The following is a 115,343-nucleotide window of genomic DNA, read 5'->3' as shown; positions in this document are numbered from 1 at the left end:
CTTCTTTAATTAACCTAAATATTGAATAACTGAGCAAAAATATTGCTGGCTGTGTATTTTCAGTTAAGTCTAATTCTTCTTTAGGACCATTTAAGATAAGGTTTGATAGCGAGAAACCAAGGGTATCATCTGCTTCCTTGAATAGATCTTGAACTAGGCTATATTTAGCATGTAGGTCTTTACCCATTCCTACTAATTGTGAGCCTTGACCTGGAAAAATAACAGAAAACATTTAAATATCTAAATTTTATTATGGTTTTAAGTGTTGTAATTCAATAATTATAATAGTATATCCTCACTTTTTATTAAAGAACAATTATGAATTTATACGAACACACAATAGTTGCTAGACAAGATACTAGCCCAGCTCAAGTTAAGCAATTAACTGAAAAATATTCTAAAATAGTTGAAAAAAATGAAGGAGAAATAGTACAAACTGAAGATTGGGGTTTGTTAAATTTAGCTTACATTATTAAAAAGAATAAAAAGGGCATCTATATGCACTTTAAGATTAAAGGTCCTGGAAAAATTATTGATGAATTAGAAAAAAATGAAGCAATTGATAAAAATCTTCTAAGATATATGACGGTTAAGGTTAAAAAATTTAATTTAGAGGCTAAGTATTTTTCAAAGAAAGATGAATATGAAAAAAAAGAATATAAAAAAGAATATAATAGAGACTAATTATGCCATCAAAAAAAAGAGCAGGAAATAAAAAAAAAGGTAGTCAAAGTAACTTTGCAAAATTAAGTATTTTTCAACCTAATAAATACAAATTTAAAAAAACTTGCCCTTTATCTGCAAAAGGTGCTCCAGAAGTTGATTATAAAAACATTAGATTGTTAAAAAAATATATGTCTGAAAATGGTAAAATTTTACCATCAAGAATTACGAATGTTTCACAAAAAAAACAAAGAGAGCTTTCTCTATCTATTAAGAGAGCTAGAAATTTAGCGTTAATTTAAATGAAAGTTATACTCTTAGAAAATTTAAGAAGAATTGGATCTATTGGAGAAATCATAGATGTTAAAAGAGGGTTTGCTAGAAACTTCTTAATATCAAATAAAAAGGCTCTTTATGCTTCAAAAGAAAATATTGCAGAAGTTGAAAAAATTAAATCTGAGCTAAGCAAAAAAGATACTGAAAAGAAAAAAGAAGCTCAAAAAATTTCTGAACAAATTAACAATAAAGAATACGAAATTAAAAAATTAAGTACTGAAAATAAAGAATTGTATGGATCAGTTAAACCAACTGAAATTTCAAAACTGATATTAGAAAATGACAAACTAGATATTAAACCTTCGATGATACAACCAATAACTGAAATTAAATCAATTGGTAAATTTAAGGTTAAAATTATTCTACACTCTGAAGTAGATTCTGAAATTACTATTAATGTAGTTACAGCTGATACTATTCAATAATTATACAATTTTTTCCCCAGCATATATTTGTTATTTTTTTAAATCTGAATTGAGATAAGATTTCTTCATGGAAAATAACCTCAGCTTAGTTAAAGATACTTTTAAAGAACTTCCAAACAATATTGAAGCAGAACAGGCTGTAATTGGATCTATATTAGTTCAAAATGAAACGTTTGATGAAATAAATACTATTGTTTCAAGTGTTAACTTTTATGACCCGATGCATCAAAGTATTTTTTCGGCAATTGAAAGCCTAATTTACAAAGGGATGCTTGCAAACCCTATAACTTTAAAAAATTATTTTGAAAATGAAAAGGACGAATTAAATGTTCCTGAGTATTTAGTAAAAGTTACAAAATTTTCTACTCCTCCAAGGCAAGCAATAGAATATTCAAGAATTATTTATGATATGTTTGTAAGACGTGAACTAATTAAGATATCTGAAAATACTATTGATGCTGCAAAACTAAATGCACTTGATGTTAATGGCCAAAATATAATTGAAAATTCAGAAAGATTATTATTTGATCTTGCTGAAAAAGGTTCTTTCAATTCATCACTTATTAAATTTGATGAAGCAATGAAACAAACTATTGAGATGGCTTCAGCTGCTTATCAAAATGATGAAGGGATCGTTGGTGTTCCTACTGGTCTAAGAGACTTAGATGATAGACTGGGTGGGCTTCATAATTCAGATTTAATTATTATTGCAGGTAGACCTTCAATGGGTAAAACTGCTTTAGCTACAAACATAGCTTTTAATGCTGCTCAAAAACTACAAGAAAGTGGAAAAAAATCTGCAGTAGCTTTCTTCTCACTAGAGATGTCTTCTGAGCAATTATCAACTAGAATTTTAGCAGAACAATCTAGAATTAAATCAAACGATATAAGACGGGGAAGAATTTCTGATGAGCAATTTGATAAATTTATTGAGACTTCAAAGAATATTTCTGAACTTCCTTTATATATAGATGAAACACCAGCTATAAGTATCGCTGCTATGAGCAACAGAGCAAGACGTATTAAAAGATTATTTGGTTTAGATTTGATTGTTGTAGATTACATTCAATTGATGAGAGGATCAGGGAATAATAGAGATGGTAGAGTTCAAGAAATTTCTGAAATCACTCAAGGCCTTAAGGCAATGGCAAAAGAACTTAAACTTCCAGTGATAGCTCTATCACAGCTATCAAGAGCGGTAGAACAAAGAGATGATCATAAACCTCAGTTATCAGATTTAAGAGAATCTGGATCAATTGAACAAGATGCTGACGTTGTAATGTTTGTATATAGAGAGGCCTATTACTTAGAGAGAAAAGAGCCTAGACCTGCAACTGTTGAGCATGCTGAATGGCAAGCAAAAATGAATGAGGTGTCAAATCTAGCAGAGCTTATTATTGGAAAACAAAGACACGGCCCAACGGGTAATGTTATGGTAGAATTTGAAGCAATGTTTACCAAATTTAAAGATACTCAAATTAACTAATATCCAATATATTAGCTGTGAATGCTGTCTCTATTTTATCAAAATATTGTTTTAAAAAATCCTAAATCAATTTTTATATTACTGTTAATTACCCTCTTAAGTTTTGGGTATTTTTCTAAAGATTTTAGACTAGATGCCTCATCTGATACTTTGTTAATTGAAGGGGATCCTGATCTTGAATACTTGAAAGAAGTCACTGAAAGATATGGTTCTAAAGAGTTTTTAATCTTAACTTATTCTCCCGATGAGGGAATGGTTACCGAATCTTCTATTAATAATCTTTTAAGTTTAAAATATAAAATCCAAAGTCTAGATTGGGTTCATAGTGTTATTACACTACTTGATATCCCTTTATTAAATAATTCAGAAGCACCTCTTCAAGAAAGACTAGAAAGTTTTAAAACTTTAAAAGATGAAGGTGTTGATACTGAAAGAGGATTTAATGAAATATTAAATAGTCCAGTTTTTAGAAATTTTGTAATAAGTGAGGATGGTAAAACAAGTGGCATTATTGTTTATATAAAAAAAGATGAACTAAAAGATATTGAAAATAAATCAGCTCAAGAAATTGAAGAATATAAAGATACTTTAAAAAAGAAAAATCATGAAAATATCACCCAAATAAGAGAGGTTATTAAGTCCTATGGAGATGTTGGAAAAATATACTTAGGAGGTATTCCAATGATCACTGATGACATGATGTCATTTATTAAAAGTGATATTATTGTTTTTGGTCTAGGAGTTCTTTTATTTATTATTGCTACTCTGTGGTTTATATTTAGAAAACTAATATGGATTATTGTTCCAATTAGTAGTTGCTTTTTTTCAGTTTTAATTATGACAGGTCTACTTGGCCTTCTAGGCTGGAAGGTTACCGTTATATCCTCAAACTTTATTGCTTTAATGTTAATTCTAACTATGGCAATGAATATTCATATGAGTACCCGGTTTCTACAATTAAGAGAAGATTTTCCAAATTTAGATAATTTAAAAATTATTATAATGACAACTAGCAAGATGTTTTGGCCTATTATTTATACAGTTCTTACAACTATATGCGCTTTTCTATCTTTAGTTTTTAGTGGCATAAAACCTATTATTGATTTTGGGTGGATGATGACTTTAGGATTAATAACTTCTTTTATAATCACATTTACTTTACTCCCTACTCTATTGAGCTTTATGTCTAGCAATAAAGTAAAAATTAAAGAAGATGCAGATTCTAAAATTACTTCTTTTTTTGGTAAAATTTCTATTAATAATAAAAGTATAATTTTTTTAGTAACAGGTTTGGTTGTCGTCTTAAGTGTTGTTGGAATAAGTAAGCTTGAAGTTGAAAATAGTTTTATAAATTACTTTAATAAAAATACTGAGATTTATAAAGGCATGAAACTTATTGATGAAAAACTAGGTGGCACGACACCTTTAGAAGTTATATTAAAATTTCCTGAAAATATCATAGTAGAGACTACCGAAGATGACGAATTTGAAAGCTGGGATGATGAAGACAGTAAAGATGATGAAAAATACTGGTTTACAAAAGACAAAATTGAAAAAATTCAAAATGTTCATAATTATTTAGATAATCTTCCTGCAGTTGGAAAGGTTTTATCATTTAGTTCAATAATTGAAGTTGCTACACAGTTAAATAATAACAAGCCCCTTGGAACCTTAGAAATGGGTGTGCTTTATTCAAAAATTCCAGAAACTATAAAAAAAGATATTATCGATCCTTATATATCCATAAAAGATAATGAGGCTAGGATAAGTCTTAGAATTATTGACTCACAGGATGGTTTAAGAAGAAATGATTTAATAAACCAAATAAATTATGACCTTGAAAATGAATTAAAACTTAGCAAAGAAGAGTTTAAACTAGCTGGTGTTTTAATTTTGTTTAATAATTTACTCCAAAGCCTTTTTAAATCTCAAATACTCACATTAGGTTTAGTAATGATTGGAATTTTTGCAATGTTTATGATTTTATTTAGAAATTTTAAACTATCTCTTATTGGTGTTGTTCCTAATTTTATTGCAGCTTTCTTTATTTTAGGAATTATTGGCCTGCTTGGAATACCCCTTGATATGATGACTATTACTATTGCTGCAATTACAATAGGGATCGCAGTAGATAATAGTATTCACTACATTTATAGGTTTAAAGAAGAGTTTTTAAAAATTAAAGACTATAATAAAACACTAAAAGTTTGTCACTCAACAGTGGGTGTTGCAATTCTTAATACTTCAATAACCATTGTCTTTGGTTTTTCAATTTTAGTTTTCTCTAAATTTATACCAACAATCTATTTTGGTGTGTTTACTGGTTTAGCAATGTTACTTGCAATGATTTCAGTATTAACTTTACTGCCCTCTCTTATTTTAATAAGTAAACCCTTCGGAAAATAACATTATTATGCTTGATGCTTTAAAAGATTTTTATCAAGCGGTGTCTTTAATAGATCTAATATTTCTAATCATTACAATTTTTTCAGTTATCAAGTGTTATAGTAAAGGTTTTGTTTTAAGTTTATTGTCAGCTTCAAAATGGGTATTGGCTTATGTTGTAACTTTACTTCTTTTTCCAAAAGCTAAGCCTTATTTTAAAAATATAATTGATAGTGAATATGTTTTAGATATTGCGCTCGGCATAACTATCTTTATTTTAGTGATCTTTGTTATTCTTATTACAAATAAGGCTATTAGTAAGACGGTAAAATTTGTTGGTCTTGGAAGACTCGATTCCTTATTTGGGTTATTTTTTGGATTTATCCGAAGTTATGTAATCTGCATTTGTTTATTTTCAGCTGTAGATATTGTGTATAATTATAGTAAATGGCCAATTAATACTGATAAATCATACGCCTTCCCATATATTGAAAAAGGTAGTAATTATTTGTTGAAAGAGTTTCCAAATGAAAAAAACTATCAAGATTCCAAAGAAAAAATTCAAGATTTATAATCCCAAATTAAAAGAAGAATGTGGTGTCTTTGGCGTAAGTAACAATAAAGATTCAGCCGCACTAACCGCTTTAGGATTACATGCTCTGCAACATAGAGGTCAAGAAGGCTGTGGAATAGTAACATTTGATGGAAAAAAATATTACTCTGAAAAAAGATTTGGCTTAGTTGGAGATAATTTTAATAAAGAGAAAGTGTTAAATAGTTTACCTGGTGATTATGCTATTGGTCATAACAGATATAGTACAACTGGTGAAAACACTTTAAGAAATATACAGCCTTTTTTTGCAGATACAAATGCTGGAGGTATCGGTGTAGCTCATAATGGAAATTTAACTAATTCAATAACTCTTCGAAATAGATTGGTTCAAGATGGTGCAATATTTCATACTACATCTGACACAGAAACAATTGTTCAATTAATTGCTAAATCAAAAAGAAACAAAACAATTGATAAAGTTATAGATGCCATATTCCAAATACAAGGTGGTTACGCGCTTGTCATGCTAACACAAAATACTTTAATTGGTGTAAGAGATCCTCATGGTATCAGACCATTAGTAATTGGGAAAATCAAAGATAGCTATGTCTTTGCTTCTGAAACATGTGCACTAGATATAATTGGTGCAAAATATATTCGAGATGTAGAAAACGGTGAGGTTGTTTATATCGAAAATAATGAACTAAAAAGCATCAAACCCTTCCCTGCTAGAAAAGTTCGTCCGTGCGTTTTTGAGTATATTTATTTTGCAAGACCAGACAGTTTACTAAATGGTAAATCTGCTTATGAACATAGAAAGCAATTTGGGATTGAACTTGCAAAAGAAAACAAAATCAAAGCAGATATTGTAGTTCCTGTACCAGACTCTGGTAATGCAGCAGCCCTTGGTTTTGCTCAACACTTAGGAATTAACTTTGAATTAGGTTTGATTAGAAATCATTATGTTGGTCGAACCTTTATTGAACCTAGTCAAAAAATTAGAAGTCTTGGTGTGAAATTAAAATTAAATGCAAATCAATCAACTATTAAAAATAAAATAATTATTTTAATAGATGACTCGCTTGTAAGAGGGACAACTTCTCATAAAATTGTGAAAATGTTATATGATGCAGGAGCCAAAGAAGTTCATGTAAAAATTGCCTGTCCAGAAATTAGATTTCCTGATTTTTATGGTGTAGATACTCCTACTAAAAAAGAGTTACTTGCTGCAAATAAAACTAATGATGAAATTTGTGAATATATTGGTGCTAAATCATTAGATTTTTTATCTTTAGAAGGTGTTTATAGAGCAATGGGTTTTAACAAAAGAGATAATAATTATCCTCAATTAACAGATCATTATTTTACAGGTGAATATCCTGTTAAACCTATAGATGAATTAGGGGATGATAAAATTACTCAATTATCATTACTAAGCACCGCTTCAAACAACTAAAGCAACCAATACAAAATTTTCAAACAGAAGAGTTAAACATAAAGACTTTAAAATGAACTTTAAATCCTTATATATAAATCAATGATCACTCATAAAGAACATATAATCAAATATTTTGAGTCTGGAATTAAAGATGTTAAAAATTTTAAAATTGGCATTGAACATGAAAAATTTTTATTTGATGAAAAAACAAACAAAAGAGTAGATTACCCTACTATCCTTAAAATGTTTTCACTACTAAGCGAATTTGGCTGGAAGCCAATAATGGAAAAAGAAAATATTATAGGATTACAGAAACAAGGAAAAAGTATTACTCTTGAACCTGGAAATCAAATTGAGTTATCAGGTGATAAACTAAATAATATCCATGAAGCATGTGCTGAATCTCATGATTATTTATTTGAGTTACAGCAAGTAACAAAAAAATTAAATTTAAAAATTGTTAGTGCTGGTTTTGATCCAATTTCAACCCTTAGTGAAGTTCCTAATAATCCAAAACAAAGATATCAAGTAATGACTAAGGATATGCCCAATGGTGGTTCTTTAAGCTTAGATATGATGTATAGAACTTGTGGTACACAACTTAACTTGGATTACGATTCTGAAAAAGATTTTATTAAGAAGTTTAAAATAGTTAACTCTATAGTGCCAATATCTATTGCACTATTTGCAAATTCTTCAATAGTTGAAAAAAAAAATAGTGGTTACAGCTCTTATCGATCTAAAGTTTGGCAAGAAACATCAAGAGGGGGTTTACCTGAAGTTTTTTTTGATAATATGGATTTTGAAAAATATGCAGATTTTTCAATAAACTTTCCTTTATTATTTATTCAAAACAAAAAAGAATATTTATCAGGAAGCAATTATTCATTTTCAGATTTCATGAATGGAAAAATTAATGAAATTAACAACCGACTTCCAACTGAAGACGATTTAACCACTCACCTAAGTACAATTTTTACAGAAAATAGACTTAAGAAATATATAGAGTTAAGATCAATGGACACTTGTGGTTGGGACTGTTTGTGTTCTGGACCTGCTTTTAATACTGGAATATTATATGGAAATTTAGATGAGGCTTACGAATTGGTTTCTAAGTGGGATAAGAATAAAATAATTAATGCCTACCTAGAGGCACCAAAAAAAGGGTTTAGCACTGAGTTGATGGGAAAAGACCTATTACATTGGGCGTCATTGCTGCTTGGGATTTCTAGAAAAGGATTATTAAACAGAGACATTTTGAGTAAATCTAATGATAATGAGGCTAAGTTTTTAAATCACTTAGATAAACTGATTGATAATAAGACAACAAACGCAGATCATATGATAGATAAATTTTCTAAGAATGAAAATTTAAACGATTTATATGACAAATAAGATAGTTGCAATTCAAGGTGATCATCCTTCAAAACTAAGGCCTCTAACGGATACTAGTATATTTCTAGCCATTGAAGCACAAAGGTTAAAATACAAAATTTTTTATTATGAACCTAAAGATCTTTCAATAATTAACAATAAGGTCGTAGCGAATGGATTTTACGTAGAGTTTAATTATTCAAATAAGCGTTTTTTTAAAATATTAAACCAACAAAAACTAGAACTTACACAATGTAAGTATATTTTGATACGGCAAGATCCTCCTTTCAATTTAGAATATATTTCAACAACTTACATTTTAGATAAAATAAAAAATAAAGTTAAAATTATTAATAATCCAACCTCTATTAGAAATATCTCTGAAAAATTATACTCAACATCTTTTCAAAAATATATGCCAGATACAATTTTCACAAAAGATATAAATGAAATTAATAAGTTTTTTTCTAAAAACAAAAAAATGATTATAAAACCTATTCATAGTTTTAGTGGAAATGATATTCACTTATTTCAAAATAAAATAAATACAAAATTGATTACAAATTTCATAAAAAAACATGGACATATTATGTGTCAAAAGTTTTTACCTAAAATTAAGTTTGGAGATAAAAGAGTTTTTATAATTAATGGTAAAGTTTGCGGTGCGATCTCTAGAGTTCCAAAAAAAGGATCTTTCTTAAGCAACATGAGTAAAGGAGCGATACCTATCTCGGTTAAATTAACAAAATTAGAAAATAAAATTTCAAATATAATTGGTAAAGATCTTAAAAAAAATGACATCTATTTTTCTGGTATTGATTTTATCGACCAAAAATTAAATGGAGATATTAATGTAACCTCTCCTACAGGATTAAAATCTTTTTATGATCTTACAAGCATTAATCTTGCAAAAACATTTTGGAAAGGATTAAAAGCTTGAACAAATTATCCGACCAGCAAAAAGGATCTTTACTCGCATTTGTTGCAGTAATGTTTATTACTCCCGATAGTTTATTTATAAGACTTTCTAATGTTGATACTTGGGGGCTTGTTTTTTATCGAGGCCTTATTCCTTTCATCACTGTATTTTTAGGAATGTTATTAATTTATAAATTAAATTTCTTTAAAATGCTTTTTTCAAGTGGCTATCATGGCTTACTTTATATTGGCACTTTCTCTGTAACCAATATTACCTTTGTTGTTTCAATACAAAATACCAATGTTGCAAACACATTAGTTATGATTGCAATGGCTCCTATGTTATCTGCAGTGCTTGGTGCAATATTTTTAAAAGAATTACCTGATAGAAAAACATGGATTACAATATTTGTAACTTTTACTGCTGCTATTTATATATTCTACGATTCAATACAATTAGGTAACTTTTTTGGAGATATATTAGGCCTAATAACTGCTTTAGGTTTGGCAGTTGGAGCAGTTACTATTAGATCCGCAAAGGATAAAAACTTAATCCCAGCAGCTGTTGTTGGAAAATTAATTGTAGCAATGTTTGCACTTCTGTTCATTGAAAGCTTTGCACTAGTTGATAGTGATCTAATTATTGTTCCTTTAATGTGTGTTATGTGTGTTGCTATACCTTTTGTGCTAGTGACTATAGCTCCAAGGTTCATACCCGCAGCTGAAGTGAACCTATTCTTCTTACTAGAGACTATAATTGGTCCTATTTGGGTATGGTTGATTATTAAGGAACAACCCAGCCTTGAGACTATCCAGGGTGGTGCCGTTATCATCACAGCGATTGCCATTCACTCTTTTATTAAACTAAGAAATTCATAATTTTATCATAATAAAGACTTGATTTACATCTAGATCGCAAATAAGTACGGTCAGTTTTATGAATAAAGTTTTAAAGAACTCTTGGGCATTGTTTTTAGGTATTGGGTTCTTAATGATGGCCTATGGATTTCAAGGGTCCCTATTAGGTGTAAGGGCTGTTCAAGAACAATTTAGTCTAACGGCAACTGGGTTTATGATGTCAGGTTATTTTGTTGGGTACTTTATAGGTGCAATGACAATTTCTAATCTTATTTCCAAAGTAGGTCATATTAGAGTTTTTGCAGCTTTTGCGTCTTTAGCATCTTTGGTTATCTTGGTTCACTCAATATTTATTAATCCTTATGTATGGTTTATTCTAAGAGTTTTAACAGGAATAAGTATGGTTTGTATTTATACTGTTGCTGAAAGTTGGTTGAATGACAGATCAAGCAATAAAAATAGAGGAAGTATTTTATCGATTTATATGGTTATTTTATATGGATCAATGGGTATAGGAATGTTTTTATTGAACTTTAGTAGACCTGAAAATTATCAACCCTTTATATTGGTTTCAATTATTACGTCTCTTGCCCTTATACCTATTCTCTTAACTAAAAAAAAACCACCTACATTTAAAAAAATTCAAGGTATGCCTTTAAAAGAACTTTATGAAACTTCACCATTTGGAATGGTAAGTGCTCTTTTTTATGGAACAATCCAGTCTGCACTATTTACATTGTTAGCAGTATATGCGGCCTCAATGAATTTTACTATTTTTCAAATATCACTTGTGACTTTTCTTTTAGCAATTTCTGGTGCTATCTCTCAATATCCTATTGGAAAACTTTCTGATAAATATGATAGGAGAAAAGTAATAATAATTTCAACATTTGGTGCATCTTTATTTGCTTTACTTGCTATTCTATCATCAGGTCAGATGTACTTACCTGGTGAACTTGCCACAAGTAAAGTATGGTTTTTTATTTTTTTAATTTTATTTTCAATTTGTAGCTTACCAATGTTCTCTTTGATTTGTGCGCACACTAATGACTATATACCAAAAGAAAAATTTGTAGCAGCTGGAGCTGGTATACAATTTACATTTGGCTTGGGTGCTATGAGTGGTCCATTCCTTTGTTCAATATTTATGAATATTGTTGGCTCTAATGGTTTTTTTGTATTTTTACTTTTCTTTCATGCTTTAATAGGTGTGTTTGGTATCTACAGAATGAGGGTTAGAGAAACAGTTGAAAATCCTGATTCTCAGTTCGTTGCTATGCCATCTACTATCACGCCAGCCGGAATCGAATTAAATCCTACTACCGAACATATTGATGAACCTTATTCTGATAAAGTAAAAGAAATACTGGATAGAAAAGGTGTTGAATATAAAAAAAACTGAGATAATTCCACCAATAACTAGTCTTTAAGCATATTGACCTGCCACATATCCAGAAGACCAAGCCCATTGAAAATTATAACCACCTAAATGACCAGTAACATCTACAACTTCTCCGATAAAAAATAATCCAGGGTGTTTATTGGACATCATTGTTTTAGAAGAAATTTCTTCAGTATCAATACCACCCAAAGTTACTTCAGCAGTTCTATAACCTTCGGTTCCTATTGGATTTATCACCCACGCGTTTATAGAATTACTCAAACTAGTTAATACTTTGTTGGATAATTCACATATATTTCCATTAACATTATTTTCATTACAAATTATATGAGCTAACCGTTTAGGGAGAATTTCAGAAACTATAATGCCTATATCTTGTTTAGGACTAGAGATCTTTCTATCATTTAGAAATTTATCTACATCAAGTTTTGGTGATAAATTAACTTTGATATTATCTCCTAATTTCCAATAAGAAGAGATCTGCAATATAGAAGGTCCGCTCAAACCTCTGTGAGTAAATAACATCCCTTCCTCAAAAAAAGTTTTTTTAAATGAAACAACTGCTTCAACAGATAAGCCGGTAAGCTCCTTACAAATTGCAAGTATTTTTTCACTAAAAGTTAAAGGAACTAGTGCAGGTAATGTTTCAATAACTTTTAAATTAAATTTTTGAGCAATATCATAACCAAATTTACTTGCTCCAATTTTTGGAATAGACAGACCACCTGTTGCAACAATTAATGACTGGCAGAAATATTTATCACTTCCTACAACTATAAAATATTTATCATCTTGTTTGTCTATATCATTAATAGTTGTATCTTTTTTTAAAACTACTTTTGCCATCTCACACTCTAAAAGTAGCATATCTATAATTTGTTGAGCACTTTCATCACAAAAGAGTTGTCCTAATTTTTTTTCATGAAATTTAATATTATGTTTCTTTATTAAATCTATGAAGTTATTTTGCGTGTATTGTTTTAAAGCTGATATTACAAATTTTGGATTGTTTGAAATAAACTTACTAGGGTGTGTGTGTATGTTTGTAAAATTACATCTTCCACCACCCGATATTCTAATTTTTTCTCCTATCTTTTTTGCATGATCAACTAAAAGTACTTTGCGTCCACGTTTACCAGCTTCTATTGCACTCATCATGCCTGCGGCACCCGCACCTACTACAATAACATCAAATTGTTCTGTCATGGATTAATAATAAAGTTTAATAATGTGGGGGTTTTTTATCAATCATAACCATACCCGCTTCATCATTGCTCTCTAATTCGTTAATTCTTTTTTCAAGATTTGAAACTTGTTTTTTTAAAACTGATACTTCTTTTTGTTGAGAATACAGTTCATCACTCATTTGCGATATTTCATTTTGAAGAAAGCTGATCTGTTCTTCTAATTTTTTGACTAAATCTTCCATATAACTGCAACTTAAAAGAGTTTCAAAATAAATCAAATAGTCAATTATGAAAATTTTTGTTAAGGTTAATTCATTAGATAATAAAAAATTATGCCTTCATTTGATGTAATCAGTAAAGTTAGTTACCCAGAATTTGATAACGCTCTTGCAAATTGCCTAAGAGAAATTGGTAATCGATTTGACTTTAAAGGACTTGATATTTCAATTGAAAGAAAAGATAAGATTATCACCACATTAGCACCCGATGCATTAAAGTTAAAACAAGTAAATGAATTATTACAAGTCCATCTTATACGACGAAAAGTAGATCCAAGAGTATTAGCAATTAAAAACTCAGAAAATGCTGCTGGTTCATCAATCAGACAAGTTAGTGAACTAGAAGAAGGTATTAGCCAAGAAAATGCAAAAAAAATTATTGCTGAAATAAAAAAACTAAAACTTAAAATTCAGATTAAAATTCAAGGAGAAGAGTTACGCGCTGAAGGAAAAAAAAGAGATGACCTTCAAGAAGCAATGTCGGCAATAACTGCTATTGATATTGGTCTTCCCGTAGAATTTGTAAACTTTAGAGATTAATCTCACTTTGATGAACAAAGAAAACACAAGTAAACTCTGGAAAATGATACAGGAAGCTGGCGATTATTTACTAGGTCAGTTACCCAGCCATCCAAATCATCCTAAAGGAAGAAACCCCTACGCTCATGTTGCTTTATGTGTCAAAGAGAAGTTTGAGAACTCTTATAAAGATATACCTGACGAACAATTTGATGAAGTTGTTAAATATATTGAATTTTTAAAACAAAATCCTAGTTAGATTTTTTTAAGGTCTCTAATAATTGATCCACATCGCTCTCTTGAGTATTCCAGGCAGCAATTAATCTAACTGCTTGTCCATCAAGCTCATCTTCATTCATTTTGTAGCCTTCAGAATTTAAATGCTCAATCATATTTCTTGGAAATTTTACAAAAACTTCGTTCGCTTCTGTTGGATATGCTAGTTTAATACTATTATGTTTTGCTAATCCTTCACTTAATTTTTTTCCCATCTTATTTGCATGTCTTGCATTCCTTAACCAGACATCATTTGAAATATATGCATCAAGCTGAGCAGATACAAAACGCATCTTAGATAATAAATGCCCTGCTCTTTTCATTAAAAAAGCAATATTACCAACTAGATCTTTATTAAAAAAAATTATTGCTTCAGCTGCAAGACAACCATTCTTTGTTGCTCCAAATGATAAAACATCAATGCCTGATTTCCAGGTCATCTCAGCAGGAGTACAATTTAATGCAGTTAAAGCGTTAGCAAATCGTGCTCCATCCATATGCATATTTAAGTTATGCTTATGTGTAATTTCAGAAATCTTTTTAATCTCATCTAATTGGTATACTTCTCCTGTTTCACAAACTTGAGTAATGCTTACTGAAGCAGGTTGAGTATGATGCACAATGCCTTTACCGGTAATAGCTTTGTCTAATTCTTCAGGTGTTATTTTTCCATTAATCCCATTTAAAGTAACTAATTTTCCACCCCCTGTATAAAACTCAGGTGCCCCACATTCATCTGTATTAATATGAGAAAGTTTATGACAATAAATATTACCATATGACGGTGTCATTGTTGCTAAAGCTAAAGCATTAGCAGCTGTTCCTGATGCAGTTGGAAAAACAATTACATCTTTTTCAAATAGTTCTGAAAACTTCTTTTGTAATTCAGCTGATATTTGGTCATTACCGTATGGAGTACTATCACCATCATTAGCTTTCAATACCGCATCTAACACCTCAGGACAAGCACCCGCTACATTATCAGAAGCAAATTTTATTCGCTCTCTTTTTGTTTTAACTGTTGCCATATTTATTGTTTTGGAAAATAATCTTTTAATTCACCTTCACGGTACACATCTGCTGTACAACAATGAAGACCTCCACCAAATGCATAAGCATCTCTTAATTCAACAGGGATTACTTCCATTCCTAATTTATCTAATTGTTCTGCCTGATATACCTCACTTTTTTCAACACAAACAGTTTTTGGATCCAATACTAGGACGTTCATTGATAACCAAGTTGAAGAATAACATAATGGTGGTGGCTCATTATGTGCGGGTTGTGCGCTATCAATAATTTCCCATCCATTATTTTCAAATAATTTTCTTTGTTCTTTTGGCAATCTTCTTTGAGGATTATTAATGATTAATCCTTCTTTAATAGGAGTAAAGGTTGCATCGATATGAATTGGATAAGGATCACCTGGAAAGTTAACAGCATGAACTCTATGATCTTTAAAATGTCTTTTAAGCCAATCAATTCCTTTAAGATTAGTAGTAAATCCATGCTGAACTACTAAATCTTTTCCAAACCTTAAAACATCTGCTGCATCAAATAATGGCTCTTCTTCAGTTGTTACAAAAAACTTGTCTTCTGTCCACTCTAATCTTTTTTGAATACCAATTTTATCTGATAAATAATCTTTCCTATAATCTGCATCAGTTAACCTTGGTTTTGGAGCAGACTCGTGTCTCATATTAGGGTCATCATTATAATATTTCTGTAATAATGGTCGGTAACAAAGGTACTCGAACCATCTACATCTATAACTCATTGTCGCCTCTAAAATTTCACTACCCACAGTTAACAACACATCTCGTGGTGGCATGCAGCCAAACATTGTTTCTGCTTCCCAGTCTGGTGTAGATGTTTTTTGACTAAAATCTATTGGGTCTGGTCTATCTACCTTGATACCTCTTTTTTCAAGCAGGTTTGAAAAATTGTCTAAAAGTTCATTTGCCTTATCAACTGTATCTTTTGTTCTTGGTCCAAACTGACCTCGCATATCACTGTCTTCTGGAACCTTAGCGTCTAAAGCTGGCTCTGGTGCTGGAATACAAGTGCCATCAGCTTTGCCAACAATTACATGTTTTAAAGGATCCCATTCATTCCAACTATTTACTACAGTTTTTTCACTCATAATTTATGATTTAATAATATTATGTTCTGGACCAAAAGGAAACTTAGTAATGTTTTCAGCATTATCTTTTCCTATAACCAAGATATCATGCTCTCTATATCCACCAGCTCCTGGTTTACCCTCTGGTATCATGATCATTGGTTCCATAGAAACCACCATGTTTTCCTCTAATACGGTATCTATATCTTCACGAAGTTCTAATCCTGCTTCTCTTCCATAGAAATGAGATAGGACACCAAATGAATGACCATAACCAAATGTTCGATAATGAAGATAACCAAGTTCAGCAAATAGTTCATTCAACTCATGACAAATATCAGAACATTTTACACCTGGTTTAATTAGCTCTAATCCTCTTTTATGAACTTTAACATTTGCTTCCCAAGCTTTTAAGGATGCATCATCAATTTTATCTAAAAAAAGAGTTCTCTCTAAAGCTGTGTAGTACCCTGAGATCATAGGGAAAGTATTTAAAGAAAGAATATCTCCTGATTTTAATTTTCTGTTGGTTTTTGGGTTATGAGCACCATCCGTATTAAGTCCTGATTGAAACCAAACCCAGGTATCCATATATTCAGCATCTGGATACGTTTTTGCAATTTCACGCTCCATTCTATCTCTACCGGCTATTGCAATTTCAAGCTCGCTTTCTCCAACCTTAATATTTTTGACAATCTCTTCGCCCCCAAGATCAGCAATTCTTGCACCATTTTTAATAATTTCTATTTCTTCGGCAGATTTAATCATTCTAAGTTGCATTAAATCTTTTGAAACATCACTGAAAACTGAAAAAGTAAAAATAGACGTAAGCTTTTCTTTAACATCTAAGGTTACATGATCATTTTCAATACCAATATTCTTAGGAGGTTCGTCTCTTCCAATAATTGAAACAATTGCTTTTAAAAAATTATCTCTTTTCCAATCAGTATAAATAACATTATTACTATGAGATCTACGCCAAGGTTGACTAGCATCAATGTTTGCTGAAATTGTTGAAATTTTATTAGCAGTTACTACACAGCCATAAGGTCTACCAAAAGAACAATAAATAAATCCTGTATAGTAAGCAATGTTGTGCATTGAAGTTAAAATAATCATATCAAGATTATTTTTACTCATTGTGGTTCTTAATTTAGTTAATCGACTTTGATATTCTTGATCTGTAAAAGGTAGTTTAGCCTTTTCACCATTCTTTAGAGTAAAAAAATTTGGTCTTTCCATTTTTGATTAGTTTAGAGCAATAAACCGTCTATTAGTTTTAATTGTAAGACTATAATAAATGATAGACATAAAAAGAAAGAAGCCACCTATTATCGTATTAGTCGATGGGATCTCATTAATTCCTAAAATTGGAACCCATACCCAAAATATTCCCCCTATAACCTCAGTAAGTGACAATAAAGTAAGTTCTGCAGCGGGGATTGCTTTTGATCCAATAGAATATAAAATTAAACCCATACAAACTAACGTTCCATGTATAGAAAATAATGCTCCGTTATAACTTGAAGACAAGAAAACCATATCATTAGATAAAATAACTATTGCAGCAACTACAAAGCAAAATAAACCTGCAAAAGCTACTGTTGTAAATTTTGGTGTTTCTTTTTTCCATCTCAAAGTCACTGAAAAAACAGAAAACCCAATTGAAGAAGTCATCCCAAAAATAAGCCCTAATAAAGAATTTTTTTCAGTATTACCAATGGCTATAATTATTATTCCAACGGTTGCAATAAATATAGCTATCCAAACATTAAGTGAAATTTTTTCTTTTAAAAATAAGAAACCTAATAAAGCTGTAAAAAATGGCATTGCAGCTAAACAGAGTAAAGTAACAGCCGCACTAGTATTTGTTATTGAATAAATAAAGGTAATCATTGCAATACCTAGTCCAGTTCCACCAATAACACCCGACATTCCGATTTTTAAATAATTCTTATAAAAATCTTTTCCTTCTTCAAAAAAAAGATAAAGATTTAAAATCAAAAAAATTGTTAAGCCTCTTGCAAAAATATATTGCCATGGAACTAAATTGGGTTGATCCATGTATCTTACAACCAAAGGTCCAAAGGACCAAATAAGACCTGCTAATAAAACTACTGGAATTGCAATTTTTTCATTTTTTAGCTCAATCATAATTCGATACTTAATGCTTATTAATTGGCACTACAATAAAAATGAGATCTATTTAAAAATATTAATATTTGAACCAATTGGTGAATAGCAATCAATAAGTTCGCTCTTTTTAAAATTTGACTGACCATGTTTAAATAGGCCCCAAATATTAGACTCTACAAAAGATTTTATTCTAAAAGATTCCTGACCTTTGAGTACCTTAATTTCTAAATTTCCATTATGAGTTGTAGTAAGCCTTGCTTTTATAAATCTAGTAAAATTTTTTTTCTTAAAGAAAGAATTTTTTAACTTAGCTTTAAAAGGTTTTTCCTCCTTAACTCCAAGGATATTTAAAATATAGGGATATACAAAAAATCTAAAGCAGGCGGAAGAAGAAATAGGATTACCTGGAAGCCCAAAGAAAGCCTTTTCACTTCCTTTAAATTTAGCAAATAAAATTGGTTTACCCGGTCTAATAGCCACCCCTTTGAAAAAATTTGATAAATTAAATTTTTTTACTACAGAGGGGATAAAATCATGTTTACCTGCTGAAACAGCACCTGAGGTAATTATGATATCTATTTTTGATCTAAGATTTTTATCAATTTGTTTTTTAAAAAAATGTTCATCTTTATCTCTCAAAATTCCACCTTCTATATAATTAAACAAAAAATTATTAGATAAAGATTTTATATAATGACTGTTTGAATTTCTAACCTTCCAATCAGCAATATCTACGTTATTTGAAATTTCATTTCCTGTTGAAAAAAATAAAATATTAAGCTTCTTTTTAACCTTAATGCTTTTAATACCTAATGTTTTAAAGGCTAAGATATGCGATGGCTGAATAATAGTTCCTTTATTAATAACTAATTCCTTTTTTTTATAATCAGATCCCACATGTCTTATATGTTGATTAGTTTTAATCTTTTCATTTATTACGATAGACTTTTTATTGTTAGTAAACACAATTTTTTCTATGGGAATAATGGTGTCAAAATATTTAGGAATTAGAGCACCCGTCATAACTTCAACAGCTTGAAATTTTTTTACTTTATTTAATTTAGGATTATCACCTGCTGATATTGATTTTAAAATTTTAAATTCTTTAGGATTTTTTTTATTAATCGTAGATGTATCTTTAGAATTAATGGCAAAACCGTCAAATGCAGCATTAGTTCCTGCAGGATAATTCACAGGACAATAAATATCTTGAACATTAATTCTATTTAATGATTTTGATGTGGTTATGACTTCATCTTTAATGTTTATTTTTGATTTTATTAAAATATTTTTTGCTTTTTTGTAATCAATCATTTTTATCAAGATTTAAAATAGTTTGAGCAACATCAAGGTCTTCTTTGGTATTTATATTAAAAAAAGGATCGTAATTTTTTATTTTAATATCAATTGTACTCACACCAACTTTATTAGCCCATTCCTCAACTTTTCGATAATTATTTATTATTAAATCTTCTTCTAATTTTTCCATTAAATCAATTGACCATAAACCAAAAATATTATGTCTTTTTTCGTTAGATTTAACAAAATATAAACTGCTTTTACTTTGTTCAATTCTTGCTTTGTATTCTTCAATAATAATTGGATCAAAAAATGGAGTATCAGATGGAAAAGTTGCAATCCATTTGTATGATTTTTTATTTTCTTTTACCCACTTCATGGAACTTAGCACTCCTGCTAAAGGTCCTAGATCATTAAAACAATCTGGAATTACTGTGGTATTTTTTGCTTCTTCTATCTTCAATGGATTACTTGAGACAATCAATATTTCTTCAAATTTATTGCTAATTTTGAACAAAACATGCTCTAGCAATGTTTTGGATCCAAGTTTTACGCAATTTTTATCTTGCCCAAATCTTTTTGATTTTCCACCTGCTAGTACAACAGCTAAAATATTGTTATCATTCATAAATCAAAATATAAAACATTAATCTCTTAATTAAAGAATTATAATGGACCTAAGAATTCTCGAAATTGCATCTAACACAGCAAATCACAAAATAGTTAAAAATCATACCCATCACTCAAAAAATAAAAACCCCTTGTGTGGTGACGAAATGGAAATCAGATTAATTGTGAAAAATGATAAAATTAAGGATATGGGTTACCAGTGCCGTTCATGTGTATATTGTCAGGCATCAGTTAGTATGCTGTCTCAAAAGATTATTGATCAAAATATAAGTGATATTAAGTCTCTTATTATTTCAATTGAAGGTTTGTTTAATGAAACAGATATTAAAATTGAAAAAAAATGGAATGATTTCAAAGAAATTATGAATAAAGATAATATCTCAAGAAAAGAATGTCTTTTATTACCGTTTAAAACAATATCGAAGGCATTGAAGTTTTAATCATGATTAACATTACTAAAGAAAAACTTTTAAAAGCATCTATCGCAGGAGTTTTATCAACTATTACTATTGGGTTTCTTACGCTGCTCACATATAAAACTACAATGGGGTTATTTTTGGCGGCCTCTTTTGGTTCTTCAATGGTATTACTATATGGATTTCCTGAAAGCCCATTCGCTCAACCTAAAAATATATTCTTTGGTCATTTCTTAACTGCACTAATAGGAATTTTGTTTATAAACTATGTTGATCTGCCAATATTTATAAATATTGCCTTGGCAGTTGGGTTCGGTATTTTTTTTATGATTGTGTTAGATGTTGTTCATCCACCAGCAGGTGGAAACCCTATTATGGTCATCATTGGAGGTGTTTCATTTGAATATTTAATAAATCCTATAATTTTTGGTTGTCTAATAATTTTAATTTTTGGAATAATCTTAAATAAATTTATTTTAAAAAAGAACTACCCCTTAAGTTAATCCAATGAACTCAAAATATAAAATACAAAAATATAAGTCTAATAATTTAAATAATGTAGAAGACTTAATCTCTATTGAAGAACCTTTAGAAATTTCAATCAAATTTAAAACTAAAGAAACTTGGATACAAAATATAATCTCTATAACAATGAGAACGCCAGGTAATGATGAAGACCTAGTTAGAGGTTTTCTTTTCAACGAAAAAATTATTGAAAAAAATGAATATATTGAGAAAATTGAGAGTGTCGGAGATTATGTAGGTGAATATAAACTTCAAAATAAAATTGTTGTCACATTAAACAATTCTGAAAACATAGATATTGATAAGATTAAAAGAAATTTTTTAACAAATTCATCTTGTGGTGTTTGTGGTAAAACCTCTTTAGATTCATTAGAGATTATCAAAAAAGATAAGGTCTTAAAATCTTTACCTAAAATCTCTAAAGAAATAATTATCAAATCTCCTTCTGTGCTAAGGGATAATCAATCAGAGTTTTCTAAGACAGGTGGTATTCATGCTAGCGGTCTATTTACAAGCGATGGTGGAATAGTGTGTATAAAAGAGGATGTTGGTCGACATAATGCTCTTGATAAATTAATTGGTTATTCATTAAATAAGGGATTATTAACCCCCTCTTCCCAATTTATAACGTGCTCTGGAAGACTAAATTTTGAGCTAGTTCAAAAGGTTTTAATGACCAATATTGGTATTCTAATTGGAGTTGGTGCGCCAACAAGTCTAGCGATCGATTTAGCTAATAAGTTTGACATTACATTGATAGGTTTTGTAAAAGAAGATAGTTTTAATATTTATAGTAACGAAGACAGAGTGATAATTAAAGGTTAATAAGTGTCAAAAAATATAAGTAATTTATCCGGCAGAATAGGTTTAAAGAATAATCTGTTCGAAAAAATATCTGAACGATCATTAAAATCAAATAATGCTGATGGTATTAAGGAAATTGCAAAAGAATATAACATGGGTGTCTCAACTATTCATGGTGCAGAAAGTTTTTATGAATTTTTAAGACCCTCTCATAGAGAAAAAAAAGCTTTTGTTTGCAATGGAAGCGCTTGCATGTGTGCTGGTACTCAAGAGCCGCTTAAAAAAAAATTACAAGAAAAATTAGGTGACGATAAAGTTGGTGAAATGTTTTGCCTTGGTCACTGCTATGAAAATAATGCTTTTCATTATGATGGTGAGAATTATGCCGGAAACGATATTAATAAGATTGATCAAATAATTAAAGGTGAAGACATAGTTCAAGAAAAATTCTTTTCTAAAAGTTATGCCTCAACTAGTTTTTTAATGGATGACAAACTTTCTAATTTAGATCAATTTAAGGAACTGTTAAAAAAATTTATTGCTACTGACAAACAAGAGATAACTAAATCCCTTCTAGACTCTAATTTAACTGGCAGAGGTGGTGCTGGTTTTCCTACTGGTATGAAATGGGATTTTTGTAGAAAAGCTCCTTCTGAAAAAAAATATGTTATATGCAATGCCGATGAAGGTGACTCAGGTGCTTTCTCTGATAGATATTTATTAGAAGATCAACCATTAAAAGTTTTATTTGGAATGGTTATTTGTGGTTATGTTATTGGTAGTGATGAAGGTGTTTTATATATAAGAGGAGAGTACCCAAAATCTATAGAAGCAATAAATGGAGCAATTAATTCTTTAAAAAAAGCAGGCTTACTTGGTGAAAATATTTTAGGAACTAAATTTTCTTTTGATTTAAATATTTGTATTGGTCAAGGTGCTTATATTTGTGGAGAAGAAACAGCATTGATTGCATCAATTGAAGGAAGAAGAGCTGAAGTAGATGTAAGACCTCCCTTCCCTGTCACTGAAGGTCTTTACAAGAAACCAACAGTTGTAAATAATGTTGAAACATTAGCTGCAGCTACGGGTATACTTATCAATGGAGCTGATAAGTTTTCTGCAATTGGAAATAAAAAATCTGCTGGAACCAAATTAGTTTGCTTTGATAGTTTTTTCAATAATCCAGGTGTTTATGAAGTTGAAATGGGAACACCAATGAAAAAAGTTTTAAATGATATTGGTGGTGGTTTTAAAGAGCCCATTAAAGCATTACAAATTGGAGGTCCATTAGGAGGTGTAATTCCTATTACCGAGATTGAAAAATTAAATTTAGATTTTCAAGAATTTACTGCTGCAGGTTTTATGTTAGGACACGCAAGTATAGTAAGTATTCCAAAAGACTTTCCTATGATTGAATATATCCATCATTTATTTGAGTTTTCTGCCGAAGAATCATGTGGAAAATGCTTTCCTGGAAGACTTGGTTCTTACAGAGGTAAGGAAATGTTTGATCAAGCAAAAAATAAAACTGCTAAGATTCCATTAAAATTACTAAATGAGCTGCTTGTAACTATGCAAAAAGGCTGTTTATGTGCTTTGTGTGGAGCAATTCCTACTCCCATCATGAATATATTAAAATATTTTGGTGATGAAATGAAGGATGATATGGTGAAGGATAATTAATGAGCTCAGAAAAAAGAAAAATCGCCTACATAGATGGAAAGCCATATGAAATTGGTCCAAACCATACTTCTGTTTTAAATTTTGTAAAAAGTTACTTGGGTGAAAAAAAAGTTCCAACTCTTTGTGATGATCCAAACTTAGCCCCTTATGGTGCTTGTAGAGTTTGTTCTGTAGAGGTGGCTCTTGTAAAAGATGGTCCAACTAAAGTTGTAGCATCATGCCATACACCAGTTGGTGAAAACCAATACATCTTTACAGATAATGAAAATTTAACGGCTTTAAGAAAAAATATTGTCGAACTAGTTTTAACTGACCACCCAATGGAATGTGGAACTTGTGAAGTAAATAATAATTGTGAACTACAAGATGTTGCAAATGATTTAGGCATATCAGATCATAGATATAACAGTCCAAAGCAACACAAGGGCATTGCTAAAGATACATCTCACGATTATATGAGAATGAATTTAGATAACTGTATTAACTGTGGAAGATGTGTTCGTGCTTGTGACGAAATTCAAGGATCTTTTGTTTTAACAATGAGTGGTCGAGGATTTGAATCTAAAATCACAACTGACAACGATGCATTGTTTGGAGATTCGTCTTGTGTATCTTGTGGTGCTTGTGCACACACATGTCCAACAGATGCTATCTCTGATGTTTACCAATCAAAATCTGTTGCAGTAGATAAAAAAGTTAGAACAACTTGCTCTTACTGTGGTGTTGGATGTAATTTAGAAGCATCAATTAAAGATAATAAAGTTGTTGCAATATCTACGCCTAAAGAATCTGAAGTTAATGCAGGTCACACTTGTATTAAAGGAAGATATGCATTTGGATTTTACGATCATCCAGATAGGTTAAAAACTCCTCTGATTAAAAGAAATGGAAAATTTGAAGAAGCATCATGGGATGAAGCATATGACTTTATTAAAAAAGAATTAAATAGAATTACAAAAGAAAGTGGTCCTGATGCTGTAGCTGGAATTTCTTCTGCAAGATGTACTAATGAAGAAAATTATGTATTTCAAAAAATGATTAGAGCTGCAATTGGAACTAATAATATTGATTGTTGTGCAAGAATTTGTCACTCACCAACAGCTTGGGGAATGCAACAAACTTTTGGAACTGGTGCTGCAACTAATTCTACAGAAGATATTTATCACGCAGATTTATTTATGGTTATAGGAGCAAATCCTACAAATGCTCACCCAGTTACCGGAGCAAAAATTAAACAACAAGTAATGAAAGGAAAAAAACTAATAGTTTTAGATCCAATTACTACTGAGCTTGCTAAACTTGCTGATTATCATATTAAACTTAGACCAGGAACAAATGTGGCTGTTTTAAATATGATGTTACATTTTATATTAAAAGCAAACCTTTATGATAAAGATTTTGTTAGAGATAGAACTGAAGGTTTTGCGAATTTCATTAAAGAAATTGAGAGACAAGATATGGATCATCTAGCGAAAGTCGCTGGTGTTGATAAACAGTTAGTTAAAGAAGCAGCAATTGCTTATGCGACAGCTAAAAACTCTATGGAATTCCACGGTTTAGGAGTTACTGAACAAGAACAAGGATCTAAGACGGTGATGTTAATTGCTGATCTTGCAATGATTACTGGAAATATTGGTAGAAAAGGTGTTGGAGTTAACCCATTAAGAGGACAAAATAATGTCCAAGGTGCAGCTGATATGGGTTGTCAACCTCATCAAGGTGCAGGTTATTTTGAAGTAGCTGATGAAAAAGTTCAAAATTTCTACACTGAAAAATATGGAGTGGTTCACCCAACCAAAGCAGGATTAAAAATTCCAGAAATGTTTGATGGTGCTATTAATAAAGAAGTTAAAGCAGTCTGGATTATTGGAGAAGATATTGTTCAAACAGATCCAAATAGTGCACATGTGGTTCAGGCAATGAACTCGTTAGAATTATTAGTTGTTCAAGAAATTTTTATGAGTGAAACAGCAAAACTTGCAACAGTAGTATTACCTGGAACAACTTTCTTAGAAAAAAATGGAACCTTTACTAATACCGAAAGAAGAATTCAAAGAGTTAATCGAGCTGTTCCTCCATTACCTGGTACTAAAACTGATGGAACAATTGTAACAGACATGATGCAAAAATTAGGCTTTGACCAACCTGAATATGACGCTGATCAAGTTCTAGCAGAAATAGCAGATGTTGTTCCATTCTTTAAAGGTGTAACAAGAGAAAGACTTGGTAAAATGGGATTACAGTGGCCAGTTCAAGAAGATGGAACAGACACTCAAATTTTACACCAAGAAACTTTCAAACTTGGAAAAGGACGTCTTAAAAACTTTGATTGGAAAGAGTCTACAGAAATTGAAACTAATAAAAAAGAATATCCATTAATTTTAACAACTAGTAGAGTTCTACAACATTACAATGCTGCAACAATGACAAGACGTACAAGTAACATCAATATAGTTTCTGAAGACTTATTATTAGTTCACCCAAATGATGCTAACAAAAGAGAGTTAAATACAGGTGACATAGCAAGACTTTATTCTGGACGAGGAGAAGTTGCTCTAAAAGTAGAGGTTACAGATAAAGTTAAAGAAGGCATAGTATTTACAACATTCCATTTTCCAGAACATATGGTCAATATGGTAACCGGTCATGGTAAAGATGAAGAAACAATGTGTGCAGAATATAAAGTGTCAGCAGTTGAAGTTCAAAAAATCTCAAACCAATTTAAAACTGAAATCAAGCCAAAAGAAAATCAAGCAGAAGTTAACTAATCGATAAAATGACAATTGGTTGGCATTTCGACAATAGTTATTCAAGATTACCAAAAACATTCAAAGAAAATATCAATCCTGTTACAGTAAATGCACCAGAAATATTAATATTAAATAAAGATCTGGCAAATAAATTAGATCTAGATTTTTCAAATATTAATGATGACGACTTATCAAAAATTTTTTCAGGAAATCTATTACCTGAAGGGTCTAACTCTATAGCGCAAGCTTATGCTGGTCACCAATTTGGTCATTTTACAATGCTTGGTGATGGAAGAGCTGTTTTAATCGGCGAACACCTGACCAAAAATAATGAACGATTTGATGTACAATTCAAAGGTTCTGGTAGAACTCCATTCTCACGAAGTGGTGACGGTAGGGCTGTTTTAGGCCCAATGTTGAGAGAATATATAATAAGTGAAGCAATGCATTTTTTAAAAATACCTACTACTAGAAGTTTAGCGGTAGTTAAAACTGGTGAAGATGTGGTTAGGGAACAAATTTCACAAGGTGCAATTCTTACAAGGGTGGCCTTAGGCCATCTAAGAGTTGGAACATTTCAATACATTGCTGCAAAACAAAATATTAGTGATTTAGAAATCTTAATTAATTACACAATTGAAAAGTACTACCCCAATATAAAATCATCAAAGAAAAAAGCATTAGACTTACTAAATGTTTTAATCGAAAAACAAACCCAACTTGTAATTGATTGGATGCGTGTTGGTTTTATTCATGGAGTTATGAATACTGACAATATGTCTATCTCTGGTGAAACAATAGATTATGGTCCTTGCGCCTTTATGGATGTTTATGATCCTAAAACAGTTTTTAGTTCAATAGATCAACTAGGAAGGTATGCCTATGAAAATCAACCAAAAATTACCAAATGGAATTTAACAAGGTTTGCTGAATGTCTAATTCCTCTTATTAGTGCCAATGAAGATGAAGCGATTAAATTAGCCACAGAAGCTTTAGATAAATTTGAACAAAATTATGAAACAAAATGGTTAAATATGATGAGAGATAAACTTGGGTTATATGGTGAAGATAAAGAAGATAAAAATTTAATTATGGAATTATTAAATTGGATGAAAGAAAAAAAAGCAGATTATACAAATACTTTTATTTTTTTGATGAATAAGACAATTAAAAATTCTGAAGTTTATGATAATGCGGACTTTGATTTATGGAAAACTAAATGGATGAAAAGATTAGTAATGTTTGGTAATACTCATGATAAATCTATGGACTTAATGAGTTCTTGTAACCCGATGGTAATACCTCGTAATCACAAAATTGAAGAGGCTTTAATGTTAGCTAATAATGGTGATTTAACCTTGTTTAATAAATTGACTGAAATTTTGAAAAATCCATATCAGGTTAATGAAAATGATTTAGAATTAATGTCCCCTGCTCCTCATAGTCATGTGAAGTATCAAACTTTTTGTGGAACTTAAATTATTTATAAAACGTAAGGTTCTGGTCTAGCATTATTATCAAGAACTCTTTCAACAGAAAAATCACTAATATCAATCGTTTGATAAGATCCTGTAGAAATTAATTCAGTTAATGCTCTTCCTATTCCAGGGGCTTGCATTAATCCTCTACCGGTAAAACCTGAAGCCATATATACATTTTCGTATTTAGGGTGTTTACCAACTACAGCATTGTTGTCTAATTTATTGCAATCATAATAACCAGCCCATCCACCAGTTAATTTTAATTCTTCAAAAGCAGGAATTCTTTGTGCTAATGCAGGCCATACTAATTCTTCAAAATCATTCCAAGCTGGTTCTAGATCAGTAGCATCAAATACTGAATTAGGTGAACCTGCTAAATACTCTCCACCCTCAGGTCTCCAGTAAACGCCCGTTGTTAAATCTCCTGTTAATGGCATTTCTTTAATATATTTAGGACATTTAACTCTAAAAACTGTGTGTTTTTGTGGAACTACCGGAATATCTTTTAATAATTCTTTAGTCCAACATCCTGCTGCCGATATAATTGTTTTAGCTTTGATATCAGAAATATTTTTTACTTCGCCTTTAATAAATTCAGCACCTAATTCAATTGCCTTACTTTTTAAGGCGCTATGAAACATGAAAGGATCAATCCATCCCTCACTTTGGTTGTCAGTATAAGTTGCTGTTTCAATACCTTCACTATTTATATAAGGAAATATTTTTGATAGTTCAGAACCTTTGATATTTTTAGTTCCAGCTTCACAAGCTTCATGATTTTTTAAGGCTTCATATTGTTCCTCAGCATGCTCTGGACCAAACATTAACAAGTATCCATTTGTAACCATGCTTGCTGTAGGATTTGGATTTTTTTCAGTTTTAAGTAATTCTGGTATTTGAAAAATAAATTCTCTAGCAAACTTTCCAAGTAATATGTTTTCTTTTTGAAAAAACTGTCTTCTAAATCCACCAAGGGACAATGGAAATGAAGCTGTTTTATAAGTTGGGTCTCTTTCTATAACTTTTACTTTTCTACCTTCTTTAGATAAAAAATAAGCTGTAGCAGTTCCAATTATTCCACCACCTACTATTACAACATCATCCATAATTTATTTTAATTTAATATGATTAAACTTATATTAAGAAGTAAAGCAAAGAGACACCAAAGTAAATAAGGAATCATTAAATAATAACTATACAAGTTGACACGCTTAAATCTAATTATGAGAATAATTATTAATAAGATTAAAATTACTAATACAATCATAGCTAAAACTATTTTATGAAAAACAAAAAAAACTATACTCCAAGTTGTATTAAAAATTAAATGAATGAAATAAAGGTAAATAGTGTTCATGTCTCTATTTTTACTGTGCCAAAATTTCCAGATAGCAATTGTCATAAAAAAATAGAGTGTTGTCCAAACTGGTGCAAAAATCCAATCTGGTGGATTAAATGAAGGTTTGATGATTAAAGAATACCAAGGCTCTTTAAAACCTACAGTAGCTAAACCTCCTATTGCAGATGCAGAAAAAGTTACAAGAGCAAACAATAAAAAAGATAAGAATTTGTTTTTTAACATATTTCTATTATACAATAGAATATGGAAGATAAAAAAGTTATTTGGATAACGGGTGCAAGTAGTGGAATTGGTAAGGCTCTTGCAATCAAATTTGCAGAAAATGGGTGGATGGTTGCTGCATCTGCAAGACGTGAAAATTTATTAAATGAACTTAAAAAAATTAATCAAAATATATTTCCTTTTCCTTTGGATGTTACTGAAGTAGATGCATGTAAATTAGTCGCAAAAGACATAATCAAACAATTTAACAATATTGATATCTGTGTGTTCGGTACTGGCATGCATGATCCAAAATCAGAGAAAAAATTTAATTTAGACAAGATAAGAGAAATAATGGAAGTTAATTATTTTGGAACCATGAATTCAATTAATTCAATCTATGATTATTTTTCTGAGAAAAAAAATGGCCAAATATCTATAATTTCTTCAGTTGCGGGCTATAGAGGATTACCTGCAGCTGGTGCATATTGTGCTTCAAAATCAGCACTTACTAGCTTTGCTGAAAGCTTAAACTTTGATATGAGAATGAAGAATGTGCGTGTTTCGTTAATCAGCCCCGGTTTCATAAAAACGCCTATGACTGATCAAAATGATTTTCCAATGCCCATGATCAAAACTCCAGAATTTGCTGCAGATGAAATTTATAAAGGATTAGTAATCAAAAAAAGTTTTGAAATACATTTCCCAAAAGCCTTTACCTATTTTTTAAAATTCCTTCAAATGCTACCTAGTAGTTTATATTTTAAACTAGTCGCTAGAGGTATGAAAAAAATTGATTATTAATTTTTTTTAAAGAAAACTGTCAATTCACCGACTTTAAATCCAAACTTTGTAAGTGTGGCTCGATTAATTGCAACATCTTCATCCTGTTTAAAAATCCAATCATCAAAAGAAACTTTAATATTCTTTCCTTTAAATGGGACCATTAAATCGTACTCAAATTTAAAAGCTGATCCATATTGATAACCTTTAGCTGTACCCACGACATCGGGTGCCGTTCCCTCGTAATAATTTTGATCAATCTTTTTGATTTTCCATATACGATTTTGTTTTTCCCCGTCTGTCCAATAAAAATCTTCTTTAAGAGTTAAAATATCTCCCTCAAAACTACCTGTCATATCAGCTTTAAACTGTCTAGTAACTTTACCACTACGGTCTTGTAATAGACCCCATGCTTTAACCGGACCATTAAAATATTGCTCTATAGTCATAGTTGGTTCAGTGTTTTTAAAATCTGTCGGTTTCATAGAGTTATTGTTTATACAACTTGCTGTAAAGAATAAAGCAAATATTAATACTGTTAATCTAATTATCTTTAAGTTTATCATGTAGCTCCTATAGTTATTTATTTTGTAGTGAAAATTGAATTAAGTCTATGTTTTTTGATTTAAAACCAGCTTCACAATATGAAAGGTAAAATTCCCACATTTTTTTAAATTTTAAATCAAAGCCTTGTTTTTTAATTAAGTCCCATTTTTTATTAAATATTTCTCTCCAAATAATCAAAGTCTCGGAGTAATGATTGGCATATGAATTATACTCACCAAATTTTAATCCATTTTTATCAACATAATTTTGTAATTCACTTTTTGAGGGTAAAAAACCACCTGGGAAAATATATTGTTGTATAAAATCTTTTTTATTTTTATATCTATTAAATAAACTATCATCGATAGTTATGGCTTGAATGCCCACGGTACCCGAGGGTGTTAGATTATTTTTAATCGTATTAAAATAACTGTCTAAATAGTTTTGACCTACAGCCTCAATCATTTCTATTGATGCAATATGATCATATTTATCCTTTAAATCTCTATAATCTTTAATTTGAATATTTACTTTTTCATTAAGTCCACATCGATGAATTCTCTCTTTAGCAAATTCATATTGTTTTTTGGAAATAGTAATACAATCTAATTTAACATCATAATTAGTACCTAAATACTCAGCAAAACCACCCCAACCACAACCAATTTCTAAAATTTTATTACCACTTGAGGGTCTTATAAGATCAATTAGTTTTTGATATTTATTGTTCTGAGCTTCAAAAAGTTCTTGTTTGGGGCTTTCAAATATAGCACTGGAATAGGTTAAAGTTTTATCAAGCCATAATGAAAAAAAATCATTTCCTAAATCATAATGTTTAGCAATATTTTCTTTACTTCTATTTTTAGTATTTTTTATAATTTTATTTTTAATAAAATTGATAAAAGGCAAATCGAAGATTCCAGAAAATTTATAAATAGTTTTTATATTCTTTGCTGTTAACTCAATCAAATCAGAAAGATTATTTGTTATAAAAAGATCTTTCATATAAGACTCTCCCAAACCAATACTTCCACTTTTAATCAAATTATAATTTAGGCTTTCATCTTTAATTTCTAAAAAAACTTTTAAATTTTCATCAGGGTTGCCAAACTTTAAAACTTCACCATTTACTTTTTTAATTTCAAGAAAACCATGCTTAATATTTTTTAATGCACTAAACACAATCAAATCTGAAATTTTGTAAATTAACATTAGTTTTCGATAGTAATATTATTCTTAATATTTAATTTTTTTTTTATAAATTTAATTCCTTTTGTCCATAATTTAAATGCCTCATAATGTATCGCTATAATGATTTTGAATGTCATTAATGGATGTTTTAAATAAGATTTAAGTAGGTTTCTATTGGTCAATTCACTTTTAATACCATCTTGTGAAGCATATAATACTTTGCCAACTGGATCATTCAGATCAATTATTACAGATATTTTATTACCAGGTTTCAATAGTCTAAAAAAATAAATACAATTCATTTCTATAAATGGAGATACATGAAATTTCTTCTTACACATATGTTGAATCAGATTTTGGTCTTTTTCAGTTTTAAAAACATAAACATGTTGCTCGCCAAATGTGTTTTTTACTTCATATAATATAGATATTAGATCAAAATTTTTGTCGTAGACATAAAAAACACTTAATGGATTAAATACATATCCAAATATTCTTGGGTAACATAAAAGTTTAATATGAACATCGTTAGTATCAATATTATTTTTTCTAAGATTATCTAAAACCCATTCCTTAAGAGAGCTCCCATCTCTTGCTCCATGGTCTTTATCAAAGAAACTAATAATATTTAGTTTATTGTATGAAAATATCTTTAAAGTTTTGTGTAGTAAATCTATTTCTGATAAATCTATAAGAAGTGAAAATACATTGTAATTAAAACTATGAATTTTGGGCTTAAATCTTTTATGAATTACATTTCCTGTATAAATATAAGAATTTTTAATCATTAAGTGTTTTTAGCATATCAATAGAGGACTTTATTCCATCCTCGTGAAAACCATAACCAAAATAACTACCACAAAATAAAATATGTTTTTTATTTTGAATTTTATGCAGGTTACTTTGATTGGTTAATGCTTCTGTATCGTAATAAGGGTGAGTAAATGCTACTTTTTTAAATATCTTATCATTTGGAATTTCTTTAAATGGATTAATTGTTAAAAAAATATTTCTATCTATCTTTAAATTTTGTAACTGATTTATCCAATATGTTACAGCTGTCTTTTCATTATTATTTGAGTCCATTGAAGAATTCCAAGCACACCATGCTTTTTTATTTTTAGGCATAACACTTTCATCAAAATGTATTACTGCAGTGTTTGCTCTATATTTAAATTTTCTTAATATTGTCTTCTCGTCTAGTGTTGGATTATCAATTATCTTTAATGCTTCGTCTGCATGAGTTGCTATTACAACTTTATCATATTCAAAGAACTCATTTTCCTCCCCATAAAAAATTTTAGCACCTAAATCATTTCTGGTGATTTTATTTATATTGTAATTCTTAAAATGTTCACCACTAACTTGGCCTATTATCTTATCGACATAAGTTTTGCTCCGATTTGTAACTGTAAACCATTGAGGTCTATCTTTAATTTTAAACAGCCCATGATTCTTGAAAAAACTTAAAAAAAAAGATAATGGCATTTGTTTTGCTTCATATGGAGGCATCGACCATATAGCAGATACCATTGGTATAATATGATAATTAATAAAATATTCTGAAATTTTTATTTCTGTTAAATACTCCCCTAATGTTATTGAACTAATTTTTTTAATTTCTATTTTTTCACAGTTTTTATAAAAGCTTAAAATTTCAAAAAACATTTTTAAGAATTTTGGATTAAATAAATTTTTTTTATTAGAAAAAATTCCCCCTAATCCTTTTCCACAATATTCTAATCCACTATTTTCTACAGTAACAGAAAATGACATATCACTTTTTTCAATCTCTATTTTATTTTCTAAAAAAAAATTAATTAAATTTGGATATGTTTGTTTATTAAAAACCATAAATCCAATATCTATTGGAATTTCTTTGTTAGGGTTGTAAGCAACCTTTATTGTATTTGCGTGACCCCCAAATTGATTTTCTTTTTCAAATAAATCAACTTTATGTTTTTTAGATAGGTAATAAGCAGCACTTAATCCTGATATACCAGCACCTACTACAGCAATTTTCATCTTAGTAAATATCTAAGCTGCTGTGTCTTCGTACTCTTCCATAGATGGACATGTGCAAAACAAGTTTTTATCTCCATAAACATTATCTACTCTACCAACTGGAGGCCAATATTTATTTGTTCTTAAAAACTCTGAAGGATAAGCAGCCTCTTCTCTTTCATACTTATGATCCCACTTATTGGATGTTAATTCAACGTGAGTATGTGGCGCATTCTTCAATGGGTTGTCAGTCTTATCATATTCACCAGACTGAATTTTATCTATTTCTTCTTTTATCTTTATAAGAGTAGAACAAAATTTATCAATTTCACTCAAACTTTCACTTTCTGTAGGTTCAATCATCATTGTACCAGCAACAGGCCAAGACATTGTTGGAGCATGGTAGCCAAAATCAATCAATCGCTTTGCAATATCTTCTTCCGTGATCCCTGTTTCACTTTTTATCGTTCTAATATCAATGATACATTCATGAGCTACATTGCCATTTTTACCCTTATATAAAATTGGAAAAGAGTCTTTTAATTTATGGGCAATATAATTTGCATTTAGTATTGCAACTTGTGATGCTTTTCTTAAGCCTTCAGACCCCATCATCTTTATATACATCCATGAAATCGATAAGATACTTGAGCTACCCCAAGGAGCTGCAGATACCGCTCCCATTCCAGTCACTGGACCACAATCTTTTATCACAGAATGTTTTGGCAAAAATATTTCTAAATGTTTTTTACACGCTATTGGTCCCATACCAGGTCCACCACCACCATGAGGTATACAAAATGTTTTATGCAAATTTATATGACAAACATCTGGTCCAAAATTTCCTGGTTTAGCAATACCTACTAATGCATTTAAGTTAGCTCCATCCATGTAAACTTGTCCACCATGATTATGAATTAACTCACATATGTCAGTTATTTTTTCTTCAAATACACCATGTGTTGATGGATAAGTGACCATAAGGGCAGCTAAATTTTTGGAATATTCTTCAGCTTTATTTTTTAAATCTTCATAGTCTACGTTTCCATGTTGATCACATTTAATAACAACTACTTTCATACCAACCATTTGAGCACTAGCCGGGTTTGTGCCATGCGCTGAGCTTGGAATTAAACAAACATTACGATTTGTTTCGCCATTTTTTTCATGAAATTTACGTATTACCATTAGACCAGCAAACTCTCCTTGAGCGCCAGCATTTGGTTGCAATGAAACTCCAGAAAATCCAGTAATTGATCTCAACCAGTTTTTCAAATCTGTAAATAATTCTCTATAACCATCCATTTGCTCTACAGGAGAAAAAGGATGTGGCTGTGAAAATTCTTTCCAGGTAACTGGTATCATTTCTGCAACTGCATTAAGTTTCATAGTGCAAGAGCCTAAGGCAATCATAGATTTATTTAAAGCAATATCAGAATCTTCTAATTTTTTTAAATATCTAAGCATTTCTGTTTCCGAATGATAACTATTAAAAACTGGATGATCTAAATAAGTTGAAGTTCTTAATAGGTTTTTTGGAATATTAGATAAACTTTCATTCATAGACTCTTTAATTGTTTCTGAACAATTAAAGATTTTTAATAACTGATTTGCTCTATAAAGATTTTTTCTCTCATCAAAAGATACTGCTAACATTTCAGAATTCACTTTTCTGATGTTTACTCCTTGATCTAAAGCATTTTTGTATATCTTCTCTGTTTTATCTAGAGTTTTTATTGTTACCGTATCAAAAAATTCATTTGAATAAAGTTCATAACCAGATTGCTTTAATTTATCTGCAAAATTTTTAGTTAATTGAGAGACACTTTCTGCAATTTTTTTAATTCCTTGTGGACCATGATAGACAGCATAAGCTGCAGAAACTATTGCCAATAATGCCTGTGCAGTACAAATATTACTTGTAGCTTTGTCTCTTCTTATATGTTGTTCTCTTGTTTGAAGGGCAAGTCTATATGCTTTTTTCCCATGTCTATCTACTGATACACCTACTATTCTGCCTGGCATTGATCTTTTATATTCATCTTTTGTAGCAAAAAATGCTGCATGGGGACCACCATAACCCATTGGAATTCCGAAACGTTGTGAGCTACCGACAGCAATATCGGCACCTAACTCAGCAGGTGTTTTTAGTTTAGCGAGTGCTAACAAATCACATGCTAAAACTGCTTTTCCATTAAATTTATGTATTTTACTAATAGCCTCACTTGGGTCTTTAATATCTCCAAGGGTTCCTGGATATTGAATGATACCGCATATAATATCTTCTTTAATATCTTTATCTTCGTCACCAACTATTATTTCTAGGCCTAAAGGTTCAGCTCTTGTTTTAATAACATCAATTGTTTGAGGATGACAATTTTTTGAAACAAAAACTTTTTTAGATTCAGACTTGGATATTCTATAACTCAATCCCATAGCTTCCGCTGCAGCTGTTCCTTCATCTAAAAGAGAGGCATTAGCAATATCCATTCCGGTAAAGTCAATTATCATTTGTTGAAAATTTAATAACATTTCCAATCTTCCTTGTGCTACTTCTGGCTGATAAGGGGTATAAGAAGTATACCATCCTGGATTTTCTAAAATATTTCTAAGTATTACATAGGGAGTATAAGTTCCATAATAACCCATTCCTATAAAACTAGAATAAATCTTATTTTTTTTAGAAATATCTTTTAATTTTCTAAGTGCTTTATATTCAGAATTTGGATCACCAATATCTAAATCATCTTTAAGAAGAATTTTTTCTGGTACAGTATCTTTTATTAAATCATCAAGATTTTGGTATCCCAACTCTTTAAGCATAACATTTTGTTCATCAATAGATGGACCTATATGTCTTTGTATAAAATCTTTTTGAGCATTCTTTAACATTTAACTACCACTTTCTTTTGAAAATTTTTCGTATTCTTCTTTATTCATTAATGAATCCATTTCAGACTTATCAGTAATTTTTAATTTAAAAAACCATGCTTCATTTTCTGGATCAGAATTAACTTTTGCAGGATCGTCAACAATGGCTTGGTTATTTTCGATAATTTCTCCAGATACAGGAGTATAAATATCACTTGCAGCCTTTGTAGATTCTACAACTCCAGCATTGCCATCTTTAACTACAGAAGATCCTATTTCTGGTAACTCTACGAAAACAATATCTCCTAGCATTTCGGTTGCATGTTGTGTAATTCCTACAACAGCAGTGTCTCCATCTAACTTTATCCACTCGTGTTCTTTAGAATATTTTACTTCACTCATTTACTAGCTCCTTTCACATAACTTTTTTTATAAAATGGCAAATTACTTATAATTGCCGGATATTTTTTTCCTCTCACTTCTAAAAAAACCTTAGTATCAATTTTAGAAAATGAATTTTCTACATAACCCATTGCAACTGGGGCCTGAACGCTGGGTCCAAAAGTTCCACTTGTAATTTCCCCAATATTTTTATCATCCTCACTAAATATTGAAGTTTTTTCACGGGCTATAATTCTTCCTTCTGGCTTAATACCTACGCGGATTTTGCTTACTCCTTTCTCGATTTGAGATTTAATTTTTTCACATCCAATAAACCCACCCTCAAGAATTCTATTTTTTGATATCGCCCATTTTAAATTTGCTTCTACTGGGCTTTTATTAATATCCATGTCATGACCATACAAACAAAGTCCCGCCTCTAGTCTCAAGGTATCTCTGGCACCTAATCCAATTAAATTAGCCCCTTCATCTATGAGTTTTTGCACAAACGCTTCTGCGTTCTCATTTTTGATCGATATCTCAAATCCATCTTCACCGGTATACCCTGATCTTGTGATATAAATATCCTCTTTAAGATAATTAAACGTATCACCATTCATAAATTTTAGATCTGATACTCCATTGATTATCTTTTTTAGTATTTGGACTGCTTTAGGGCCTTGAATTGCTATAAGCGATAGCTCTTCACTTAAAATCATTTCATACTTATCTTCTAACAATTTAGTTAAAAGTTTAAAATCTGTATTCTTACAAGCAGCATTTAATACAATGTTAAAACCACCTTCAACTTTTGTGATAATTAAATCATCATAAATTCCTGCTTCATCATTCATTAAAAAACTATATTTGGATTGATTTAATTTAGCCTTACTCAATTCAGCTGGAAAAATTTTTTCAAGATCTTTTGCCAACTTATCATCTCCTTTGATGAATAACTGACCCATATGGGACACATCAAAAATACCTGCATTTTCTCTTGTACTTTTGTGTTCCTCAATAATTCCTTTAGAATATTGAATTGGCATTTGATACCCAGCAAATGGAACAAACTTAGCTCCATGCTTTTGATGTAAATTGTAAAGTGCGGTTTTTAAAATTTCCATATTAACTCACTGTACCCATCTGTATGTTTGCCTGAGAGTTTTATTCCGTCGGCGAGAACTTAATCTCTTTCCAGAGTTAATATGTTACGGTCCTTTTGCCTGAGAGATTCCTGGGTGGTTGCTCCTTCGGCGCTACGATTGTTTGTAGTCTCTCCCGTATATAAGAATAATCTACCAGATATGTAACAGAGTCAATTAATAATTTTTTCTTTTTTATTTGAAAAAAGTAGTGAGTAAAATTGCAATAATACTGCAAAAAGAATTACTCCTCCTCCGATTAAAGTAAATAAAGAAGGTCGTTCAGCTGCAAATAAAAAGGCCCACATTGGCCCCAACACAGATTCGGATAACATGATTATACCAACCATTGCAGATGGTGTACTACGTGCACCCATAGTTATAAATATAAAACCAAATCCTACTTGAAAAAAACCTGCTGTAAAACCTAAAAATATATCATGTGAAGAAATCATAAGCTTCTCAGATAATAAAAATCCAATAAAGCATGAACTCACACCAGCTATAAATTGAGCTGGCACCATGTCAACTGTAGGAAATTTTCTAACAATTATAATTAAGACTGCAAATGTAATTGGCATGCTAAAAGCCGCTAAGTTTCCAGACATCTCTCCTGGTGATAAAGAATTACCTACCATTAATAGGACACCCGTAATTGCTAAAATAATTGAAGCTAAAGTAATAGATGAAATTGTTTCTTTTAAAAATAAATAACCAAATATTGCTAAAAAGAGTATTTGCGTCGAAATAATAAAATTAGTATTGGCAACAGTTGTATTATACATCGCAAAGACGTACCCACAAAAACCAAATGATAAAATAACTCCACCAAAAAGTCCCGGTAAACCTGAATCGTAAAACGCTTTAAATAATTTTTTTTTATAAGTAATTATTAAAAAAAGTAAGACTGTAAGCGAAAAGAATAAAGATCTCCAAAATAATATTTGCCATAATGTTGATCCTTCAAATGATTTAACAATTAAGCCTCCAAAGCTTAAGCAGCAAGCTCCCATAAAAACTAATATAGGACCTGGAATTTTATTAATTACATTCATTTAAATATTTATTTGTATCTTCTATGTATGCTTTAAATATATTCTGAGCTTCTTCAAGACTTACTTCCTTAAAGTTTATAATAGTGCCTGGTGTTAATTGACCTACTCGATCTAAGTCTGCTGAAATAACAACACCTATTTTTGGATATCCACCTATAGTTCCGTGATCAGACAACATAACAATAGGGTTTCCATCAGCAGGTACTTGTATTACTCCTTTTACAAGACCTTCAGATTTTATATTAGAGCTAACGATATTTTCTAACTTAGGACCACTTAGTCTAATACCCATTCTATCTGCTAATTTTGTAACTGAAAATTCTTTGTTAAAAAAATTATTTTGAGCCTCTGTTGAAAAATAATCAAAATTGGTACCTTTAATAACTCTAATTATATTATCTGGAACTTCTTTATAATTAATTTCTATTTCTTCAATTTTTTTAAAATCTGAATTTTTTATAAAAATTTTATCTTTTATAGAATATTTTTTTCCATTATTTGGACCAACATTTGCCTTGGTATTTATAGAATAACTATTCCAAGTTTTGTTCAATTCTAAACCCCCACTAATTGATAAATATCCATAAGCAGTATTTTTTGTTGATATTAAATCAATTTGATCTTCGTCTTCTAAAATATAGTTTTTATAACAAACACCATTTTCAATGTTTGAATTTTTTCTAATTATCTTGAAAAGCACATCCCCAGTAACACTAAGATTAATTTTCCCATTTTTTAATTTTAGAAGTGGACCCTGATAAGCAAATTCAATAACAGCTTCATCTAAATTATTACCAACTAACTTATTGCTTAGTTTATAATTTCTTTGATCAATTGCCCCACTTACAGTAATACCCACATAATACATGTGATTTCTTCCTCTATCCTGAATGGTTGTGTTAACTCCTGATCTTATAATTTCAAAATATGAATTACTCATTCCAGTCTAGATACTCCTCCTTAGAAATTTGATAAAAGATCACTTTGTTACCTGGTTTAATTAAGGTTGGATCTAATAAATTTGATTTATCAAAAACCTTTTTTGGCGTGTTGCCAATAATATTCCAGCCACCAGGGCTTTCAAAAGTGTAAATATTTGTAAATTGTTCGGTTATGGCCACAGAACCTTTTGGAACTTTTACTCTTGGTGTTTCCAATCTATCGCATCTGATACCTTTATTAATATCTCCTAGAAAAGGCATACCAGCAATAAATCCTGTCATGTAGCAAAAATATTCTTTACCAAAATATAGTTCTAATATTTTATCTTTATCTATATTCAATTTTTTAGTTAGCCTCAAAAAATCTAGTCCATACTCATCATCACAACAAACAGGTATTCTAATTTTTTGATTATTATCTTTAATATCTCTACTAATAGTTAAACCTTCTATAAAATTTTTGATTTTTTTATAGTTGGTTATAGATAAATCAAAATTAATGATTAATTTATTATAAGAGGGTGTTAAATTAATTATTCCTTCAATTTTTTTATCTTTTATTAATTTTGATGTATGGTGAAAATAATCTATGACATTTGCATTTATTTTTTCATTAACCTCTGAGCCAAAATCACAATATACTGCCGCATCACCAAGATTTGATATATTTTTAACCATGCCATGTTATACTAGAGAGTAAAGAGTATGGAAATTAATATCAATTGTGATTTAGGAGAAAAATCTAAGTTTCATTCTATCGAGAATGATCCAGAATTACTCAATATTGTAAATTCTGCCAACATTGCATGTGGTTACCATGCAGGTGATGAACAAACAATGGAGATGGTTATTCAAATTTCAAAAAGAAATGGTGTTAGCTTGGGTGCCCATCCATCATTTAAAGATCCTGAAAACTTTGGAAGAAAAAGAATGAATTTAAGTTCCTTAGAAATAAAAAAACTAATTTTCGATCAATATGAAATATTACAAAAAATTGCTCAGAAATATAATGAAAATGTTACTCATATTAAACCCCATGGAGCTCTTAATAATATGGCTTGTGAAGACCTGGAATTAGCCACAACTCTAGCTGTGGCCATTAAAGAGATTAATAAAGATATTATTTATCTGGTACCAACGGGTTCACAAATGGAAGTTGCTGCTAAGAAAAATGGTTTGAAAATAGCTTGTGAAATTTTTGCAGATAGAAATTATGAAGATAATGGAAATTTAATTTCTAGAAGTAAACCAAACGCTTTAATCACTGACCCTCAATTAGCAAAAAACCATGTGTTGAACATGGTTAAAAATCAGGCAATAAATTGTCTCAGTGGTAAACAGATACCTTGTGAGATTGACTCGGTTTGTATACATGGTGATAATGAAAGCTCATTGGCAACTGCAAAATCTATCAGAGATAATTTAGTTGATAATGGCTTAGAACTAAAACCTTTAAATAAAATGGATAAATTTAATTAAAATATGAAAAAACTTATTTATACTTTACTAATAATTATAGCACTCACTAATAATTCTTTTTCAGCTGGTACAGATTCCACTGATGGTTCTTCAAATTATACCAAAGCAAAAAATTTAATTAAAGCTGCTAAAAAAGATGAAAAAAAAGGTAAAATTGAAAAAGCACAAAAAAAATATGCCAAAGCGCAAACGCTTCTTATAAAATCTAATGAAAAAAAACCACTTCAAGCTGATACTTTAAATTATTTAGGTTTCACAACTAGAAAACTTGGAGATTATGAAAAAGGTGAAAAATTTTACCTTCTAGGTCTGCAAATTGATCCCAATCATAATGGAATAAATGAGTACCTTGGTGAACTTTACGTGGCTACAAATAGACTGGATATGGCTAAAGAAAGATTAGAAGTTTTAAAAACTTGTAATTGTGAAGAATATGAGGAGCTAAAAGAAATTATCGACGGTTCAAAGAAGTCTAAATATTAAAACATTGAATTAAAATAATTATTTAATATTATAAAAAAATCTTGATCGAAGAATTCATAATTTTAACTCAAATCATCTTTATTGATATCATCTTAGCAGCTGATAATGCTATTATCATTGGATTAATTGCTGCTAACTTTGTACCAAAAAATAGAAAGCAAATAATTCTCTGGGGTGTAGCTGGAGCTTTAGTTTTTAAAATTATTTTTGCTCTTTTTGCTACTTACTTATTTGAATTTTATTATATTAAAATTTTAGGTGGACTACTTCTAATTTGGATTGTTAATGATTTAAGGAAAGATTTAGTTGAAATGAAGAATAAGATTAAATCACCAGTAAAAAAATCAACAGAACCTTCATTTGTAAAAAGTATTTATAAAGTTTTATTTGCAGATATTACAATAAGTTTTGATAACGTTATTGGGGTAGTTGGTGCTGCAAAAGGTCATTTTGGTTTCATGATATTTGGTCTTGTTTTATCTGTAGTATTAACTGGAGCATTAGCTACTTATTTAGCTAATTATATTCAAAAAAACTTATGGATAGCCTATGTAGGGTTAGGTTTTATTTTAATTGTAGCTCTTCAACTAATAATTGGTGGTTTAAATGATTATGGCGTCTTATCAATTAACGAAACATTCAAACAATATTTTTAATTTAGTATGAATGTTTTTTAGTAGGAAACTTACTTCTAATTACATCTTTCTTAAACTTTAGTGCAGCATCATTTATTTGTTTTTCAATATTTGAATACCTTTTCACAAATCTAGCTTTAATTTTATTCAGACCTATCAAGTCGTCAGTAACTAAAACTTGACCATCACAATGTACTGATGCCCCAATTCCAATTGTAGGAACTTTAACAGTTTTAGTAATTTCTTTTGCTAATGAGCTTTCAACACACTCTAAAACTATTGAAAATACACCAGCATCTTCTAAAAGTTTAGAATCTCTTAAAATAATTTTTCTTTCTGCTATTTCTTTTCCTTTAAATTTAAAATTTGTTGCAGATTGTGGCAGAACACCAAGATGTCCCATCACTGGAATTTTATTCTTAATTAAAGTTTTAATTATTTGAATTACTTTTTTACCCCCCTCAAGCTTGATTGCATCACACCTCGTTGTAGAGATTATTTTTTTTGCATTACTTAAGGCTTCCTTTGAGTTACGGTAAGTATTATGAGGCATGTCTACTACCATTAAACTTTTTTTAACACCCATTCTTACACTTTTAGAATGTTCAATCATCATATCCAATGTCACTTTTTTTGTAGAAGAAAAACTATAAAGTACAGAGCCAAGGGAGTCGCCTACCAATACAAGGTCACAGTGTCTATCTATTATTGATGCTATATTTTTAGAGTAAGCAGTAAGACTTATAATTTTAGTTTTATTTTTTTTTTTAATAAAGTTTAAGATTTTTTTATTCATTTTTTACCAAACACCTTCATTTTTCATTGAGGCCCAAGGTTCTTTAATTTCTAAATTACCCTCTTGTAAGATTTCTATAGAAATATTGTCTGGAGATCTGACAAATGCCATATGACCATCTCTAGGTGGTCTATTAATTGTATATCCCATATCTTGAAGTCTCTCACAAGTTTGATAAATATTTTCAACACGGTATGCTAAGTGACCAAAATTACGAGATCCATCACCTAACTCATCACCATCCCAATTGTAGGTTAGCTCTAGTTCGGCTTTTTCATCGCCAGGTGCTGCTAGAAAAATTAAGGTAAATCTACCTTGCTCATTTTCTATTCTTCTAGTTTCAATTAAACCTAATCCCTTACAGTAGAAATCTAATGATTTTTCCACGTCTGAGATTCTGATCATGGTGTGTAAATATTTCATAATATTATGTACTCTATAGTAAAGTATTACTCTAATTCAATGGTACTAGGTGGTTTTGAAGTAACATCATAAACAACTCTGTTTATACCTCTAATATTATTAATAATTTGATTAGAGATTGATTGCATAAAACCCTTAGGGAAATCAAAAAAATCAGCAGTCATTCCATCTTCAGAGGTAATTGCTCTTAACAAACAAATATGTTCGTAAGTTCGATTATCACCCATAACACCCACAGTTTTTACTGGTAGGAGTGCAGCATATGCTTGCCAAATTTTATCATATAACCCATGCTCTCTTAAAGCTTTTATAAAATAGAAATCAGCCTCTTTTAAAATTTTAATTTTTTCATTGGTTATAATACCAGGCATTCTAATAGCTAGACCAGGACCGGGAAATGGATGTCTAGAGATTATGTCATTAGATAAATTAAGTTCTAATCCTAATTTTCTAACTTCATCTTTAAATAAAAATTTAAGAGGTTCTACTAATTTTAATTTCATTCTTTTAGGAAGGCCCCCTACATTGTGATGTGATTTTATTTTTGAAGTTTGACTACCGGTCACAGATTTACTTTCAATTAAGTCTGGATAAAGAGTGCCCTGAGCAAGAAATTTAACATTCTTAATTCTATTTGCATATCTTTCAAATATTTTAATAAATAGATTACCAATGATTTTTCGTTTTTTTTCAGGATCAGATACATTTGTTAATTTTCTAATAAATTCCTTTTCAGCATTAACATAAATCAAATTAATTTTTAATTTTTTCTTAAAAGTATTAACTACTTGTATTTCTTCATTTTTTCTTAAGAGACCGTTATTAACAAAAATACAAGTTAAATTTTTTCCAATTGCTTTGCTTAATAATTGTGCAACCACACTACTATCCACACCACCCGACAATCCACAAATTACTTTGTTGTCACCTACTTGGTCTTTAATTTCATTAATTAATTTTAATTTTTGATCTTTTGATGACCAGTTTTTTTTAATTTTACAAATAAGAAAAACAAAATTTCTTAATAAAATTTTACCTTTATTAGTGTGTGTTACTTCAGGGTGAAATTGTACACCATAAAAATTTTCTTTAATATTTTCAATAATTGTTAATTTAGAGTTTTTTGTAGAAGCTATAATTTTAAAATTTTTTGGCATTTTTGATACTTGATCAGCATGGCTCATCCAAACATCACTTCTATTATTTTTATTAAAAAAATTCTTAGTTAAAGTACTATTGGATACTTTGTTTATAGTGGCTAAACCAAATTCTCTATGTTTTGATTTTTTAACTTTGCCACCTAATAGTTTTGACAATATCTGATGTCCAAAACATATACCCAGGATTGGAATTCCAAGTTTTAATATCTTCTTATCAAATTTAAATTTATCATTTTCATAAACATTAAGAGGCCCACCAGACAGTATTATTCCAGCAATATTATCTTTTGTAATTTGAGCTATTTTTATTTTTTTATGACTTACAATTTCTGAAAAAACCCCTAATTCCCTTACTCTTCTTGCAATTAATTGTGTAAATTGAGAACCAAAATCGATTATTAAGATTTTACTTAAATTATTACTAAGACTCATTTTTAGGTTCCAAATTCTTTAAGGATTCTAAAATAGAATTTTTCTTATCACACAATTTATTGCAAATTTTTGAAAAATTATCTGCTAGTTCTTTTACTTTGGAATAATTAGATCTTTTTAACTCTATTTCCATAAGCATGTAGTTTGCTTCTTCATTTTTTGGATCAAGTAATAACACTGTATCTATATTTTTTTGTTCTTCTCTTTTGTTCTCTTCAAAATTATAAATTTTTGCTAAATACAAATATGAATCTTTGTCCTTAGGGTTAAAAACAATACTTCTTTGAAATAAAAATTTAGATTCTTCATATTTTTGTTCATCGTATTTATTTTTTCCTTCTTCAAAAAAGTTATTTTCTGCAAAAGAAGAACTTCCAAAATTTAAAATTATAAATAGGACAATTATTAATTTATTTATTGTTCTCATTAATACTTGCTCTCATTTTTAACTTGATCAACATTATGAACCATACTTTCATAAAAACCAGCCTTAGTTATTTTTACAAAATTTGGTTTATTTTTAAGGTTTGGTACTTTTTTTGCACCTAGATATCCCATAGATGATTTTAATCCTCCAATTAATTTATAAATTATACTTTTCACATCACCTTTATATTTCACAAAACCTTCTACTCCTTCTGGAACATATTTAGATATATCTTTTTGTTTGGTTTGAAAATATCTATCAGCTGATCCTTTATTCATCGCACCAACTGATCCCATTCCTCTAAAACTTTTAAATAACTTACCATTTTTTTTAATTAGTTTTCCAGGTGTTTCTAAGCTTCCTGCAAACAAAGATCCAATCATTATAGCATCGGCACCTGCTGACAATGCTTTAGCTAAATCACCTGAATATTTAATTCCACCATCTGAAATTATTTTTACTTTATTGTTTTTAACACCTTTTTTAACTGCAAGGATCGCACTTAATTGTGGTACACCAATGCCTGCGACTAGCCTAGTTGTACAAATTGATCCTGGCCCTATTCCAACTTTAATAATATCTACTCCTAATTTTATTAAAAATTTTGCTGCTTCAGCTGTTGCAATATTTCCAGCACATAGAGTTGTTTTGTTTGTTTTTAATTTTTTTATAGCTTTAATAATTTCAGCTACTTTTTTGCTATGTCCATGAGCTGTATCCACAACAATTAAATCAACTTTTTCTTTTAAAATTGCTTTTGCTCTTTTAAGTTCTAAAGGACCAGCTCCAACTGCCGCACCAACTAATAAGTTTAATTTTTTAACTTTTTTAATTTCTTCAACTTGTTTTTTAATATCCAAATTTCTATGAATTACACCAATGCCTCCTGCTTTAGCTATTGCTATAGCCATTTTACTCTCAGTAACTGTATCCATTGCAGAGGATAATAAAGGTATTTTTAATGTTAAATTAGATGATAATTTAGTGCTGGTATCAACTTCAGAAGGTAAAACTTCTGAGTATTTTGGTGCCATTGTAACATCGTCAAAAGTGAGAGCTTCTTTTATAGGATCCATAATCATTTATATATGATTCCCCTCAAAAAAAAAGTCCCTATCTTAAGATTTTACAAATAATAAAACTTTCCTTAGATTCTTTTCTGCTAGACTTGGGTTTAAACACCTTCACTTCTTTAAATAATTTTTTGCCCAAAGCAACAATTTCGTTAAATGATGAGCCTAGAAAAATCTTAGAGACAAATCGTCCTTCTTTAACCAACATTTCTTTGGAAAAATTCATAGCCTCCATTGCAAGTTCACCAGTATAAATTGCATCTATATCTTTTATACCCGTTGTATTTACAGCCATATCAGAGACAACAACATCCACTTTTGATTTGAATAAAGCTTTTATTTTTTCTTGAGATTCTAAATCAGTAAAATCACCTTTGATTTGGATTGTATTCTCAATTTCTTCCATACCTTTTAAGTCGATTGAAACCAACCTTCCACTTTTTACTGTTCTTGAAATATATTGAGACCAGCTACCAGGTGATGCCCCTAAATCGATTACAGATATTCCATTTTTAAATATCTTAAATTTTTCATCTATTTCTATTAATTTATATGCTGATCTGGCTCGATACCCGTCTACCTGAGATTGTCTAACATAAATATCTCTTTTTTGTTTATTAATCCAGTTTTTAGAAATTCTATTTTTTTTCAATTAACGACCAAACCTTAAGCTTTTTAATAAAATTTTACCCTCTAAAGTTTTTATATCTATCTTTACTTCTCTATGTAATCTCATGTCTTTATCTCCATCCCAAATACCTGATGCAAGATGTATTATACCCAGTTTATGATTGGGCAAGTAAGGCTCCACAAAGCTTTTTTCTTTTTCATTAAATTTTGGTAAAAGATTACTAACTAACCAATTGCAATTATGAGGTAGGAACTCTGTTTCTAAATCGTCAATGTAAACTGACATGTTAATAGCCAATTGTTCTGAACCAAAAATATTTCCAGCTTTAAGTGTTTGTTCTAAATTTTTTTGCCAAGTCGTCCAGCCATCTGAATTTTTTTCTAAGGAAAAAACACCAATATTAATATGTGGAGCAAAAGCAAGCTTCCGCGCTTTATCTATTCCAATTTTTGACTTTATTGCATGTTTAAAATTTTGAGATTTAATTATTGCTAATTGTCCAAATATCCATTTAACTTTAGACATTATTTTATATCCTGGTGTAAAGGTTTGAGTAATTCCTAATTTTCCATTTTCACAGGCCTTAAAATAAAGCTCTATTGAATTCCAATCCCCTACCCAAGCGTCACAATCTATCCATAAGAATTTTTCATAACTAGGAAAATATTTTGGTAAGAAAGCTCTAGATACCTGACTCTTTAGCCATTCTCTTCCTTTAACTTTAAATGCTGGAACATCAATATCCCATTCAGCTGATTTAATTTCATCTACTTTTTTAGATAATATATTTCTTTGTTGCTCGGATAAACCTGCATCTAAAATGCAAATTGCTGTATCTTTGCTTTGTTCAAAACTTTTAATAGAATCGACCAATTCATTAAGTAATTCAAAGTAATTTGAGTCTGCCAGAGATACAATTACATTTTTTTTCATCTATAGAATGTCTTCAAGGTCTTCTTTAGTGTCACTTTCACCATTTAAAATTTTCTGTTTATAAATTTTTTGATAACTAAAGTAACCAATCGGTATTAAGCAAATATAGATTAATCCACAAATTACCAAAACTTTAAATGTGTATATTAACAGAAGTCCAAAAAATAAAACAACACCAAACAATGCAAAAATTGTCAAGTGACGAGGAATAGAAATTTTTTTAAATGCAAATGTAGGTACTTTACTGATCAATAAAAATGATATCAAAATAAACAGTATTGGTACTACTATATCGTAATTAATTTTGACTAAATTTATTTCGCTTAGACTTAATATTAAAGGCATCAATACCAAAATTCCACCTGCAGGTGACGGCACACCCTCAAAGTAATTATCTTTCCATGATGGCTCAGAGTTTGAACTTACATTAAATCTTGCAAGTCTAAGAGCAACACAAACTACAAAAATCATTGTGAGTAACCAGCCAAATTTACCTAAATTATTTAAAGACCAAAAATACATTATAAAAGCTGGAGCTACTCCAAAGCTAATTAAATCTGCTAATGAGTCTAATTCTTTTCCAACTAAAGAAGTTCCTTTTAACATCCTTGCAACTCTGCCATCTAATGCATCAAAAATTGCGGCAAAAATAATAGCTATAATAGATAATTCAAACTTTTCATCTAATGCAAATTTAATGGAACTTAATCCAATACACACATTTATTAATGTCAGTGCATTAGGCAAAAGCATTCTAGCTTTTTTATCTGATACTATTTTAAAATTATTTTTTGGTTGTTCCATAAGCTACTTTTTAGCTAATAGTGTTTCACCAGCAATTGTTTTTTGTCCAACTTTAACTAACGATTCATAATTCTCAAAATAAACGTCAGCTCTACTTCCAAATCTAATCATACCAATTCTTTCACCTTGTTGTAATTGTTGATCCTTTGAAGATTCGCAAACAATTCTTCTGGCAATTAAACCGGCGATTTGAACAACTATTATTTCTTCGCCATGAGTATTTGTTATCTTGTAATAGTTTCTTTCATTGTCTTCACTTGCTTTATCAAGTGATGCATTTAAAAATTTTCCAGGCTTATAAAGTATTTCTGAAATTTTACCTTCACAAGGAGTTCGATTTACGTGACAGTCAAATACGTTCATAAAGATACTAATCTTAGTAAATTTTCTATCTTCTAAACCTAATTCTTTTGGACCATCTACTTCATGGACCATCAAAACTTCACCGTCAGCAGGACTGGTTAGATAGTTTTCATCATTTATTGAAATTCGCTCTGGATCTCTAAAAAAATAATAAACCCATATCGATAACACTAGACCAATTAATCCTAGAAAAGTGCTCAGGACATATAAAAATATTGTTACAATGATAGCTATCGCTAAAAATTTGTAACCTTCAGAATGAATTTTTGGGAAAATTTTCTCTAGCATAAGCTTCTATTTGATAATTTTTTATTAATATGTATATAAAGCACTAAATTACAATTACTAATATATATTATTCATTTATGGCTAAAATAAAGGTTAAAAATCCAGTTGTTGAACTAGACGGTGATGAGATGACTAGAGTCATTTGGGAATTCATCAAAAGTAAACTGATTTTGCCTTATTTAGATTTGGATATTAAATACTACGATCTTGGTATGAAAAGTCGTGACGATACAGATGATCAAATAACAATAGATTCTGCTAACGCAATTAAAGAACATAGTGTTGGTATAAAATGTGCAACAATTACTCCGGATGAAGCACGAGTTGAAGAGTTTAAATTAAAAAAAATGTGGAGATCTCCAAACGGAACGATACGAAATATTCTTGGAGGCACAGTTTTTAGAGAGCCTATAATTTGTAAAAATATTCCAAAACTTGTTCCAACTTGGACAGACCCCTTAATTATTGGAAGACATGCTTTTGGCGATCAATATAGAGCAACAGATTTTAAAGTACCCGGTAAAGGTAAAATGGAAATAAAATGGACTGCAGAAGATGGCAGTGATGAAATTAAATATGAGGTCTTTAACTTTCCTGGACCAGGAATTGCTTTATCGATGTACAATTTAGATAAATCTATAGAAGACTTTGCAAGATCTTGCTTTAACTATGGAATAATTAAAAAATGGCCCGTTTATCTTTCTACTAAAAATACTATTTTAAAAATTTATGATGGTAGGTTCAAAGATATCTTCCAAGATATTTTTGATAAAGAGTTTAAATCTGATTTTGATAAACTTAACATTACTTATGAGCATAGACTAATTGATGACATGGTTGCTTGTGCTATGAAATGGAGTGGTAAATATATTTGGGCTTGTAAGAATTATGATGGAGATGTTCAATCTGATACTGTGGCTCAAGGTTATGGATCATTAGGGCTAATGACAAGTGTTCTTCTTGCACCAGATGGAAAAACTATGGAAGCAGAAGCGGCTCACGGAACTGTAACTAGACACTACAGAATGCATCAAGAAGGTAAAGAGACTTCTACAAATCCAATTGCTTCAATTTTTGCTTGGACTAGAGGTTTGGCACATAGAGGAAAATTAGATGGTAATGAAGATTTGATTAAATTTTCAACTACATTAGAAAAAGTTTGTATTGATTGTGTTGAAAATGGATCAATGACAAAAGATTTGGCAATTTTAATTGGGCCCTCAAGTAATTATCTAACGACTAATCAATTTTTAGATGAATTAGATGGTCAGCTTAAGAAAAAGCTTAATTAATTAATTTTTTAATATTTTCGAAAGACTCTTCAATTTTATCTGGCAAAGTTCCACCAGCTTGTGCAAAGTCAGCTCTGCCACCACCGCCTTTACCCCCAATAACTTCTGAACCAGCTCTAACAATTTTAACAGCATCAAACTTTTCTTCTAATGTTTTGGTAACACCTACAGCTAAGCCAACTTTATTATCATTGATTGCATAAATTATAACTAACCCTTCACCAATTTCTTTTTTGCCTTCATCGATTAGCTTACGTAAATCCTTAAATGGTAAATCCATAATATTTTGAAATCTAACTTTAAATCCATTAATAGTTTGATCGTTGATTTTATTTTTATCTTTATCTTTTAATATTGAGATAACTGAAAGTTGATCAAATTGTCTATTAAGGTCTTTTATTAAAGTTACTTGATCCTTGTTTTGAAGATTAGGTTTTCCTCCTAATTTAATAATCTTTGTCTCTAATTCTTTTATAACTGCCTCATTTTTTTGATCCGACAAATTGGATTGGTTTTCTTTTTCTTTTAAAAAATCAGTTAACTGCACATCTCTTAATGCTTCAACTCTTCTTACGCCTGCAGCAATAGATGATTGGCTAATAATCTTAAATTTTCCAATATCAGCTGTGTTTACAACGTGAGTTCCTCCACATAATTCAGTTGAGAAAAATTTACCTTCTTCATCTCCCATAGACAAAACTCTAACTTCATCGCCATATTTTTCTCCAAATAAAGCTAAGGCACCATTTTCAACAGCTTCTTTAGGTGTCATTATTCTTGTTTTCACCTCTGACTTTTTTTCAATTATTGAGTTTACATAATGTTCAATTTTTCTAATCTCTTCGTCTGAAATAGGTTTCATGTGACTGAAATCAAATCTTAATCGATCAGATTGAACTAAAGATCCTTTTTGGGTTACATGCTCACCCAAAACCCTTCTTAATGCTTCGTGCAACAAATGAGTGGCAGAATGGTAAGCTCTAATATTATTTCTTCTCTGTGTATCTATTTTTAATTCAACACTGTCTTTTAGTTTAACTGAACCTTTTTTAACTTTTCCGTAATGAGCAAATAAATCCCCTAATTTTTTTTGAACATCAGACACTTCAAATTCAAAAATCTCTTTAGAGATTATTCCAGTATCTGCAACTTGTCCTCCTGACTCTCCATAAAATGGTGTTTGATTTGTTATTATAATGCCTTCATCGTTTTCTTGTAGATCTTGAACCTCTTTATTATTTTTAAGAATTAAAGTGACTACACCTTCTGCTTTATCTGTAGAATATCCTAAAAAATCAGTTGCCCCTAAACGATCTTTTATATCAAACCAAATTTGATCTACCGAACTATCCCCTGATCCTTTCCAATTTTTTTTTGCTAATTTTTTACTTTCTTTCATTAATAAATCAAACTTCTCCCCATCGACAGTCATTGATTTATTTTTCAAAATATCTTCTGTTAAATCTAATGGAAAACCAAATGTATCATAAAGCTTAAATGCCACTTCACCAGGCAATATCTTTTCTACTTTCTTTAGCTCATCATTTAATATTTTTATCCCTCTATCTAATAAAACCAAAAACTTTTCTTCTTCTGTTTTTAATGTTTCTTTTATTAAAGATTGTGCTCTTTCAAGTTCTGGATAATTATTAGACATTTCTTCTAGAAGCGTTTTAAAAATATTATAGAAAACTGGTTTTTTAGAACCAAGTAAATGTGAGTGTCTCATTCCACGTCTCATAATTCTTCTTAGAACATAACCTCTTCCTTCATTAGAAGGTAAAACTCCTTCTGCTAATAAAAATGAACTTGCTCGTAAATGATCTGCTATTACTCTAAAGCTTGATTGATTGTCATCAGTTACTTTAACGTTTAATGTGTCAGATGCAGATAGTATTAGTTTTTTAAAATGATCTGTTTCGTAGTTATCGTGTGTTCCCTGTAATAGTGCCGCTATTCTCTCAAGACCCATACCCGTATCCACAGATGGTTTTGGTAAATTTATTCTCTTATCTTTTGAAATTTGCTCATATTGCATGAATACTAAATTCCATATTTCTATAAACCTATTACCATCTTCATTTTTAGTGCCAGGTAAACCACCCTCTAGATGATCACCGTGATCATAAAATATTTCAGAACATGGTCCACAAGGCCCTGTATCACCCATTGACCAAAAGTTATCTGACGTTGCTATCTTGATTATTCTATCATCACTAAAACCAGCTATTTTCTTCCAAAAGTTAAATGTTTCTTCATCGTCATGATAAACTGTTACATACAGGCGATTTTTATCAATTCCGAACTTTTTAGTTATTAAATTCCATGCGTAACTAATTGCCTCTTCTTTAAAATAATCTCCAAATGAAAAATTTCCAAGCATTTCAAAAAATGTATGGTGTCTTGGTGTATAGCCTACATTTTCAAGGTCGTTATGCTTACCACCTGCCCTTACACATTTTTGCGAAGTTGTTGCTCTTACATAGTCTCTTTTTTCTAATCCAGTAAATACATTTTTAAATTGTACCATTCCTGAATTTGCAAACATTAATGTCGGATCATTATTTGGAACTAAATTACTAGATTCGACAATCTTGTGATCATTTTTTTCAAAATAATCTAAAAAAGTTGTTCTGATTTGATTTAACGTTTTGTCAGCCATATAATTAAAATACAGCTTTTTTATTTGATGTCTAGATAAGTGTAGGGAAAAAAGGCGCTTAAATTAAGCGCCTTTTAATAATTAAAGATGACTTTAACTAATTCTTTTTAGATGGAGGTGTTACTTCTTCCTTTGTTTCCAGTTTAGGCTCCTCTATTTGATCTTTTGCTGCTTTTTCTGGATCTAGTGGATTACCTTCAATTTTTTTTGCTATCACTCCAGCCTTTTCTCTAATTGCCATTTCAATTTCTGCTGCAATTTTAGGATTTTGCTCTAAATAAGTTTTAGCATTTTCTCTTCCTTGGCCAATTTTTTCACCTTTATAAGCATACCAAGCTCCAGCTTTTTCAACAATGTCAGCTTTTGCACCAAGGTCAACTAATTCACCTACTTTACTAATACCTTTGCCGTACATTAGGTCAAATTCAACAACTTTAAATGGTGGTGCTACTTTATTTTTAACCACTTTAACTCTTGTTGAGTTACCAATAATTTCATCTCCATTTTTAATGGCACCAATTCTTCTAATATCCATTCTAACAGATGAATAAAACTTAAGTGCATTTCCACCAGATGTAGTCTCTGGACTTCCAAACATAACTCCAATTTTCATTCTAATTTGGTTAATAAAAATCATCATTGTGTTCGTGCTTGAGATTGAACCTGTTAGTTTTCTTAAAGCTTGACTCATTAATCTTGATTGAAGTCCTACATGGTGATCTCCCATTTCTCCTTCAATTTCAGCTCTAGGTGTTAGTGCTGCAACAGAGTCAATTACGATAACAGAAATCGATCCTGATTTAACTAAAGTATCAGCTATTTCTAAAGCTTGTTCGCCAGTATCAGGTTGTGAAATTAATAATTCTTCAGTATCTACACCAAGTTTTTTTGCATAAATTGGATCTAAGGCATGCTCTGCATCTATAAACGCACAAATTCCTCCAGCTTTTTGGGCTTCTGCTAATACTTGCAATGCTAAAGTTGTTTTACCAGATGATTCTGGTCCATAGACTTCAATAACTCTTCCTTTTGGTAAGCCTCCTATTCCAAGCGCTACATCTAAACTTAATGATCCAGTTGAAACAGACTCGACGTCCATCGCTCTTCTTTGGCCAAGTTTCATTACCGATCCTTTTCCAAAATTATCGATAATTTGGCTCATTGCTGCGTCCAAAGCTTTATTTTTTTCGTTGCCTTCTGATTGTTGCGCTTTTGTAGATTTAACTACTTTTAGGTTGTTTTTAGTCATTTTATGCCTTTTTTATTAAATAATTAGTGTTCGAATCGTCTCTTAAATGTACACATTTTGTTCTTATTTTCAATAGTTATTTTTTTTATAATAAAATGGCTTAATTACTGTATTTTTAAGTAATTACTATTCAACAAACCAATGGCTTGAAGAAGTTTAAATTGTGAAAGTAAATAATTTCTTTCAGAATTTGCTAGGCTTATTTTTGAGTTTAATAAAATTGAGTTTGACTGAATAACATCAAGTGTAGATCTTCCAAGACCTGTTTCATATTCAACTGTTATTCCTTCGTTTGCCGTTTCTGCAGCTTTAACTTGCGCAGTAACTGAATTCAATAAACTTTTTGATACTTGAAAGCTTGACCATGCACTTGCAATATTTGCATCATTTGTTTTTAAGGTATTATCTAATAATAATTTTTTTCTATTTTTCAAATTTTTACTTTTATTTAATGAGGCAGTATTTTTTCCACCATTAAAAATTGGCCATGAAATAGTTGCTTTTAATATTTCTTTATCACGCTCTCCAATACTTGAACTTACATTGTCTGATTTTGAACTATTAAAGGATAAAGATGCAGACGGTGATAGATCAGATCTGGCTATAGTTACATCTTGTTCAGATTGTTCATACTCTAACCTTGAAATAATTAAATTTGGATTAGTTGTTTTTGAAATTTCAATTGCTTCATTTAAATCTTTTGGTAATTCAAAGTTTAAATCTGAATTCTTACTTAAAGTATTAGTATTTACAATTGGGCCTATAATTTTTTCATAGGTTAGCTTAGCTGTAATTGTTTCATTTTTTGCTTGTAAAAATTGTGCTTGCGCACCTGCAAGTGAAGACTCAGATTGTGCTAAATCAGATATAGTAATTTGACCTCTTTCTAATCTTGCTTGATTGGTCTCAACTTGCCTCTTTAACAGGTTAACGTTATCTTGATTAATCTTAAGTTTTTCATCAGAAAAAACTAAACCTGAATAAGCTTCAATAGCTTGGTACAAAATCTCCTGTTCAGTTTTTAAAAGTTTTGCCTCAGCTAAAGTTAATCCAATTTTACTTTTTTCCATGCTGGCTATACCTGCAAATCCTTGGAATAATTTTTGCTCAATATTTATTGATTGAGTTTTTGGATCGACATCAGTAAAAGATGAATTAGCACCTGTTCCATCAGTTAACTTTTCTGTATTTTCTTGGCTCTTAGAACCTGACAGTGTTACACTTGGTAAAAATTCACTTCTTGATATTTTTACATCTTCTCTAGAAACTTGAATATTTTCACGTTCTGCATTTAATACTGGGTTTTCATTGTACGCTTGTAACAATGCTTTTGATAAAGGTACTGAAAAAGCTTTTCCATTAAAAAGAATAATAGCTAAGGATATTAATATTATTTTTTTCATTATTTTTTAAATTTTATTTTTTCAATCTGATGATTACTATTTAAATTCATTATAACTGATGAGCTTTTTATCGCATCTTTAAACATTTGTTGAGTAATTCTTTGATAAGTCTGCATAAAGTTTATCACATCTCCACTGCTCATAATCTTTAGGTTTTTCTTGTTTTTTGTTTGAACCCAGAGCTTTCGCTCCTGTTTTAATCTCCATTCTCTTAATAAGTTAAAGTTTTTAGCCTTTAGATACAGTAATCCATCTAATTGTTTGAATAAGGTTTTATATTTAGTTTTTAATTGATTGTTAACATGGGTTCTCCATTTAGTTCCTTGATCATAAACTTTTTCAAGTGAGTTAATTGGTTTTTTAAGTTGGCTACTTGATTGAGCTCTTGCTCCAACACACCAACCTTCAAAAATAACCACATCAGGCTTTGTTTTGATTTTATACCATAAACTCTTTTGGCACCTATCATCTATTGCTTTATCAAATGTTGGAATTTGTAAACTTTTAAAGTTTTTATCTTTAATCTGTTTAAAAAAATTTAACATTAAATCTACATCGTGAGTTCCTGGTACTCCTCTTGTCATTAATAAAGGGTGTTTATTTTTAGACAATAATATTCTGTCTTTTCTTGTTTTATAAAAATCATCAATAGAAACTTTAAAAACATTTAACTTAAAATATTTTTTTAAAATTAAAGTTAAAATTGATGAGATAGTTGTTTTGCCTGACCCTTGTCCTCCAGCTAAACCTATCATTAATGGTTTTTTTTTATTAACTTTTTTTGCTATCCAAAAACTAACAGGTATTAAAAAAGATTTGATCATCTTATCTTTATTTTTAAATTTATCCTTCTTTGTTTCTTGAGAAGAGATAAATTTAAAACAATCTTTTTTTACTTTTTTAAAACAATCATTAATTGCTTGCATAAAAAATTACTTATTGTCTAGAGGATGATTTTGCCCATCGTTGACCGCAACATTTTCTAATTCAAAAGTATTTATCTCATCTACGCATCCAAGATTAAATCCTGTCATAGCTGGATTGGCTCTTGGATTATGATGTGTATAAATTCCGCAGTTCGAACAAAAATAGTGTTTCGCAATTTTTGAATGAAATTGATAAAGTTTTAACTTATCCTCACCTTTAATTATTTTAAAATCTTCGTTCTTAACCATAGACATTATTGCTCCTTTTCTTTTACAAATAGAACAATTACATTTTAAAACTTTTTCTAAGTTATCAGGCACGTTTATTTCTGCTTCTACTTCTCCACAGTGACATGTTAGTTTTTTCATTTATATTTCTCCTTTATTTTTTATATTTATTTCAAACATTGCTTCATTTCTTCTGTTCATGGGTAGCGTGAAAGGTCCATCGTAAGTTGCTTTAATAGGTGGGCTCAAAATTATCATATTATCTTTTTTTAATTCATTTTCTAAAATGCTTTTATGTTTAATAAAATTTTTATCAGAAGCCCTTCCTGAGTATCTAATAACTGCATAATAACCACCTTTAATATTTAATATTTTAACATCTGGATTAGACGGGCTCGGTATGTTTTCTTTATTAAATCTTGAAGGTAAATAAAATTGCATGGTCATATTTCCTTTTTTCTCTACCTGAGTGACTGGTGTTGTCATCTTAATCTCTTCATTTTTATCATTGTTGCCTGATATGTAGTTAAATAATTTTCTAAAACTGTTGCCTTCATTTGATATATCTGTTTCAATTGCTAAACGATCAGAATATTTTCTGATTTCATAAACTTCATTTTTTTTCACTACTTCATAGTTTGCTTCTTCATATGACATACTGTTAGAAGTTATAATTAAGCTAAGAAACACAATTGATAGAAATTTTTTCATTTTAATATGAAGCTTAAACTATCTCTGGTTGAAGTTATCCACAAGAGCACAAAATGTAGTTTCAATGTTCACGTTTTGATTCACCTTTGATTCAGTTACAGACTCAAAATACAACCTATTGCGTGTACTGTATAACTAGTCTATAGATTAGAACAAAACAAGAACATGAAATTAACTATTCCCTTTTACTTGCATAAAGCTGGAGCTGGCTTTCCCTCTCCTGCAACAGATTACATTGAAGAAGATGTAGATCTTAATGTTCACTTAATCAAAAATGTTCCTGCAACTTTTATCATTAGAGTTCAGGGAAAATCGATGACTGATGTTGGTATTTATGATGGTGACTTATTAGTTATTGATAGAAGCTTAAAACCTAAAAATTTTTCAACAGTGGTTGCAAATGTTCATGATGAGTTAGTTGTTAAAAGTTTTGTTAAATCAAAAGATGGTCAATTTTTAACATCAGGTTCAAAAAATATTGAAGATAAAATAATTATTGGAGATGAAACTGAAGTGTTTATTTGGGGGGTTGTGACTTATGTCATCCATTCAACGTACTAAGAAAATAGCATTAGTAGATTGTAATTCATTTTATGTTTCCTGTGAAAGATTATTTAATCCTAAGATTAGAAATAAGCCAGTTGTCGTATTGTCGAATAATGATGGCTGTATTATTGCAAGATCGAATGAAGCAAAGTTTCTTGGTATTAAAATGGGTGAGCCTTACTTTAAAGCTAAAGAAATAATACTTAAAAATAAAGTTTATGTATTTTCTTCAAATTATTCTTTGTATGGAGATTTATCTAGAAGAGTGATGAGAACTTTAAAAAGATTTAATCCTGAATTAGAAATATATTCAGTAGATGAGGCCTTTTTAGATTTGAGTAATTATCCAGATGATGAAGTAGAAGATGTGGGAAAAGAAATTAGAAGCATTGTTTTACAATGGACAGGAATTCCAACTAGTATTGGTATTGCTAAAACAAAAACACTAAGCAAAATTGCAAATCATATAGCAAAGAAAAAACAATCTGGTGTTACAAACTTGATAGGAATTGAAAATATTGATCCACTATTAGAAAAAATAGATATCAACGATGTGTGGGGAGTTGGTAAACAGATGACAAAATTTTATCATCAAAATGGAATTTATAATGCCAAACAATTAAAGAATATGTCAAATACTTGGATTAAAAAAAGTTCTAACGTTTTAAGTTCTAGAACAGCATTAGAACTTAGAGGTATTCCTTGTATCCCACTAGAAACTAAAACTTCCAAAAGAAAAAGTTGTGTAGTATCAAGGTCATTTGGTACAAGGGTTGAAAAGTTTCAAGAGTTAGAAGAGGCAGTTGCAAGTTATTGTTTAAATGCTTCAGAAAAAATTAGATCAGAATCTTTAATAGCAAAATCAATAACCGTGTCTGTTAGAACAAGCCCTTTTCAAAATAGAGGGGTGTATTATTCAAATGCTAAAACTATAGATTTTCCAATAGCTACCAATAATAGTATTGAAATAGTTAAAACTGCTTTGATTGCATTAAATGAAATCTTTATTAATGGATACAGATATCAAAAAGCAGGAATAACATTGACTGGTTTAGTTAATTCAAGTGGCAGTACAAATCTATTTTCCACTGAAAAAGATGAGAAAATTAAAGGCTTAATGAGATCTATTGATAGCACAAATTATAAGTATGGACGATCAACATTAAGTTTAGCTAGCGCTGGAGTAAATAAAAAATGGAATATGAGAAGAGATCACTCTTCAAAGATAGATACAGCTGATTTTCATTCGCTACCAATAATAAAAGCTATTTAAGTTGATCTATGCTGCTAATATTTTCTAAAGAGTTTTCAAATTCTAAAATACTTTCTCTCTGAGAAAGTATAATTACTGAAATCATCATAATAATAACTCCTATAACAGGCAATAATGTAATCCATGATAGATTACCGGCAACTAAAAATAAGTAAGCAATTAAAAAAAATATAGATCTAATCAATAGTGTCATTTTAAAAACAGCTATAATTGATAGTGAGTGTTTTAATAAGTTAATAAAACTCATTTTCGATGGACCAAAAAATCTTTTACCTCTTATTGATGGGATAGATTTTCTATCTTTAAATAGTTTAGCAACAGCACCTGAAAAACTACTCCATGTTGCTTTATCTTTTATCATTTTATTAACTGCAAATTTAGGTAAGCAAATAAAATTACCAAACTTAATAGACTGTCCGGTGAAAACAAAAGTTAAATATTTGTGTAAAAGGTAACAAAGTTTAAAGAAAGAACCTTCAGATCTTTTTACTCTATTAGCTGTAATAACTTTATCAGGATAGTTATTTATCTTATTAATAAGAAGAGTTATTTCTTCCGGTCTATCTTCACCATCTCCATCCATTGGAATTATATAATCGTAATCTTCATGCTCAGCAATATATCTTAAGCCAGACGCATTACATCTAGCATGTCCCTTATTTGTTTTCATGTTGATTATTTTTATAGACTTAAGGTTATTAAAATTAAAATCATTGGTAGGTTTTTCTTCCGTAGAGCAATCGTTTACAATTATAATTGAGAATTCATGCTTTAAATCATTAACTTGTAAGTCTATATCTTCTAAAAGTTTAAAAGCTGACTGCCAATCATTATATATAGGGATTAAAATTTTTATCTTGCTCATCTATTTCCTACACAAATATTATCAATGCAAATATATTTCGACAATGAATTAAGCTTATCTTTTGTAATCACCCCTTCCCAAACGGGTCTAGAATTTAGGTGATATGATAAATTTCCAGCATGCCATTCATCGCCAAGGACAACATTAATTGGCAATGTATAATTTTGCTTCCATAAGTATTCAGTTTTAATTGCTATTTCTTTACCTAAATAATCTGTTCTTTTGTCAGTTTCAGTAATTGAAATATAGGCATAAGTAAAGGGTGAAAAAATAAACAAGATCAAAAATATTGATATAAACCCATTTAACTTTTTAAGATTTATTTGTGCTTGAAAAATATAGATAATGAATACACCAAAAAATAAATAAAATGGGGTCATCCACATTGTTCTTAATTTAGACCCTGTTAACATGGAGGTTAAGAACATTAATCCAATTGGAATTAGATTAATAAATATTAAGAACAATAGCTTCTTATCTTTTAAAGTTACTTTTAACTTAATTTTTTTTATTATAAAAAATGACATTAAAAAAAATGGAATTAGTATTCCCATTTGTTTACCTAAAAATATTAAAGGGTAAGTTATATGATCTAATAAACTTGAAGTCTCAAGCCCTGTTCTGGCTAGCCCGTATGTAATCGTAATGTAATCATTATTAGTTAACCAAATTAAATGAGGAATTAATAAAACAATAAAGACCTCAAAAGATATTAGATATTTAAAATCAAATTTTTGATATTTTTTTACAAAAATTATATAAAAAAATAATAGGACTATTGATATTAGAAGGTAAACAAAAAGATATTTTGATAAAAAACCTATGGCTGCAAAAACTCCAAGCAAAAAACAATCCTTAAAGTTTATTGCTTTTTTATCAAATATTTTCCAAGAATAATAAACACACAACGACCAAAAAGGTAATTGGCAAACATTCACATTAAATTCGGGTGTTGTAAAATTATAGAAATAAATACCCTCTAAAAGAAGTACCGATATTAAACTTAAAGTTTTATTCTTAAAAAGTTCTTCAGCAAATTTAAAAACAATAATAAATGCAGTTACTACAAACAATTGACTTAACAAGTAATAAAACCAGTCCTGCGAACCAAATGCTTGATAAATAACTTCTGGAAAAAATGCACTCGCTGGTGGATGTTTATTAAATCCCCAATCTAAATTACTTCCCCAAGCCAAGGCTTCAATTGTATCAAGTGGTAAATTGTTATTTGTTAATGTTGGAATCAATGTCCATAAAATTAAATGAATTATAAGAAAACTATAAAACAATTTATTTATATTGTTTTTATTGATTAACATTTCATTGATTTTATATGAATTAAGCTTGCTTGACACGTATTAATTGCTGAATATACTCCGGCCACTAAATTTATACATATGCCTAAAATCTCAAAATCATCTACTAAAAAGACAATAGTTAAAACAAAAAAAGTTGCTGCTGTAGTCAAAAAAGCTACTAAAGTAATAAAAAAAAATAGTACACCTGAAATCAAAGTAAAGGCACCAATTAAAATTTCAAAAACATATATCCCAAAAGAAACAGAAAAATATATGTGCGATAAACATTTATCTTTTTTTAAGATAAAACTTACTGAATGGAAAAAAGAATTGGTAAAAGCAAATAATGAAGCTCTTTACAATGGGTCAATGGATGACAATAGTGTTTCAGCAGATATTGTTGATCAAGCAAGTTCTTACACGGATAAAACTGTAGAAATGAAAGCAATTAATAGACAAATCAAATTAATTTCTAAAATTGACCAAGCTTTAATAAGAATAAAAGATAAAACTTTTGGATTTTGTGCAGAAACTGCTGAACCAATTGGATTAAAAAGATTGATGGCTAGACCAGTTGCCCATCTTTGTATTGCAGCACAAGAAAAGCATGAAAAAGATGAAAAGGTATACGCTGATGATTAAACTTAGAAATTGATAGCTAAAACCTCTTTATTATTAACATTCCACTATATTTCCTGCTTCTACTTTGCCTTCATCTAAAGACCTCAAGTAAACACCCATATCACAATGATCGTAGTTTTTTTTTAATAACTTCAGCAAACTCTTATCACTAATATCTGTTTCAGGTTTTAAATTAACTGCAGTACAACGTGGAATATTTTTTTCTATTTTAAAAGAAATATTATTAATTTTTATAATCTTTCCAATCCATTTACGCTCTTCCCAAGCTTTAAGTCCTTCAATGTAAAAATTTCCTCTAAATCTCTCTAATTCAATTTTTTGATTAATTTTTTTTTCAAAATCTTTAATACTATTTAAATTGATAAGGGATATGGAATTAAAGATCTTATTTGAATGAGATGTATCAAAGAAAGGAGCAATATTACTTTGTAATAAGAAAATTGGTTTGGTTAATGAATTTTCTAATTCTAGTATTTTATTTACAAGTATAGATTTTTGCTCTGGATCATCTGCTATTATTGATAATAGCTGCTTGTCACCAAGTTTTAAAATTAATTTATTATTTTTGTATTCAAAATTATATTTATTTAAAACTGGTGAATTTTTTAATGTTAAGAAATTATTAAGCTTTCTTTCACTTGGGTTTTTCTCAATTATAAGTGCTTTTTTTAAGTCAATAATTCTGGAAAATGCAAAACTCCTATCATTTACAATTCCCAAATCTTTTTTAATGATGCATGATTTGATATTTGTAAAAGATAAAGATTTTACGGGACTAAAGTATATTGATGAAATCAAAACACTCATAAAGATTATTATGGTTGTGGAATCTTAGAGTTGTTTTTTAATAAATCGTACCCTTTTACAACAGCTTCTCTTTTTGCAATATCTAAATACCATCTAGTTAAGTTGTTATAATTTTTAAGACCAATATCATGCCATTCATGTCTTGCAATCCATGGCCAAGTTGCAATATCTGCAATCGTATATTCGTTTCCAGCTAAGTATTTTGATGAAGATAATCTTTCATCCAATTCGCCATAAATTCTTTTTGTAATTTTAAAATATCTTTCTTCTCCAAATTCACTTTTACCAGGATTATAATGATGAAATTGATGATGTTGCCCGATCATTGGTCCAATAATTCCCATCTGTGCCATCAACCATTGATTTATAACATTTCGATCTTTTACTTCATAAAATTTATTATATTTTTCTGCTAAATATATAAGTATTGCTCCAGACTCGAATAATGACTGTCCATTTTCGTGATCTATAATTACTGGTATTTTTCCAAACGGGCTTATCTTTTTAAAATCTGTTTTAAATTGTTCATCTTTTGACAGATCAATTTTAGTAATTTTAAAATCACAACCTATTTCCTCTAACATTATTGTAATTTTTTTTCCGTTTGGAGTATCTGCTGTAAATAACTCTATCACTCTTTAACACCTAGTCTGCCTTTTACCGTCTTAGAGGAAGTGGTAAACTCGAATCTGTATTTTTCATCTGGCTTAGCATACTTAAAGCAACCTCTCGCAGCTAATGCTCCTTCATGAAATCCTGAAAGTATTAATTTTAGTTTTCCAGGATAGGTACAAATATCTCCGATTGCAAATATACCATTTAGGTTTGTTTCAAAATTTTCTGTGTTAACGGGAATTGTTTTTTTATCTAAGTTTAAACCCCAGTCTACAATAGGACCAAGCTTCATAATCAGTCCAAAAAAGCCCAAAACATAATTTGTTTCTAACTCTTTTAAACTTTCGTCGTCATGTTTTATTTCTATTGATTTAATATTTTGCTCTCCCTTAACTGAGTTTAATTGGTATTTAGTATAAATTTTTAGTTTTCCAGATTTTTCTAATTCTTTAATTTTATCTATGCTCAATTGAGCTCCTGTAAATTCATCTCTTCTGTGTATTAAGTTTACATATGAGCTTTTTGATAATTCAATTGCCCAATCTAATGCTGAATCTCCTCCTCCAAATATTGAAATTGTTTTATCCTGAAAAATTGTTTTATCTTTAATTGAGTAAAATAAAGATCGATTTTCATATTTTTCACATTCTTTTGGCGAAAATTTTCTTGGCTCAAACGATCCCACACCACCAGCAATAATTATATTTGGTGTTTCAAACTCTTTATTTTTATTTGTTTTTACAATCCACTTATTATTAACTTTATTAACTTCTTCTACTCTTTCATTAAGATGAAATTTAATATTAAAAGGCTTTATTTGTTTGATTAAATTATTAGTTAATTCCTCTCCAGTACATTCTGGAACTGCTGGAATATCATAAATTGGTTTGTCTGGATAAAGTTCAATACATTGGCCTCCAATTTTATCTAAATTATCAACTATCTCACAATTCAATCCAATTAAACCTAGTTGATGAGCACAAAATAATCCTGTTGGACCTGCGCCAATTATTAATGCATCTGTTTTAATCATTTAACCTTGTTTTGATGGAATGCTAACTGTTAGTCCATCTAATTCATCTGAAACTAATATTTGACAACTCAATCTACTGTTTTGTTTTGGTTCAAACGCCATATCTAACATGTCTTCTTCTCCGTCTTCTTTTTTTGGAAGTTTATCAAACCATTCTTCTTTGACATAAACATGACAAGTAGCACAAGCCATTCCACCACCACAATCAGCATCAATTCCAGGAATGTCGTTTTGAACCGCGCCCTCCATTACACTCAATCCATTGGAAACTTCTATGGTATGAGACTTTCCATTATCTTCTAAGTATGTAATCTTTGGCATATATCTAAATATAATGAGATAAAAAAAAAGGGCAAGTATGTAAAAACATACCTGCCCTTCTTCTAATTATTTAACGAGTAAAACTACTTAGCTCTACCAGGTTGAGACATTGCTGCTGCCCAAATGATTAGACCAAAAGCGATCTTGTTCAAAAAGTCAGCTGCGTTGTAAATCACGTTTAGTGAGTTTGCGTCCATTCCACCAGTCATGTAACCAAATACATAACCTAATGGGTAGATAGCCCAACCAACTGTAACGATCATTCTCATTGCACCAAATGCAGTAACAAGAGCCTTGTTTCCACTTTTCGCTGCATTTTTTCCTGCTTCGCCTGAGAATACTTCATAAAGAATGTAGAACCATCCAGCCATACCGATTACAAAACCAAGTGTAGTGTTGATGTATCCTGCTTCTCCTAAGTATCCACCGATTAACATTACTAAAGTACCAATCATCAATCTCCAGAATATTCCAGAGTTTGCTTTATTTACTGCTGCAAGAACAAAATAGAATTCTAACATCAATAATGGAACTGTAATTAACCAGTCGATATATCTGTATACTGTTGGTGACTCACCAGTCGTAACCCATACATCTCTCATGTACATGTAATGAATAAATGCAATACCAGTAACTAGTCCTGCAACAGTGATTGAAACTCTCCAGTTAGCTGGAACTGATGCTCTTTCAATAAAAAAGAATGCAGTTGACGCTAATAACGCCATTGACACAAGCCAGAACGAAATTCCGACAAAGTCATCAGATGCTAACATCGCAGTTTCTGCGTTTGCTACACCTGAAACACCCATTAGGGCTACAGCTGTAAGAGCAAACAATTTTAGTTTTTTCATAAAAAACTCCCTCTTTTGTTAGTTTTTAACTTTTAGTTTATATAAACTAGACTTAAACAAACGCTTAAGTCATGTTGGGGTGTAACTATCAAAGTTATTTAGTTTTTAGAAGTCCTAATTACATCTAATTTGTATTGATTTTACTTACTTTTTAAATTTAAATACAATTTTTAATTTAATAATCTTAAAAAAATAACAAAATAGAATCAAATAATATGTCAAAAAAATTTAATGATATTTACCAAAATTCTTTAAAAAATCCTGAAGATTTTTGGCAAGAAGTCTCTAATGATATTTTTTGGTTTAAAAAACCCACTAAAATTTTAAATAAATCTAATCCACCTTTTTATAAATGGTTTGAGGATGGTGTTACCAACACTTGTTATAATGCTTTAGACATTCATATCGATCAAGGTAGAGGTGACAAGCTAGCTTTAATCTATGACAGCCCAATAACTGGCAACAAAAAGCAGTTTACCTATAAAGAATTAAGAGAAAAAGTTTCAAAATTTGCAGGAGCTTTAAAAAACCAAGGGGTTAATAAGGGAGATAGGGTTATAATCTATATGCCCATGATCCCAGAGGCCGTTATTGCAATGTTGGCTTGTGGAAGAATTGGAGCAATTCACTCTGTGGTATTTGGTGGTTTTGCATCCAGTGAATTAGCAAGCAGAATCGATGATAGTAAAGCAAAAATATTAGTTACGGCTTCGTGTGGCTTTGAACCTGGAAGAACTGTTGAGTACAAACCTCTAGTGGATGAAGCCATAAAAATGGCATCTCATAAGATAGAAAAAATAATCCTATTTCAAAGATCTGGAAATGAAGCAAATATAAATGCTCCAAAAGAAATCAGTTGGGATGAAGCACTTTCAAATGCAAAAGAAGTAGATTGTGTTGAAATGAATTCAAATGATTTAGCTTATATTTTATATACCTCAGGAACTACGGGTGTGCCAAAAGGAATAGTTAGAGATATTGGTGGTCATATAGTTGCTTTAAAATGGACTATGAAAAATATTTATAACATTGATGCTGATGATGTTTGGTGGTCAGCAAGTGATATTGGATGGATTGTTGGTCACTCTTATATTGTTTATGCCCCTTTATTTAAAGGTTGCACTACGGTATTATTTGAAGGAAAGCCCGTTGGCACTCCTGATGCCGGTGCTTTTTGGAAAATAATTTCTGATTATAAAGTAAAATCACTTTTTACTGCACCAACTGCTTTTAGAGCTATTAAAAAAGAAGACCCTGAGGGAAAATTTTTTTCCAAGTATGATTTAAGTAAATTTGAGTCATTGTTTTTAGCTGGTGAAAGAGCAGACCCAGATACCATTAAGTGGGCAGAAAATTTATTAAAAGTTCCTGTAATTGATCATTGGTGGCAAACTGAAACTAGTTGGGCAATTAGTTCTAATTGTACAGGAATTGAAATGATGAAAACAAAGTATGGCTCAGCTTGTAAGGCTGTTCCTGGTTATGACGTTCAAATTATGAAGCCAGATCAAACTTTAGCAAAACCTAATGAGATGGGAGATATAGTTATAAAATTACCTTTGCCTCCTGGGACTTTTCCAACATTATGGAATGCAGATAAAAGATACAAAGATAATTACATGACCAACTATGACGGTTACTATGAAACTTATGATGCAGGTCATATAGATGAAGATGGTTACATTTGGATTATGTCTAGAACAGATGACATTATTAATGTTGCAGGTCATAGATTATCTACAGGCGCTATAGAAGAAGTTTTATCAGAACACCAATCAGTTGCTGAGTGTGCAGTATTAGGTGTTGCAGATAAATTAAAAGGACAATTGCCAATTGGTTTGGTCGTTCTTAAATCTGGTGTTGAAAAAGATCACACAACAATTTCAAAAGAGTGCGTTCAGATGGTTAGAGATAAAATTGGTCCTGTTGCTGCATTTAAGATTGTAATTGTTATTAAAAGATTGCCAAAAACAAGATCTGGAAAAATATTAAGAGGAACAATAAGAAAAATTGCTGATGGGGAAGATTATAAAATGCCAGCAACTATTGATGATCCTGTAATTTTAACTGAGATAAAAGAAGACTTAATGAAAAATAGTATTCTTAAATAATGATAAAGACATATTTATTTTTAACTATTGCAATTTTTTGTGAGGTAGGTGGAACAATGTTATTACCCGTGTCACAAAATTTTACCAAAATAATTCCAACCACAACACTTGCAATTTTGTATCTATCTTCATTTTACCTTTTAACATTTGTGGTTGATAAACTTCCTATCGCTATTGTTTATGCAACATGGAGTGGCCTTGGCATATTTACAATTGCAATATTAGGATATATTTTCTTCAAACAATCACTATCATGGCAGGCTGTTTTAGGGTTATTCTTTATTGTTACTGGTGTTGTTCTGGTAAATAGCTTTACTATAAAAACTATTTAAAATTTTAAAGGCTTACCGTCAGGTTCTCCCAATATCTTACCATCTCTCATTTTGATTTGGCCAGCAATAATTGTTGACACGGGAGTTCCTTTAAATTCATATCCATCAAAAGGTGACCAAGCACATTTACTTTCAATATTTTCATTTTTAATTGTAATTTTTTTATTCATATCAACAATTGTAAAGTCTGCATCAAATCCTTCTTTAATAAAACCTTTATCTTGAATGCCAAAAATTTTTACTGGATTTTCACATATAGAATTCATTAATTGTTCTAAACTTAATTTTCCATCATTAACATGGTTTAACATAACTGGTAAAAGTGTCTGAACACCTGGCATTCCAGATGGTGAATTGGGATATTTTTTTTCTTTATTTTCTTTTAAATGTGGAGCATGATCAGACCCAATTGTGTCATTAAGATTATTTTTTACTCCATACCATAACCTGTCATAGTGAGACTTATCTCTTATTGGTGGGTTCATTTGAGCATATGTTCCAAGTTTATCATAACAATCTGGAGCATAGATTGTTAGATGTTGAGGTGTTATCTCAAATGTGATGTTACCTTTGTGCTGCGATAAAAAATCAATTTCTTGTTTGGTTGTTACATGAAGGATGTGTGCTTTTTTTTTATATCGCTCAGCTATTCTTACAATTCTTCTAGTCGATGAAATTGCACATTCTTCACTTCTCCAAATTGGATGTGAGTGAACATCTCCATCTTTAATTAATTTTTTATTCCTATTTAAAATTTCTTCATCTTCAGAGTGAACTGAAACAACTTTAGAACTACTTTTAAATACTTTTTCAATATCTTCTTCAAATTGAACTAATAGATTTCCCGTCGAAGAACCGGCAAAAAGCTTAATTCCACAACATCCTTCTAAGTTTTTTAAGTCTGCTAACTCATCAGCGTTATCTGGTGTTGCACCAAAATAAAAAGCATAGTTGCAATACATTCTATTTTTTGCAAGATCTAATTTCTTTTGAAATTCAACTTTATTAGAAGTTGGTGGATTAGTATTTGGCATTTCAAAAACACTCGTTATTCCTCCAACAATTGCTGCCCTACTTCCTGAATGAAGATCTTCTGTGTCAGTTGATCCGGGTTCCCTAAAATGAGTTTGAGTATCAATACATCCTGGTAAAACAGTTAATCCCTTGGCATCAAAAACTTCTTTTGCTTCACTATCAATTTTACCAATTTCTATGATTTTACCATCTTTGATTGCTATATCTTGATCTTTAAGATCTTTATCTATGTAGCAAGAACCGTTTTTAATTATTAGATCTAACATTTATGAAAAAAGTAATTATATTATATTAAGACATCAATCAATTATGAATAATCAAAATGTATACATTTTAGAAGATAGAGGAATTCTGTATATAAACGGTGCAGATGCTAAAGAATTTTTACAGAATATGATTAGTAATGACATTAATAAAGTAAGTGAAGACAGTAGTTGTTTTGCATCACTATTAACTCCTCAAGGAAAATTTCTTTTTGCTTTTATTATCATAAAACACAAGTCTGGCTACTTCATTGACTGTGAAAAATCTCAAACAGAAGCACTTTTCAAACAACTTAGTGTCTATAAACTTAGATCAAAAGTTGAAATTATGAATCTTAGTAACGAATTTGTTGTAGCTGCGTTTAATAAAGAAAAATTTTTAGAATTTGAAGGATCAAAAGATATTGCTGGGAATACAATTAAATATAGAGAAGATTCCATCTTGTTAGACCCAAGAAATAAAGATTTAGGTGCAAGGCTTATCATCAATTTAGAAAAGCTTTATCTGTCTTTAAAAAAATTAGAGCTAAAAGATTCTCCAATTACTGAATATTATAAATTGAGTCATCAATTAGGAATTCCTCAAAAAAACATGAATGAATTACAGAATAAGCTATTTGGAATTGAATGTAACTTTGAAGAATTGAATGGAATAGACTTTAAAAAAGGCTGTTATGTTGGGCAAGAGAATACCGCAAGAATTAAATTAAAAAATAAACTTTCAAAAAGATTATTACCTATTTATTTAATTGAAGGAGAAATAAATCAAGATGATTTAATCTATAATGGTGATTTTGAGATAGGAAAAGTTTTAATAAGTAATGAATATCCTTTTGCTTTAATTAAATATTTGGATGATAATTTTAATCAAGAAAATGAGTTTAAAAGCAAAAACGCTAAGTTAAAAATCAAAATTCCTAGTTGGATTAATTAGTGCGTCAGAATAAATGCATGACAAGATTGTATCAAATTGATAGGTTTTAATATGGAGTTTACTGAAGAAGTAAAAAAAGCAACCGATCCAATTTATCAAAAAATCTCTAAGGTTTTACCTGAGATTGAATGGTCAGTTCATGCTCCCTATATTCATAGAATTAATCAATTAAAAAAAGAAAAAAATGCGGTTATTCTTGCGCATAATTATCAAACACCAGAAATTTATCACGGTGTAGCAGATTTTGCAGCTGACTCTTTGGCTCTAGCAGTAGAAGCTTCAAAAACTTCAGCAGATATTATTGTAATGGCTGGTGTACACTTTATGGCAGAGACAGCAAAATTAATGAGTCCACAAAAAAAAGTTTTGTTACCCGATATGCTTGCAGGATGCTCCTTGTCATCCTCTATTACAGGTAAGGATGTAAGATTATTAAAAGAAAAATATCCAGGGGTACCTGTTGTCTCATATGTAAATACTTCGGCAGATGTTAAAGCTGAAACTGACATTTGCTGTACATCAGCTAATGCCGTTAAGATTGTTAATTCTCTTGGTGTTAAAAAAGTTATATTTCTACCTGATGATTATTTAGCTAAATATGTAGCTTCTCAGACAGATGTTGAAATTATTGCTTGGAAAGGAATTTGCATTGTTCATGACCAATTTAACGAAAAAGAAATCCACGATATAAGAAAAAATAATCCAGGAATAAAGATTATTGCACATCCTGAATGTCCACCCGATGTAATTAAAGCAAGTGACTTTGCTGGTTCAACTTCAGGAATGATCAAATATGTAGAGGACAATCAACCTAAAAAGGTAATGATGGTTACGGAATGTTCTATGAGTGATAATATTCAGGTAGAAAATCCTAATGTTGAATTTATTAAACCATGCAACCTATGTCCTCATATGAAAAGAATTACTCTACCAAAAATTTTGGCCTGTTTAGAAAATGAAACTGGTGAGATAATTATGGATAATGAAACTATCAACAAAGCAAGAATACCCGTTGAAAGAATGACTGCTATTGGCAGATAATAAATGTGCCTAAAATTAAATTAAGCAAATATTATATCAAGAATAAAGTTAAGCTTGCATTAAATGAGGATCTTTATCCAAATGGAGATATTACTTCAAGTTTAGTTAAGAATAGTAAAGTTATAAAAATCAAATTAATTTCAAATCAACAAGCTGTAATTGCTGGCTTAGAGTTTGCTAAACAAACCTTCAAATTAATTGATAATAAAATTAAATTTATTATTAAAAAAAAAGAAGGTTCAATAGTCAAAAAGAACGACGTAGTGGCAACAATTGAGGGTAGGGCTGAAAATATTTTAATTGGTGAGAGGGTTGCTTTAAATTTTTTAAGTCATATCTCTGGAATTGCTACTAAGACTAATCAATTTGTTAAATTAGCTAATAAAAAAACTAAAATTTGCTGTACTAGAAAAACAATTCCAACCTTAAGAGTAATACAAAAATATGCCGTTTCGTTAGGTGGTGGTACAAACCATAGGTTTAATTTAAGTGATGAATTTCTTATTAAAGACAATCATATTGCAAGCTCTGATATTAAAACTTTAGTATCTCTTGCAATCAAAAATAAAAAAGGAAGAAAAATTACAGTAGAAGTTGATAATTTAAATCAGCTCAAAAAAATAATGGGTTTAAAATTTAATACTGTTTTGTTTGATAATATGAAAAATAAAACACTCAAGGCAGGTGTTAGAATGGCTAAAAAACATTATGAAACAGAAGCTTCTGGGAACGTTAATTTTAAATCTATTAAAAAAATTGTAGCAACGGGTGTCGATAGAGTTTCAATTGGAAGTATCACTCATAGTGTACCAGCTATAGATTTTAAATTTGAAATCTAATTTTTTTTAGAAAGTTCAGCTTGTGCAGCAGCTAATCTTGCTACTGGAACTCTATATGGTGAGCAAGAAACATAATCCAAACCTGCATTAGCACAAAAGTGAATACTTTTAGGGTCTCCACCATGTTCTCCACAAATTCCAAGTTTAATTTTTTTATTAGTTTTTCTTCCTTTTTCAACTGCAATTTCTATTAAATCACCTACTCCGTCATCTATAGAGATAAATGGATCTATAGAAAAAATCTTATTCTCAAGGTAATCATTTAAAAATTTACCACTATCGTCTCTACTTAAACCGAATGTTGTTTGAGTTAAGTCATTAGTTCCAAAACTAAAGAACTCAGCGTGTTTAGCTATATCATCAGCTTTAATTGCTGCTCTTGGTAATTCAATCATTGTACCAACTAAATAATCTATTTTAATTTTTTTATCCTTTTGAACTTCTTTTGCAACTCTGACTACTAAATCTTTCATTATTCTAATCTCAGCTTCAGTTGATACTAAAGGGATCATAATTTCTGGAAATGCCGACTTAATTTTTTTTATCTTAAGTTCAGATAAAGCCTCAAAGATTGCTCTACATTGCATTTCATAAATTTCTGGAAAAGAAACTCCCAATCGACACCCTCTATGACCAAGCATCGGGTTTTGTTCATGTAACTCGTTAATTCGAGACTCAATTTCTTTTAATGGTAACCCTACAACTTTTGCTACATCATTAATTTCTTTTTCTGTTTTTGGAAGAAACTCGTGTAATGGTGGATCTAACAGTCTCACTGTGACAGGAAGACCATTCATAATTTTGAATATTTGTACAAAATCTTTTTTTTGATGTGGTAAAAGTTTTGCTAGCGCCCTGTTTCTATCTTCTACTGTTTTTGATAAAATCATTTCTCTAACAGATAAAATTCTCTCTTCATCAAAAAACATATGTTCAGTTCTACAAAGTCCTATGCCTTCTGCTCCAAAGTCTCTTGCAGTTTTTGTATCTGATGGTGTTTCTGAATTCGTTCTTACTTTTAGTTTTCTAAAATTATCTGCCCAGCTCATTAATTTGGAAAAGTCTCCTGAAATTTCTGGTTTAACCGTTGGCACTTCTCCTAGAATAATTCTTCCTGTTGAACCATCAATTGTAATAATGTCTCCCTCTTTAATTTCAATAGAAGAAGTTTTAAAGGTTTTCGCTTCATAGTTAATATCAATCTCACTAGAGCCAGAAACACATGGTCTTCCCATTCCTCTTGCAACCACTGCAGCATGACTGGTCATCCCACCCCTTGCTGTTAAAATTCCTTTTGCAGCGTGCATTCCATGAATATCTTCAGGTGAAGTTTCCACACGTACCAAAATAGTATCCTGCATAACATTATTTAATCTTTCTGCTTCCTCTGATGTAAAAACAACCTTACCACTTGCAGCGCCTGGAGATGCTGGCAAACCGTTTGCTATAACGTTTAGTGTGCTTTTTTCATCTAATGTAGGGTGTAACAATGTATCTAAAGAAGCTGGATCTATTCTCATTACTGCTTCTTTTTTAGAAATCAACTTTTCTTTAACCATATCAACTGCAATTCTAACTGCAGATTTTGAAGTTCTCTTTCCAGATCTTGTTTGTAGCATCCACAATTTATTATTTTCAACTGTAAATTCTACGTCTTGCATATCTTTATAGTGTTTTTCTAAAATTTTTAAAATCTTATCCAATTGTTTAAATACTTTTGGCATAGATTCTTCCATAGAAGCTTCTTTTACCTTTGCATCTTTTCTTGCTTTTTTTGTTATATACTGAGGAGTTCTTGTTCCCGCTACAACATCTTCTCCTTGAGCATTAATTAAATATTCACCATAAACTTCATTAACGCCATCTGATGGATTTCTTGTAAAGACAACACCAGTTGCACAATCATCACCCATGTTACCAAACACCATAGACTGAACATTAACTGCTGTTCCCCATTCTGAAGAGATCTGGTTTAATTTTCTGTAGACTTTTGCTCTATTGCTTTCCCAAGATAAAAATACCGCACTAATTGCACCAAGTAATTGGTCATATACATTTTGAGGAAAATCTTTTTTAGCCTGATCCTTAACAACTTTTTTAAAATCATTAATTAGCCCTTCCCAATCATTTTCATCTAAATCAGTGTCAAGTAGAACACCTTTAGTTAGTTTGTAGTTTTCAATTAATTCTTCAAAATGATAACCTTCAACTCCCATTACAACATTTCCATACATTTGGATGAATCTTCTGTAGCTGTCCTTTGCAAATCTCATATTGGAAGTTTTATTTGCAAGTGCAATTACTGTTTTATCATTCAAACCTAAATTTAAAATTGTGTCCATCATACCAGGCATAGAAACTCTAGCACCAGATCTAACAGATAATAATAATGGATTTTTTAAATCACCAAATTTTTTCCCAACTTCTTTTTCAATAATTTTTAATTCCTTTTTTATAGTACTAACTATTTGTGGATTTAATTTTTTCTTATCTTTATAAAATAATTCACACACTTTAGTTGAGATAGTAAATCCCGGTGGAACAGGCAAGCCTATTCTCCCCATTTCAGAAAGGTTTGCACCTTTTCCACCCAAAAAGTTTTTTGGATTTTTTATTTTTTTTGAGTCCTTAGACTTGAAATTTAAAATTAATTTATTCACTATTTGGTCTCAATATTTGAAAAGTTTATGTAGTTATCAAAGGTTCTACATAACATTTGCAAAAGTTCCAATCTGTTTTTTTTGATACTTTTATCATCGTCGTTAACTTTTACATTGTTAAAAAAATCAAAAATCACTTTTTTGGCACCTGCTAAATTCGTAAGTGATTCCATGTAATTTTCATCTTTATTTATATTCGTAAAATATTTCCTTAATTCATTAATCTTTTTTAATAAATTTTTCTCATAATCATTTTTAAAAATACCAGGATCAGTTGTATTTGATAATTCAAGATCACTATTTTTTAATTCACTTTCCAGTATACTTGAAGCTCTTTTGTAACTTGCCATTACATCTTCACCAATTTCTTTTTTTATTAAATTATTTAAAGTTATGGCTTTTTTATATATTTTATTCATATGGTCTATTCCATATGAGTTAATGCTAGCTTCAGCAATATCTGTTCTAATTTTCTTTTCTTTCATATAATATTTTAATCTGTCCATTAAGAACTCTGCTAATTCTTTTTGAGATAAATCATTTGAAAGTTCAAAGCCTTGGTCCCTATGTAGAGAAGTTGAATAACTAATAAGATCTTTAATTTTAAATTCTTTATTATTATCAATTAATAATTTTATAACACCTAATGCTGATCTTCTCAGTGCAAAAGGATCTTTTGAGCTTGTTGGTTTTTGGTTAATTCCAAAAAACCCAACCAAGGTATCAATTTTGTCAGTTAAAGCTAAAGCAATACTAAATGGTTTTTTTGGTGTCTTACTATCAAGTCCTATTGGTAGATAATGTTCACTTACAGCTAGGGCTATTTCTTTATCAAAACCTTGCACTTCAGCGAAATGTCCGCCCATAATTCCTTGAAGCTCAGGGAATTCACCAACGATATCAGAAACTAAATCAACTTTACAAATTGATGCTGATAGTTCAACTTGATCTTTACTAATCAATAGTTCATCAGAGATCATTCCTCCAAGTTTTCTCATTCTTTGAATCTTATCAAAATAAGTTCCAAGACCTTTAAAATAATTCATATTTTTTAATTTTGAAACTTGCTTAACTAAATTTTGAGATTTATTTTTTTCCCAAAAGAATTGAGCATCACTTAATCTTGCCTCTACAACTCTTTCATTGCCCAGTTTAATATAACCTTTTTCATCATTGCTATTTGCTACAACTAAAAATTCATTGGTAATTTTTCCTTTTTTATCAAATGTTGGAAAATATTTTTGATGGTATTGCATTGTAATTATCAAAATTTCTTTTGGAATATTCAAAAATTTCTGATCAAATTTGCATACTATAATATTCGGTTGCTCTACTATATCTGTGACCTCATCCAAAAGTTTATTGTTAGATTCAACAGTAAAATTATTTTTTCTTGATATTTTCTCAATTTCTTTAACAATAAACTCTTTTCTTAATACGTGGTCTATAATTATACCTGATTGATTGAAAAAATCTTTATAGCTTTTAAAAGTCTTAAATATTTTTTTTTTATCTTCAAACTCTTTATCAGTAAATGTTGTGTTGGAAGATATTAAATGATGAAATTTAAAATCTAAACTTTTATTATCAAAAACTGCTAAAATAGATTTTAATGGTCTCGCCCATTTAAGATTATAATTTCCCCAAATCATAGATTTTTTCCATTGTAATTTATCAAGGATTAAAGGTGTATATTCTTGTAGTAAATCTATTGTATTAGTTTTATTTGATGGTTTCTTAAAAAAATAAAATTCTCCTTTTTCTATTTTTTTTATAAAGAGATCCTTTTTATCTATTAGATTTGATCTTAAAAAGCCCTCTACAGCTTTTTCTGGAGCATTAACATTTGGTCCTTTTATTTCTTCGGCTTTTTGTATTATTTCTTTAGATAGGCCCTCAAATAAAATTATAAGACGATTTGGTGTTGAAAATGAAGAACTTTTTTTGAACAGAATTTTTTTTTCTTCAAATAAATTTTGAAAATTTTCTAGTAAAACATTACGTGAGTTACGCTGCAAACCAGCTGGTATTTCCTCACTAAATAACTCTATAAAAAAATCTGACATTAATCTGTTTGACTGCTTAACCAACTTTCGGCAACTGCTTTTGTAATGTCTCTAATACGCCCTATATAACCTGCTCTTTGGGCAACACTTATAACTCCTCTTGCATCCAAGATATTAAAAACATGACTTGCTTTTAAACATTGATCATATGCAGGTAGTGAAATTTTTTTTTCTACCAATGCTTTTGCTTCAAGCTCAAGCATATCAAACATTTTGAATAGATTATCTGTATTAGCGTGTTCAAAATTATATGCTGAAAATTCTTTTTCTGCTTGAAGAAATACATCCCCATATTTTATACCTTCATTATTCCATAATAAATCATAAACATTTTTCATTTGTTGAGTAAACATGCAAATTCTTTCAAGGCCATAAGTAATTTCAACTGAAACAGGTTTACATTCAAATCCAGCCATCTGTTGGAAATATGTAAATTGGGTAATCTCCATTCCATCACACCAAACTTCCCATCCTAAACCTGCCGCGCCTAGTGTTGGACTTTCCCAGTCATCTTCAACAAATCTAATGTCATGTTCTTTATGATTAATACCGATAACAGCCAAACTATTTAAATAAAGTTTTTTGATATTATCTGGTGATGGCTTTATTAAAACTTGAAATTGATAATAATGCTGCAATCTATTTGGGTTCTCTCCATACCTTCCATCAGTAGGTCTTCTTGATGGCTGAACATAAGCTGCCTTCCATGGCTTAGGCCCTAATGATCTTAAAGTTGTAGCAGGGTGAAAAGTTCCAGCCCCTACTTCAATATCGTAAGGTTGAAGAATAATACAACCATGTTTACCCCAATATTTTTGAAGATTCAAAATAGTATCTTGAAATGATTGAAATTTAGGTTTTATAATTTTTTCTTTAGAAGCCATATCTTTGCCAGATAGATCTTTCCTCTAAAATATTTGCTAATTGATCCATTTGATTACTTGATGAAGAAAGTTTTTTGCTTAACCAGCCCTTAGGTTTTTCAAATTTTTTAATAACAACATCTTCACCAAATTTTTCTTTTAAAATTTCATTAGCATTACCCAATCCATCAATCAAGCCTAGCTCTTTTGATTTACTGCCCGCCCAAAACTCTCCTGAAAACAATTCAATACCATCTTTTTTAAGTTTAGATCCTCTGCTTTCTTCTACTACTCTAATAAAATCCTTATGTAGATCTAATTGAATGTTCTTAAGTCTCTCAATATCTTCAGACTTTTCTTCTTGAAATGGATCTAGTGAGCTTTTATTTTTTCCTGCAGTATGAACTCTTCTTTCAACGCCAATTTTTTTAATCAATTCTGTAAATCCAAATGATGAATAAATAACTCCTATAGATCCAATAATTGAGCTTGAATTTGCGTATATTTCATCTCCTGCGCAAGCTATTAAGTATCCACCAGAAGCCGCAACATCTTCTGCAAACACTATTACTTTTATTTTATTTTTCTTAGCTTGAGCTCGAATAAATTTGTAGATTAAATGTGATTGTACAGGCGATCCACCTGGTGAATTTATAGTAATTGCTACTGCTTTTGCTTTTTTTAGTGAAAAAGCTTTTTCTATAATTTCTTCTTGTCCTGCAAAATCTATACCCTGTTTAAACTTTCCAGCATTACCAATCACACCATTTAGCTTGATATGAGCTACTATTTTTTTCTTTTTAAAAAAAGAGAACATTGTTAATCCTTACAGAGTTTTTGATATAATATAAAGCCTACTTATAGTTGAAGATTAAGGTGCGTCAATTGATAAGTAATAAATATAACTTAATTATACTAACTTATTTTTTATGGGAACTGTAGTTCAGCTAAGAAACCAAATAAACAATTCATATTATCAACTAAAGGATTCCGTTGATGAAAAATTAGTTTTAGTTGAAGAAAAAATTAAATCAAAACTCTTGAGTGAAGTTGATCTAGTTCAGAAAATGACTGAATATCATATCGACACCGGTGGAAAAAGATTAAGAGCCCTACTAACTCTTGGATCGGCTAAGTTGTGTGGCTATACTAAAGGAGGTCGAGATATTAATTTAGCAGCATGTGTAGAAATGATACATGGAGCAACTTTAATGCATGATGATGTTATTGATCTTGGAAATATTAGAAGAGGTAAAAAAACATTAAATTCAATTTGGGGAAATCACTCCTCTGTATTAATTGGAGACTATCTTTTAAGTAGATGTTTTGAGATGATGGTAGAAGATGGAAACATAGAAGTCTTAAAACTTTTGTCCTCAACCTCATCAAAGATTGCTCAGGGAGAAGTATTGCAACTACAACACAAAGGTGAAGTTGATATGTTAGAGGAAACCTATTTCAAAATTATTACAGCAAAAACAGCTGAGCTTTTCTCTGCAGCAACTAAAGTTGGTGCAATTTTATCAAATGCAGAAACAAAAGAAAAAGAAGCACTAGAGTTTTATGGAAAAAACTTAGGCTTAACATTTCAAATTGCTGATGACACCTTAGATTATAATTCTGATCTAAATTTTTTTGGCAAAAAAATTGGTAAAGATTTTCTTGAAGGTAAAATTACCCTACCTGTTATTTTATTATTTCAAAATGTATCAACAACAGAAAAAGATAAATTAAAAAATATTTTTCAACAAGAAACAAGATCAAATGAAGATTTAAATTTTACTTTAGAGCTTATTAAGAAATACAACGTAATCAATGAATGCTACAAAAAAGCTGAACATTTTATTAACCTTGCATCGAATTCTTTAACAGTCTTCAAAGATAGTAATGAAAAAAAGATTTTGGAAAGTCTCACCTCGTTTAGTCTACAAAGAACTTTTTAAGGACTTAATAAAGATTTAGCCCAGTTACCCTTATTATCCTTAGTGTATTTTAATCTTTCGTGAATTCTACTATCTCCATCCAACCAAAATTCTATACTTGCAGGTATTAAATTCCAACCTGACCAATGCTCTGGTCTTGGAACATCATCTTTATTACTATATTTATTCTTATATTCTTCTATTGAGTTTAAAAGCTCATCTCTATTATTTAATATCGTGCTTTGTTTTGAGGCCCATGCTCCAATTCTGCTCTCATAACCTCTACTGTTATAATATTCATCTGCCACTTCATTAGAAACTTTTTGCACCATTCCATTAATTCTTACTTGTCTTAGAAGGCTTTTCCAATGAAAACACATGGATGCTTTTGGATTTTTTTTTAATTCATTTCCCTTTTGACTATTTAGATTGGTATAAAAAACAAATCCATCTTTGTTAAAATCTTTTAATAAGACCATTCTAATTGATGGAAAATTATTTTGATCTGATGTGGCTAAAGCTAGTGCATTTGGATCATTTAACTCTGTTTTTTTTGCTTCATTCATCCAAACTTCAAATAAATCTATTGGATCAATTTTATCTAAAAAGCATTTATTAAGGCCTAATGAGTTTTTTTGATTCATAATTTTAACAAAATAATCTATATACTATAGATAATGTCATTTAATACTTTTGGAAAGCAATTTCGTTTCACAACATGGGGAGAATCTCATGGACCAGCATTAGGCTGTGTCGTTGATGGTTGTCCACCAAATATAAACTTGAAAGAGCAAGATATTCAAGTTGAACTAGATAAAAGAAAACCAGGACAATCAAAATTTACAACACAGAGAAAAGAAGATGATAAAGTGCAAATTTTATCTGGTGTATTTGAGGGCAAAACGACTGGAACACCTATTTCTTTAATTATTTACAATCAAGATATGAGGTCGAAAGATTATGGAGATATCAAAGATAAATTTAGACCTGGACACGCTGATTTTACGTACTTTAAGAAATATGGAATAAGAGATTACCGTGGCGGTGGAAGATCCTCTGCAAGAGAAACAGCTGCAAGAGTTGCTGCGGGTGCAATTGCTAAAAAAGTTTTAGAGAATAAATTAGGTAAAAAATTTAAAGTTGTAGGGGCTGTTACTCAATTAGGAATATTGGGATGTGATACTAGAAAATGGAACGATCTAACAATTAACAAAAATCCCTTTTTTTGTCCTGATAAGAATATGCTGAAACTTTGGGAAAAATATTTGTTAGATATAAGAAAGTCTGGATCATCTTGTGGAGCAGTTATTGAAGTAAGAGCCAGAGGAATTCCAGTTGGTTTAGGTGCTCCAATTTATTCTAAATTAGATATGGATATTGCCTCTGCAATGATGAGTATTAATGCTGTTAAGGGTGTTAATATTGGCTCAGGAATGAACTCTGCTCAATTAAGTGGAGAGCAGAACTCAGACGAAATTTCACAAAAAGGTAAAAAATTAAAATTTAACTCTAATAATGCAGGTGGAATTCTTGGTGGTATTTCAACAGGACAAGAAATTGTTGTTTCATTTGCTGTTAAGCCAACATCATCGATTTTAACAACTAGAAAAACTATAGATAAGTTTGGAAAAAATACTACAATTTCTGTTAAAGGTCGACATGATCCTTGTGTTGGCATTCGTGCTGTTCCAGTAGGGGAAGCAATGATGAATTGTGTTTTATTAGACCATTATCTAATGAACAAAGCTCAGTGTAGCTAATTTTTTAAATTTAATTTTTAACTACTTTTATCGACTCTTTTGTAAATAAAATATCTAGTATTTTTTTTGATATTTGAGATGCATTAAGACCAGCAACATCATACATTTTCTTCGGACTATCTTGTTCAATAAAAATGTCAGGTAATATCATGGTTCTAAATTTTAAACCTTTATCGAATATACCTTTTTCTGATAATAAATTTTCCACATGAGAGCCAAAACCTCCAATGGACCCCTCTTCTACAGTAATCATAACCTCATGTTCTCTCGCACACTTTAAAATAAGTTCTTGATCCAAAGGTTTAGCAAAACGTGCATCAACTATCGTTGAATCAATTCCTTTATTCTTTAATTCTGCAGCTGCAATTTTACATTCTTCTAATCTAGTTCCTATGCTTAAAATACAAACCTGTTTCCCTTCTTGAATAACCCTTCCTTTTCCTATTTCTATTTTTTCATCTATTGATGGTAATTCCACTCCAATACCAGTTCCTCTTGGGTATCTAATAGCACAAGGTTTGTCATTAATAATTGTCGAGGTATTTATCATTTTAACTAGTTCTGATTCATCACTTGGTGCCATTACTATAAAATTAGGAAGAGTAGAAAGATAAGTAATATCGAATGAGCCAGCATGAGTTGATCCATCAGCGCCTACTAGACCTGCTCTATCTATTATAAATCTCACAGGTAAACTTTGAATAGCCACATCATGAACCACTTGATCATAAGCTCTTTGTAAAAAAGTCGAATAGATTGCTACATATGGCTTATAACCTTCAGTAGCTAATCCTGCAGCAAAAGTAACACCATGCTGTTCAGCAATTCCAACATCAAACATTCTTTTTGGAAAATCTTTAGCAAAAATATCCATGCCTGTTCCACCTGGCATAGCAGCAGTAACTCCTACAACCTTGCTGTCTCTTTCTGCGTGCTTAACCAGTGTGTTTGCAAAAACTTTTGTATAAGCTGGAAGATTTGTTCCACTTTTTACCTGTTCACCAGTTACAACATTAAATTTTGAAACACCATGATAATGATCACTAGCTTTTTCAGCATAAGAATAGCCTTTACCTTTTTGAGTTTTTACATGAATCATAATTGGACCTTGATGCTTTGAGTCTCTTGCATTTTTTAGAATTGGTATGAGTGTGGACAAATCATGTCCATCTATTGGACCAACATAATAAAAACCTAAAGAATTAAAAAGAGTACCACCAGTTACAACTGATCTTAAAAAATCCTCAGCTTTTCCAGCTTTTGCACTAAATCTTTTGGAAAAAGCAGAAACTATTAATTTGAACGTTTCTCTTAAACTAAAATAAATTTTTCCTGTTAAAAGTTTAGCTAAATAGGCTCTCATAGCTCCTACTGGTTTTGCAATCGACATATCGTTATCATTTAAAATAACAATCATTTTAGTTTTTGAAGCACCAGCGTTATTCATTGCCTCATATGCCATACCAGCACTAATTGCACCATCTCCTATGACTGCAATTATATTGTTTAATTTATTAGATAATTTGTTTGCTTCTGCCATACCTAGAGCAGATGATATTGATGTTGAGCTGTGTGCTGCACCAAATGGATCATACTCACTCTCAGATCTTTTTGTAAAACCAGACAATCCATTACCTTGTCTCAAAGTTTTAATTTTTGACTTTCTTCCAGTCAATATTTTATGTGGATAAGTTTGATGGCCCACATCCCAAATCAACCTGTCATTTGGAGTGTCAAATACGTAATGCAAGGCAACAGTTAGCTCAACAACCCCAAGACCTGCACCTAAATGTCCTCCCGTTTCAGATACTGCATCAATCATTTCTTTTCTAACTTCGTTAGAAACTTCTTGAAGATCACCCTCTGATAATTTTCTTAAATCAGAAGGAAAATTAATATCTTTTAAAAATTTGTAGTCTTGCATCATTTATTTCTTTTTAAAATGTAGTCTAAGGTTTCATTTAAACTATTAGTTTTTAAACTATATTTATTTAAATCTTTAATTATTTTAGACTTAATTTTATCAGCATATTTAATAGCATTTTGATATCCTAGTAAATTAATTAAAGTAGCTTTACCTTTTTTCTTGTCTTTACCTGTTATTTTACCAGCAATGACTGTAGAGCCTTTAAAATCTATTAAATCGTCAGCAATTTGAAATAAAAGTCCAATATTTGATCCTATATTTTCAAAAAACTTTATTTGTTTATTGCTTTTTCTCTTAATAATAACTGGAGCAGCACAACAAAAGCTAAAAAGCTTACCAGTTTTTTTTATTTCCATGTCTATTATTTTATTTTTAGAAACTTTTTTTTTTTCAAAATTAAGATCTAAATATTGGCCACCAGCTATTCCTAGATGTCCAGAAGACACAGATAGTTTTTTTACCAGATCTACTTTTATTTTTTCATTTATCTTTAAGTTCGAACTAACTAAGATTTCAAAAGCCATTGTTAAAAGTGAGTTTCCCGCAAGTACCGCCGTTGATTCTCCAAATTTAATATGTGTAGAAATTTTTCCTCTTCGCATTTTATCATCATCCATGCACGGTAAATCATCATGTATTAAGGAATAAGCATGAATGCACTCAACTGCAGCACCAATAGAAATTAATGTTTTATAATTAATTTTAAATATAGCTCCTATATCAATTAAAATTTTTGATCTAATTTTTTTTCCACCTGGAAATAACCCATATTCCATAGCAGCTATTAATTCTGTTCTTTTTTGTCTTTTAATAAATCGCTTTAAAAATAAGTTTGTATCTTTTGCTATTCTAGCAAGTTTATTTTGCATTTTTTTTTGAACTTATATTATTAATTTTTTTTTTTGTTTCTTCATTGATCATTTTTGAAGTTTTATAGAATTTTTTTTCAATAATATTATTTAATTTTAATAATTGCTGGTATGAATCAATTGAATTCTGCAAGTCTTTCTCTGACTCTAAAGATTCAATAATATTATTTGCCTCTTTTGTTAACTCCTCAAGAGACAGTGTGTTATTATCAAGTGGTAAATTTTTATCTTTCATATAATAATAATTATTAATACATGAAATCTAATCAATCAAATATCAAAAAAGCAAAAAAATACCTTGATAAAAATTACTGTATTGGCGTACCTACTGAAACCGTTTATGGTCTAGCCGCGAATGCATACAAGAATTCAGCAGTAAATAAGATTTATAATTTAAAAAAGAGACCAAAAAACAACCCTTTAATCGTACATTATCACGATATCGATTCTCTTAAAAAAGATTGCTTGATAAATGATAATTTTATTAAACTTTATAAAAAATTTTCACCTGGCCCAATAACATACGTATTACAATTAAAAAAAAACTCTAAGATTTCAAAATATGTAACTAATAATAAGAAAAGTTTAGCAGTAAGATTTCCAAAACACACAATATTTAAAAATTTACTAAAACAGCTAGATTATCCATTAGCTGCACCTAGTGCTAATATTACAACTAAAGTAAGTGCTGTTAATGCAAAAGATGTTAAAGAAGAATTCGGTAATAAAATTAAATATATTTTAGACGGAGGTACTTGCGCTATTGGAATAGAGTCTACAATAGTTAATCTTACAGCTAGACCAACTATACTGAGATTAGGAGGTCTAGATATTTCAAAAATTCAAACAGCTTTAGGTTTCAAGATGAATATATCTACCAATCCTAAGAAAAAAATAGCCCCTGGTCAATCACGGCTACATTACTCTCCTGGTATTCCTTTAAGAATGAACGTCACAAAACCAAAAAATGATGAAGCTTTCATATTAATTAAGAAAAAGAAAACTAAACCCAAAAATTATTTTTATTTAACTTCGAAAAGTAATTTAGATGAAGCAGCAAAAAACCTTTATTCGTGTCTAAGAAAAATAAAAAATGAGGGTTATAAATCGATTGCTGTGGAAAAGATTCCTAATATAGGGCTTGGTAAAGCTATAAATGATAGATTGCGGAGGGCATCAAAGTATTAGACATTTTGTTTGGTTATGGTGCGCCTGCTAGGAGTCGAACCCAGAACCTCCTGATCCGAAGTCAGGCGCTCTATCCAGTTGAGCTACAAGCGCATATAGTATTAATATTACATTTTATGGAAAAAAACATTAATTTAATAGTTGGTGAAGATGAGAATAATCTCAGGCTTGATGTATTCATTAATAAAAGAGAAAACTTAATTAGCAGATCCAGAATTAAGAATTTAATTCTTAAAGAAAAATTAAAAATAAATGATCAAATTATTAATAGTCCCTCAAAAAAAGTACTGAGTGGAGATGAGATAAATCTTCAAATTCCAGAACCTAAAGAAGCATCATTAAAGCCATATAATTTTAAGTTACAAATTGTTTATGAAGATGATGATTTGCTAATAATCAACAAGCCGGCAGGTATAATCATGCATCCAGGTGCAGGAAATTATGATGAAACAATTGTTAACGCCTTAATGCATTATAACAAGGACTCGTTATCCACAATAGGTGATGAACTAAGGCCTGGCATAGTTCATAGGATTGACAAGGATACTTCAGGATTAATAGTTATTGCTAAAAATAATGAAACACACGAAAACTTATCACATCAATTTAGTGAGCACACAATTACGAGAGTTTATCAGCTTTTAATTTGGGGGAAACTTAGACCATCCTCTGGAAAAATTGATACGTTTATAACTAGAAGCTCAAAAAATAGACAGATGATGGAAGTTAGCAATTCTAAAGGCAAAAGAGCAATCACTAATTACAAAACAATTGAGATTTTTGAAAATGATAAAACTCCTACATTAAGCTTAGTGGAATGCAGATTGGAAACTGGAAGAACGCATCAAATAAGAGTTCACATGACACATATGGGTAATAGTATTATGGGTGATGGAAAATATAAAAAAAAATATAAAAAACTTAAAAATATCGATACTAGTTTAGAAAATTTAATTTATAAATTAGATAGACAATTTTTGCATGCTCAAACATTGGGGTTTATTCACCCAAGAACTAATGAGGAAATGGTTTTTACCTCAATTTTGCCACAAGAACTTGAAAATATTTTAGTATTGCTTAGAAATACTGGCAAATAAAACCTTGAAATAATACTATAGTCAATTAAATAAATACAACTTATGAGTACTACAATGAATAGTAATCTTCCCGCACTTTCTAATGAAGGTGGTTTATCAGCTTATCTGGAACAAATTAAAAAATTTCCTATGCTGGCAGCAGAAGAAGAATATATGCTTGCAAAAAATTGGAAGGCAACAGGGAATGTTAAAGCTGCAGAAAAACTTGTTACTAGTCATCTAAGACTCGTTGCAAAAATTGCGATGGGTTACAGGGGATACGGTCTTCCAGTAAATGAAATGATTTCAGAAGGAAATGTTGGGCTAATGCAAGCTGTTAAAAAATTTGAACCTGAGAAAGGATTTAGATTAGCAACTTATGCAATGTGGTGGATTAGAGCTTCTATACAAGAATATATTCTAAGATCTTGGAGCTTAGTAAAAATAGGAACAACAACTGCACAAAAAAAATTATTTTTCAATTTAAAGAAAATTAAAAATCAAATCGCTCCTCAATCTGAAGGTGATTTAAGACCTGAGCATGTAACTGAAATTGCAAACAAGTTAGATGTCAACAAAGATGAAGTAATTTCAATGAACAGAAGACTATCTGGCAAAGAATTTTCTTTAAATGCGCAAGTTGGAGAAGATGGTGATGAGTGGCAAGACTGGTTGGTAGATAAAGAGCTTGATCATGATCTGAAATTTGCACATCAAGAAGAAATGGGACAAAGACAAAGCTTACTTAAAGATTCTATAAAAATTCTTAATGAAAGAGAAAAAGAGATTTTATACTCTAGAAGATTAAATGATGAACCTACAACACTTGAAGATTTAAGTAAAAAATACAAAATTAGTAGAGAAAGAGTTAGACAAATTGAAAATAAAGCATTTGAGAAGCTTCAAAAACACATGTTATTATCTGCTAAATCTAAAAATCTACTTCCAGCGAACTAAACCTCAAAAGGATTTTCTAAAAGAATAGTATCTTCTCGTTCAGGGCTTGTTGAAATACTTGAAACTTTTGTTCCAATAAAATCTTCTAATGCGTAAATATAATTTTTTGCATTTTCTGGTAAATTTTCAATATTTTTTATTCCTTGTGTGGAACTTTTCCATCCAGGAAAAGTTTTATAAATTGGTTTAATTTTTAGCTGATCCTCAACTGCAGCTGGTAAGTAATCCATTTTTTTACAATCAAGCTCATACTCAACACACATCTTAATTTCATCTAATTCATCTAAAACATCTAATTTAGTTAATGCTATTCCGTCTATACCTGAAATTTTAATTGTTTGTCTAACCAAAACACCATCAAACCAACCACACCTTCTTTTTCTACTAGTGACAGTCCCAAATTCTTTGCCTCTTGAACCAAGCAATTCTCCGATATCATTTGTTAACTCAGTTGGAAAAGGTCCTTCGCCAACTCTGGTGGTGTAAGCTTTTGTTATTCCAAGAACATAATGAATAGAATTAGGACCACAACCAGTTCCTGTTGCAGCCGCAGATGCAACAGTATTGGATGATGTTACAAAAGGGTACGTTCCATGATCCACATCTAGTAGTATTCCTTGTGCACCTTCAAATAATATTCTTTTTTTTTGTTTCTTAAATTCATCAATTCTAAGCCAAACAGGTTGAGAAAACTTTAATATTTCTGGAGCAATTTTTAAGAGTTCTTCTTTAAGATTATCTTTTTCAAAAATTTTTTTACCTAACCCTTTTCTAATTGCATTATGATGAAGAAGCACTGTTTCCAATCTATGGTCTAGATTAGTCTCAGATCTTAGATCCATAACACGGATTGATCTTCTTCCCACTTTATCTTCATAGGCTGGCCCAATTCCTCTTCTTGTTGTTCCAATTTTTCCTTTTCCAGCAGCATCTTCTCTTATTTCATCCATCTCTCTATGAAATGGTAAAATAAGATTTGCAGATTCTGAAATTATAAAATTATCCACATTAACCTCAACACCCTTAGATTTAATTTCCTCTATTTCCTCTAATAGTGCCCAAGGGTCAACAACAACTCCATTTCCTATAATAGAAATTTTATTTTTTCTTACAATTCCAGAAGGTAGTAATCTTAATTTATAAGTTGTTCCATCAATTACTAATGTGTGTCCAGCATTGTGTCCTCCTTGAAAACGAATAACAACATCTGCTTGGTCTGATAGCCAGTCGACTATTTTACCTTTTCCTTCGTCACCCCATTGAGATCCAACAACTACAACATTTTTCATTATCTAAATTTTTTTTCTATTGTTACTGAACTTAAATGGTTGATAGGCCCATGACCTTTACCGAATTTAAGGTTTGAATTTATTGAATTGTGTACATACTTAGTTGCAAGCTCACAAGATCTCTTTAAGGTTTTTCCACATGAAAAAAATGTAGAAATAGCAGAAGAAAGGGTGCAACCAGTGCCATGTGTATTCCTGGTTGTAATTCTTTTATTTTTTATAATGAAAATTTCATTTTTGTTTACAAAAATATCTTGGACGATTTTAGATTCTAAATGACCACCTTTTATAAAAACATTTTTTGCTCCTAATTTTATTAGTATGCTGGCAGCAAAAATCATATCTTCTTTTGTTCTTATTTTAGTTTTAGTTAATATTTCAGCTTCTGGAATATTTGGAGTAATTAGGCTAACTTTTTTAATTAGTTCATTTTTTAATAACTGAATTGCCTTATCATCAATAAGTTTTGCACCACCTTTAGCTACCATAACAGGATCTAAAATTATTTTTTTAACTTTAATAAGATTTAATGAATGAATTACTGATTTTATTACTTTTGTAGAATGCAACATTCCAATTTTTATGGCATCAGGTTTAATGTCTTTTGAGGTAAATTCTATTTGATTTGAAATTTCCTTAGGATCAATTGGTACTATTGATTTTACACCTGTTGTATTTTGGATTGTGACAGCTGTTATTGCTGTCATGGCATACGAACCTAAAGCTGTGATAGTTTTAATATCAGCTTGGATGCCAGCACCACCAGATGAATCTGATCCAGCAATAACTAATATTTTAGATTTTGGTTTCAATTTATTTAATTTTTCTTAAAATGATTTTCAAACATTTTTGAAGCAATTTAATATTATCACTCTCTCCCATTACTCTGATTTTAGACTCCGTTCCTGAGCTTCTAACTAATATTCTACCTTGACCTTTAATTAATTTTTCTGCTGATTTTATAGAATTTTTAATATCAATATTTTTAATTATATTTTTGTCTTTAACATCAATATTTTCTAATATTTGTGGAGTTTTCTTAAAGGTATTAAAAAAAATACTAGCTTTTTTTCCTTTTCTTAATGAAAATAAAACTTCTAAAGCAACTAATAAGCCATCTCCAGTGGTTGCAAATTTGCCTAGAATAATATGCCCAGATTGCTCACCACCTAAATTAAAATTATTTTTTTGCATTTTCTCTTTTACAAAGCGATCTCCTACATTTGATCTTAAGAATTTTATATTATGTAGTTTAAAAAACTTTTCTAATCCATAGTTAGACATTAACGTGCCAACTACACCTCCTTTTAACATTTTTTTTCTTTTCCATCTCATTGCTATTGCGGCAATTATTTGATCTCCATCAATTACAATACCTTTTTCATCACACATAATAATTCTGTCGGCATCTCCATCAAGTGAAATTCCTAAATGTGCTTTATATTTCTTTACTGCCAATCTGATTTTATTTGGAAAAGTAGATCCACAATTTTTATTAATATTAAGACCATTAGGATTTATTCCAATTGAAAATACTTTAGCACCTAAAGATTTTAATAATTCAGGTCCTGCCTTATATCCAGCCCCATTTGCGCAATCAATTACTATTCTTAAACCTCTTAGATTAAAATCTTTTGGTAAATTACTTTTTAAAATTTTTATATAATCTTTATTTGCAGTTTCTAACCTTTTTACACGACCCAATTTTTTTGGTTTTGATAAAGATTTTTCAATCTTTTGATCAATTAAAGTTTCAATTTTCTTTTCAATTTTATTTGACAGTTTTAACCCATCAGGTCCAAATAATTTTAACCCATTGTCATGATATGGGTTATGAGATGCTGTAATCATAATTCCCATATTAGCTTTCATACTTTTTGTGAGCATTGCTAAGCCATTGGTTGGAAGTGGGCCTAATGTATAAACATGCATACCAGCCGATGTAAGTCCTGATACTAACGCAGGTTCCAAACTATACCCTGAGAGTCTCGTATCTTTAGCAATTATTGCTATTTGTTTCTTTTTTTTTTGAGTTTTGAAGTAAGTTCCTGTTGCAAGAGCAAATTTAAAAAACATGTCTCCATTAATATTTTTACTATTAACGGCACCTCTTATTCCATCTGTTCCAAAATATTTTTTTGCCATTAGTTTTTAATTAATTCTTTAAACACCTTTATACTTTGTCTTAATTCATTCACATCATGAATTCTTAGAATTTGAACTCCTTGCATTATTGCATACATGGAAGAAGCTACTGTTCCACCTAATCTTTCCTTGCTATCATTTTTTCCAGATAAATCCTTAATAAATTTTTTCCTAGAAAGTCCAAGTAATATAGGAAAACCAAGAGTATGAAAAATAGAAACGCTTCTAATTAAATTCATATTATGTTTCAAATTTTTTCCAAAACCAATTCCTGGATCAATTACAATATTATTATGTTTTATACCCTTGGATCTTAAAAATTTAATCTTTTGTTCAAAAAAATCATAAATATCTAATAATTCATTTTTGTACTTAGGGTTTTTTTGCATTTTTTCTGGTGTACCTTGTGAATGTTGAATGACAAATGGAGTTTTGCTTTTTATCAATACCTTAACTGTTTTAGGGTCATAACTTAGACCTGACACGTCATTTATAAGTTTAACTCCTAACTGAATCCCTTTAATCATAATTTCTGATTTTCTTGTATCTAATGATAGTGGAATTTTTTTATTAACATCTTTTAATATTTCTTTTATTCTATTCCATTCCTCCTTTTTACTTACAGGTTTAGATCCAGGTCTTGTTGATTCTCCACCAACATCAATAATATCTGCTCCAGATTTAAATAAATTCTTTGCATGAGATATTCCTTTTTTCTTTTTATTAAATTTACCCCCATCAGAAAAACTATCTGGTGTTAAATTTAATATACCCATTATATTAGGTATTTTATTAAAATTTAAACTTGAAAAGTTTTTATTTTTTTTAACGATAGTCTTGAGATCTTTATTAATTTTTTTTTTCAGTAGTTTGGGTAATTTTTTTATATCTTTAAGATAAATTTTTTTGATAGAAGTTCGTGTAAGAATTTCAATTTGTCCAAAAGAAATTTTCTTATTACCATTTAGTGGGAGATTTTTTTTTTTCTAACTAATTCAATTGAAAATTGACCATAAGCAAAATTACACGCTCTTGTGTAATATTTTTTCATTTAGTATTAATGAACTATTTTCGGCTTAAGACCCATTGAACTTAAAGCTGAACCTTTATCTTCATCTTCAACTTTTAAATCCTCTTTATTGCTTGGATATATATTTTTATTAATCAGGTTTTCTATTTCTTCACCGGTAAGTGTTTCATATGTTAAGAGAGCTTTGGCTAATTTGTGCAGATCATCAATTTTTTCAGTTAAAACTGTTCTTGCTCTTTCATAACCTTTATCGACAATTTTTCTAATTTCTGAGTCTACTTTTTTTGCAGTTTCTTCAGACATATTTTGAGTTCTCGCAACAGACCTTCCTAAAAATACTTCTTCTTCATTCGAACCATAAGCAACTGGTCCCAACTCTTTGCTAAGGCCCGCTTGCATTACCATGGCTCTTGCTCTTTGAGTTGCTTGTTCAATATCACTAGATGCACCAGTTGTAACTTTATCTTCACCAAATATGATTTCTTCTGCTACTCTTCCACCCATAGCTATAGCTAATTGAGCATGAAGCTGCTCTCTTGTTTGAGATAGCTGATCTCTCTCAGGTAGTTGCATAACCATTCCTAAGGCTCTACCTCTTGGAATGATTGTTGCCTTATGAATTGGATGAGCTGCATCCTCATTGATAGTTACTATTGCATGTCCAGCTTCGTGGTAAGCTGTTAATGTTTTTTCTTCTTCTGTCATGACCATGGATCTTCTTTCTGATCCCATCATCACTTTATCTCTTGCTTCTTCAAACTCAGTTAGAGTAACTAGTCTTTTATTTTTTCTTGCAGCAAGTAATGCCGCTTCATTAACTATATTTGCTAAATCTGCACCTGAAAAACCTGGGGTTCCTCTAGCTACTGTTCTTAAATTTACATCAGGTGCCATTTTAATTTTTTTAACATGAACTTTTAATACTTTTTCTCTTCCTATTATATCTGGAAGTCCAACAACTACCTGTCTATCAAATCTACCTGGTCGTAATAATGCTGGGTCTAATACATCAGGTCTATTTGTAGCGGCAATAATTATTACACCTTCATTCGTATCAAAACCGTCCATTTCAACTAATAACTGGTTTAAAGTTTGCTCTCTTTCATCGTTACCTCCTCCAAGACCAGCACCTCTACTTCTTCCAACAGCATCTATCTCATCTATAAAAATAATACAGGGTGAATTTTTTTTACCTTGTTCAAACATGTCTCTAACTCTTGAGGCTCCAACACCCACAAACATTTCAACAAAATCTGATCCTGATATTGTAAAGAACGGAACTCCTGCTTCCCCAGCTATAGCTCTAGCAAGTAAAGTTTTACCTGTTCCAGGTTGGCCAACTAATAAACATCCTCTTGGTATTTTTCCACCAAGTCTACTAAACTTTTTAGGATCTTTTAAAAATTGAACAACTTCTTCTACTTCTTCTTTAGCCTCTTCTACTCCAGCGACATCATCAAAAGTAACTTTACCTTTTAATTCATTCATCATCTTTGCCTTAGATTTTCCAAAACCCATGGCTCCACCTTTGCCACCCTGCATCTGTCTCATAAAGAAAATCCAAACAGCGATTAGTAACAACATCGGAAACCACGACAATAAAACACCAAACAAAGACGGCATCTTATCTTCTAAAGGAGCAGCTGATATACTTACCCCTTTTTCAGATAGCTTCTCAATTAAATTTGGATAATTCGGTGAATAAGTAGAAAAAGTATTTCCATTAGCTAATACTCCTCTAATATTGTTTCCTTGAATATCAACTTTTATAACTCCACCATTATCAACTTCTGATAAAAATTCTGAAAATATAATAGAATTACCTTTGCCCACATTAGCTTGAGGGTTCTTAAACATATTATAAAGGCCTATTGTTAGAAAAACAATTACTGCCCACATTGCTAAATTCTTCATATTCATAGTTATAAGATAATAATTATTATTAATTAAACAAGTGTCAAATTGTTACAAAACCTTAACTTTATTAGTGTTTTCCCTTGAAATTAATATGGTCTCATTAACTCTTTCAACAAAACAACCTCCTAAAGTTATTTTTGAAAATGTCTTTAGGATAATTCGGTTAATCAGTTCGTTGATACTTTTTCCTCTAACAGGATAGTATTTTTTTCCTATTTTTTGAATAACAAATGTCAAAGATCTAAAAACAACTTCATGCGATTGATCAAAAAAATTATGACTTAAAATATAAGTATCTTTTGTTTTAATATGTGTAGAATTATCCTTCAAATTTTTGTTAACATAAAACTTAATTGATTTGTCTGAGTCTCTTAAATTATCAATGGTTAATTTTAGTTTTTTTAAGTCCAATCCCTCTCTTTCAAGAGATTCTAATAAAGTTCTAATTCTTGTTCTTTTATATATCTCGTTAATATTAGATGGATCTTTAATAAAAAATTTAAATACTATTTTAGAAATATTAATTAAATCATTTTTTTTTAAGTTTAGTAATGGTCTTAAAATATTTAGATCTTCATCTTTATATTTTACACTTTTGTTAAAAGATACCAATCCATTTAGTCCACTCCCTCTAACCACTCTAATTAAAAAATTTTCAACTAAATCATTTGAATGATGTCCTAATAATAAGTGCTTAATATTATTTTTTTTACATTCTTTTGATAGTAAAGAATATCTTGCTTCTCTTGCTAAAGACTGAATATTTCTAGAAGGTTTTTTACCTTTCCAGATTAATACTTTGCATGTGATACCAATTTTTTGTAAAATTTTTTTTACTATCGTTGCTTCCTTTGTCGACTCAGTTCTAAGTCTATGATCAACTAAAAAAAATTTAACTTTTATTTTATTTTTTATTGAATAACATTTAGCCAAGTAAGCCAGTGCCAAACTATCGGGTCCACCTGAAACTGCTACTGCAAAATTTTCCCCAGAATTTAAAGAGGAAGAGAATTCACTATAAACTTTAGAAATTTTTTGATTTTTTAAAAAACTAAGAATTTGTTTATGAGTTTTGTTTTGAACACTCAAACTTTTTTGATTCATATTTTGCTTTTTGAAGCACAGATTGATTTGCTTTAGGATATTGCTCTTCAACCCCCACAATCATTTTACAACCTTGCTCTTTTTCTCCTATTTGAACCATTGATACACCAAGTTTTAATAAATTTATAGGAGCCTTCTCACCTTTTGGATATTTTTGATATCCTTCAAGATAAGCAGTAGCTGCATCTGTATAAAGTTGTCTTATTCTAAACGTTTCAGCATACCAATATTGAGCATTGCCTGCCAATTTATGGTCTGAATTATTTATCACAAATTCCCTAAAAGCTCTTTCTGCAGTGCTGTAATCACCTACCTTTAAAAAACTAGTTGCAAATTCATATTGTTTTTCTGGAGTAGCATTTGGAAGTATATTTTTTTCTGATTCAAAGTTTTCTGTCACTATTGATGCAGTAGTTTCTACTGATTGTATTTGCTGACTAGTTTCTACATTTTCTGTATCTTTATATGAAATAGACCCCAAGTCTTGAGGTTGTGAAGAACCTGGTAAAGTTTTGTCTACTTGTTCCTTTGGTATCGAAGTTAATTTTTTTTCAATTTCTCCAGATGATAAAGCATTTTCCAGATCTTGAAATCTAATTTGGTTATCTGCTTGAACCTTAGAAAGCCTATTTGATAATTTATCTAACTTGAAATTAATTTCTTCAAACTTATTAGTCAGTTCTTGAAATTGTTTTTCAACATCAGACAATTTTAGAAGATGTCTTGTTAAAACATCCTCAGAGTTTTCGTTTGTGCTTGTTTGACTATTTGAATTAATTGACCCTGAGTAAACAGCTTTTTCTAGGGTTTTTAAATCTTTTTGAATTAACTCTAAAATTTCATTTACATTATGATTATCAGCAAAAATAATATTTGGAAAAAATATAAAGACTAATATTAATTTTAATCGAATTATTTTTTTATAATTAAACATAATAAATTCAGTAGTAATTATAATGATGGCAAAAAAAAGACCCTATTCACAAATGTGATAGGGTCCTTTTATAATTTATTAATTTGATTAGTTCGCTTTAACAGTAACTGATCTTCTATTTTTAGACCATGCTAAAGGGTTGGATCCAGAATCTACTGGTCTTTCTTTACCATAACTTAATACAGAAATTCTGTCTGAAGAAATTCCATACGTCATTAAATAGTCTTTTGCTGAATTAGCTCTTCTTTCACCTAATGCTAAGTTGTACTCTCTTGTACCTCTTTCATCAGCATGACCTTCCAATACAACATTAATATCTGAATTTTTTCTTAACCATGCAGCTTGTTTTCTTAAAGTTTCTCTTGAAGCTGTTGTAAGTATAGTTTCATTTGTTGCAAAGAAAACTCTATCTGGAACACCAGAAGCTAAATATTCTACAGAATCTGTTCCTGTATAAACATCACCTTGCATTTGTCCTGTTGTTGTTTTTTTTGTAGCACAAGCAGTTAATACTAAACTTGCTAAAACAATTAGAAATCCATTTTTTAAAATCTTGCTTAAGTTCATTGTTGCTCCTTGATCCTTGTTTTGTAATACTTTATTTTTTTCATATTTAATTAGACCTTTCAAGTTAAAAATCAAGTAAAATTAAGACTAATTGCTTAATAAAGACGACCAAGATGGGTCAGAAGCATCAGTTTCAGTTTCAACCATCTTTTCATTGTACCCTGTTAAATCAATAGACCATAATTTGGCTGAAAATCCCTCTCCTTTAGAGTTAGTCTTAGTTTCTCTATAAAAGATAAGAACCCTTCCATTTGGTGACCATGATGGAGCTTCTTGATAAAAGTTCTCTGTTAGTAGTCTTTCACCAGTTCCATCTGTTCTCATTACTCCAATATAAAATTTTCCTTTATGAAGCTTTGTAAATGCAATTAAATCACCTCTTGGAGACCAAACTGGAGTTCCATACAAGCCATTCCCAAATGAGATTCTCTTAACATTTTTTCCATTACTATCCATTACATAAATTTGTTGGTAGCCACTTCTGTCTGAGTTAAAAGTAATTTTTTTTCCATCTGGTGAGTAAGAGGGTGATGTATCAATTGATGGATGATTGGTAATTCTTTCAACAATTCTGTTTTCAAGATCCATAGTATAAATATCAGAATTGCCATCTTTAGCAAAACTCATTATAATTTTTTTTCCATCAGGTGAAAACCTTGGGGCAAATGTCATTCCAGGAAAATCTCCAACTACTTCTTGCATTCCAGTTTCAATATCTAATAAATATACCCTAGGTAAATTTCTAAAATAAGAAAGATATGTGACCATCTGATTTGTTGGGCTAAATCTTGGTGTTAAAACTAATTCATTTCCAAGTGTTAAATATTTATTATTAAAGCCATCTTGGTCCATTATTGCTAATTTTTTTATTCTTTTAGTTTTAGGACCTTCCTCAGAAACATATATTATTCTAGTATCAAAATAACCTTTTTCTCCAGTTAAGCGTTCATACACCTTATCTGTAATAATGTGACCTACTCTTCTCCAGTTACTAGGAACAGTGGTAAATGCTAAAGCCATCATTTCTTTTCCAGCTAAAACATCCCATAATCTAAATTCTACTCTTAGTTTTTCATCTACAAATGTAACCTTGCCTGTCACTAGAGCTTGTGCTTTAATTAAATTCCAATCTTCGAACCTTGGTTTTAAATTAGCCACATCTGGTTCTTGAAGAAATGCATTTTTGTCTAGTGGATTAAATAGACCAGATTGTCTTAAATTATTCTCAACAACTATTGAAATTTCTGATCCTAAATCTTCTTGTTTTAAAATTTTTTTAAAATTTTCTTTTGACTTATTATCTATTGATAAAGGGGATACAGCAACTGGCAAAGGATTTAAATTTCCTCTAGTAATATCAACTTCAATTAAAGCAAAAGCTTTAATGGGAATAATAATAAATAATATAAATAAATATCTTAATAACATTTTTATCCTTCTAACATTTCTCTAGCATCAAAGTTTAGCTGCATATCTTTCCATCTTTCATAACCTGTACTAGGTACTCTAAGAGGTTGGCAAAGCTTTATAGCTCTTAATGCACTTTCAGCTAATACTTTATAAAATCCCTGTCCAGGCCTATTCATTCTAGCATGATCAAGAATCTCTGTTTTTATAATAGAGCCATCTGGCTTTAATTGTAACTTAATTCTAACTAATAAATCTTCGTTAAACGGTAACCCTAGAGGAATACTCCAACAACCAAAAATTTGAGCTTTTAGAGCATCTTCTTCGCTTAAAGTTAATCCTGAAAAATCCATATCTTTATCTTGATCTTGAGTAACTTTATTGGATTTTTTATTTGTTTCTGCACTCTCAGTCTTAGATTTATCAATTAATGCAGCAATACTATTAGTGTCAAATAGTTCTTTTTTTTCAAATTCTGAAATTTGTTTAATTTCTGTTTCTTCTTTTTCAGGGTTTTGTTTTTCATCCTTAATTTTCTTTATTTTTTCTATTTTTTCATCTGGCAATGGCACAGCATCTGGCTTTTGTTTTTTTATTTTTTTTGGTGGTGCCTGTTCAGAAACTAATTTTTTTTCTTTTTCTTTAACTTTCTCTATTATTTTTTTTGCTTTTGGTGCAAAAGGAATATTAGTTTTGTCTGTGATTTGAATCAGCTCAACTGATATAATCGGTGGAAGATCAATCGGTTTTTTAGCAAGGAATGGTAAGCTCATAGCTGTGATTACCACAAGAAATATATGAAGCCCAAAAGAAATAACAATATTTCTATTCACTTTAGTTACCTCTCTTTATATGGCTCAGAAATTAATGCTACTTTAGTAAAGCCGGAGCCAGATAGCATTCCCATTATTTCTAAAACTCTACCATAGTTTATCGATTTGTCTCCTCGAACATAAATTCTAGTGTCTGTTCTATTTTTAGATACAGCTAAAATCTTAGCAATAATTTTATCATACTCAACTTTAGATTCTTGAATAAATATTTCACCTTTAGAATTTATAGATAATGTTAATGGTTCTAATTCTTCAGGTAATGAATCAGCAGAACTTTCGGGTAGATCAACTTGTATTCCAACTGTTAATAATGGTGCTGTTACCATAAATATAATTAATAACACCAACATTACATCAACAAATGGAGTGACATTTATTTCACTCATAGGCTCTTTTGATGAACGTTTGAGATTAAAAGCCATTTTATATTATTGATAAAAATCTTTTAGAAAAATTTTCTAATCTTTGTGAATATTTTTTTGAGTCGTTATTAAATTTATTATAAGCAACAACTGCAGGTATTGCGGCTAATAATCCAAGAGCAGTTGCAAATAAGGCTTCAGCTATTCCTGGCGCTACAATTGCCAAACTTGTGTTTCTTGAGATTGCTATAGATTGGAATGAGTTCATTATTCCCCATACAGTTCCAAACAAGCCTATAAAAGGTGCCGTCGAACCAACTGTTGCTAAAAAAGTAAAGCCTTTATCTATTTTTGAAATTTGTTTTTCAATATTAACCTCAAGTATGCTTGCCATTCTTTCATTTAGGTTAGTTTTACTTTTGGCTTTTAATAAACTTTGCATTGTATCTTTAAACAACAAGGCCGTAGGGTTTTCTACATCAGCTGGCAAACTATTGTAAAAAGTTTCGGCTGATTTTGATTTCCAAAATTTTTCTTCAAATTCCTCAGACTCTAAATTTATTTTTTTAAACAGTCTAAATTTTTCAATAATAACAGCCCATGAATATATAGAGCAGCCAATCAACATAAGTATTACTGATTTTACAATAAAATCTGCTCTTAAAAATAAACTCCACAAGGAAAAATCAGTATTTGAGGCAAGGCCTACTGCTTGAGATGTAATATCAGCTTCCATATTGAAGGTTTCACACTTAAATGTGTCATGAATTTGACTTTTAAAGTCTTTATTTATTCTTCTAGTTTATAAGTTTCGTAATAAAAGCTAGCAATCAATATCGCATCAGCTTTATTTGAGTCTTTTTTTCTCGATAACTCTGATGAAAAATAAGGAAATACCTCTATTGCTTTTGTTCTACTAGCGTCTTTTTCTGAATTAATAAGGTTAAAATATTTTTTCCATTTTGTCGGTCTTACAAAATACATCGGTAATTGCATTGCAGAACAAATTCCTTTTAAAATACCAAACGATTGTCCAAAATTAAACATACTAGTAACCCCTTGACCTGGCATAGCTGATACTTGTTCAATTATAACTTTGATATCTCCCTTATTTATGTCTTTAATTCTTGAAGAGATTTCATAATAAATTTGAGCACCATTAACTTGTTTTTTATTTTTTTTCCCTTCAGGCATATTGGGCATTTCAATAACATCAATTATTTTACCATCTTGAAAAAAACAAATAGAACCTGTTATGCCTGGGTCTATTCCAATAATAAGCATTAGTTATTCTTAAAATTTATATTTGAATAAACACTTTGAACATCATCATCATCTTCTAATGTTTCTAAAAACTCTATTGCCGTTTCCACTTTATCTTTTTCAACATCTACACTATTTAAAGGAACCCATTCAATCTCAGTTGAAATAAAATTTGCAATTGTTTTTTCTAAATTTTTTTTTACATTATAAATTTCACTCATAGGACATTGAATTTCATGAAATTCATCATTTGAAATACACTCATCTGCACCAGATTCAATTGCTAGTTCAAAAATTTGTTCATCTGATATTTCTTTTTTATCAATTTTAATAATCCCTAACTGATTAAAATTATGTGAAGCAGATCCCTGAGTTCCTAAATTGCCACCACTTTTTACAAATATAGATCTAACATTGGAAGCTGTTCTGTTTTTATTGTCAGTTAACGCCTCTACAATCACGGCTATTTTATCTGGACCAAATCCTTCATATCTTAAATTTTCATAATTTGTTTCAGAATTAACCGAAGATTTGGCAATAGCTCTTTCAATATTATCTTTTGGCATGTTGGCTGATTTTGCAGCTTGAATTGCAGATCTAAGTCTTGGGTTCATCGCAGGATCTTTATCACCTAGTTTTGCTGCTACACTTATCTCTTTAGATAATTTTGAAAATACTTTAGATCTTTGTTTGTCTGCTTTTCCTTTAGAGTGTTTTATACTTGCCCATTTTGAATGACCCGACATAATAATTATTGAGAATTTTTTAATTCTCCTCCATGTATAAAATTTTTTACAGTTTTTGCTAACCCTGTTTCTACATCACATTCAACAATCACACCACACAAACTAGCTTCACCAATTGCTGGAAAGTGCTTTGTGGACTTTTTTTTTAAAAACCTATTAATTGAATTATCTTTATTCATTCCAATAACTGAGTCATAATCACCACACATTCCTGCATCAGTTTGATAAGCAGTACCACCTTTTAATATTCTAGTATCATTTGTTGGAATATGCGTGTGAGTTCCAACAACCAATGTTGCCTTACCATCAAAAAAATGTCCCATAGCTGACTTTTCACTTGTTATTTCACCATGAAAATCAACTAATAAAAAATCATAATCTTCTTTAAGCTTATATTTTTTCATAAATTTTTCAGCTGCTTCAAATACATCTTCACATTTCTTCATAAAAACATTTCCCATCAAATTAAGCACTCCTACTCTCATTTCATTTTTAGCAGTAAATATTCCAAAGCCTTTTCCTGGAGATGGTTCAAATAAATTTTTAGGTCTAAGAAGTCGATTTTCTTTTTCAATATGAGACATTGTTTCTTTCTGATCCCACACATGGTTACCCGTTGTAATAACATCTACACCACAGTTAAAAAAATCTTTACATATTTCCTCTGTAAGACCAACACCTGAGTCAGCTGCATTCTCACCATTGACAACTACAAAATCGATTTTTTCATCTTTAATTTTTGATAGTAAATTATTCAAAACCATCGACCGTCCTGAAATGCCAACTACATCACCTAAAAAGAGTATTTTCATTTTATAATATTTTTATTTGTTACAATATAATCTAATTTTTGATCATACATATTAGTTGGTACTTTATCAATTTCTTGAATTGAAAAAGCTAAACCTATCTTTATGATATTTTTTTTTTTTGATAATTTTTCAATTAATCTATCGTAGTATCCACCACCATATCCAAGTCTGTTTAATTTTTTATCAAATGCTACCAAGGGAATTAATAAAACGTCAGGGTATACTATATTTTTAGCTTCTGGTTCAGGTATTCCATATTTATTTATTTTTAAAGGCTCAGAAAATGACCATGAATAAAAATCCATTTGAAAGTTTTTCCTAATTATGGGCAAAGAAATATTAAATTTATTCTTTTTAAATTTTCTTAGCAGTGTCAAGTCGTCTATCTCAAAGTTTACCGGATAGTATCCACCTATCATAATCTGATTGGTTATCTTTTCTTTTTTAAGAATTTTTAAAATTTGCTTAAAGTTGAGCTGAATATTTTTTTTATTAAATTTTTTTCTTACTTTAAGAATTTTTTTTCTTAATTCAGATTTTAACACAAATCTACTGAATTGGATTTTCTAAATTTGCTTTTTCAACAAAATTTTCAATTTCATCTGCTGCAGCTTCGATTATTTTTTCATAATCTTCTTTATTTTTTTCTATTTCTTTTTTAAAACTTTCATGATCTTGTTGAAGTTCCTTCATCTCTTCTTCTTTTCTATCTCTGTAATCATAAACTAATGACTTCAATTCTCTAAATTTATTTGATAAATTCTGTAATTCAGTTTTTTTTTGTTCTACTTTTTTTTTAGTTTCAAAATATTCATCCATTATTTGAACTGAAGTGATCAATAGAAGTTTATTTTCCCCTATGTTTCCAAGGTCATTCTTTAAATTGCTAAATTTTTCATTAATATGAGTTAACAATTCTTCTAAATGCTCTTCCTGTCCATCATCACAAGATAGAAGAAACTCTTTGCCATTAAATTTAATATTTACATTTGCCATTTGTCTATTTCTTCTAATAAAGTATCTGTTTCTTGATTTAATTCATCTATTTTTTCTGAAAATTCTGTCTCTTTTTTTTGTTCTTCTATTTTTTGCTGGTTAATATCTTCCAATTTTTGATTAAGTGCTTTGTATTCACTTTCTAAATTTTGATATTTTTCTTCTATTTGTTTTTTTTCAATTTCTAATTGATTTTTTTGAATGCTTAAGTTTTCTAAATTAGACTTTAGCATTGGGTTTTGTAAATTCAAACTCTTCAATTTATTAAGTGCAAAACTGAGCTTTTTTTCTTTTTCACTGTCTGTTTTCATATATATATATTTATATTATTAAATTGAGTCTTCTAAGTCTAGATAGGATATTTTTGAACAAATTACATAAAGATTTATCAAACGCAATAAGGTTTTTGTCTATAGATGCTGTACAAAAGGCAAATTCGGGTCATCCTGGAATGCCAATGGGTATGGCAGACGTAGCAACAGTTTTGTTTAAAAATTTTCTTAGATTTAATCCAAAAAATCCTAACTGGATAAATAGAGACAGATTTGTTTTATCTGCTGGTCATGGATCTATGCTTCTTTACTCTTTATTACATTTAACTGGGTACAAAAGTATTTCTTTGAATGATATTAAAAATTTTAGACAATTAAAATCTATTTGTGCGGGTCATCCTGAGTATCACCCTGGTACTGGTATTGAAACTACGACAGGTCCTCTTGGTCAAGGAATTGCTAATTCAGTTGGTTTCGCTATTGCAGAGGAAATTTTGAAAAAAAAACTTGGTAAAGAAATAATAAACCATAAAACTTATGTTTTAGCTGGAGATGGATGTTTAATGGAAGGCATTAGCCATGAGGCAATGAGTTTAGCGGGACACTTAAAGTTAAAAAATCTAGTTATGCTTTTTGATAATAATTCAATATCTATTGATGGACCAACTAGCTTGGCAGTTTCAGATAATTTCAAAAAGAGATTTGAAAGTTATGGTTGGGATTACATACTAATAAATGGTCATAACGAAAGAGAAATTTTTTCAGCATTAAAAAAAGTTCAAAATGCTAAAAGACCAACTGTTATTTCATGCAAAACAAAAATTGGTTATGGCTCACCTAATAAATCTGGTAAAGCCTCTTCGCACGGTAGTCCAATTGGTTTTGATGAAATCAAATTAGTTAGAAAAATATTAGATTGGAAGCACAAACCTTTTGAAATTCCTAAAAGTATTTTGAATGAATGGAGAAAAATTGGTAATAAGGGTGCAAAACTTAATTCTGCATGGAGTAAAATTTATAAAAGAAAAAAAAATTTAGTAGATAAAGTCTTTAAAAATAATTTCTCTAAAGCTTTAAAAAGTGAAAAACAAAATTCTCTTGCAGAAAACAAAAGTCTAGCCTCAAGAAAAGCTTCTGAATTAACTCTTAATGCTCTTACGAAAGAAAATAATACGTTAATTGGTGGTTCAGCTGACTTAGCGGGATCTAATAACACTAAAACCAAACATCATAATGCTATTAATTCTGGCAATTTTAAAGGTGATTATATTCACTATGGTGTTAGAGAGCACGCCATGGCTGGAATAATGAATGGTTTAGCACTTCATAGTAAATTTATTCCATATGGGGGAACCTTTTTAATATTTTCTGATTATTGCAAACCTTCCATTCGTTTATCTGCTTTGATGCAGCAACGTGTTATTTATGTAATGACCCACGACTCAATTGGTTTAGGGGAAGATGGACCAACACACCAACCTATAGAACAATTGTCTGGATTAAGATCTATTCCTAATTTAAATGTTTTTAGACCAGCAGACAGAATGGAAACTATCGAGTGTTGGGAACTAGCATTAAAAAATTCGAAGACACCAAGTGTGTTATCTTTAACTAGACAAAATCTTGAACCTATTAGAAAAAAATATTCAAATATAAATAAATGTTCTTTAGGTGCTTATGAGGTTTTAAGAACAAATAAAAAAATTAATTTAACAATATTTGCTAGTGGTTCTGAGGTTAATTTAGCAATTGAAACGAGCCATAAATTAGCCAAAGATAAAATATATTCTAAAGTTATATCAGTACCATGCCAAGATATTTTTAACTTGCAGTCAAAAGCATATAAGAAAAAAATTCTTAATGAAGCAAAATTTAAAATATCTATTGAAGCAGCTTCAACTGATTGCTGGAAAAAATATATTGGAACTAAGGGTTTAGCTTTTGGAATTGATACATTCGGTAAAAGTGCACCCTACAAAGAAATTTATAAATATTTTGGATTAACAGTTCAAAATATTTCACAAAAAGCAAAAAAACTAATAAAGAGTTAGATATGACAATAAAAGTTGGTATCAATGGAATGGGAAGAATTGGTAGAATGGTAATTAGAGCTATCATTGAAAGCCAAAACAATAACATAAAAATCAAACACATCAATAACCGATCAAATTCTGAAGCCAGCTGTTCTTTAATTAAGTACGATTCTATTCATGGTAAATTTAATGCAGATTTAGATTTTGATGAAAAACATTTGATTATTAATAATAATAAAATAACATTTTCACAAGAATCTAATATTGAAGATATTAACTGGAAAAAATTTGATGTTGATTATGTTTTTGAATGTACTGGAAAATTTAATTCAAAAGAAAAATTATTATCTCATATAAAAAATGGTGCCAAAAAAGTTATAGTTTCAGCTCCATGCAAAAATGCTGATAAGACAATTGTCTATGGCGTAAATGAAAATATTTTGACAAAAGATGATCAAATTATTTCTGCTGCTTCTTGTACAACTAACTGTCTTGCACCTGTTGCTAATATTTTAAATGAAACTTTTGAAATTGAAAAAGGGTTTATGACAACTATTCATGCTTTCACAAGTGACCAAAGAATTTTGGACAATTCCCATAAAGATCCTAGAAGAGCAAGATCTGCCAGTCAATCGATTGTGCCAACTTCCACAGGTGCTTCAAAAGCAATCGGTGAGATTATTCCTTCATTAAAAGGAAAACTTGAAGGCATTGCAATGAGAGTGCCAACTCCTAATGTTTCCCTTATAGAGCTAGTTTTTTGTACAAAAAAAGAGATGAGCAAAGAGACAATTAATGAGGCATTTACTATCGCCTCTAAAGAACAATCAAAGAAAGTTTTAGAAGTTACTTTAGAAAAATTAGTTTCAATCGATTTTAATCATAATTCAGCTTCAGCAATTGTTGATTTGTCTTTAACTAATGTGGTTGGTAAAAATATGGGAAAAATTTCAGCGTGGTATGATAACGAATGGGGCTTTTCAAATAGAATGTGTGACATAGCAGAACATCTTCATCAAGTCTCTTAATGAGAAATATTCAAGACGAGACTAATCTTAATCAAAAAAAAGTATTACTTAGGTTGGATTTAAATGTTCCATTAGATAATGGGAAAATTACTGACACTACTCGAATAGATAAAATTTTACCTACTATTAATTTTTTATTAAAAAGTGAAGCAAAGATAATTATACTATCTCATGTGGGTAGACCCAAAGGCAAAGTTGTAAATGAACTCTCCCTTAAACCAATATGTGAAGACCTAAAAAATAAACTAAACCAAAATATAAAATTAGTTTCAAAAAATATAAAAGAAATTAAATCTACTGATTTATTTAATGAACATGATGAAAAAATTGTAATACTTGAAAATCTTAGGTTTTATGAAGAGGAAGAAAAAAATGAAAATAGTTTTGCAAAACATTTAGCAAGTCTAGCAGATATTTATGTTAATGATGCTTTCTCATGTTCGCATAGAGCACATGCCTCAATTTTTGAAATCACTAAATTTATTACTTCATACGCTGGCCTTCAATTAAATTTAGAGATCGATGCACTAACTAAAATTACATCTGAAATTCAAAGACCTATAACATGCATCATAGGTGGTTCTAAAATATCTTCTAAAATTAATATCATTAAGAATTTAATTGCTAAATTTGATAATATTATAATAGTTGGTGGGATGGCTAATAATTTACTTAGATATAAAGGATATGAAATTGGAAAATCTATTCAAGAAGATAATTGTGATAAAATTATTGAAGAAATATTTTCTTTATCAAAAAAAGAAAACTGTAAGATAATTTACCCTGAAGATGTTGCTGTAGGGAAAAACTTAGATGGATCAGCTAAAATAAAGGAACTAAATAATATTTCTAAAGACGAGTTAATTTTAGATATTGGTCCCAAGACAATTAAAGCTATTAATTCATTAATTGAAGAAAGTAGTACTATCTTATGGAATGGGCCAGCTGGTTATTTTGAAAATCCAAACTTTGCTAAAGGAAGTATTGAAATAGCAAAAAAGATTATTGAAAAAAATAAGAGTAATACAATTTACTCAGTTGCAGGTGGTGGTGATACCGTTTCTCTTTTAAATGGTATTGGAGCAACTAATAATTTTAATTTTGTTTCAACTGCGGGTGGTGCATTTTTAGAATATCTTGAAGGAAAAGAACTTCCTGGTATAAAGGCTCTTAATTAACATGTCAGAACTTAATAAAATTGCATTAAAAATATTATCTAATGGCAAGGGAATTCTTGCGGCAGACGAAAGCAATGGAACCATGACTAAAAGATTAAAGTCCGTTAATGTTCCCTCCAGCCCAGAAAATAGACTTTTATTTAGAGAAACTCTTTTCTCATCAAGTGGAATGAAAGATTTTATTGGTGGTGTTATTTTATATGATGAAACCATCAACCAAACATCTAGCTTAAAGCAGACTATTCCAGAATTAATTTCTAAGTCTGGAGCAGTTCCAGGAATTAAAGTTGATACAGGTGCAAAAATTCTAGCAGGCTCTCATGAAGAAAAAATTACAGAAGGTTTGGATGGTTTAAGAGAAAGACTAAAGGGCTACTATAAACTTGGAGCAAGATTTACAAAATGGAGAGGTGTTTTTAACATTTCAGATAAATATCCAAGCAAATTATCCGTGCACTCTAATGCTCATGCACTTGCAAGATATTCAGCTTTAGTCCAAGAATGTGGAATGGTTCCAGTTGTAGAACCTGAAGTTTTAATGGATGGAGATCATTCTGCTGAAACTTGTTTTAATAAAACTTCTGAAGTTATTAAAAAATGCTTTGAAGAATTAATAATTAATAAGATAGATTTAACTGGAGTAATTTTAAAGCCTAATATGATTTTAGCAGGAACCACTTCTAATAAAAAAATATTAAGTGAAGAAGTTGCAAAGCTTACCCTAAAGTGCTTAAAAGAAAATGTACCAACTGACGTACCAGGAATTGCTTTTTTATCTGGTGGACAAACAGAAATAGAAGCAACAGAAAATTTAAACTTAATTAATAAGCATAATGACACAAATTTTATTATGACTTATTCATATGGTAGAGCCTTACAACAAAGTGCACTTAAATTTTGGTCAAAAGATATTAATAATACTAGTGGCACTCAAAAAGTCTTTAACCATAGAGCAAATATGTGCACACTTGCAGCTCAAGGTAAATGGTCAAAAGAACTTGAAGCAAAATAAAATAAATAAGAAATTTGTTTATCTAATTTCTCCAAATAAAATACCTGATACAAATTTTTACGATGATTTAGCTCTTGTATTAAGTTCAAAAAAAATAAGTTTTTTTCAACTAAGGCTTAAAAAAGAAACAATTTTAAATAAACTAATTATTGGAAAAAAAATTAAAAAAATTTGTAATAAGTACAAAGTTAAATTTTTAATCAACGATGACCCTCTGCTTGCTAAAAAACTAAATGCAGACGGTTGTCATTTAGGTCAAAAAGATATGAACTTAATAAAAGCTAGAAAAATATTGAAGAATAGAATTATTGGTGTGACCTGTCATAATTCTATTAATCTAGCAAAAAGAGCAATTAAAGATGGTGCTGATTATTTAGCTTTTGGTGCATTTTATGCAACCAAAACCAAGATAGTTAAATATAGGGCTAGTTTAACTGTATTAAAATCTATTAAAAAAATAACCTCCTTACCAATTGTAGCTATTGGTGGCATAAAACTAAATAATTATAAAAAACTTTTATTGAATAAAGCTAACTTTTTGGCTATTTCAAGCTACATTTGGAATAATAAAAAATACAAACCATTAGAAGCTATTAAAAAATTAAAATGAAATTATACGCAAGTGAAATTAGAGTTGGAATGTTAATTGAATACAAAAATGACCTTTGGCAAGTTTTAAAAACACAACATGTAAAACCTGGAAAAGGTGGTGCCTTTGCTCAAGTTGAAATGAAAAGTGTGAATAAAAATACAAAATTAAATGAAAGATTTAGATCAAGTGAGTCTGTTGAAAAAGCTTCATTAGATGAAACAAAATTTAATTATCTTTATAGCGATGAAACTGATTATTATTTCATGGATCCAAAATCTTATGAACAAATAAATATTAAAAAAGAAACAATTGGAGAAAAAGGTAAAATGTTAACTGAAAACTTAGAAGTCAGTATAAGTTTTTATAATGAAAAACCTTTAACAGTTGAATTGCCTAATCAGGTAACGTGCACAGTTGATACAACTGATGTTGCTTTAAAGGGGCAAACAGTTTCCTCTTCTTATAAACCCGCAACTTTAGATAATGGTGTAAATATTCAAGTCCCTCCATTTATTGAAAGCGGAGATAAAATCATAGTCGATACGAGAACTATGGAATATGTCAAAAAAATATAAATTATATGCAATCAATATCAGCCAATCTAAATGTTATGATAAAGGCTGCAGAAAAAGCGTCTAGAGCTTTAATTAGAGATTTTGGAGAAATAGAAAAACTACAAGTTTCAATCAAAGGGCCTACTGATTTTGTATCAAATGCTGATTTAAAAGCTGAGAAAATAATTATAGAAGAATTAAAAAAAGCAAGACCCTACTATTCTATTATTAGTGAAGAAGATGGTTCTGAAACTAATAAAGATAAAGAACATACATGGATAATAGATCCTATAGACGGCACTACTAATTTTTTACATGGCGTTCCTCACTTTGCAATTTCAATTGCTTTAAAATCTGGTGATGAAATAGTTTCGGGGTTAATTTATGACCCAATAAAAGATGAGATGTTTTATGCTGAAAAAGAAAGTGGAGCGTTCTTTAACAATCAAAGAATTAGAGTATCCAAAAAAAGAGAGCTTAATAGCTGCTTGTTTGCTACAGGCGGCATAACTAAAAATGAAGTTGATTTGCCTTTAAGAAAATCTGGAAGCGCAGCACTTGATATTGCCTATGTTGCAGCAGGTAGATACGATGGTTATTTTCAAAATAATCTAAATTTGTGGGATATAGCTGCTGGCATAATATTGGTAAAAGAGGCAGGTGGCTTAATTAATGAAATTGACCTCTCCCAAAATAAAAACATCAAAATAAGAGCTTCTAGTATGGCAATTAATGATAAAATGCTTGAAAAATTAAAGAACTTTTAATTGTTTTATAAAATTCTTTTGCTATAAGTCTCGATATGAAAAAAGACATACACCCAGACTACCACACAATTAAAGTAGAAATGACTGATGGAACTCAATTTGAGACAAGATCAACTTGGGGAAAAGAAGGAGAGGTTTTAAAATTAGAAATTGATCCAAAATCTCATGCTGCTTGGACAGGTGGAAAACAAAAATTGATGGACAAGGGTCGTGTGAGCAAATTCAATAAAAAATTCCAAAATTTCAGATCAGAAAAGAAAGATTAAATGTCAAACGTACCATTAATGCCAATGGCAACTGCTGTTTGGTTAGTAGAAAATACAACACTTACTTTCAAGCAAATTTCAAAGTTCTGTAATTTACATGAGGTTGAAGTGCAAGGTATTGCAGATGGTGAAGTTGCAAAAGGAATAATGGCTTACAACCCCATTATATCAGGTCAACTTACTAGAGAAGAAATTGAACTAGCTTCAAAAGATGAAAATAAAGAATTACAGATAAAAAATACTGATATTGAAATTTCAACTGAAGATAAAAAAATTAAAAAATATATTCCTTTATCTAAAAGACAAGACAAACCAGATTCAGCTTTATGGCTAATCAAACATCATTCGTTGCTAAAAGATTCACAAATAGCAAAACTAGTTGGAATAACTAAAGCTTCTGTTACTACAATTAAAAATAAAAGTTATTGGAATTATAATAATTTAAATCCTAAAGACCCTGTAGCATTAGGGTTGTTCTCTCAAAAAGATCTAATTGAGGCTATTGAAAAAGCCGAAAGAAGAATAAAAAGAGAAAAAAAAGAAAAAGAGAAAGCAAAACTAACAAGAGAAGTTTCAAACATTGAATAATTTTAATAGACACCAAAATTATATAATGGTAGTTAAACCTTCTTAAAAAATACTTATGAAAATAGAAGTTAAAGATAACAATATTGAACAAGCTCTTAGAGTTCTTAAAAGAAAATTGCAAAGAGATGGTTTTTTTAAAGTAGTAAAATTAAAAAGTGTTTACGAAAAACCTTCTGAAAAGAAAAAAAGAATTTTACAAGAAAATATTAAAAGAGTTAAAAAACTTAATAAGCTTAAAAATAGAATTTAAATATACCGCGGGGTGGAGCAGTCTGGTAGCTCGTCAGGCTCATAACCTGAAGGTCGGCGGTTCAAATCCGTCCCCCGCAACCAATTCTCTCAACAAATTAATTAAATTTTAAACCTAGATTTTTTACTATCAACTAAAAATGCTTTAACAGTTTCTTTTGTAAGTTGATCAAAAGTTTTGCCAAAGTTTTCAATTTTTTCAATAGTCGCTGGTGGAATAGTAATAATATGACATCCCAATTGTTTTGCTTGTAAATAATTATAGGGCTCTCTAACACTCGCCCAAAGTACCTCTACATTTTTAAATTTTTTTGCTAAAGCTATACTTTTTTTAAATTCTGGAACTGGATCTTTACCAGTATCCGCTGCTCTACCAGCAAATATTGAAATTATAACTTTAGTTTTTTTGTTAATTAATTTTAGAATTTTTTCTGTTTGTTTTGCACTATAAATTGCTGTGATATTAAGTTTAATATTTAAATTATTAAGTTCTTTGATAATTTTTCCCATAAAAATACCTTTAGAATTGGCAACTGGTACTTTTACATAAACATTCTTTCCCCAGGCATTAATCTGAAGAGCTTGCTTTTTCATTTCTTTATATTCATCAGCAAATACCTCAAGAGAGACTGGTTTATTGTTGCAAATTTTTAATATTTTCTTTGAATATGATTTGTAATCTTTTGCTCCAGCTTTTCTCATTAAACTAGGATTAGTTGTAAAGCCTTTAACTATCTTTTTCTTATTGAACTTCTTTATTAAATCTAATTCTGCAATGTCACAAAATATTTTTGTTGTCATTAATTTTTAAAGATTTTTAGTTATATCCTCAGTCATTTTTTTTGCATCTGCAAATAACATTAGTGTGTTATCTTTATAAAACAATTCATTATCAATTCCAGCATATCCAGGAGACAAACTTCTCTTTACAAATAATACTGATTTACATTTTTCAACATCTAAAACAGGCATCCCATAAATTGGACTTTGTGGATCTGTTTTTGCAACTGGATTTGTTACATCATTTGCCCCAATTACAAATGCAACATCTGCATTAGCAAAATCATTGTTAATTTCTTCAAGCTCAAAAACTTCATCATATGGAACATTAGCTTCGGCTAACAATACATTCATATGTCCTGGCATTCTTCCTGCAACAGGATGAATTGCATAAGTAACTTTAATATCATTTTTCTTTAACGTATCTACCATCTCTCTTAATGCGTGTTGTGCTTGAGCTACTGCCATACCATAACCTGGAACGATTATAACTGATGATGCATTTTTCATTAAGAAAGCTGCATCTTCCGCATTACCACTTTTAACTGGTCTTTGTTCTTTATTTCCAGTTGATGCCGACTGTTCTGTTGCACCAAATCCACCTAAAATTACATTAAAGAAAGAACGGTTCATACCTTTGCACATTATGTAGGATAAAATTGCACCAGAAGATCCAACAAGAGCACCTGTTATAATTAATGCAGTATTTTCTAAAGTAAAACCAATTCCAGCAGCAGCCCAACCAGAGTATGAATTTAACATTGAAATCACCACAGGCATATCTGCTCCACCAATTGGGATGATTAATAAAAATCCAATTAAAAATGAAACTGCTATTAGTATCCAAAAAAAGTTAGATGACTGCGATGAACAGAGTAAATAAGTTAAAACTAGAATTGAAATTAATAATAAAGCATTAAGAAAATGTTGTCCCTTAAAAGTAATTGGTGACCCTGACATAATTCCTTGAAGTTTTAAAAAAGCAATTATTGAGCCTGAGAATGTTATGGCACCAACTGCAGCTCCAATTGACATTTCAATTAAGCTTGCAAGTTTAATGGCACCAACTGATCCCAAGTTAAATACTTCCGGATTTAAGAAAGCTGATATTGCAACAAAAACTGCTGATAGTCCAACTAAGCTATGAAATCCTGCTACTAGCTCTGGCATAGCCGTCATTGGTATCTTATATGCTATGAATGCTCCTATGAGTCCACCTACTAGTAAAAAAATTAGTACATAAATTAGTCCACTAGAAAAATTTCCAACAGATAAAAAAGTAACTGTGATGGCTATCACCATCCCTAAAATTCCAAAGAAATTACCCTGTCTTGAGGTTTCAGGTGATGAAAGACCTCTTAATGCCAATATAAATAAAACTCCTGATACTAAATAAAATATTGCTGATAAATTTGCTGACATAACTATTTATCTTTCTTCTTTTTTTTATACATTTGAAGCATTCTTTGAGTGACCAAAAATCCACCAAATATATTAATGGCGGCAAGAGATATTGCTAAAAAACCAAGAATATTCGAGATTGTAAAAACATTATCTGTACTTCCTGCTAAACCTGCAATTATAGCACCAACAATAATTACTGATGATATAGCGTTAGTAACCGACATTAATGGTGTATGCAAAGATGGGGTCACACTCCATACAACATAATAACCAATAAAAATTGATAAAATAAATATGCTTAATC

120 protein-coding genes, 2 tRNA genes and 1 riboswitch (2 of these 123 running past the window's edge) are annotated in these 115,343 nt (G+C 30.0%); of the genes, 48 read left to right on the top strand and 74 right to left on the bottom strand.

The genetic code is table 11. The annotated features are described in order from the left end of the window. A protein-coding gene (gene fabD / locus AC5SLY_RS01530; RefSeq protein WP_494598971.1) for an ACP S-malonyltransferase crosses the window boundary here: on the bottom strand, positions 1-232 show its beginning. It extends 701 nt beyond the left edge of the window; the window shows 232 of its 933 coding nt (coding positions 1-232); the start codon lies at positions 230-232; the stop codon falls past the left edge of the window. 86 nt (positions 233-318) lie between these two features. On the opposite strand from fabD, the gene rpsF reads away from it, so the two are divergent. The 11 genes from rpsF (at position 319) to AC5SLY_RS01475 (ending at position 11,838) form a co-directional block, all read left to right on the top strand. Beyond that, a complete protein-coding gene (gene rpsF / locus AC5SLY_RS01525; RefSeq protein WP_006997208.1) occupies positions 319-684 on the top strand; it encodes a 30S ribosomal protein S6 in 366 nt (121 codons plus the stop codon). A 2-nt stretch (positions 685-686) separates the two neighbouring features. Then, positions 687-965, top strand: a complete 279-nt coding sequence (rpsR, locus tag AC5SLY_RS01520) for a 30S ribosomal protein S18 (RefSeq protein ID WP_006997209.1) — start codon at positions 687-689, stop codon at positions 963-965. After that, positions 966-1,424, top strand: a complete 459-nt coding sequence (gene rplI / locus AC5SLY_RS01515) for a 50S ribosomal protein L9 (RefSeq protein ID WP_006997210.1) — start codon at positions 966-968, stop codon at positions 1,422-1,424. A 67-nt stretch (positions 1,425-1,491) separates the two neighbouring features. Beyond that, positions 1,492-2,910, top strand: coding sequence for a replicative DNA helicase (locus AC5SLY_RS01510; protein WP_006997211.1), 1,419 nt, complete (start codon positions 1,492-1,494; stop codon positions 2,908-2,910). 21 nt (positions 2,911-2,931) lie between these two features. Then, positions 2,932-5,316: an efflux RND transporter permease subunit gene (locus tag AC5SLY_RS01505; RefSeq protein WP_494598970.1), complete on the top strand. Its 2,385-nt coding sequence runs from the start codon at positions 2,932-2,934 to the stop codon at positions 5,314-5,316. A 7-nt stretch (positions 5,317-5,323) separates the two neighbouring features. Then, positions 5,324-5,869: a CvpA family protein gene (locus tag AC5SLY_RS01500; RefSeq protein WP_271564321.1), complete on the top strand. Its 546-nt coding sequence runs from the start codon at positions 5,324-5,326 to the stop codon at positions 5,867-5,869. After that, on the top strand, positions 5,823-7,304 hold the full coding sequence (gene purF, locus AC5SLY_RS01495; RefSeq protein WP_051316545.1) for an amidophosphoribosyltransferase: 1,482 nt from the start codon (positions 5,823-5,825) through the stop codon (positions 7,302-7,304). The genes AC5SLY_RS01500 and purF overlap by 47 nt, the downstream gene beginning before the upstream one ends. 81 nt (positions 7,305-7,385) lie before the next feature. Then, the gene (locus AC5SLY_RS01490; protein WP_494598969.1) at positions 7,386-8,681 is read left to right on the top strand and encodes a glutamate--cysteine ligase; all 1,296 of its coding nucleotides are present in this window, start codon (positions 7,386-7,388) and stop codon (positions 8,679-8,681) included. Further along, positions 8,671-9,600 carry a glutathione synthase gene (gene gshB, locus AC5SLY_RS01485; RefSeq protein WP_494598968.1) on the top strand — a complete coding sequence of 310 codons (930 nt, stop codon included), beginning with the start codon at positions 8,671-8,673 and terminating at the stop codon, positions 9,598-9,600. Before AC5SLY_RS01490 ends, gshB begins: the two co-directional genes overlap by 11 nt. Then, positions 9,597-10,457, top strand: a complete 861-nt coding sequence (locus tag AC5SLY_RS01480) for a DMT family transporter (RefSeq protein ID WP_011281877.1) — start codon at positions 9,597-9,599, stop codon at positions 10,455-10,457. The genes gshB and AC5SLY_RS01480 overlap by 4 nt, the downstream gene beginning before the upstream one ends. A 58-nt stretch (positions 10,458-10,515) precedes the next feature. After that, the gene (locus AC5SLY_RS01475) at positions 10,516-11,838 is read left to right on the top strand and encodes an MFS transporter (protein ID WP_011281876.1); all 1,323 of its coding nucleotides are present in this window, start codon (positions 10,516-10,518) and stop codon (positions 11,836-11,838) included. Between the two features lie 24 nt (positions 11,839-11,862). On the opposite strand, the gene AC5SLY_RS01470 is transcribed toward AC5SLY_RS01475, so the two are convergent. Then, a complete protein-coding gene (locus AC5SLY_RS01470) occupies positions 11,863-13,044 on the bottom strand; it encodes a BaiN/RdsA family NAD(P)/FAD-dependent oxidoreductase (protein ID WP_494575447.1) in 1,182 nt (393 codons plus the stop codon). A gap of 16 nt (positions 13,045-13,060) precedes the next feature. Next, positions 13,061-13,267 (bottom strand): SlyX family protein, encoded by a 207-nt coding sequence (locus AC5SLY_RS01465; RefSeq protein WP_494598967.1) that lies wholly within the window; start codon positions 13,265-13,267, stop codon positions 13,061-13,063. Positions 13,268-13,357: 90 nt separating this feature from the next. Here AC5SLY_RS01465 and AC5SLY_RS01460 point away from each other — a divergent pair, with 90 nt between their 5' ends. Together AC5SLY_RS01460 and AC5SLY_RS01455 are read left to right on the top strand one after the other, a co-directional pair. Beyond that, a complete protein-coding gene (locus tag AC5SLY_RS01460; RefSeq protein WP_018413946.1) occupies positions 13,358-13,843 on the top strand; it encodes a YajQ family cyclic di-GMP-binding protein in 486 nt (161 codons plus the stop codon). Positions 13,844-13,853: 10 nt separating this feature from the next. Next, positions 13,854-14,081: a hypothetical protein gene (locus AC5SLY_RS01455; RefSeq protein ID WP_271626652.1), complete on the top strand. Its 228-nt coding sequence runs from the start codon at positions 13,854-13,856 to the stop codon at positions 14,079-14,081. On the opposite strand, the gene AC5SLY_RS01450 is transcribed toward AC5SLY_RS01455, so the two are convergent. The 6 genes from AC5SLY_RS01450 to AC5SLY_RS01425 are packed head-to-tail and all read right to left on the bottom strand — an operon-like array spanning position 14,074 to position 20,283. Further along, on the bottom strand, positions 14,074-15,126 hold the full coding sequence (locus tag AC5SLY_RS01450; protein WP_494598966.1) for a threonine aldolase family protein: 1,053 nt from the start codon (positions 15,124-15,126) through the stop codon (positions 14,074-14,076). The two genes, AC5SLY_RS01455 and AC5SLY_RS01450, sit on opposite strands and share 8 nt — an antisense overlap. Before the next feature lie 2 nt (positions 15,127-15,128). Further along, positions 15,129-16,241: a serine/threonine protein kinase gene (locus AC5SLY_RS01445; RefSeq protein ID WP_494598964.1), complete on the bottom strand. Its 1,113-nt coding sequence runs from the start codon at positions 16,239-16,241 to the stop codon at positions 15,129-15,131. Positions 16,242-16,244: 3 nt separating this feature from the next. Beyond that, positions 16,245-17,462: an aminopeptidase P family protein gene (locus AC5SLY_RS01440; protein WP_494598963.1), complete on the bottom strand. Its 1,218-nt coding sequence runs from the start codon at positions 17,460-17,462 to the stop codon at positions 16,245-16,247. Between the two features lie 6 nt (positions 17,463-17,468). Continuing rightward, a complete protein-coding gene (locus tag AC5SLY_RS01435) occupies positions 17,469-18,374 on the bottom strand; it encodes a DMT family transporter (RefSeq protein WP_041185781.1) in 906 nt (301 codons plus the stop codon). A gap of 48 nt (positions 18,375-18,422) precedes the next feature. Next, positions 18,423-19,670 (bottom strand): molybdopterin molybdotransferase MoeA, encoded by a 1,248-nt coding sequence (locus tag AC5SLY_RS01430; protein WP_494598962.1) that lies wholly within the window; start codon positions 19,668-19,670, stop codon positions 18,423-18,425. Beyond that, positions 19,663-20,283, bottom strand: a complete 621-nt coding sequence (locus AC5SLY_RS01425) for a molybdenum cofactor guanylyltransferase (protein WP_271626524.1) — start codon at positions 20,281-20,283, stop codon at positions 19,663-19,665. The genes AC5SLY_RS01430 and AC5SLY_RS01425 overlap by 8 nt, the downstream gene beginning before the upstream one ends. A gap of 43 nt (positions 20,284-20,326) precedes the next feature. Between AC5SLY_RS01425 and AC5SLY_RS01420 the strand changes: the two genes are divergently transcribed. From AC5SLY_RS01420 to AC5SLY_RS01395, 6 genes are read left to right on the top strand one after another with little or no spacing between them, the layout of a single operon-like run. Next, positions 20,327-20,725 carry an iron-sulfur cluster assembly scaffold protein gene (locus tag AC5SLY_RS01420; protein ID WP_006997229.1) on the top strand — a complete coding sequence of 133 codons (399 nt, stop codon included), beginning with the start codon at positions 20,327-20,329 and terminating at the stop codon, positions 20,723-20,725. A gap of 2 nt (positions 20,726-20,727) precedes the next feature. Continuing rightward, positions 20,728-21,204: an HPP family protein gene (locus AC5SLY_RS01415; protein WP_020169192.1), complete on the top strand. Its 477-nt coding sequence runs from the start codon at positions 20,728-20,730 to the stop codon at positions 21,202-21,204. A 4-nt stretch (positions 21,205-21,208) separates the two neighbouring features. After that, positions 21,209-22,051 (top strand): formate dehydrogenase accessory sulfurtransferase FdhD, encoded by an 843-nt coding sequence (fdhD, locus tag AC5SLY_RS01410; RefSeq protein ID WP_271616767.1) that lies wholly within the window; start codon positions 21,209-21,211, stop codon positions 22,049-22,051. A gap of 3 nt (positions 22,052-22,054) precedes the next feature. After that, entirely contained in the window at positions 22,055-23,713 is a 1,659-nt protein-coding gene (locus AC5SLY_RS01405) for an NADH-ubiquinone oxidoreductase-F iron-sulfur binding region domain-containing protein (RefSeq protein WP_018413938.1), read from the top strand. After that, entirely contained in the window at positions 23,713-26,481 is a 2,769-nt protein-coding gene (fdhF, locus tag AC5SLY_RS01400; protein ID WP_494598961.1) for a formate dehydrogenase subunit alpha, read from the top strand. Before AC5SLY_RS01405 ends, fdhF begins: the two co-directional genes overlap by 1 nt. Before the next feature lie 8 nt (positions 26,482-26,489). Next, positions 26,490-27,941, top strand: coding sequence for a protein adenylyltransferase SelO (locus AC5SLY_RS01395; protein ID WP_494598960.1), 1,452 nt, complete (start codon positions 26,490-26,492; stop codon positions 27,939-27,941). A 5-nt stretch (positions 27,942-27,946) separates the two neighbouring features. On the opposite strand, the gene AC5SLY_RS01390 is transcribed toward AC5SLY_RS01395, so the two are convergent. After that, entirely contained in the window at positions 27,947-29,050 is a 1,104-nt protein-coding gene (locus tag AC5SLY_RS01390) for an NAD(P)/FAD-dependent oxidoreductase (RefSeq protein WP_011281860.1), read from the bottom strand. 8 nt (positions 29,051-29,058) lie between these two features. Continuing rightward, positions 29,059-29,526 (bottom strand): TspO/MBR family protein, encoded by a 468-nt coding sequence (locus AC5SLY_RS01385; RefSeq protein ID WP_011281859.1) that lies wholly within the window; start codon positions 29,524-29,526, stop codon positions 29,059-29,061. A 21-nt stretch (positions 29,527-29,547) separates the two neighbouring features. Here AC5SLY_RS01385 and AC5SLY_RS01380 point away from each other — a divergent pair, with 21 nt between their 5' ends. Then, the gene (locus tag AC5SLY_RS01380) at positions 29,548-30,309 is read left to right on the top strand and encodes an SDR family NAD(P)-dependent oxidoreductase (RefSeq protein ID WP_011281858.1); all 762 of its coding nucleotides are present in this window, start codon (positions 29,548-29,550) and stop codon (positions 30,307-30,309) included. On the opposite strand, the gene AC5SLY_RS01375 is transcribed toward AC5SLY_RS01380, so the two are convergent. The 10 genes from AC5SLY_RS01375 to AC5SLY_RS01330 form a co-directional block, all read right to left on the bottom strand. Next, a complete protein-coding gene (locus AC5SLY_RS01375; protein ID WP_018413933.1) occupies positions 30,306-30,854 on the bottom strand; it encodes a DUF3833 domain-containing protein in 549 nt (182 codons plus the stop codon). The two genes, AC5SLY_RS01380 and AC5SLY_RS01375, sit on opposite strands and share 4 nt — an antisense overlap. A gap of 13 nt (positions 30,855-30,867) precedes the next feature. Further along, positions 30,868-32,046, bottom strand: a complete 1,179-nt coding sequence (locus AC5SLY_RS01370) for an SAM-dependent methyltransferase (protein WP_020169185.1) — start codon at positions 32,044-32,046, stop codon at positions 30,868-30,870. Then, positions 32,046-32,813, bottom strand: coding sequence for a DUF1365 domain-containing protein (locus tag AC5SLY_RS01365; RefSeq protein ID WP_018413931.1), 768 nt, complete (start codon positions 32,811-32,813; stop codon positions 32,046-32,048). Before AC5SLY_RS01365 ends, AC5SLY_RS01370 begins: the two co-directional genes overlap by 1 nt. Next, a complete protein-coding gene (locus AC5SLY_RS01360; RefSeq protein WP_006997242.1) occupies positions 32,806-34,050 on the bottom strand; it encodes an NAD(P)/FAD-dependent oxidoreductase in 1,245 nt (414 codons plus the stop codon). The genes AC5SLY_RS01365 and AC5SLY_RS01360 overlap by 8 nt, the downstream gene beginning before the upstream one ends. 12 nt (positions 34,051-34,062) lie before the next feature. Beyond that, on the bottom strand, positions 34,063-36,921 hold the full coding sequence (gcvP, locus tag AC5SLY_RS01355) for an aminomethyl-transferring glycine dehydrogenase (RefSeq protein WP_494598959.1): 2,859 nt from the start codon (positions 36,919-36,921) through the stop codon (positions 34,063-34,065). Continuing rightward, positions 36,922-37,302 carry a glycine cleavage system protein GcvH gene (gene gcvH, locus AC5SLY_RS01350; RefSeq protein WP_006997244.1) on the bottom strand — a complete coding sequence of 127 codons (381 nt, stop codon included), beginning with the start codon at positions 37,300-37,302 and terminating at the stop codon, positions 36,922-36,924. Then, positions 37,299-38,405, bottom strand: coding sequence for a glycine cleavage system aminomethyltransferase GcvT (gene gcvT / locus AC5SLY_RS01345; RefSeq protein ID WP_494575422.1), 1,107 nt, complete (start codon positions 38,403-38,405; stop codon positions 37,299-37,301). The genes gcvH and gcvT overlap by 4 nt, the downstream gene beginning before the upstream one ends. Positions 38,406-38,482: 77 nt before the next feature. Then, a riboswitch (glycine riboswitch) is annotated at positions 38,483-38,572 on the bottom strand. A 24-nt stretch (positions 38,573-38,596) separates the two neighbouring features. Beyond that, complete coding sequence (locus tag AC5SLY_RS01340) at positions 38,597-39,478, bottom strand: DMT family transporter (protein WP_006997246.1); 882 nt, start codon at positions 39,476-39,478, stop codon at positions 38,597-38,599. Beyond that, positions 39,465-40,418 carry a 5-oxoprolinase subunit C family protein gene (locus tag AC5SLY_RS01335; RefSeq protein ID WP_006997247.1) on the bottom strand — a complete coding sequence of 318 codons (954 nt, stop codon included), beginning with the start codon at positions 40,416-40,418 and terminating at the stop codon, positions 39,465-39,467. The genes AC5SLY_RS01340 and AC5SLY_RS01335 overlap by 14 nt, the downstream gene beginning before the upstream one ends. Beyond that, on the bottom strand, positions 40,411-41,097 hold the full coding sequence (locus tag AC5SLY_RS01330) for a 5-oxoprolinase subunit B family protein (RefSeq protein WP_494574198.1): 687 nt from the start codon (positions 41,095-41,097) through the stop codon (positions 40,411-40,413). Before AC5SLY_RS01330 ends, AC5SLY_RS01335 begins: the two co-directional genes overlap by 8 nt. Positions 41,098-41,124: 27 nt before the next feature. On the opposite strand from AC5SLY_RS01330, the gene AC5SLY_RS01325 reads away from it, so the two are divergent. From AC5SLY_RS01325 to AC5SLY_RS01315, 3 genes are read left to right on the top strand one after another with little or no spacing between them, the layout of a single operon-like run. Further along, positions 41,125-41,898 (top strand): 5-oxoprolinase subunit PxpA, encoded by a 774-nt coding sequence (locus AC5SLY_RS01325; protein WP_271626814.1) that lies wholly within the window; start codon positions 41,125-41,127, stop codon positions 41,896-41,898. A 3-nt stretch (positions 41,899-41,901) separates the two neighbouring features. Further along, the gene (locus tag AC5SLY_RS01320) at positions 41,902-42,381 is read left to right on the top strand and encodes a tetratricopeptide repeat protein (protein WP_494598958.1); all 480 of its coding nucleotides are present in this window, start codon (positions 41,902-41,904) and stop codon (positions 42,379-42,381) included. 41 nt (positions 42,382-42,422) lie between these two features. Beyond that, the gene (locus AC5SLY_RS01315) at positions 42,423-43,037 is read left to right on the top strand and encodes a YjbE family putative metal transport protein (RefSeq protein ID WP_006997251.1); all 615 of its coding nucleotides are present in this window, start codon (positions 42,423-42,425) and stop codon (positions 43,035-43,037) included. Between the two features lies 1 nt (position 43,038). Here AC5SLY_RS01315 and panB read toward each other — a convergent pair whose 3' ends face one another. Genes panB through AC5SLY_RS01270 form a run of 9 tightly spaced genes read right to left on the bottom strand, consistent with a single transcriptional unit; the run spans position 43,039 to position 50,346 of the window. Continuing rightward, positions 43,039-43,812 carry a 3-methyl-2-oxobutanoate hydroxymethyltransferase gene (panB, locus tag AC5SLY_RS01310; protein ID WP_494587460.1) on the bottom strand — a complete coding sequence of 258 codons (774 nt, stop codon included), beginning with the start codon at positions 43,810-43,812 and terminating at the stop codon, positions 43,039-43,041. 3 nt (positions 43,813-43,815) lie between these two features. After that, positions 43,816-44,235, bottom strand: a complete 420-nt coding sequence (locus AC5SLY_RS01305; protein ID WP_027306692.1) for a VOC family protein — start codon at positions 44,233-44,235, stop codon at positions 43,816-43,818. 26 nt (positions 44,236-44,261) lie between these two features. Further along, a complete protein-coding gene (gene guaA, locus AC5SLY_RS01300) occupies positions 44,262-45,827 on the bottom strand; it encodes a glutamine-hydrolyzing GMP synthase (RefSeq protein ID WP_011281838.1) in 1,566 nt (521 codons plus the stop codon). Then, a complete protein-coding gene (locus AC5SLY_RS01295) occupies positions 45,817-46,254 on the bottom strand; it encodes a tetratricopeptide repeat protein (protein ID WP_006997255.1) in 438 nt (145 codons plus the stop codon). The genes guaA and AC5SLY_RS01295 overlap by 11 nt, the downstream gene beginning before the upstream one ends. Further along, complete coding sequence (guaB, locus tag AC5SLY_RS01290; RefSeq protein ID WP_011281837.1) at positions 46,254-47,330, bottom strand: IMP dehydrogenase; 1,077 nt, start codon at positions 47,328-47,330, stop codon at positions 46,254-46,256. The genes AC5SLY_RS01295 and guaB overlap by 1 nt, the downstream gene beginning before the upstream one ends. Positions 47,331-47,367: 37 nt before the next feature. Continuing rightward, on the bottom strand, positions 47,368-47,979 hold the full coding sequence (locus AC5SLY_RS01285; RefSeq protein ID WP_006997257.1) for an RlmE family RNA methyltransferase: 612 nt from the start codon (positions 47,977-47,979) through the stop codon (positions 47,368-47,370). After that, a complete protein-coding gene (locus tag AC5SLY_RS01280; protein WP_011281836.1) occupies positions 47,980-48,891 on the bottom strand; it encodes a glycosyltransferase in 912 nt (303 codons plus the stop codon). Next, positions 48,892-49,695 carry a CDP-diacylglycerol--serine O-phosphatidyltransferase gene (gene pssA / locus AC5SLY_RS01275; RefSeq protein ID WP_018413920.1) on the bottom strand — a complete coding sequence of 268 codons (804 nt, stop codon included), beginning with the start codon at positions 49,693-49,695 and terminating at the stop codon, positions 48,892-48,894. 3 nt (positions 49,696-49,698) lie between these two features. After that, on the bottom strand, positions 49,699-50,346 hold the full coding sequence (locus tag AC5SLY_RS01270) for a phosphatidylserine decarboxylase (protein ID WP_011281835.1): 648 nt from the start codon (positions 50,344-50,346) through the stop codon (positions 49,699-49,701). 77 nt (positions 50,347-50,423) lie between these two features. Here AC5SLY_RS01270 and AC5SLY_RS01265 point away from each other — a divergent pair, with 77 nt between their 5' ends. Beyond that, positions 50,424-51,638: an NADP-dependent isocitrate dehydrogenase gene (locus AC5SLY_RS01265; RefSeq protein WP_006997261.1), complete on the top strand. Its 1,215-nt coding sequence runs from the start codon at positions 50,424-50,426 to the stop codon at positions 51,636-51,638. On the opposite strand, the gene alaS is transcribed toward AC5SLY_RS01265, so the two are convergent. From alaS to AC5SLY_RS01235, 6 genes are all read right to left on the bottom strand, one after another. Then, a complete protein-coding gene (gene alaS, locus AC5SLY_RS01260) occupies positions 51,631-54,300 on the bottom strand; it encodes an alanine--tRNA ligase (protein ID WP_494598957.1) in 2,670 nt (889 codons plus the stop codon). The two genes, AC5SLY_RS01265 and alaS, sit on opposite strands and share 8 nt — an antisense overlap. 97 nt (positions 54,301-54,397) lie before the next feature. After that, positions 54,398-55,549 (bottom strand): recombinase RecA, encoded by a 1,152-nt coding sequence (gene recA / locus AC5SLY_RS01255; RefSeq protein ID WP_494598956.1) that lies wholly within the window; start codon positions 55,547-55,549, stop codon positions 54,398-54,400. Between the two features lie 104 nt (positions 55,550-55,653). Then, a complete protein-coding gene (locus AC5SLY_RS01250; protein WP_494598955.1) occupies positions 55,654-56,952 on the bottom strand; it encodes a TolC family outer membrane protein in 1,299 nt (432 codons plus the stop codon). Beyond that, a complete protein-coding gene (locus AC5SLY_RS01245) occupies positions 56,952-57,878 on the bottom strand; it encodes a uridine kinase (RefSeq protein ID WP_494598954.1) in 927 nt (308 codons plus the stop codon). The genes AC5SLY_RS01250 and AC5SLY_RS01245 overlap by 1 nt, the downstream gene beginning before the upstream one ends. Before the next feature lie 6 nt (positions 57,879-57,884). Next, positions 57,885-58,247, bottom strand: coding sequence for a GFA family protein (locus AC5SLY_RS01240; RefSeq protein WP_018413915.1), 363 nt, complete (start codon positions 58,245-58,247; stop codon positions 57,885-57,887). Continuing rightward, on the bottom strand, positions 58,248-58,817 hold the full coding sequence (locus AC5SLY_RS01235; protein WP_494598953.1) for an SOUL family heme-binding protein: 570 nt from the start codon (positions 58,815-58,817) through the stop codon (positions 58,248-58,250). Between the two features lie 165 nt (positions 58,818-58,982). Between AC5SLY_RS01235 and AC5SLY_RS01230 the strand changes: the two genes are divergently transcribed. Together AC5SLY_RS01230 and AC5SLY_RS01225 are read left to right on the top strand one after the other, a co-directional pair. Continuing rightward, positions 58,983-59,378 carry a LexA family protein gene (locus AC5SLY_RS01230; protein WP_018413913.1) on the top strand — a complete coding sequence of 132 codons (396 nt, stop codon included), beginning with the start codon at positions 58,983-58,985 and terminating at the stop codon, positions 59,376-59,378. After that, on the top strand, positions 59,356-60,636 hold the full coding sequence (locus AC5SLY_RS01225) for a Y-family DNA polymerase (protein ID WP_494598952.1): 1,281 nt from the start codon (positions 59,356-59,358) through the stop codon (positions 60,634-60,636). The genes AC5SLY_RS01230 and AC5SLY_RS01225 overlap by 23 nt, the downstream gene beginning before the upstream one ends. On the opposite strand, the gene AC5SLY_RS01220 is transcribed toward AC5SLY_RS01225, so the two are convergent. Together AC5SLY_RS01220 and AC5SLY_RS01215 are read right to left on the bottom strand one after the other, a co-directional pair. Further along, the gene (locus AC5SLY_RS01220) at positions 60,629-61,501 is read right to left on the bottom strand and encodes a glycosyltransferase family 2 protein (protein ID WP_494598951.1); all 873 of its coding nucleotides are present in this window, start codon (positions 61,499-61,501) and stop codon (positions 60,629-60,631) included. The two genes, AC5SLY_RS01225 and AC5SLY_RS01220, sit on opposite strands and share 8 nt — an antisense overlap. Next, positions 61,498-62,820 (bottom strand): glycosyltransferase family 39 protein, encoded by a 1,323-nt coding sequence (locus tag AC5SLY_RS01215; protein ID WP_494598950.1) that lies wholly within the window; start codon positions 62,818-62,820, stop codon positions 61,498-61,500. The genes AC5SLY_RS01220 and AC5SLY_RS01215 overlap by 4 nt, the downstream gene beginning before the upstream one ends. A gap of 78 nt (positions 62,821-62,898) precedes the next feature. On the opposite strand from AC5SLY_RS01215, the gene AC5SLY_RS01210 reads away from it, so the two are divergent. Beyond that, the gene (locus AC5SLY_RS01210; protein ID WP_271626804.1) at positions 62,899-63,441 is read left to right on the top strand and encodes a TraR/DksA C4-type zinc finger protein; all 543 of its coding nucleotides are present in this window, start codon (positions 62,899-62,901) and stop codon (positions 63,439-63,441) included. 33 nt (positions 63,442-63,474) lie between these two features. Here the strand turns inward: AC5SLY_RS01210 and AC5SLY_RS01205 are convergent, their stop codons facing one another. The 5 genes from AC5SLY_RS01205 to AC5SLY_RS01185 all read right to left on the bottom strand — a co-directional run bounded on the left by AC5SLY_RS01205 (position 63,475) and on the right by AC5SLY_RS01185 (position 67,068). Beyond that, complete coding sequence (locus AC5SLY_RS01205) at positions 63,475-64,248, bottom strand: MOSC domain-containing protein (RefSeq protein WP_494598949.1); 774 nt, start codon at positions 64,246-64,248, stop codon at positions 63,475-63,477. Between the two features lie 8 nt (positions 64,249-64,256). Beyond that, positions 64,257-64,883, bottom strand: coding sequence for a glutathione S-transferase family protein (locus tag AC5SLY_RS01200; RefSeq protein WP_494598948.1), 627 nt, complete (start codon positions 64,881-64,883; stop codon positions 64,257-64,259). Next, complete coding sequence (locus AC5SLY_RS01195) at positions 64,880-65,896, bottom strand: NAD(P)/FAD-dependent oxidoreductase (protein ID WP_494598947.1); 1,017 nt, start codon at positions 65,894-65,896, stop codon at positions 64,880-64,882. Before AC5SLY_RS01195 ends, AC5SLY_RS01200 begins: the two co-directional genes overlap by 4 nt. Further along, on the bottom strand, positions 65,897-66,217 hold the full coding sequence (locus tag AC5SLY_RS01190) for a 2Fe-2S iron-sulfur cluster-binding protein (protein ID WP_011281820.1): 321 nt from the start codon (positions 66,215-66,217) through the stop codon (positions 65,897-65,899). Positions 66,218-66,300: 83 nt separating this feature from the next. Further along, on the bottom strand, positions 66,301-67,068 hold the full coding sequence (locus AC5SLY_RS01185; RefSeq protein WP_494598946.1) for a bacteriorhodopsin-like: 768 nt from the start codon (positions 67,066-67,068) through the stop codon (positions 66,301-66,303). 215 nt (positions 67,069-67,283) lie between these two features. Here AC5SLY_RS01185 and AC5SLY_RS01180 point away from each other — a divergent pair, with 215 nt between their 5' ends. Continuing rightward, on the top strand, positions 67,284-69,179 hold the full coding sequence (locus tag AC5SLY_RS01180) for a propionyl-CoA synthetase (protein WP_494598945.1): 1,896 nt from the start codon (positions 67,284-67,286) through the stop codon (positions 69,177-69,179). Next, a complete protein-coding gene (locus tag AC5SLY_RS01175; protein WP_006997281.1) occupies positions 69,179-69,511 on the top strand; it encodes a DMT family transporter in 333 nt (110 codons plus the stop codon). The genes AC5SLY_RS01180 and AC5SLY_RS01175 overlap by 1 nt, the downstream gene beginning before the upstream one ends. Here the strand turns inward: AC5SLY_RS01175 and AC5SLY_RS01170 are convergent. Further along, positions 69,508-70,812, bottom strand: a complete 1,305-nt coding sequence (locus AC5SLY_RS01170; RefSeq protein WP_271564685.1) for a dihydroorotase — start codon at positions 70,810-70,812, stop codon at positions 69,508-69,510. The two genes, AC5SLY_RS01175 and AC5SLY_RS01170, sit on opposite strands and share 4 nt — an antisense overlap. Positions 70,813-70,855: 43 nt before the next feature. Between AC5SLY_RS01170 and ygfZ the strand changes: the two genes are divergently transcribed. The 3 genes from ygfZ to nadC are packed head-to-tail and all read left to right on the top strand — an operon-like array spanning position 70,856 to position 73,623. After that, positions 70,856-71,743 carry a CAF17-like 4Fe-4S cluster assembly/insertion protein YgfZ gene (gene ygfZ / locus AC5SLY_RS01165; RefSeq protein ID WP_018413901.1) on the top strand — a complete coding sequence of 296 codons (888 nt, stop codon included), beginning with the start codon at positions 70,856-70,858 and terminating at the stop codon, positions 71,741-71,743. Positions 71,744-71,794: 51 nt separating this feature from the next. Continuing rightward, positions 71,795-72,784: a quinolinate synthase NadA gene (nadA, locus tag AC5SLY_RS01160; protein WP_006997284.1), complete on the top strand. Its 990-nt coding sequence runs from the start codon at positions 71,795-71,797 to the stop codon at positions 72,782-72,784. A 5-nt stretch (positions 72,785-72,789) separates the two neighbouring features. Then, a complete protein-coding gene (gene nadC / locus AC5SLY_RS01155; protein ID WP_271627253.1) occupies positions 72,790-73,623 on the top strand; it encodes a carboxylating nicotinate-nucleotide diphosphorylase in 834 nt (277 codons plus the stop codon). Here the strand turns inward: nadC and ppdK are convergent. From ppdK to AC5SLY_RS01135, 4 genes are read right to left on the bottom strand one after another with little or no spacing between them, the layout of a single operon-like run. Beyond that, complete coding sequence (gene ppdK, locus AC5SLY_RS01150) at positions 73,620-76,283, bottom strand: pyruvate, phosphate dikinase (RefSeq protein ID WP_494598943.1); 2,664 nt, start codon at positions 76,281-76,283, stop codon at positions 73,620-73,622. The genes nadC and ppdK overlap by 4 nt on opposite strands. Next, a complete protein-coding gene (gene glyS / locus AC5SLY_RS01145) occupies positions 76,283-78,349 on the bottom strand; it encodes a glycine--tRNA ligase subunit beta (RefSeq protein ID WP_494598942.1) in 2,067 nt (688 codons plus the stop codon). The genes ppdK and glyS overlap by 1 nt, the downstream gene beginning before the upstream one ends. Beyond that, positions 78,349-79,233, bottom strand: coding sequence for a glycine--tRNA ligase subunit alpha (locus tag AC5SLY_RS01140; RefSeq protein ID WP_271521427.1), 885 nt, complete (start codon positions 79,231-79,233; stop codon positions 78,349-78,351). The genes glyS and AC5SLY_RS01140 overlap by 1 nt, the downstream gene beginning before the upstream one ends. Beyond that, positions 79,223-80,029 (bottom strand): S49 family peptidase, encoded by an 807-nt coding sequence (locus tag AC5SLY_RS01135; RefSeq protein ID WP_271521425.1) that lies wholly within the window; start codon positions 80,027-80,029, stop codon positions 79,223-79,225. The genes AC5SLY_RS01140 and AC5SLY_RS01135 overlap by 11 nt, the downstream gene beginning before the upstream one ends. Positions 80,030-80,141: 112 nt before the next feature. Here AC5SLY_RS01135 and AC5SLY_RS01130 point away from each other — a divergent pair, with 112 nt between their 5' ends. After that, positions 80,142-81,155: a polyprenyl synthetase family protein gene (locus tag AC5SLY_RS01130; RefSeq protein WP_494598941.1), complete on the top strand. Its 1,014-nt coding sequence runs from the start codon at positions 80,142-80,144 to the stop codon at positions 81,153-81,155. Here the strand turns inward: AC5SLY_RS01130 and pdxH are convergent. Then, positions 81,152-81,778: a pyridoxamine 5'-phosphate oxidase gene (gene pdxH, locus AC5SLY_RS01125; protein ID WP_494598940.1), complete on the bottom strand. Its 627-nt coding sequence runs from the start codon at positions 81,776-81,778 to the stop codon at positions 81,152-81,154. The genes AC5SLY_RS01130 and pdxH overlap by 4 nt on opposite strands. Positions 81,779-81,811: 33 nt before the next feature. Here pdxH and aroC point away from each other — a divergent pair, with 33 nt between their 5' ends. Continuing rightward, entirely contained in the window at positions 81,812-82,894 is a 1,083-nt protein-coding gene (aroC, locus tag AC5SLY_RS01120) for a chorismate synthase (protein WP_494598939.1), read from the top strand. A 10-nt stretch (positions 82,895-82,904) separates the two neighbouring features. On the opposite strand, the gene dxs is transcribed toward aroC, so the two are convergent. The 3 genes from dxs to AC5SLY_RS01105 are packed head-to-tail and all read right to left on the bottom strand — an operon-like array spanning position 82,905 to position 85,925. Continuing rightward, the gene (dxs, locus tag AC5SLY_RS01115) at positions 82,905-84,818 is read right to left on the bottom strand and encodes a 1-deoxy-D-xylulose-5-phosphate synthase (protein ID WP_494599120.1); all 1,914 of its coding nucleotides are present in this window, start codon (positions 84,816-84,818) and stop codon (positions 82,905-82,907) included. Then, positions 84,818-85,690 carry a polyprenyl synthetase family protein gene (locus AC5SLY_RS01110; RefSeq protein ID WP_494598938.1) on the bottom strand — a complete coding sequence of 291 codons (873 nt, stop codon included), beginning with the start codon at positions 85,688-85,690 and terminating at the stop codon, positions 84,818-84,820. Before AC5SLY_RS01110 ends, dxs begins: the two co-directional genes overlap by 1 nt. Continuing rightward, positions 85,680-85,925 (bottom strand): hypothetical protein, encoded by a 246-nt coding sequence (locus AC5SLY_RS01105; protein ID WP_018413890.1) that lies wholly within the window; start codon positions 85,923-85,925, stop codon positions 85,680-85,682. Before AC5SLY_RS01105 ends, AC5SLY_RS01110 begins: the two co-directional genes overlap by 11 nt. A 20-nt stretch (positions 85,926-85,945) precedes the next feature. Here AC5SLY_RS01105 and AC5SLY_RS01100 point away from each other — a divergent pair, with 20 nt between their 5' ends. Next, a complete protein-coding gene (locus AC5SLY_RS01100) occupies positions 85,946-86,878 on the top strand; it encodes an L-threonylcarbamoyladenylate synthase (protein WP_018413889.1) in 933 nt (310 codons plus the stop codon). A gap of 16 nt (positions 86,879-86,894) precedes the next feature. Here the strand turns inward: AC5SLY_RS01100 and AC5SLY_RS01095 are convergent. Then, a tRNA-Arg gene (locus AC5SLY_RS01095) sits at positions 86,895-86,971 on the bottom strand. Positions 86,972-86,994: 23 nt separating this feature from the next. Here AC5SLY_RS01095 and AC5SLY_RS01090 point away from each other — a divergent pair. Together AC5SLY_RS01090 and rpoH are read left to right on the top strand one after the other, a co-directional pair. Continuing rightward, positions 86,995-87,975 carry an RluA family pseudouridine synthase gene (locus AC5SLY_RS01090; RefSeq protein ID WP_026225053.1) on the top strand — a complete coding sequence of 327 codons (981 nt, stop codon included), beginning with the start codon at positions 86,995-86,997 and terminating at the stop codon, positions 87,973-87,975. 54 nt (positions 87,976-88,029) lie between these two features. Next, positions 88,030-88,911, top strand: a complete 882-nt coding sequence (gene rpoH, locus AC5SLY_RS01085) for an RNA polymerase sigma factor RpoH (RefSeq protein ID WP_018413888.1) — start codon at positions 88,030-88,032, stop codon at positions 88,909-88,911. On the opposite strand, the gene AC5SLY_RS01080 is transcribed toward rpoH, so the two are convergent. From AC5SLY_RS01080 to AC5SLY_RS00995, 18 genes are all read right to left on the bottom strand, one after another. Further along, the gene (locus AC5SLY_RS01080; protein WP_494598936.1) at positions 88,908-90,200 is read right to left on the bottom strand and encodes an adenylosuccinate synthase; all 1,293 of its coding nucleotides are present in this window, start codon (positions 90,198-90,200) and stop codon (positions 88,908-88,910) included. The two genes, rpoH and AC5SLY_RS01080, sit on opposite strands and share 4 nt — an antisense overlap. Beyond that, positions 90,200-91,012, bottom strand: coding sequence for a bifunctional hydroxymethylpyrimidine kinase/phosphomethylpyrimidine kinase (gene thiD, locus AC5SLY_RS01075; RefSeq protein WP_006997300.1), 813 nt, complete (start codon positions 91,010-91,012; stop codon positions 90,200-90,202). The genes AC5SLY_RS01080 and thiD overlap by 1 nt, the downstream gene beginning before the upstream one ends. 1 nt (position 91,013) lies before the next feature. Beyond that, entirely contained in the window at positions 91,014-92,345 is a 1,332-nt protein-coding gene (gene glmM, locus AC5SLY_RS01070; protein ID WP_494598935.1) for a phosphoglucosamine mutase, read from the bottom strand. Further along, entirely contained in the window at positions 92,345-93,121 is a 777-nt protein-coding gene (folP, locus tag AC5SLY_RS01065) for a dihydropteroate synthase (RefSeq protein ID WP_494598934.1), read from the bottom strand. Before folP ends, glmM begins: the two co-directional genes overlap by 1 nt. Before the next feature lie 281 nt (positions 93,122-93,402). Then, positions 93,403-95,289: an ATP-dependent zinc metalloprotease FtsH gene (gene ftsH, locus AC5SLY_RS01060; RefSeq protein WP_271479875.1), complete on the bottom strand. Its 1,887-nt coding sequence runs from the start codon at positions 95,287-95,289 to the stop codon at positions 93,403-93,405. A 51-nt stretch (positions 95,290-95,340) separates the two neighbouring features. Then, positions 95,341-96,396 (bottom strand): tRNA lysidine(34) synthetase TilS, encoded by a 1,056-nt coding sequence (tilS, locus tag AC5SLY_RS01055; protein WP_494598933.1) that lies wholly within the window; start codon positions 96,394-96,396, stop codon positions 95,341-95,343. Further along, positions 96,356-97,330, bottom strand: a complete 975-nt coding sequence (gene ybgF / locus AC5SLY_RS01050; protein ID WP_494598932.1) for a tol-pal system protein YbgF — start codon at positions 97,328-97,330, stop codon at positions 96,356-96,358. Before ybgF ends, tilS begins: the two co-directional genes overlap by 41 nt. 87 nt (positions 97,331-97,417) lie before the next feature. After that, positions 97,418-97,960, bottom strand: a complete 543-nt coding sequence (pal, locus tag AC5SLY_RS01045) for a peptidoglycan-associated lipoprotein Pal (RefSeq protein WP_494598931.1) — start codon at positions 97,958-97,960, stop codon at positions 97,418-97,420. A gap of 24 nt (positions 97,961-97,984) precedes the next feature. Beyond that, complete coding sequence (tolB, locus tag AC5SLY_RS01040) at positions 97,985-99,325, bottom strand: Tol-Pal system beta propeller repeat protein TolB (RefSeq protein WP_006997307.1); 1,341 nt, start codon at positions 99,323-99,325, stop codon at positions 97,985-97,987. Positions 99,326-99,327: 2 nt separating this feature from the next. Then, positions 99,328-100,137, bottom strand: a complete 810-nt coding sequence (gene tolA / locus AC5SLY_RS01035; protein WP_006997308.1) for a cell envelope integrity protein TolA — start codon at positions 100,135-100,137, stop codon at positions 99,328-99,330. A 5-nt stretch (positions 100,138-100,142) separates the two neighbouring features. Further along, positions 100,143-100,559 (bottom strand): protein TolR, encoded by a 417-nt coding sequence (gene tolR / locus AC5SLY_RS01030; protein WP_006997309.1) that lies wholly within the window; start codon positions 100,557-100,559, stop codon positions 100,143-100,145. A 1-nt stretch (position 100,560) separates the two neighbouring features. Further along, complete coding sequence (tolQ, locus tag AC5SLY_RS01025) at positions 100,561-101,235, bottom strand: protein TolQ (protein ID WP_018413880.1); 675 nt, start codon at positions 101,233-101,235, stop codon at positions 100,561-100,563. Between the two features lie 53 nt (positions 101,236-101,288). Then, positions 101,289-101,783: a crossover junction endodeoxyribonuclease gene (locus tag AC5SLY_RS01020; RefSeq protein WP_494598930.1), complete on the bottom strand. Its 495-nt coding sequence runs from the start codon at positions 101,781-101,783 to the stop codon at positions 101,289-101,291. Further along, positions 101,783-102,508: a YebC/PmpR family DNA-binding transcriptional regulator gene (locus AC5SLY_RS01015; protein WP_494598928.1), complete on the bottom strand. Its 726-nt coding sequence runs from the start codon at positions 102,506-102,508 to the stop codon at positions 101,783-101,785. The genes AC5SLY_RS01020 and AC5SLY_RS01015 overlap by 1 nt, the downstream gene beginning before the upstream one ends. A 5-nt stretch (positions 102,509-102,513) precedes the next feature. Next, positions 102,514-103,320, bottom strand: a complete 807-nt coding sequence (locus AC5SLY_RS01010; protein WP_018413877.1) for a TIGR00282 family metallophosphoesterase — start codon at positions 103,318-103,320, stop codon at positions 102,514-102,516. After that, positions 103,317-103,865 carry a 5-formyltetrahydrofolate cyclo-ligase gene (locus tag AC5SLY_RS01005; protein WP_018413876.1) on the bottom strand — a complete coding sequence of 183 codons (549 nt, stop codon included), beginning with the start codon at positions 103,863-103,865 and terminating at the stop codon, positions 103,317-103,319. The genes AC5SLY_RS01010 and AC5SLY_RS01005 overlap by 4 nt, the downstream gene beginning before the upstream one ends. A 4-nt stretch (positions 103,866-103,869) precedes the next feature. Next, positions 103,870-104,316, bottom strand: a complete 447-nt coding sequence (locus AC5SLY_RS01000) for a cell division protein ZapA (RefSeq protein ID WP_018413875.1) — start codon at positions 104,314-104,316, stop codon at positions 103,870-103,872. Further along, the gene (locus tag AC5SLY_RS00995) at positions 104,304-104,627 is read right to left on the bottom strand and encodes a hypothetical protein (RefSeq protein WP_018413874.1); all 324 of its coding nucleotides are present in this window, start codon (positions 104,625-104,627) and stop codon (positions 104,304-104,306) included. Before AC5SLY_RS00995 ends, AC5SLY_RS01000 begins: the two co-directional genes overlap by 13 nt. A 53-nt stretch (positions 104,628-104,680) precedes the next feature. Here AC5SLY_RS00995 and tkt point away from each other — a divergent pair, with 53 nt between their 5' ends. From tkt to AC5SLY_RS00940, 11 genes are all read left to right on the top strand, one after another. After that, positions 104,681-106,639, top strand: a complete 1,959-nt coding sequence (tkt, locus tag AC5SLY_RS00990) for a transketolase (protein ID WP_494598927.1) — start codon at positions 104,681-104,683, stop codon at positions 106,637-106,639. Positions 106,640-106,641: 2 nt separating this feature from the next. Then, a complete protein-coding gene (gene gap / locus AC5SLY_RS00985) occupies positions 106,642-107,649 on the top strand; it encodes a type I glyceraldehyde-3-phosphate dehydrogenase (RefSeq protein ID WP_494598926.1) in 1,008 nt (335 codons plus the stop codon). Next, positions 107,649-108,827 (top strand): phosphoglycerate kinase, encoded by a 1,179-nt coding sequence (locus AC5SLY_RS00980; protein WP_018413871.1) that lies wholly within the window; start codon positions 107,649-107,651, stop codon positions 108,825-108,827. Before gap ends, AC5SLY_RS00980 begins: the two co-directional genes overlap by 1 nt. A gap of 1 nt (position 108,828) precedes the next feature. Further along, a complete protein-coding gene (locus AC5SLY_RS00975; protein WP_494598925.1) occupies positions 108,829-109,839 on the top strand; it encodes a class I fructose-bisphosphate aldolase in 1,011 nt (336 codons plus the stop codon). Next, complete coding sequence (gene thiE / locus AC5SLY_RS00970; protein WP_494598924.1) at positions 109,826-110,449, top strand: thiamine phosphate synthase; 624 nt, start codon at positions 109,826-109,828, stop codon at positions 110,447-110,449. Before AC5SLY_RS00975 ends, thiE begins: the two co-directional genes overlap by 14 nt. Beyond that, a complete protein-coding gene (efp, locus tag AC5SLY_RS00965) occupies positions 110,446-111,006 on the top strand; it encodes an elongation factor P (protein ID WP_018413868.1) in 561 nt (186 codons plus the stop codon). The genes thiE and efp overlap by 4 nt, the downstream gene beginning before the upstream one ends. A gap of 5 nt (positions 111,007-111,011) precedes the next feature. Then, entirely contained in the window at positions 111,012-111,752 is a 741-nt protein-coding gene (locus tag AC5SLY_RS00960) for an inositol monophosphatase family protein (protein WP_271742031.1), read from the top strand. Between the two features lie 35 nt (positions 111,753-111,787). Then, a complete protein-coding gene (rpmE, locus tag AC5SLY_RS00955) occupies positions 111,788-112,018 on the top strand; it encodes a 50S ribosomal protein L31 (protein WP_006997324.1) in 231 nt (76 codons plus the stop codon). Then, positions 112,019-112,606 (top strand): cell cycle transcriptional regulator TrcR, encoded by a 588-nt coding sequence (locus AC5SLY_RS00950; protein ID WP_494598923.1) that lies wholly within the window; start codon positions 112,019-112,021, stop codon positions 112,604-112,606. Positions 112,607-112,661: 55 nt separating this feature from the next. Beyond that, on the top strand, positions 112,662-112,856 hold the full coding sequence (gene rpsU / locus AC5SLY_RS00945; RefSeq protein ID WP_006997326.1) for a 30S ribosomal protein S21: 195 nt from the start codon (positions 112,662-112,664) through the stop codon (positions 112,854-112,856). Between the two features lie 6 nt (positions 112,857-112,862). Next, positions 112,863-112,939 (top strand) — tRNA-Met (locus AC5SLY_RS00940). An 18-nt stretch (positions 112,940-112,957) separates the two neighbouring features. Here the strand turns inward: AC5SLY_RS00940 and AC5SLY_RS00935 are convergent. The 3 genes in view from AC5SLY_RS00935 to AC5SLY_RS00925 are tightly spaced (at most 6 nt apart) and all read right to left on the bottom strand, a layout consistent with a single transcriptional unit that may run on beyond the window. Further along, complete coding sequence (locus AC5SLY_RS00935) at positions 112,958-113,656, bottom strand: transaldolase family protein (RefSeq protein ID WP_494598922.1); 699 nt, start codon at positions 113,654-113,656, stop codon at positions 112,958-112,960. A gap of 6 nt (positions 113,657-113,662) precedes the next feature. Beyond that, positions 113,663-115,057 carry an NAD(P)(+) transhydrogenase (Re/Si-specific) subunit beta gene (locus AC5SLY_RS00930; protein ID WP_494598921.1) on the bottom strand — a complete coding sequence of 465 codons (1,395 nt, stop codon included), beginning with the start codon at positions 115,055-115,057 and terminating at the stop codon, positions 113,663-113,665. A 2-nt stretch (positions 115,058-115,059) separates the two neighbouring features. After that, positions 115,060-115,343: the 3' portion of a proton-translocating transhydrogenase family protein gene (locus AC5SLY_RS00925; protein WP_020169127.1), read on the bottom strand. Its footprint extends 25 nt past the window's final position; only the last 284 of its 309 coding nucleotides appear in the window; its start codon lies beyond the right edge, outside the window — the gene reads right to left on this strand; it ends in the stop codon at positions 115,060-115,062.

This window comes from Candidatus Pelagibacter sp. PS_23 (assembly GCF_059417905.1).
Note: the sequence above shows the minus strand (reverse complement) of the source record. Positions and strands in the feature narration are given on the sequence as shown.

What these genes read in the sequence shown, in the direction of transcription:
- rpsF (WP_006997208.1), top strand. Translation starts at nt 319, where the DNA reads ATGAATTTATACGAACACACAATAGTTGCTAGACAAGATACTAGCCCA.
- rpsR (WP_006997209.1), top strand. Translation starts at nt 687, where the DNA reads ATGCCATCAAAAAAAAGAGCAGGAAATAAAAAAAAAGGTAGTCAAAGT.
- rplI (WP_006997210.1), top strand. Translation starts at nt 966, where the DNA reads ATGAAAGTTATACTCTTAGAAAATTTAAGAAGAATTGGATCTATTGGA.
- AC5SLY_RS01510 (WP_006997211.1), top strand. Translation starts at nt 1,492, where the DNA reads ATGGAAAATAACCTCAGCTTAGTTAAAGATACTTTTAAAGAACTTCCA.
- AC5SLY_RS01505 (WP_494598970.1), top strand. Translation starts at nt 2,932, where the DNA reads ATGCTGTCTCTATTTTATCAAAATATTGTTTTAAAAAATCCTAAATCA.
- AC5SLY_RS01500 (WP_271564321.1), top strand. Translation starts at nt 5,324, where the DNA reads ATGCTTGATGCTTTAAAAGATTTTTATCAAGCGGTGTCTTTAATAGAT.
- purF (WP_051316545.1), top strand. Translation starts at nt 5,823, where the DNA reads ATGAAAAAAACTATCAAGATTCCAAAGAAAAAATTCAAGATTTATAAT.
- AC5SLY_RS01490 (WP_494598969.1), top strand. Translation starts at nt 7,386, where the DNA reads ATGATCACTCATAAAGAACATATAATCAAATATTTTGAGTCTGGAATT.
- gshB (WP_494598968.1), top strand. Translation starts at nt 8,671, where the DNA reads ATGACAAATAAGATAGTTGCAATTCAAGGTGATCATCCTTCAAAACTA.
- AC5SLY_RS01475 (WP_011281876.1), top strand. Translation starts at nt 10,516, where the DNA reads ATGAATAAAGTTTTAAAGAACTCTTGGGCATTGTTTTTAGGTATTGGG.
- AC5SLY_RS01470 (WP_494575447.1), bottom strand. Translation starts at nt 13,044, where the DNA reads ATGACAGAACAATTTGATGTTATTGTAGTAGGTGCGGGTGCCGCAGGC.
- AC5SLY_RS01465 (WP_494598967.1), bottom strand. Translation starts at nt 13,267, where the DNA reads ATGGAAGATTTAGTCAAAAAATTAGAAGAACAGATCAGCTTTCTTCAA.
- AC5SLY_RS01460 (WP_018413946.1), top strand. Translation starts at nt 13,358, where the DNA reads ATGCCTTCATTTGATGTAATCAGTAAAGTTAGTTACCCAGAATTTGAT.
- AC5SLY_RS01455 (WP_271626652.1), top strand. Translation starts at nt 13,854, where the DNA reads ATGAACAAAGAAAACACAAGTAAACTCTGGAAAATGATACAGGAAGCT.
- AC5SLY_RS01450 (WP_494598966.1), bottom strand. Translation starts at nt 15,126, where the DNA reads ATGGCAACAGTTAAAACAAAAAGAGAGCGAATAAAATTTGCTTCTGAT.
- AC5SLY_RS01445 (WP_494598964.1), bottom strand. Translation starts at nt 16,241, where the DNA reads ATGAGTGAAAAAACTGTAGTAAATAGTTGGAATGAATGGGATCCTTTA.
- AC5SLY_RS01440 (WP_494598963.1), bottom strand. Translation starts at nt 17,462, where the DNA reads ATGGAAAGACCAAATTTTTTTACTCTAAAGAATGGTGAAAAGGCTAAA.
- AC5SLY_RS01435 (WP_041185781.1), bottom strand. Translation starts at nt 18,374, where the DNA reads ATGATTGAGCTAAAAAATGAAAAAATTGCAATTCCAGTAGTTTTATTA.
- AC5SLY_RS01430 (WP_494598962.1), bottom strand. Translation starts at nt 19,670, where the DNA reads ATGATTGATTACAAAAAAGCAAAAAATATTTTAATAAAATCAAAAATA.
- AC5SLY_RS01425 (WP_271626524.1), bottom strand. Translation starts at nt 20,283, where the DNA reads ATGAATGATAACAATATTTTAGCTGTTGTACTAGCAGGTGGAAAATCA.
- AC5SLY_RS01420 (WP_006997229.1), top strand. Translation starts at nt 20,327, where the DNA reads ATGGACCTAAGAATTCTCGAAATTGCATCTAACACAGCAAATCACAAA.
- AC5SLY_RS01415 (WP_020169192.1), top strand. Translation starts at nt 20,728, where the DNA reads ATGATTAACATTACTAAAGAAAAACTTTTAAAAGCATCTATCGCAGGA.
- fdhD (WP_271616767.1), top strand. Translation starts at nt 21,209, where the DNA reads ATGAACTCAAAATATAAAATACAAAAATATAAGTCTAATAATTTAAAT.
- fdhF (WP_494598961.1), top strand. Translation starts at nt 23,713, where the DNA reads ATGAGCTCAGAAAAAAGAAAAATCGCCTACATAGATGGAAAGCCATAT.
- AC5SLY_RS01395 (WP_494598960.1), top strand. Translation starts at nt 26,490, where the DNA reads ATGACAATTGGTTGGCATTTCGACAATAGTTATTCAAGATTACCAAAA.
- AC5SLY_RS01390 (WP_011281860.1), bottom strand. Translation starts at nt 29,050, where the DNA reads ATGGATGATGTTGTAATAGTAGGTGGTGGAATAATTGGAACTGCTACA.
- AC5SLY_RS01385 (WP_011281859.1), bottom strand. Translation starts at nt 29,526, where the DNA reads ATGTTAAAAAACAAATTCTTATCTTTTTTATTGTTTGCTCTTGTAACT.
- AC5SLY_RS01380 (WP_011281858.1), top strand. Translation starts at nt 29,548, where the DNA reads ATGGAAGATAAAAAAGTTATTTGGATAACGGGTGCAAGTAGTGGAATT.
- AC5SLY_RS01375 (WP_018413933.1), bottom strand. Translation starts at nt 30,854, where the DNA reads ATGATAAACTTAAAGATAATTAGATTAACAGTATTAATATTTGCTTTA.
- AC5SLY_RS01370 (WP_020169185.1), bottom strand. Translation starts at nt 32,046, where the DNA reads ATGTTAATTTACAAAATTTCAGATTTGATTGTGTTTAGTGCATTAAAA.
- AC5SLY_RS01365 (WP_018413931.1), bottom strand. Translation starts at nt 32,813, where the DNA reads ATGATTAAAAATTCTTATATTTATACAGGAAATGTAATTCATAAAAGA.
- AC5SLY_RS01360 (WP_006997242.1), bottom strand. Translation starts at nt 34,050, where the DNA reads ATGAAAATTGCTGTAGTAGGTGCTGGTATATCAGGATTAAGTGCTGCT.
- gcvP (WP_494598959.1), bottom strand. Translation starts at nt 36,921, where the DNA reads ATGTTAAAGAATGCTCAAAAAGATTTTATACAAAGACATATAGGTCCA.
- gcvH (WP_006997244.1), bottom strand. Translation starts at nt 37,302, where the DNA reads ATGAGTGAAGTAAAATATTCTAAAGAACACGAGTGGATAAAGTTAGAT.
- gcvT (WP_494575422.1), bottom strand. Translation starts at nt 38,405, where the DNA reads ATGGAAATTTTAAAAACCGCACTTTACAATTTACATCAAAAGCATGGA.
- AC5SLY_RS01340 (WP_006997246.1), bottom strand. Translation starts at nt 39,478, where the DNA reads ATGAATGTAATTAATAAAATTCCAGGTCCTATATTAGTTTTTATGGGA.
- AC5SLY_RS01335 (WP_006997247.1), bottom strand. Translation starts at nt 40,418, where the DNA reads ATGAGTAATTCATATTTTGAAATTATAAGATCAGGAGTTAACACAACC.
- AC5SLY_RS01330 (WP_494574198.1), bottom strand. Translation starts at nt 41,097, where the DNA reads ATGGTTAAAAATATATCAAATCTTGGTGATGCGGCAGTATATTGTGAT.
- AC5SLY_RS01325 (WP_271626814.1), top strand. Translation starts at nt 41,125, where the DNA reads ATGGAAATTAATATCAATTGTGATTTAGGAGAAAAATCTAAGTTTCAT.
- AC5SLY_RS01320 (WP_494598958.1), top strand. Translation starts at nt 41,902, where the DNA reads ATGAAAAAACTTATTTATACTTTACTAATAATTATAGCACTCACTAAT.
- panB (WP_494587460.1), bottom strand. Translation starts at nt 43,812, where the DNA reads ATGAATAAAAAAATCTTAAACTTTATTAAAAAAAAAAATAAAACTAAA.
- AC5SLY_RS01305 (WP_027306692.1), bottom strand. Translation starts at nt 44,235, where the DNA reads ATGAAATATTTACACACCATGATCAGAATCTCAGACGTGGAAAAATCA.
- guaA (WP_011281838.1), bottom strand. Translation starts at nt 45,827, where the DNA reads ATGAGTCTTAGTAATAATTTAAGTAAAATCTTAATAATCGATTTTGGT.
- AC5SLY_RS01295 (WP_006997255.1), bottom strand. Translation starts at nt 46,254, where the DNA reads ATGAGAACAATAAATAAATTAATAATTGTCCTATTTATAATTTTAAAT.
- guaB (WP_011281837.1), bottom strand. Translation starts at nt 47,330, where the DNA reads ATGGATCCTATAAAAGAAGCTCTCACTTTTGACGATGTTACAATGGCA.
- AC5SLY_RS01280 (WP_011281836.1), bottom strand. Translation starts at nt 48,891, where the DNA reads ATGAAAAAAAATGTAATTGTATCTCTGGCAGACTCAAATTACTTTGAA.
- pssA (WP_018413920.1), bottom strand. Translation starts at nt 49,695, where the DNA reads ATGGAACAACCAAAAAATAATTTTAAAATAGTATCAGATAAAAAAGCT.
- AC5SLY_RS01270 (WP_011281835.1), bottom strand. Translation starts at nt 50,346, where the DNA reads ATGCTAGAGAAAATTTTCCCAAAAATTCATTCTGAAGGTTACAAATTT.
- AC5SLY_RS01265 (WP_006997261.1), top strand. Translation starts at nt 50,424, where the DNA reads ATGGCTAAAATAAAGGTTAAAAATCCAGTTGTTGAACTAGACGGTGAT.
- alaS (WP_494598957.1), bottom strand. Translation starts at nt 54,300, where the DNA reads ATGGCTGACAAAACGTTAAATCAAATCAGAACAACTTTTTTAGATTAT.
- recA (WP_494598956.1), bottom strand. Translation starts at nt 55,549, where the DNA reads ATGACTAAAAACAACCTAAAAGTAGTTAAATCTACAAAAGCGCAACAA.
- AC5SLY_RS01250 (WP_494598955.1), bottom strand. Translation starts at nt 56,952, where the DNA reads ATGAAAAAAATAATATTAATATCCTTAGCTATTATTCTTTTTAATGGA.
- AC5SLY_RS01245 (WP_494598954.1), bottom strand. Translation starts at nt 57,878, where the DNA reads ATGCAAGCAATTAATGATTGTTTTAAAAAAGTAAAAAAAGATTGTTTT.
- AC5SLY_RS01240 (WP_018413915.1), bottom strand. Translation starts at nt 58,247, where the DNA reads ATGAAAAAACTAACATGTCACTGTGGAGAAGTAGAAGCAGAAATAAAC.
- AC5SLY_RS01235 (WP_494598953.1), bottom strand. Translation starts at nt 58,817, where the DNA reads ATGAAAAAATTTCTATCAATTGTGTTTCTTAGCTTAATTATAACTTCT.
- AC5SLY_RS01230 (WP_018413913.1), top strand. Translation starts at nt 58,983, where the DNA reads ATGAAATTAACTATTCCCTTTTACTTGCATAAAGCTGGAGCTGGCTTT.
- AC5SLY_RS01225 (WP_494598952.1), top strand. Translation starts at nt 59,356, where the DNA reads ATGTCATCCATTCAACGTACTAAGAAAATAGCATTAGTAGATTGTAAT.
- AC5SLY_RS01220 (WP_494598951.1), bottom strand. Translation starts at nt 61,501, where the DNA reads ATGAGCAAGATAAAAATTTTAATCCCTATATATAATGATTGGCAGTCA.
- AC5SLY_RS01215 (WP_494598950.1), bottom strand. Translation starts at nt 62,820, where the DNA reads ATGTTAATCAATAAAAACAATATAAATAAATTGTTTTATAGTTTTCTT.
- AC5SLY_RS01210 (WP_271626804.1), top strand. Translation starts at nt 62,899, where the DNA reads ATGCCTAAAATCTCAAAATCATCTACTAAAAAGACAATAGTTAAAACA.
- AC5SLY_RS01205 (WP_494598949.1), bottom strand. Translation starts at nt 64,248, where the DNA reads ATGAGTGTTTTGATTTCATCAATATACTTTAGTCCCGTAAAATCTTTA.
- AC5SLY_RS01195 (WP_494598947.1), bottom strand. Translation starts at nt 65,896, where the DNA reads ATGATTAAAACAGATGCATTAATAATTGGCGCAGGTCCAACAGGATTA.
- AC5SLY_RS01190 (WP_011281820.1), bottom strand. Translation starts at nt 66,217, where the DNA reads ATGCCAAAGATTACATACTTAGAAGATAATGGAAAGTCTCATACCATA.
- AC5SLY_RS01185 (WP_494598946.1), bottom strand. Translation starts at nt 67,068, where the DNA reads ATGAAAAAACTAAAATTGTTTGCTCTTACAGCTGTAGCCCTAATGGGT.
- AC5SLY_RS01180 (WP_494598945.1), top strand. Translation starts at nt 67,284, where the DNA reads ATGTCAAAAAAATTTAATGATATTTACCAAAATTCTTTAAAAAATCCT.
- AC5SLY_RS01175 (WP_006997281.1), top strand. Translation starts at nt 69,179, where the DNA reads ATGATAAAGACATATTTATTTTTAACTATTGCAATTTTTTGTGAGGTA.
- AC5SLY_RS01170 (WP_271564685.1), bottom strand. Translation starts at nt 70,812, where the DNA reads ATGTTAGATCTAATAATTAAAAACGGTTCTTGCTACATAGATAAAGAT.
- ygfZ (WP_018413901.1), top strand. Translation starts at nt 70,856, where the DNA reads ATGAATAATCAAAATGTATACATTTTAGAAGATAGAGGAATTCTGTAT.
- nadA (WP_006997284.1), top strand. Translation starts at nt 71,795, where the DNA reads ATGGAGTTTACTGAAGAAGTAAAAAAAGCAACCGATCCAATTTATCAA.
- glyS (WP_494598942.1), bottom strand. Translation starts at nt 78,349, where the DNA reads ATGTCAGATTTTTTTATAGAGTTATTTAGTGAGGAAATACCAGCTGGT.
- AC5SLY_RS01140 (WP_271521427.1), bottom strand. Translation starts at nt 79,233, where the DNA reads ATGGCTTCTAAAGAAAAAATTATAAAACCTAAATTTCAATCATTTCAA.
- AC5SLY_RS01135 (WP_271521425.1), bottom strand. Translation starts at nt 80,029, where the DNA reads ATGTTCTCTTTTTTTAAAAAGAAAAAAATAGTAGCTCATATCAAGCTA.
- AC5SLY_RS01130 (WP_494598941.1), top strand. Translation starts at nt 80,142, where the DNA reads ATGGGAACTGTAGTTCAGCTAAGAAACCAAATAAACAATTCATATTAT.
- pdxH (WP_494598940.1), bottom strand. Translation starts at nt 81,778, where the DNA reads ATGAATCAAAAAAACTCATTAGGCCTTAATAAATGCTTTTTAGATAAA.
- aroC (WP_494598939.1), top strand. Translation starts at nt 81,812, where the DNA reads ATGTCATTTAATACTTTTGGAAAGCAATTTCGTTTCACAACATGGGGA.
- dxs (WP_494599120.1), bottom strand. Translation starts at nt 84,818, where the DNA reads ATGCAAGACTACAAATTTTTAAAAGATATTAATTTTCCTTCTGATTTA.
- AC5SLY_RS01110 (WP_494598938.1), bottom strand. Translation starts at nt 85,690, where the DNA reads ATGCAAAATAAACTTGCTAGAATAGCAAAAGATACAAACTTATTTTTA.
- AC5SLY_RS01105 (WP_018413890.1), bottom strand. Translation starts at nt 85,925, where the DNA reads ATGAAAGATAAAAATTTACCACTTGATAATAACACACTGTCTCTTGAG.
- AC5SLY_RS01100 (WP_018413889.1), top strand. Translation starts at nt 85,946, where the DNA reads ATGAAATCTAATCAATCAAATATCAAAAAAGCAAAAAAATACCTTGAT.
- AC5SLY_RS01090 (WP_026225053.1), top strand. Translation starts at nt 86,995, where the DNA reads ATGGAAAAAAACATTAATTTAATAGTTGGTGAAGATGAGAATAATCTC.
- rpoH (WP_018413888.1), top strand. Translation starts at nt 88,030, where the DNA reads ATGAATAGTAATCTTCCCGCACTTTCTAATGAAGGTGGTTTATCAGCT.
- AC5SLY_RS01080 (WP_494598936.1), bottom strand. Translation starts at nt 90,200, where the DNA reads ATGAAAAATGTTGTAGTTGTTGGATCTCAATGGGGTGACGAAGGAAAA.
- glmM (WP_494598935.1), bottom strand. Translation starts at nt 92,345, where the DNA reads ATGGCAAAAAAATATTTTGGAACAGATGGAATAAGAGGTGCCGTTAAT.
- folP (WP_494598934.1), bottom strand. Translation starts at nt 93,121, where the DNA reads ATGGGTATATTAAATTTAACACCAGATAGTTTTTCTGATGGGGGTAAA.
- ftsH (WP_271479875.1), bottom strand. Translation starts at nt 95,289, where the DNA reads ATGAAGAATTTAGCAATGTGGGCAGTAATTGTTTTTCTAACAATAGGC.
- tilS (WP_494598933.1), bottom strand. Translation starts at nt 96,396, where the DNA reads ATGAATCAAAAAAGTTTGAGTGTTCAAAACAAAACTCATAAACAAATT.
- ybgF (WP_494598932.1), bottom strand. Translation starts at nt 97,330, where the DNA reads ATGTTTAATTATAAAAAAATAATTCGATTAAAATTAATATTAGTCTTT.
- tolB (WP_006997307.1), bottom strand. Translation starts at nt 99,325, where the DNA reads ATGTTATTAAGATATTTATTTATATTATTTATTATTATTCCCATTAAA.
- tolR (WP_006997309.1), bottom strand. Translation starts at nt 100,559, where the DNA reads ATGGCTTTTAATCTCAAACGTTCATCAAAAGAGCCTATGAGTGAAATA.
- tolQ (WP_018413880.1), bottom strand. Translation starts at nt 101,235, where the DNA reads ATGGAAGCTGATATTACATCTCAAGCAGTAGGCCTTGCCTCAAATACT.
- AC5SLY_RS01020 (WP_494598930.1), bottom strand. Translation starts at nt 101,783, where the DNA reads ATGCTTATTATTGGAATAGACCCAGGCATAACAGGTTCTATTTGTTTT.
- AC5SLY_RS01015 (WP_494598928.1), bottom strand. Translation starts at nt 102,508, where the DNA reads ATGTCGGGTCATTCAAAATGGGCAAGTATAAAACACTCTAAAGGAAAA.
- AC5SLY_RS01010 (WP_018413877.1), bottom strand. Translation starts at nt 103,320, where the DNA reads ATGAAAATACTCTTTTTAGGTGATGTAGTTGGCATTTCAGGACGGTCG.
- AC5SLY_RS01000 (WP_018413875.1), bottom strand. Translation starts at nt 104,316, where the DNA reads ATGGCAAATGTAAATATTAAATTTAATGGCAAAGAGTTTCTTCTATCT.
- AC5SLY_RS00995 (WP_018413874.1), bottom strand. Translation starts at nt 104,627, where the DNA reads ATGAAAACAGACAGTGAAAAAGAAAAAAAGCTCAGTTTTGCACTTAAT.
- gap (WP_494598926.1), top strand. Translation starts at nt 106,642, where the DNA reads ATGACAATAAAAGTTGGTATCAATGGAATGGGAAGAATTGGTAGAATG.
- AC5SLY_RS00980 (WP_018413871.1), top strand. Translation starts at nt 107,649, where the DNA reads ATGAGAAATATTCAAGACGAGACTAATCTTAATCAAAAAAAAGTATTA.
- AC5SLY_RS00975 (WP_494598925.1), top strand. Translation starts at nt 108,829, where the DNA reads ATGTCAGAACTTAATAAAATTGCATTAAAAATATTATCTAATGGCAAG.
- efp (WP_018413868.1), top strand. Translation starts at nt 110,446, where the DNA reads ATGAAATTATACGCAAGTGAAATTAGAGTTGGAATGTTAATTGAATAC.
- AC5SLY_RS00960 (WP_271742031.1), top strand. Translation starts at nt 111,012, where the DNA reads ATGCAATCAATATCAGCCAATCTAAATGTTATGATAAAGGCTGCAGAA.
- rpmE (WP_006997324.1), top strand. Translation starts at nt 111,788, where the DNA reads ATGAAAAAAGACATACACCCAGACTACCACACAATTAAAGTAGAAATG.
- AC5SLY_RS00950 (WP_494598923.1), top strand. Translation starts at nt 112,019, where the DNA reads ATGTCAAACGTACCATTAATGCCAATGGCAACTGCTGTTTGGTTAGTA.
- rpsU (WP_006997326.1), top strand. Translation starts at nt 112,662, where the DNA reads ATGAAAATAGAAGTTAAAGATAACAATATTGAACAAGCTCTTAGAGTT.
- AC5SLY_RS00935 (WP_494598922.1), bottom strand. Translation starts at nt 113,656, where the DNA reads ATGACAACAAAAATATTTTGTGACATTGCAGAATTAGATTTAATAAAG.
- AC5SLY_RS00930 (WP_494598921.1), bottom strand. Translation starts at nt 115,057, where the DNA reads ATGTCAGCAAATTTATCAGCAATATTTTATTTAGTATCAGGAGTTTTA.